Consider the following 115,343-nt stretch of genomic DNA (forward strand, 5'->3'; position numbering starts at 1 on the left):
CCAAAACGACACCGTGGCGGCCCAGAACCGCGAACTGCTGGAAGCCAATGGCCTGCTGGCCCTGCAGTCGGCCGCCATTGAGAAGCTGAACAACGACCTGAGCCGTGACCTGCACGCCGAGAAAGCGGCCCGTATAGAAGCCCGCGAGGTAGACTTTGGCGAGTTCAGCCAGATTTACCCCGACAAAGACGCCTGCCTGCGTTACCTGGCCGATTTGAAGTGGGCCAACAACGCCTACCGCTGCCGCAAGTGCGGCCACGAGAAAAGCTGCGAGGCCCGCGAGCCTCACGCGCGCCGTTGCACCCGCTGCCGCTACGTAGAGTCGGCCACGGCGGGCACCCTGCTGCAGAAGTGTAAGTTTTCCATCGTGAAGGCGCTGTACGCGGTGTTTCTGCTGCATGCGCACCGGGGCGTGTACTCGTCGTCGGAGCTGGCGCGGGTGCTGGAGCTGCGACAGGCCACTAGTTGGGCCTTCGCCCAAAAGGTATTGGCCGCCCTGCAGCGCCGCCGGCAAGCTCCCGACTACGCTGACGGCGAACCGTGGACGCATGTGCTGCTCGACGCGGCTTTCGAGCCCGAACTAGCCGAAGCCGAGGCGGCGGAAACCAGCGAGTGAGCGGGCCAGAATGTTCCGGCAACGTTTGCAAAACAGGGGCGCTTCTGCTAAACGGCTTTAGCAGGAATCTGGACTGTGTTGCCTAAGATTTATTACCAAGGCTTGCGCAACATGATATTTTTTTCAATTTGAGCCATTTTTTTTCATTGTTTTTTAGCCTGAAGGCCCAAAACATGAAAAGCTTCCGTGCAAGGGCTATAGGGCCGAAAGCGGATTTTTTGCGTGTGCGGCAAGCGTATAAGCTACTAGGCGACTAACCGAAAAAACGCCGAAATCAGCCTCTGGAGGCAGTTTTGCTGCTTGCGTTTGCGAAACACACCCCTATACATTTGGGCATCTCATCCCACCTGATGCCCGTGTTTCGCTCTCCTTTCGGCTCCCTTTCTGTTGCTTCTTCCGGCGCATCTGCGACGGCAGCAGCCAGCTCTTTCCGCTACCGGAAACTGCTGTTGCTGCTCCCGCTTTTGGTGGCGTGCCAGCGGGGCGCGGTGCCTGCGGCAACGGTAGCTTCTGCACCTGCCAGCTCAACTTTACCCACGCCGGTGTCGCCAGCGTCGGCCTTCAGCCCACGCGTGCAGCAGCTACTGGCCCAGATGACACTGGAAGAAAAAATCGGGCAGATGACCCAGCTCAACCTTTCGGCCATCAACACGACGGGGGAGAACAAGGACGTGGTGCTTGATTCGGCCAAGGCCGCTGCTTTGGTACGGGATTTTCACGTGGGCTCGTTCATCAACGGGGAGGCCGTGCCAGCGGCCCAGTGGGTGCGCTACTGTGCAGCCCTGCAACGCATTGCCTTGCGCGAGTCGCGGCTGCACATCCCCGTGCTGTACGGCATCGACCACGTGCACGGCGCCAGCTACGTGAGCGGTACTGCCATTTTCCCGCACAACCTCAACCTGGGCGCCACCTTCAACCCCGAGCTGGCCCGCCTCACGGCCCGCGCCACCGTGCTGGAATCGGCCGACCTGGGCCACCGGTGGCTGTTTGCTCCCAACCTGGATTTGGGCGTGAACACCTACTGGCCGCGCCTGTACGAATCTTACGGCGAAGACCCGCTGGTGGCGGCTACCCTGGGCGCCGCTTTTGTGCGGGAGATTCAGACCAACAAGGAGATAGCGCCCTACCAGGTGGCAGCCTGCGCCAAACACTTCCTCGGCTACTCCGACCCGCGCAACGGCTGGGACCGCACCAACGCCCTGATACCGGACCAGCGGCTGCAGGAGTTCTTCCGGCCTTCGTTTCAGGCCGCAATCGATTCGGGCGTTAAGAGCGTGATGGTGAACTCCGGGGCCATTAACGGCGAGGCAGTGCACGCTTCTCGTGCCATCCTTACCGACTTGCTGCGCGGGCAAATGGGCTTCAAGGGTGTGGTGGTGACCGACTGGGAGGACATTAACCGGCTGGTGAAGGTGCAGAAAGTTGCGCCCAATGAGAAAGAAGCCACCTGGATGGCTGTGGACGCGGGCATCGATGTGGCCATGACGCCCTACAACACCAACTTCTGCCAGTTCGTGAAGGAATTGGTGCAGGAAGGGCGCCTAACGCCCGAGCGCATTGAACTGTCGGCCGGGCGGGTGCTGCAGATGAAGGACGAAATTGGTCTTTTCGAGAACCCCATGCCGCGCGCCGACCGGCTGGCCCGCGTGGGCGACCCGGCCCTGCGCGCCCAGGCCGTGGCAGCGGCCCGGGAGTCGCTGGTGCTGCTCAAGAACCGCAACAACGCGCTGCCGCTGGCGCCCGCCCGGGTGAAGCGCCTGCTGGTGCTGGGCCCCTCGGCCGAGTCGCGCGCCAACCTGTGCGGCGGCTGGACACTGGGCTGGCAGGGCCGGCCCGAGGGAGATTTCCCCAAGGACGTGCCCACGCTGGTTGATGCCCTGCGCAAAGAATACCCCAACGCCGCCATTGAAACCCTTCCCTACAGCACCGCTACCGGCAACACCCTGCCAGCCAACGTGACAGCGGCCGCCAAGCGCGCCGATGCGGTGGTGCTGGCCTTGGGCGAAAGGCCCTACACCGAAGTGCTGGGCAACACCTCGGACCTGACCTTGCCTGAAGACCAGCAGCAGCTGGCGCGCGCCGCCCAGGCCAGCGGCAAGCCAACGGTGCTGGTGGTCATTGGCGGCCGGCCGAGCATCATCCGGAGCGTGGCGGCGGGCAGCGCGGCCATCATCTGGGCGGGGCTGCCGGGGTATGGGGGCGGAACGGCGCTGGCCGAAGTCATTAGTGGACGCACCAATCCCAGCGGCCGGCTGCCTTTCACTTATCCGCAGTTTGCCGGCCACATCACCAACTACCACCACGACAACAGCGAGAACAGCCTCGACCTCAAAGACTTTGCCGCGGGCTTCGGACAGACGGCGCCCAAATACCAGAGCGGCATGCTCACCGAGTTTGGCGAGGGGTTGAGCTACACCTCTTTCGCTTATTCCGGCCTGGCCTTGAGCGACTCGGCGCTGACGGGTACCGGCGCCCGGCTGCGCGCCACGGTGCGCGTGGCCAACACCGGGCCGCGCGCCGGGCAGGAGGCGGTGCTGTGGTTCCTCACCGACGAGGTGGGGCGCGTGGCGCGGCCGGTGCGCCTGCTCAAGCATTTTGAGAAACAGCCATTTGCCGCAGGGCAGTCGCGTGAAATGGCTTTCACCATCGACCCGCTGCGGGACTTGAGCTACCCCGACGGACACGGCCGGCCCCAGCTCGAAGACGGCTGGTACACGCTGCGCGTGGGCTCGCAAATGGCCCGGTTCCGCTACGCCGGCAAGGCCACGGCGGAACGGCAGGCCGCTTCGGGCTCGACCAACTAGCTGTTGGGGCCTGGCAGCTGCTGGGCGGCTTGTCTTTTGATTTTCAACACTTTTCCCACCCTTTCATTAATCTCACGATGAAGCGAGACGTTTACAAGAATGCGCTGCTTGGCCGCACAGCGGTGCTGCTGGCTTGCGGGCTGCCCGCGCTGGCTCCGAGCACGCCGGCCGTGGCCGCCGCCCGGCCGCTCAACCGGCCGGTGGCCGATGTGCCCGTGAGCGGGCGCGTGACCGGGCCCGACGGCGCCGGCATTCCCGGCGTGACGGTGCTGGTGCGCGGCACCACCGTGGGCACCAGCACCAACTCCGACGGAGCTTTCAACCTGACGGCGCCTGAGGGCAGCACGCTGGTGTTCAGCTTTGTGGGCTACACCACCCAAACGGTGGTGGTGACGGCGGCCAATGCCGGGGCCGTGGCCGTGAGCCTGAAAGAGGACGCCCAGAAGTTGAGCGAAGTGGTGGTAGTGGGCTACGGCACCCAGGAGCGCGGCAGCGTGACGGGCGCCATCTCCTCGGTGGGCGCGGCCGACATTGTGCGGCAGCCCGTGCCCGATGTGACCCAGGCCATTCAGGGCAAGGTGTCGGGCGTGACCATTACCTCCAACGGCGGGGCGCCGGGTGGGGCGGCGGGCACCTCGGTGCGCGTGCGCGGCATCACGTCGGCCGGCAACAACAACCCGCTGTACGTGGTGGACGGCTTCCCGCTGCCCGACGGCGGCGACAACCAGCTGAACGCCATCAGCCCCAACGACATTGAAACGATTGACATTCTGAAGGATGCCTCGGCCACGGCCATTTATGGCGTGCGGGCGGCCAACGGGGTGGTCATCATCACCACCAAGCGGGGCAAGGCCGGCCGGACCACCGTCAACCTCGACGGCTACCGAGGCGTGCAGGTACTGGCGCGCAAGCTGGACTTGCTGAACGCGCAGGAATACGCCGTTATCAACAACGAAAGCCGCATGGCGGCCGGCAAGCCCATTGCCCTGGACAAGCTGCGCGACCCGGCCGCGCTGGGCGAAGGCACCGACTGGCAGGACCTGGTGTTCCGGCAGGCCAAGATTCAGAACTACTCGCTGGGCGCCACGGGCGGCAGCGACAAGGCCCGCTACGCCCTGTCGGGCACCTATTACCAGCAGGACGGCATCATCGTGGGCACCAACTTTGAGCGGTTTACGCTGCGAGCCAACGGCGACGTGCAGGTAGGCAAAATGCTGAAAATAGGCAACAGCATTTCGCTCACGCACCTGAGCGACCGGCAGATAACGAGCAACAGCGGCGAGTACGGCGCCGTGCAGCAGCTGCTGCGCATGCCGCCCACGGTGCAGGCCTACCGCCCCGACGGCTTCTGGTACCAGCCCGACAGCGAGCACGACAACTTCACGGAGGAAAACCCGCTGGCTACCTCGCTGCGCAACAACCAGAAGTTCACCCGCAACCGCGCCATCACCACGTTCTACGCCGAGCTGGAGCCGCTGAAGGGGCTGAAGTTCCGCAGCAACGTGGGCGTCGATTTCATCTTCGACAACTTCAACAGCTTTGCGCCCAAGGCGCCGGAGCTGGCGGGCTACACCACGCGCCCGGCCTACCTCACGGCGGGCGCCTCGGCCACGGCCAGCTACGCGCCCAGCTACCTGATTGAGAACACGGCCACCTACGACCACCTGTTTGGCGGCAAGCACCAGGTGACGTTCCTGGTGGGGCAGTCGGCCCAGGAGTTCAACTACAGCAACGTGGAGGCCTACCGCTCGCAGTACACGCGCAACGACCTGCAGGTGATTAACGCGGGCCCCATCAACACGCTGGTGGCCAATGCGGGCACCATCGACGCGGCGCGGCGCCTGGCCAGCTACTTCGGGCGTTTGAACTATGAGTTCGGCGGCAAGTACATCTTCCAGGCCGTGGTCCGCTACGACGGCTCCTCGCGCTTTCAGCCGGGCGAGAAGTTCGGCTTCTTCCCGGGGGCTTCGGCGGGCTGGCGCATCTCGGAGGAGGAATTCCTCAAGGGCAACCACACCATCAGCAACCTGAAGCTGCGCGTGGGCTACGGGCAGGTGGGCAACGAGCTGAACGCCGGCCGCTTCGCCTACCTGTACAATATCAACTTCGGCAGCTCCTACCCCTTCGGGCCCGACGGCGCCCTGAACGTGGGCGCAGCCCCCATTCGCCTGGCCAACGGGGACCTGCGCTGGGAGAAGAACAACCAAACTAACATCGGCCTGGACTTCGGCTTCCTCGACAACCGCTTTGAGGCCAGCATCGACCTCTACAGCCGCAACTCGCCCAACCTGATTGCGCCGGTGCCGGTGTCGCTGGTGTCGGGCACCTACCAAGCTGTGGACCGCAATGCGGCCTCGGCCTACAACCGCGGCGTGGATGTGTCGTTGACCTCGCACAACTTCACGGGCGCCGAAGGGGCGCTGAACTGGTCGACCACCCTGAACGTGTCGGCTTTCAAAACCCGCCTGCAGTCGCTGGGCCTGGGCATTCCCTACAACGGCGCCGGCTACCTGAGCGGCAGCGTGGTGCGCTACGACGTGGGGCAGCCTTTCGGGGCATTCTACGGCTACGTGGCCGACGGCCTGATTCAGAGCCAGGAAGAGCTGAACTCGCTGAACGCCGGGGCTGTGGCCGGCTCTGCCAAGGCCGACTACTACCAGCAGAGCGGCACCGGCCCCGGCGACATCAAGTTCCGCGACCTGAACGGCGACGGCACCATCACCGATAAGGACCGAGCGTTCATCGGCAATCCCAACCCGAACTTCTCGTTTGGCCTCACCAACACGCTCAGCTACAAAAACTTCGACCTGAGCTTCTTCATTCAGGGCGTGCAGGGCAACGACGTGTACAACCTTAACCGCTACATCACGGAAGGGGCCCTGTACGGCACCACCAACGGCACCACCCGCCTGCTGAACCGCTGGACCGGCGCCGGCACCAGCAACGACGTGCCCCGCGCCATCAACGGCGACCCGAACAACAACCTGCGCGTGTCGTCGCACTACGTGGAAGATGGCTCCTACGTGCGCCTCAAGAACCTGACCTTCGGCTACACCCTGCCGCGCAACGTGATGAGCCGCATTTCGGCCTCGCAGATTCGCGTGTACTTCACGGCCCAAAACCTGGTGACGCTGACCAAATACACCGGCTACGACCCCGAGGTGAGCGCCAGCGGAATCGACCTGGGCATTTACCCGCAGACGCGCGTCTTCATGGGCGGCCTCAACATCGGGTTCTAATCCTCCTCTCAAATTCCCACCTAGCAATCATGACTATTTCGAAATTTACCTGCGGCGCTTTCCTTCTGTCGTTGGGCCTGTTTTCGGCGGGCTGCGGCGAGAAGTTTCTGGCAGAGGCCCCGACCGACCAGGTGACGGACAGCAACTTTTACCAGACCCAGACCGACGCCATTCAGGCCGTGAACTCGGCGTATAGCGAGCTGACCAAGGAAGGCCAGTACAACGCCGCTTTGTGGGCCATTGATATTATGGCCGACGTGTCGGGCACCGGCGCCGACGACGGCAACGACGGCATCGAGTACAAGCAGTTGGAGCGGTTTTCCATTCCGGCCACCAACACGGTGGTGAACCGCCTGTGGGGCGGCAGCTTCATCGGCATTCAGCGGGCCAACCTGGTGCTGCAGAAGGTGCCCGGCATCAAGAACATTGACCCGGCCATTCAGCGCCGCTGCCTGGGCGAGGCCCAGTTCCTGCGCGCCAAGTACTACTTCGACCTGGTGCGGGTGTACGGCGACGTGCCCTTGTTCACGAAGCCGCCCACTAGCCCGGCCGAAGTCAACATTGCCCGCACGCCGGTGGCCGACGTGTACAAACAGATTGAGCAGGACCTGATTGATGCCTACGGCAACCTCGACGCCACCTACACCGGCGACAACCTGGGCCGCGCCACCAAGTGGTCGGCCGCCGGCCTGCTGGCCAAGGTGTACATCACCGAGGACAAGAAGCCCGAAGCCGCCCGGTGGGCCCGCGACGTGATTGCCAACTCGGGCAAAAGCCTGTACCCCAACTACGCCGACATTTTCAAGGTGGAGAATGACAACGGCATGGAGTCGTTGTTTGAGGTGCAGTTTATCAGCGGCAAGAACACCGATAACTACGGCTACACCCGCAACCAGGCCGGCTCGGCCATGAACGAGTTCTTCGGCCCGCGCGGCAAAAACCTCACGCCCGGTAGCGGCTACGGCTTCAACATCCCGGAAATTGATTTCGTGAACGGCTACGAGGCCGGCGACACCCGCAAGGCGGCCACCGTCTGGGTGCCCGGCGACACCTACCCCGACGGCACCCGGGCCACCACCACGCCGGTGGCCGGCTCGCCGCTGGGCGACTACAACTGCAAAAAGTGGTTTGTGGGCAAGACGGGCACCAACATCTGGGACTCGCCCCTGAACATGAAGGTGCTGCGCCTGGCCGAAATGTACCTGATTCTGGCCGAGGCCGTGGGCCCAACCCCGGAAGGGCTCGAAGCCATCAACAAGGTGCGGCGCCGGGCCTTTGGCTTGCCCATCAACACGCCCTCGCCGGCCCGTGACCTGGTCATCAACGGGCCCAACTTCGACGACGCCGTGCTGCGCGAGCGCCTCTACGAGCTGGCTTTCGAGATGGACCGCTGGTTTGACCTCAAGCGCAAGGGCAAGCTGATTTCGCGCATGACCGAGCACGCCCTGTACCTGCGCTCGCTCAACAAGGGCTTCGACCGCGGCATTCCGACCCAAACCAACCTGGTGCTGCCCCTGCCGCAGTCGGAGCTGGACGCCAACCCCGGCCTGAAGCAGAACCCCGGCTACTAGGCCGTCCCTCTCACCGTTTCTCAGCTTGATTTGACATGAAAAACCTCCGAAACAACGCGGTTTTGATGCTCCTGGGCGGCGCCTTGCTACTGGCCTCCTGCGACAAAAAAGACACCGGCACTCTGGCAGGCCCCCCGCCCGCCGGCACCTTCACCACCACCTCCCGCACCGTGGGGCTCACCACTGAAGTCACCTTCACGGCCGCGCCTAATCCCGATGTGTACCTCTACCACTGGGAGTTTGGCGACGGGGGCGGCACCAACGGCACGGGCTCGGTGGCCACGGGCCAAACCGTGACGCACGTGTACACCAAGGGCGGTACCTTCAAGGCGCAGCTCATAACCGACGGCCGGGGCGGCCAGACCTTCGGCACACCCCAGGACGTGGTGATTCCTTCTTCGCTGAACGTGGTGAAGCAGTACCTCACCGGCGGCTCGTCGCGCACCTGGAAGCTCGACAACGGCGTGGTGGCCCCCATCACCGTGGGCCCCTCCGACACCGACCCCGTGAGCTACTACGGCGGCAACCCGGCGCCCGGCGGCCTGCCCGCCTGCCAGGCCGACGACGAGTACACGTTCAGCACGGCCAACGTGTTTACCTACGACGCCAAGGCCCAGACCTTTGTGGCCGGGGCCACCGGCGGCTGCCAGGCCCCGCGCAACGTGAGCACGCCCTTCACCTTCGGCGACTCCACAGGCCCGGGCGTGGCCCAGCTTACCTTGGCCAGCGCCACCCCTTCGCCCTTTATCGGCGTGACGGATGCGCCCAACCTCACCTACCGCATTTTGTCCATTAGCAACACCAACATGGTGCTGCGGGCCGGCAGCACGGCCGCGGGCGTGGTGTTCGACCTGAAGCTGGTGGTGAAATAGGGCCGCGCGGCTTCCGCTTTTATCTGATTTCCTTTCCCATTTCCCTGCTTATGAATTTTTCCCGGCACAATGCGCTGAGTCGGTTCGGGGCCGGGGCCAGCTTCTGGCTGGCCCTGAGCCTGACGGGCTGCACCAAAGAAGCCGCAAAGGTGATTCCGCCGGCCCCGCCGGTGGTGCCGGCCGTCAACGAAGAGCAGCGCAGCTTCGCCGACTACACCAAGCTGGTGTGGGCCGACGAGTTCGACGACCGCACCCTCGACCAAAGCAAGTGGACCTACGACCTGGGCGGCGGCGGCTGGGGCAACAACGAGCTCGAAACCTACACCAACTCGCCCGATAACGTGTACCTCAGCGGCGGCAACTTGGTGATTAAGGCCATCAAAACCACGCCCACCGGCAATTCCTACACCTCGGGCCGCATCCTCACCAAGGGCCGCAAAACCTTCCAGTACGGCCGCCTCGACGTGCGCGCCCAGGTGCCCAAGGGCAAGGGCGTGTGGCCCGCCATCTGGATGCTGGGGGCCGACATCGACCAGAATCCCTGGCCCCGCTGCGGCGAAATCGACATCATGGAGCTGCGCGGCAGCCGGCCCCGGGAGCTGCTCAGCACCATGCACTTCCAGAACGCGCAGGGCGCCCACGGGCAGTCTGGCATTGTGCAGGCCCAGCCGGCCGACCTGTCCGACGCCTTCCACACCTATTCGGTGGTGCGCAGCAAGGACCTGCTGCGCTTCTTCATCGACGGGCAGCAGTACTTCACCTTCAACAACGGCGGGGCCAGCCCCAACCCGTTCAACAACCCTTTTTTCGTGATTTTGAACGTGGCCGTGGGGGGCAATTTCGACGGCAACCCCGACGCTACTACCACCTTTCCGCAGCAAATGGAGGTGGAATACGTGCGCTTCTATCAATACCAATGAGCCAGCCGCTTGGCTGGCTCGCTGCCACTCCGGTCGGGACTTGGTGGGAATTTCGACCCGCCGGATAGGGCGGCGGCTGCACTCGGTTCGGACAAGCCGGGTGCGGCTGCCCCCGATGGCAGAACGTGTACCCCGAAGCCCTGCTTCGGTCCATTGAACGAAACCCGGACGAAAACGCCAACCATTTGCCAACGTGAGCCGAAGCAGTGCTTCGGGGTACACGTTCTACTTTCGCCCTTATCAGCTATGATTTCCATGCTTCTTTCCGGCCTGTTGGCGCTGGGCCACGCCGGCCCGCCGCCTGCCGCGCCACCCGCCAAGCCGCGCTACACCTTCACGAAGCTGGTGTGGAGCGACGAGTTCAATTACACCGGCCTGCCCGACTCGACCAAGTGGACCTACGACGTGGGCGGCAGCGGCTGGGGCAACAAGGAAGAACAATACTACACCAAGCGCCGCCGCGAAAACGCCCGCGTGGAAGGCGGCCACCTCATTGTGGAAGCCCGCAAGGAAGCCCTGGTGGCGGCCAACCCGTTCACCTCGGCCCGGCTGGTCTCGCGTGGGCCCGGCGGCAGCCTCACCTACGGCCGCATCGAGGTGCGGGCCAAGATTCCGGCCGGGCGCGGCACCTGGCCCGCCATCTGGATGCTGCCCGACCAAAACCCCTACGGCAACCACAGTTGGCCCGACAACGGCGAAATCGACATCATGGAGCACGTGGGCTACGACCCGAACGTGATTCACGCCACCACGCACTGCAAGGCCTACTACTTCCGCATCAACAACCAGAAAACCGGCATCACCAGGCTGCCCGACGCCACCACGGCCTTCCACACCTACGCCATCGAGTGGACGCCGGAAACCATTACCGCCGACATCGACGGCGAGTTGTACTTCGCCACCCGCAACGAGCGCACCGGCTGGGAGGCCTGGCCCTGGGACAAGCCCTTCCACCTGCTGCTGAACGTGGCCGTGGGCGGCGAGTGGGGCGGCCAGAAAGGCATCGACGAAGCCGCCTTTCCGCAGCAGATGGTGGTGGACTACGTGCGGTTTTATGCCATGAAGAAGAGTTGACACGAGGCGCCTCACCCCCGGCCCCTCCGAAATGAGAAGCGAGCCAGCCGATTTCCATCTGGAGCAGGACCGGTGCCCCCGAAGAATGCTTGGTCGCATTCCCTTTAAGAGAGGGGGTCAGGGGGTGAGGCGCCCACTCGAAGCTTACGCCGCCGGATTGGTGAGACTCCGGCCGGTGTTGCCGATGCCGGACTTCATGGACAACCGGCGTCACGATGAAGGAACGAGCCCGGTGGCACTAACTGAGTGAGGCGCCGGCCCGGCTCGTTCCTTCTGCGGCATCAGGCCGCCCTTCCCTTTGAATTTCTATCCTCCTTATGATTTCTATCCTCCTTATGCTAAAACCTTCCTCCATTTTCCGGCAACTGGCCGTTGCGGCCGCGCTGAGCCTGGCCGCCAGCGCGTCTGCATCTGCCCAGCGCCTCGGGCTGGAATTCCGCGTCGACTCCCTGCTCAAAGCCATGAGCACCGAGGAAAAGCTGGCCCAGCTCACCAAAAACAGCTTCATGACCACGCCGGACAACGCCCGGCTCCGGATTCCTGGCTTTGTGATGGACGACGGGCCCCACGGCGTGCGCTTTGAGAAAGCCACGGCCTGGCCCACCGGCATGGGGCTGGTTTCTACCTGGAACCGCAGCCTGTCCGAGCGTGTGGGCGAAGCCATGGGCACCGAGTTCTGGGCCTTCGGCAAGCAGCAGCAGCTGGGCCCGTGCATCGATTTGGCGCAGGACCCGCGCGGCGGCCGCAGCGCCGAAAGCGGCGGCGAAGACCCTTATCTGATTGGGCAGCTACAGTCGCGCGTGGCCTTCGGCATCCAGAAAACGCCGGTGATGGCTACCGTGAAGCACTTCATGATTGAGGGCAAGCAGGCCACGCGCCACGAACGTAACGAGCTTTTTACCGACCGCGGCGTGATGGAGCATTACGGCTACAACTTCCGCACGGTGGTGCAGGAGGGCGCCGTGCTCAGCGTGATGTCGGCCTACAACCTGATTAACGGCGAACACGCCGCCGAAAGCCCTAACCTGCTGAATACCGTGCTGCGTGAGCGGTGGGGCTTCCCGTTCTACGTGGTGTCGGATTGGGACGCGGTGCACGACACGAAGAAGGCCATCATGGCCGGCAACGACGTGTGCATGGGCTCCGACGACTACCTCAAGGACCTACCCGGCCTGGTGGCCAGCGGCGCCGTGCCGATGACGGCCATCGACGCGGCCGTGCGCAACGTGCTGCGCACGAAAATCATGGCCGGCCTGCTCGACTATTACCCCAAAGGCACTCCGGCCGCCGCCAACACGCCAGCCCACACCCGGCTCAACCAGCAGGCCGCCCGCGAGTCCATCATTCTGCTCAAAAATGCGGGCAACATTTTGCCCCTGAAAAAGTCCACCATGAAGCGCATCGCCCTCATCGGCCCTAACGCCGATAAGGGCAACCTGAATTGCTTCGGCAGCTCCGAAACCAGTCCGCCCTACTCCGTGAGTTTGAAGCAAGGGCTAGAAACCAAGCTCGGCGTGGATAAAATCTCTTTCCTGAAAGGCTGCGACATGAACAGCGCCGACACCAGCGGCTTCAAGCTGGCGCGCGAGCTGGCCCGCAAGTCGGACGTGGTGATATTCGCCGCCGGCCTCGACAGCACCCAGGAGGGCGAAGCTTACAACTCGGGCCACGACCGCGCCAACAACTCGGCTACCCTGCCCGGCCAGCAGCAGGCGCTGATTATGGCCTTGGCCAAAGCCAACCCCAACGTGGTGGTGGTGGTGCAAAGCGGGGGCGTGTGCGCGATGCACGAAAGCCTGCCTCGTACCAAAGGCCTTATTTACAGCTTCTACGCCGGCCAGGAAGCTGGCACCGCGCTGGCCGATGTGCTGCTGGGCGACTACAACCCCGCCGGCCGCCTGCCCGTGACCATGCCCACCGGCGACAGCCAGCTCCCCGCCTGGAACGACGACCTGCGCGACCCCAACGGCGTGGGCTACCGCCTCTACGACCAGAAAAACATGAAGCCGGAGTTCGCCTTCGGCGCGGGCCTAAGCTACACCACCTTCCAATACAGCAACCTGCAGCTGCCCAAAGCCCCCGTAGCCGCCGGCGCCCCCGTCACGGTGAGCGTGGACGTGACCAACACCGGCGCCGTAGCCGGCGACGAAGTGGTGCAGCTTTACCTCAGCGACAAGTCGGCGAAAGTGGCCATGCCGCAAAAGCAGCTCAAGGGTTTCGAGCGCATCAACCTATCTCCGAAGCAGAAAAAGACGGTCAGCTTCACGCTCTCGGCCGAGGACTTTTACCTCTGGAACGAGCAAGCCAAGGCCTACGAAGTGCACCCCGGCGCCTACGCCATCAAGGTGGGCCCGGCCTCCGACAAGCTGCCCCTGGGCGGGGCCCTCACCCTGCAAGCCGCCACCGCCAAGCCCGATTTGAAGGTGACGCAGGTGTTCACCGTGCCGCGCTACCCGCGCCCCGGCCAGGCCGTGACGTTCTATGCGATGGTAAAAAACATGGGCACCGCTCCCGTAGCTACCGGCAGCCAGCTCGGCGTGAATTTTACCGTCGACAAAGCCACCGTGGGCAGTCTGCAGGGCCTGCAACAGCCGCTGCTGCCCGGCCAGGCCCGCCTGCTGCCCGCCACTACTAACAACTGGAAGCCCACCGCCAGCGGCACCTTCACCGTGGGCGCCGTCGTCGACGGCCGCAACGCCATCGGCGAGTGGCTGGAGAGCAACAACAGCTTCAGCCGGCCGCTTAAGGTGTATTAGGGTTTAACAACAGGTGTAGGGGCGGGGCTTGCCCCCGCCCGGTCGCACGAGCCGTTCCCACGGTTGCGTTCAACGACCGGGCGGGGGCGAGCCCCGCCCCTACTTCGTTCGTGTATGCCTCGGTGCCGCTCACCGGAGAAAGCGAGACGCTGCGTCAGCACAAAAGCCGCGCCCGTATCTTTGGCAACGGCTGTGCCCGGTGGTGCCGGCCGCCCTTTCTGCATGTTCTCGGCCACCTCTCTTCAACGCCTGTTCGGCATCAAAGCCAGCGAAACCCGCACCGTGGGGCTGTTTTTGCTGCATAATTTTCTACTCGGCATCGGCTCAGTGCTGGTGTACGTGGCCGCCAACGTGCTGCTGCTCGAGCACGAGCCCGAGCTAAGCCTACCCCTCGGCTACCTGGCCGGCGCCGCCGCCATGATGGCCGTGGGCAAAATTTACACCTACTTCGAGCACCACCTGCTGCTGAAAAAGCTGGCCGTGCGCGTGCTGCTGGCCGTGGTGGCCCTGGTCGGGGCGGTGGGCGCGTTGGTGGTGTTTGGGCATTCGGTGGCGGCGGCCGTGGCCATCATGGCCGGCTACCGGGTTATCTACCTGCTCACCAACCTCGAATTCTGGGGCGTGTCGGCGGTGGTGTTTGATGTGCGGCAGAGCAAGCGCCTGTTCAGCGTCATCAGTTCGGGCGACATGCCGGCCAAGGCCTTGGGCGCCCTGCTGGCCGCTCTCATCCACGGCGATGCGCAGCTGCCGGTGCTGCTGGGCGTGTCGTTTGTGGCCTACCTGGCGGCGCTGTTTGCCTTGCGCGCCACGCTCGGCTCGCACGTGGTGGAGGCCGCCGCCCGGCCGGTGCGCCGGCCGCAGCGGGCGCCGGGGCAGCTGGCGCGGCAGCTGTTTGGCGGCAGCGAGCTGGTACTGGCCATGTGCCTGAGTTTGCTGGCCATTGGGGCCGTGCTCACGGGCGTCGAGTACATGTTTTTCCTGAACGTGAAGCACAAGTTTCACGCTTCGGACGACGTGATGCGCTCGGTGGGCTGGGTGCTGGGCGGCACCTACCTCGCGGCCATGTTCTTCAAGCTATTGGTGAGCCGGCAGGCGCTGGAGCGCTACGGCGTGCAATGGTCGCTGCGGCTGCTGCCAGTGGTGGCGCTGGCTGCGCTCACCATCTTTGGCGGCCTGCAGGCCACCGGCGCCTATTCCCAAACCGGCCAGCTGGCCTTTTTCTGCGGCCTTTACCTGCTGCTGGAAGTGCTGCGCCGCACCGTGTTCGACCCGGTGTTTCTGGTGCTGTTTCAGCCGCTGGCGCCGCAGCAGCGCCTGGCCGCGCACACGCTGGCCAAGGGCTTCTACGAGCCGCTGGGCATGGGCCTCACGGGCCTGCTGTTTTTCACCTTCCGCTACGCTGATTGGCTGAGCGGGGCGGCGCCCTTCGTCTGGATGGGAGTCTTGCTGCTGCTGGCGCTGCTGTTTCTGGCTCGCACTTACCGCAGCTATTTAGCTGAACTGAAGGAAGGCCTGGGCCGCCGCTTCGCCGAAACTGCCGACCTGGCCCTGCCCGATGCCGCCCGCCAGGTGGTGCTTGGCCACCTGCAAAGCGCCCACCCGCTGGAAGTGCTCAATGCCATGAGCTGGCTGCACCAGCGCGAGCCCCACGCCCTGGGCCGCCACGCCCCCGCCCTGCTCCAGCACCCCGACGAGCGGGTGCGCCTGGCCCTGCTGGCCACCCCCGAAGTGCGCCCCCTGCCCCTCGATACCCTGCAGCAGCTGGCCCACCACGACCCCGCCCCCGCCGTGCGCGAAGCTGCCGCCCGCGAGTTTGCCGCCGCCGCGCCCGAGGTATCTACCCTGACCGCGCTGCTGGAAAGCACCGACCTGGCTGTGCGCCAGGGCGCCTTGCGCGGCAGCCTCGAAACCGCTCCGCAACACGCAGTCGCCCAAGCCAATTTGCGCCTATTAGCCGCCACACCCACCACGCACCGGGCCGCGCTGGCGCTATTGGCCTTCTTTCCGCTCGATGTACAGATTGAGCTGGTGGAACGCAGCCTGCACAACGCTGATGCGGCGGAGGCCCAGGCGGCGCTGGCAGCCATTGGCACCGTGGGGCACACTGCATTGGCGCAGTACCTACTGCATTCCCTGGGCGACAAGCAGCGCTGGCAGCCCGCCGCCGACAGCCTCGTGGCGCTGGGCCCGGCCGTGGTGCCACTGGTGCGCGAAGCCCTTTCGCACGACCCCGGCAATGCCATCACCCACCGCCTTACCACCGTGCTGGAGCGGCTGGACGCCCCTGCCAGCCGGGCCGCCCTGGTTGAATTAGCCCAGCGGCCCAATCTGTTTTCCCGGCTGGTGGCGTTGCGGGCCCTCCGCCGCTTCCCTGCCGAATACGCCGAAACCCCGCTGTTTGAGCGCCTGCTGCGCGAAGAGTTTGGCTTGGCCGCCCAGCTACTGCGCGGCCTCGTGGCCGACCCGCGCCCGGCCCTCCAAGCCACGGTGCAATACGAATTCGAGCTGCTGCATCAGCGCATCTTCGGTCTGCTGGCTCAGCTCTATGATGCGGACTCAGTGGCTACGGCCCAGCGCAACGTGGCCCACGCCGCCCGCGAGCGCCAAGCCAACGCCCTCGAAATCCTCGACAACCTGATTCCAAGGGCCATTTACCAGGGCCTGCAGACCCTGCTTGACGACACGCCCGTGGCCGAAAAGGCCCGCGTTTTCGCTGCCTTGACCAACTCTGGGGTAGCAACTCACACTCATCATCACCTGGCACCCGCCGGCCCCGCAGCGGCAGCTGGCAGCGCCATGGCACCGGCAGTGCCCACGCCCGCCCTTGCCGACGAGCCGCTGCCGACGCTGCTACTCCGCCGCGGCCCGGCCGCCTTCACCACTTGGACGCTCGGCGCAGCCCTGCGCCACTGGCAGCCCACCGAGCCCGATGCGGAAGAACTGCTTCGCCCCTACCTGCACTCGCCCCTTGCGCTGCTGGTCGAAAGCGCGCAACTGGCTGCCCACGCGCTGGAAGCCCACACCGGCCGGCCGCTTACCATTTCGCTTCTTCCCCCCTCCCCCATGAGCCACGCCGCCTCTTCCGAAACCCGCGTATCTGCCCTGGAACGTGTGGTGGTGCTCAAAAGCACCAGCCTGTTTGCCTCCACCCCCGAGAATGTGCTGAGCAGCATTGTGCCCATCATGAAGGAAGTGGCGTTTCACGAGGGCGAGGAAATCTTTGCCAAGGGCGACATCGGCACCTCGCTTTTCATCCTGCACGACGGACAGGTGGGCATCTTCAACGGCGAGCAGCAGCTGGCTACTTTTGGCCCGGGCGATTTCTTCGGCGAGTTGGCTTTGCTCGATGCCGAGCCCCGCTCCGCCTCGGCTGCGGCCCTCAGCCAGGTGCTGGCCTTCCGCATCGACCAAGAGGATTTCTACGACGTGATGGAGGAGCGCGCCGAGGTGCTGCGCAACATCCTGCGTATGCTCTGCCAGCGCATTCGCACCCAGAACGAGAAGATGCGCGAGCTAGCGGGATAAGTAGCCGTAGCGTGGACTCTGCGAGTCCGCGCATGCTAGAGCCGCAAGCATCGTTGGCCAAGGCGCGGACTCGCAGAGTCCACGCTACAGATTACTCCACTACCTCGTAAATCTTCACTGGCAGGGCCTTGTTTTTCAGCGTTACTTCGCCCACGAACTGGCAGTGAAATGACTCTTTCACGCGCTCATACACAGCTTCGCTGATGATAATCTGGCCGGCTTTGGCGGCCGACTGCAGGCGCTGCGACATGTTCACCACGTCGCCGATAACGGTGTAATCCAAACGCTTGAGCGAGGCCGAACCGATGTTGCCCGACACCACTTCGCCGGTGTTCACGCCGATGCTCACCTCGGGACGGTAGTCGAAGCCTTCGGGCAGCGGGGTTTCGCTGCTCATCAGGGCAGTACGGGCCGAGAGGGCCGCGTCAATGGCCCGGTCGAGGTGGTGCTCGCCGCGGAACACGCCCATCACGGCATCGCCCATGAACTTATCGACGTGGCCACCCTGCGCAATTACCTCCTTCACTATCAGGTCGAAATAGGTATTGAGCAGGCTCACCACGTCGGTGGGGTTCAGCTTTTCGGCCAGGGCCGTGAAGCCGCAGATGTCGAGGAAAACCACCGTGGCTTCCACCGTTTCGGAGGCCAGCAGGCGGTTCTCGAAGTCGGGCCGGGTCATGAAATTGAGCACCGTTTCGTCGACGTACATCTTCAGGATGTTGTTTTCCTGGATGGCGCGCAGGGTTTCGCGCAGCTGGCGCACCTGGTCGGCGGTTTTCTCGATGGTCACTTCCAGGTCGGCAAAGTCCACGGGCTTCACCACGAAGTCGAAGGCCCCGCGGTTCATGGCGGTGCGCAGGTTGCCCAGGTCGCCGTAGGCCGAGACGATGACCGTTTTCATGGCCGGGTGCTCGGAATGCGTTCGCGTGAGCAGGGTCAGGCCGTCCATCACCGGCATGTTGATGTCGGAGAGGATGATGTCGGTATCCGGGTGCTCGACGATGCGCGCCAGGGCCTCTTCGCCGTTGGTGGCGAACACAAACTCGTAGGCCTGCTCCCGAATCTTGCGTCTGAATTTCTGTTTAATCAGCAGTTCCAGGTCGGTTTCGTCGTCGACCACCAGAATTTTTGTTTTCATACAACTGATTATAATAGAATACCCTACAGAACTAGCCCCGAAACTTAGACCGGCCGCAAGTGCGCCAGCTTTTCCTTGAGCACGGCAAAATCCACGGGCTTGCTCAGGAAATCGTGGGCTCCCAGTGCTAGGGCTTTGCGGTGGCTGTCGTCGTCGCCGTAGGCCGTTATCATCATCATGGTGGTGGGCGGCATCTCGAACTCCTCCTTCACGTGGCCCAGCAAATCGAGCCCGCTCATGCCGGGCATGTTGATGTCGGAGAGGATGATGAGCACCTCAGAATGGTGCTGGCGCAGAAACTCCAGCGCCTCCTCGCCCGAAAACGCGAAGCTGAAGCTCCATTCCCCGCTCCGGATTTCGCGCCGGAAGCGCTGCTGAAACAAGTCGCGCACGTCGGTTTCGTCGTCAACCACCAGGATTTGCATGGGTAGATTTCTTATCTGATTTTGTGGTGCCAAAGGTAAAGTCCCGGCCGCTTAAGCCGGCAGCCGCAGCACAAATTCGGTGCCCTGCCCCTCCTGGCTTTCCACCGTGAGCGTGCCGCCGTGGCCGGTGGTTACGATGTCGTGGCTGAGCGAGAGGCCCAGGCCGGTGCCCTCGCCCACGGCTTTGGTGGTGAAGAAGGGTTGGAAAATCTTGGCCTTGATGCTGTCCGCAATGCCTACCCCGTTGTCGCGCACCCGGATTTCGGCGCCGCCCGGCACGGCGCGGGTGCTCACGCTCACCTGGGGCTGGTAGGCGGGGTCGGCGGCTTGGCGCTGGCGCTGCTGCACGGCGTGGAAGGCGTTGGTGAACAAGTTGATGAGCACCCGGCCCAGGTCCTGCGACACGGCGGGCACCTGGGGCAGCGCCGCGTCGAGCTGGGTTTCGAGTTCGGCGTTGAAGTCCTTGTCTTTGGTGCGCAGGCCCTGGTAGGCCAGGCGCAGGCTCTGGTCTACGAGGGCGTTGAGGTCGGTGGGCAGGCGCTGGCTGGTGCCGCTGCGCGAGTGCTCCAGCATGCCCTTGATGATGGACGTGGCCCGCTGCCCGTGCTGGCTGATTTGCTGCAGGTTCTGCTTCAGCCCGCTCAGGATTTCCTGCTCCAGCCCGGTGTTGCGGCTGGGGTCGCGGCGTTCGCCGGTGATTTCATCCACCAGGCCGGTGCTCACTTCCGCGAAGTTCTTCACGAAGTTGAGCGGGTTTTGCAGCTCGTGGGCAATGCCGGCCGTGAGCTCGCCCAGAAAGGCCATTTTCTCGCGCTGCACCAGCTGGTCCTGGGCGGTTTTTAGCTCGGCCAGCGACTGCTCCAGGGCTTCGCGGGCGCGCTGCTGCTGGCGGGCGTGGCGGCCCAGCAGCAGCGCCAGTGCCAGCAGCGCCACCACGCCCGCCACCAGGGCGTAGGTGCGGTAGCGGGCCTTGAGCGCCGCCTGGGCCGCAGCGGCTTCCTGCATGCGCTGCTGCTCGCGGTAGTTGAGGGCCTGCAGGCGCATCACCTTTTCCTGGCCGAAGAGCGTGTCCTGCATCAAAATTTTCAAGCTCTGGTACTTCAGGGCGCTGTCGGCGTTGCCGCGGCCTTTAAAATCCTGCGTGAGCAGGGTGCTGGCATTCAGTACGCCGCGCAGGAAGCCGTTGGTTTGGGCCGCCTGGCAGCCCAGGCGGGCGTAGTAGATGCTGGAATCGGCCTGGCCCTGCTGCTGGTAGAGGGTGGCCAGGCCCACGTAGGCAAAGTTGAGGCTGCGCAGGTGCTGCACCTGCTTCGACTCGGCGATGCTGGCCCGGTAAAACGCCTTGGCTTGGGCCGTGCGGCCCTGTTTGCGGGCCACATTGCCGAGGCCGTAGAGGATGTAGTTGGTGGGCGTGCGCAGGCGCCGGGCCAGGGTATAAGCTCTTTCCTGAAAAATGCGGGCCGAATCGAGCTGGTTGAACAGGTCGTAGGCCAGCCCAATGTTGCTGAGCTCGATGACGATGCGGCGGTCGTCGTGCAGCTGCTCGCCCAGGCGCAGGGCCCGGAAGTAGTAGGCCAGGCCCTGGCGCTGGTCGCGCAGGTACACGTAGATGATGCCGATGCTGCGCAGGTTCTGGGCGGCCAGAGCGCGGTCGTGGGTGGCTTCGGCAATGCGCAGCGACTTCTGAAACACTTCCAGGGCACGGGCCAGGTTGCTTTCGCGCAGGGCGGCGCCCAGGCGGTTGAGGGCCTCGCCCTCGCCGTGGCGGTAGCCGATGCGGCGGGCCAGGTTCAGGGCCTTGTAGGCGTACACGGCGGCCGAGTCGGTGCGCTGCGTCCAGAGCTGGTCGCTGAGCTGGCAGAGCAGTAGCACTTGGTCGTAGTTGGTTTGGGGCAGCGCCAGCAGGTGGCGCAGGCTGTCGACGGCCCGGCTCTGCGGAGGCTTGGGCAGCGGCTTCGGCAACTGCGACGGCCCAGCATTGGCGCGCGCCGGCACTGCGCCCGCCAGCAGCCAGCACGTCAGCAGCAGGCACAGCCAATTGGCCCTGGACAATAGCACAGAAAAAAGCGTAACGGGTTGGCGCAAGAATCGACGGTTGAACGCAGATGGAAAAAAAGCAGATTCCTATTTTGAGAAGCCCTGGCCGCCTGATGCGGCGCCGGCCGGCTGCCTTCGCAGGCTACCGGCTGGCGTCGGATTTGCCAGCCCGAAATTAGCCCAAATGCCCGCTGGCAAAGAGGGCATTGCTGATTTGACCAGCCAGAAAACCATTAGACAAAGAAGCCGCTAAGTAGTTCTGAAATAGGCCTGCTTAATTAAGCGGCAAGCTAATCAGAAACTCAGTGAAATTCCCCGGCTGAGACTCGACCGTGAGCGTGCCGCCGTGGGCTTTGCTGATGATGTCGTAGCTCAACGACAAGCCCAGCCCCGTGCCCTCGCCCGTGGGCTTGGTGGTGAAAAAAGGTTGGAAGATTTTGGTCTTGACTTCTTCGGGCATGCCCGTGCCGTTGTCGCGCACCCGGATTTCAACCTGTGGCCCCGCCTGCTTCGTGCTCACCGTGACGGTGGGCTGGTAGCCGGCCGCGTCCGCTTGCTGGCGCTTTTGCACCGCATAAAAGGCGTTGCCGAACAGGTTGAGCAGCACCCGGCCCACGTCGGCGCCCACGGCCTCTACCGGCGGCAGACCGGGCGTAAAGTCTGTTTCGAGCGCGGCATTGAAGGTTTTGTCTTTGGCCAGCAGGCCCTGGTAGGCCAGGCGCAGGTACTCGCCGCAGAGGGCGTTAAGGTCGGTGGGCACCCGCTCGCCGGTGCTCGTGCGCGAGTGCTCCAGCATGCCCTTCACGATGGCCGCCGCCCGCTTGCCGTGCTCGGTAATCTTGCCCAGGTTTTGCGTTACGTCCTCGGCCAGGGCCGCCACTTCTTCCGCGTCGCCCGCGGCCTGCGCTTCCCGCAATTCCATCATCAGTTCGCTGCTCACTTCCGAGAAATTGTTGACGAAGTTGAGCGGGTTTTGAATCTCGTGGGCGATGCCGGCCGTGAGCTCGCCCAGGCTGGCCATTTTCTCCTTCTGGATGAGCTGGGCCTGCGTGGCGCGCAGGTCGGTAAGGGAGCGTTGCAGCTCGCCGGTGCGCTGGGCTACCTGGGTTTCGAGGGTTTCGTTTTGCTGGGCTAGCATCGCCTGCTTCTCTTGCTCCTGGGCCAGGGTTTGGGCCGAGAGGCGCTCGACTTCGCGTAGCTTCACTTGCAGGAGTTGTGCGTCGAGGGCGAATTCCCGAGCCAAATAGAGCGAGATGCTCAGCACTGGCGCGATGCTGCCCAAGAGAAATAAGACACCGCCAATAAGTTGAAAAAAATCCGCCGACTGCCACTGCGGAAATAGAAAGCTCAGCGCCACGGCCGCCAGCGTCAGCAGCAAGCCAATGCCGAAGCCGCTGCCCACCAGCAGGCTCCCGCGCTGTCGGCGCCGCACGGCCTGCCAGGTAAGGCGCACCTGCATAAGCATGGCCCCCGCGAAGAGGCTCAAGTAGGGCCAGGGGGTTGGAGTGGCCCCGAGCAAGCCGCTGTACACCTGCCACGGCACCAGCAGGCCGGCCAGCAAGCACAGCCCCGCATACGCCCAACCGGGCCGCACCCCAAACAAGGCATACATCGCCCGCAACCCGGCTATAAACCCGTAATAATTCAAAAAAAGTCTGGTGCCGGAAAAAGCCACGCTAGCCCATCCCAACGCCAGGTCCAAGGGATAAAAGGCATCCAGGCAGTACCCCGCCACGCCCAGGAGCGCATACTGCGCGAAGTAAGCATTAGCGCGCTGGGCCGGGTTGTAGCGAAAAAAAGTTAAGTGCAGCAGGCCAAGCAGTAAGAACATCCCGGCCTGCAGTGCCCAAAGCGATTCCGTGATTTTCGCCTGCCGCTCCTGCTGCCGCAGCTGCTGCTGCTTATACAAGCGGAAAGAAAAGTCCACGAGCTCATCGCCTGGGGCCAGCCACGCCCGCCCGGGCAGCGCGGGCCGGTAAGGCGAGAAGCGCACGGCCAGCAACAGTTCCGGGCCGGGTCCGGCCCAAACCAGGTCGAGATTCAGCGGCCAGCCCCGGCGGCTGGCGGGCCGCACCCGGGCTGGGTTGGTGCTGAAAATACCGGAGCGACCAATGCGGCGGCCGTCGGCGTACACTTCCAGGCCGGCCATCGATTCGCTTGCCATTTGCAAAGCCAAGGCTTGGGCGCGCAGGCTGTCGGCCAAGCGCAGGCGCAGCCGAAACCACCCCGCCCCGTTCCGCGCCCGCTGCGGCAGCGGCAACCCGCTGCGGGCCACGGTGATGGTGTCCCAAGCGCTGTCGTCGAAATTGGGGCGGGCCCAGGCCGGGTCGTCGCCGGGGTGGTAGCGCCAGCCTTTTTGCAGCAGCAGGCCCGTGGCGGGCAGGTGGTCGATGCGCAGCACCGCCGTATCGGCCGGCAGCGGCGCGGCGGCAGCAACCCCGAAAAGCAGCCCTAGGGCCGCGAGCAGTAGCAATAGACGCATAAGCAAACGGCGGGCGGCGCGCAAAGAGCTTCTGCGCGCGAATGGAATTAATTCCAGTAAAAGTTGGCAGTTAGGCCGGCAAGCTAATGATAAATTCCGTGCCTTCGCCCTCGCGGCTTTCCACGGCCAGCGTGCCGCCGTGGCCCTGGGTCACAATGTCGTAGCTCAGCGAAAGGCCCAGCCCCGTGCCCTCGCCCGTGGGCTTGGTGGTGAAGAAGGGCTGGAAGATTTTGGCCTGCACGCTTTCGGGCATGCCCGTGCCGTTGTCGCGCACCCGGATTTCCACGTCGCTGCCCACCCGCTTGGTGCTCACGCTCACGGTGGGCGCGTAGCCGGGTTCGCCTTGCTCCTGGCGCTTCTTCACGGCGTAGAAGGCGTTCGTGAGCAGGTTGAGCAATACCCGGCCCAGGTCCTGGGCAATGACTTCGACGGGCGGCAGGCTGGGGTCAAAATCGGGTTTGAGCGTGGCGTTGAAGGTTTTGTCTTTGGCGCGCAGGCCGTGGTAGGCCAGGCGCAGGTACTCGTCGGCCAGCTGGTTGAGGTCGGTGGGCACCCGCTCGCCGGAGCTCTGGCGCGAGTGCTCCAGCATGCCGCGCACGATGCTGGCGGCGCGCCCGCCGTGCTGGTGAATCTTCTGCAGGTTCTGCTTGAGGTCGGCCAGCAAGTCGGCCTCCAGCTCCAGGTCGCGGTCAGGCTTTTCGCGTTCCTCTTCCAGCTCGGTCACCAGCTCGGCGCTCACCTCGGCAAAGTTGTTGACGAAGTTCAGGGGGTTCTGAATCTCGTGGGCAATGCCGGCCGTGAGCTCGCCCAAACTGGCCATCTTCTCGCTCTGAATGAGCTGGGCCTGCGTGGTTTTCAGCTCCGTGAGGGCGGCGCGCAGCTCTTCGGCCTGGTTGGTGAGGGCGGCGGTGCGCTCGGCTACCAAGTGCTCCAGCTGGGCGTTCTGCGCCTCGATGAGGCGCTTTGCTTTTTCTTCTTCCTCGCGCAGCACCCGCTCTTTTTCGAGCTGCTTTTTCTGGCTGCGGGCAATAAAAATGAAGGTAATCAGCCAGATGATGACGAAGCCCTGCGTGGTGTCGAGGGCGGCGTCGTACTGCTTGGGAATTTTGCCTTCCGGCGTTTCCAGCACGTATTCCACCAGCTTATACACCACAAAGGGCGCCATGGCCAGCAACAGCGAGCGGGCCGGGCGGTAGTCGCGCAGGGCCAGCAGCACGGCCATTATCATCCCCAGCGAGAGCAGCCAGTACACGTCGCCCAGCGTGGTGGTTTTCAGGTCCAGGGCCTGGGCCGCCAGAAACAGCGCCGCGCCCGGCACCCATATCCAGTTCAGGGCGCGGTTCCAGCCGGGCAGGCGGCGGGGCAGGTCCAGGAACTTGCGCATGGCGCCCACCACCCCGTAAACCAACGGGGTGACAAGGAAAAGGTCGCTGTTTGAGTAATGAGCCATGAGGGAGTAGCCGCTGCCGGCCGGAGTGCTGCCCGGCCGTGCGGCCGGCAATGTTAATCAGCAACGCGCGAACCGCTATTCGGCGCCACCTGTGGGGCCCGTGGGTAGCAGCTACGCCCGATGGTCCTAAGCGGGCAATACGATGAGAAATTCGGTGCCCTCGCCCTCGCGGCTCTCCACCGTGAGGGTGCCGCCGTGGCCCTTGGTGATGATGTCGTGGCTCAGCGAGAGGCCCAGGCCCGTGCCCTGCCCGGCCGGCTTGGTGGTGAAAAACGGCTCGAATATCCGGGCTTTCACCGCCGCCGGCATGCCCGTGCCGTTGTCCTTCACCCGGATTTCGACGGTGCGGCCGGCGGGGCGGCGCGTGCTCACGGCCACGGTGGGCACGTAGGCCGCCCCGGCGCGGGTTTCGCGCTGGCGCTGGCGCACGGCGTGCAAGGCGTTGGTGCACAGGTTGACCAGCACGCGGGCCAGGTCCTGGGGCACGGCGCCCACGGTGCCCATGCGGGGGTCAAATTCTTTGTGCAAAGTGGCCTCGAAGGCCTGGTCTTCGGTGCGCAGCCCCTGGTAGGCCAGCGTCAACGATTCGTCGGCCAGGGCGTTGAGGTCGGCGGGCACGCGCTGGCTGGTGCCGCTACGCGAGTGCTCCAGCATGCCCTTGATGATGGACGAGGCCCGCTGCCCATGCTGGCTGATTTGCTGCAGGTTCTGCTTCAGCCCGCTCAGGATTTCCTGCTGCAGGCCCGTGGAGCGGGCGGGGCCCTCGCCGTTCATGTTATCGACCAGGCCGGAGCTGACTTCGGCGAAGTTTTTCATGAAGTTGAGTGGGTTTTGCAGCTCGTGGGCAATGCCCGCCGTGAGCTCGCCCAAAAAGGCCATTTTCTCGGCCTGCACTAGCTGCGACTGCGTATGACGGAGCTGGGCCAGGGCCCGGCGCTTCAGGCGCAGCTGCCAGTAGATGAACACGCCCAGCCCCGACAACAGCACCACCGCCAGCAGGGCCCCCAGCAGCAGCCAGTTGCGCAGGCGCAGGCGCTCGGCCTGCACGGCCTGGGCTTGCCGCAGGGTGGTTATCTGGTTGTTCTGGGCTTGCTCGATGCGCTGGGCCTCGTACTGCGCCACATTGAAGGCGGCCTGAGCGGCTTTGAAGGTATCGGTCAGGGCAATGTAGGCGCGCGAATAGCGTTGGGCTTCCACCAACTGGCCGCGGGCGTCGTAGAAGGCGGCCAACTCCTGCAGGTACTTGGGTCGCAGCCGGTTGAGGCGGGCCGCGGTGGCCTTCTGGTAGGCCAGCAGCCAGTGCTGCTCGGCCTCCCGGGCGTTGCCCTGCGCCGCGTAGTACTGCGCCCAGGCTGCGTCGAGCTCGAACTCCCCGGGGCCGCTCGACATGGGCAAGTCCAGCGAATCGTCGAGCTGCTGGGCGCGGTGCAGCAGCGGAAGGGCTTGGTCGACCTTCCGCATCTGGAGCAGCACGGCCGCTTTTTGCACCAGGGCGCAGGCCCGGTCCATTTGTTGCTCGCCGGGGTCGGCCACGTGGGCGGCCAGCGCCGAATCGGCCAAGCGCAGCGCGTCGGGGTACTGCTTTTGCTGCAGAAACAGCTTCGACAGCGCCAGGAACGTGAACACCCGGTTGGTGCCCTGCACGCGCCGGAACTCCGGCATGGCCTGGGCCCGGCTCAGGTAGTGCATGGCCTTGTCGTGGTTGCCCCAGTCTGCGTAGAGCCCGCCGGTCACAATCAGCTCATTGATGTGCAGGCGGTTGCTGAACAGGAGCGCCATGTCGGCCGCGCGCAGGGTACTGTTGATGGCCCGGTTGTAGTCGCCCATGCGCCGGTAGTAGGCCCCCTGCGAGATGTAGCAGGCCGTGACGTTTTCGACCGCGCCGCGCAAGCGGTAGAACGTCAGCTTTTCGTCGTAGTATTTTTTGCGCGCCGCCATGTCGTTCTGCTGGTTATACAGCGCCACCAGGCCCATCAGCAGCCAGGGCATGGGGCGTTCCAGCCGGTCAAACTCACCCACGGCAGCCTTCAGGGAGTCGAGAGCCGCGGGCGAGTTGCGGCGCCACATTCGCAGGCCGGCGCGCAGGCGGCGGTAAGGCGCAGCGTCGAGGGTTTGCAGGCGTTGGTTTAGCGTCAGCAACTGGCCCAGTAAGGAATCGGCTTCAACGCCGGTGGGGCGCAGGTCCAGCAGATGCACCACGGTGCGCAGGCGGGCCGAGTCGGTGGTTTGCCGCGGCAGCGTGCGGGCCAGCGAATCGTAGTCCGCGTCCCAGTAGCGCGCCCGGGCCTGCACCGGGCCGCAGAGCGCCCACATCGCCAGCACCGTAAAAAACCATCTCATGGGCACAACCTAAGCGTAAAAGGCAGGAATTGCCGGGCCAAACAGACTGCCCGGCCCGCAGTTTTGATAAGCCCGAACGTGCGCCGCCATTTCCATACCGTAAAGATGGATTAAAGATGTTGCAACATCTATAATTCGGGCATAATTATCCGCGAAGCCGGCTCCGGATAAGGCGCTGATTTTCTGTTTTCAATTTTACCTGCTTGCTTTGCTTGCCTGTCGGGCGCCGCTGCCCGTGGCCCTTTCCGCATGAACGTCCTGGCCGCCGAAAATTTTATCGTGAATGAGTTGCGGCGTGGCCTTTCTCCCACGCTCTACTACCATGGCCTGCACCACACGCTCGACGTGGCCGCCGTGGCCCAGGAGTTGGCCGCCGCCGAGGGCGTGACCGACCCCGAGGCGTTGGCCCTGCTGCGCACCGCCGCCCTCTACCACGACGCCGGCTTTTTGCACAGCTACCAGGGCCACGAAGACCAGGGCTGCGCGCTGGCCCGCGCCACGCTGCCGGACTTTGATTTCTCACCGGAACAAATCGAGCAAATATGCGGCCTGATTACGGCCACCAAGTACCCGCAGGAGCCGCACAACCACCTCGAAGAAATTATCTGCGACGCCGACCTCGACTACCTCGGCCGGACCGATTTTGTGCCCATTTCCACGAGCCTGTTCGATGAGCTAACCGCCCGGCAGCTCATTGCCGACGAGCACGCCTGGTTTCAGCTGCAAGCGCGGTTTCTCGCCAGTCACCACTTCTGGACGCGCACGGCCGTGGCCCGGCGCGCGGCTCCTAAGCAGGCGCGTCTCGACCACATCCTGGCGCTGTTGACCAACTGGCCCGCCGCTGACGGAGCCGCCTAGCCTGCTCCCTCTATGCAGCTTGTTGTGATTTCGGCACCGGAGGCGGTGGCGCAGGAAATAGAGATAATGCGCGAACTGCTGGACGCCGGCCTGCCCCGCCTGCACTTGCGCAAGCCCGCCTTCAGCCAGCAGGAAATGGCGGCTTTCATTGTGCAGCTGCCGACCCGCTACCACGCCCGGCTGGTGCTGCACGGTCACCCGGCGCTGGTTTCCGACCTGAAACTGGGCGGCCTGCACCTCACCGCCGCCGCCCGCAACGGCTGGGTGAGTCGTCCGAAACTAGCCGCCGGCCAAACCTTATCCACCTCTTTCCACACGCTGCCCGAAATCCGGCAGCACCGCCGCAAGTACAACTACGTATTTCTGAGCCCTATTTTTGACAGCCTCAGCAAGAGCGGCTACGCGGCCGGTTTCGAGCTGGCCACCGTGGCCCACGCGCTACGGCAGCTTTGGCAGCGCATGGGCTACGTGCCGCAAGTGCTGGCGCTGGGCGGCATCGAGGCCAGTAAGCTGGCGGCCGTGCGGCGGGCCGGCTTTGCGGGCGCCGCCGTGCTGGGCACGGTGTGGCAAAGTCCCGACCCGGTGGCCGCCTTCCGCGAGCTGCAGGCGCTGGCCAGCTAGTAGTCGGCCAAGCCGTTTTGCAGCGAATACACTTCCCGAAAACCCTGCGCCAGTAGCTGCTGGGCAGCCTTCTGGCTGCGAACGCCGCTGGCGCAGTGCACCACTACGAGCACCTCGGGTAAGATTTCGCCGAGTCGCTCGCCCAGCTGCGCCAGTGGCATCAGCCGCCCGCCGATGCTACGCCGGGCCGCCTCGTGCGGCTCGCGCACATCGAGCAGCTGCAGCGGCCGGCCGCTTTGCTGCCAGGCTTTCAGGTCGTCGGCCGTGATTTCAGGCGCGCGCTGCGGCGCGGCCTGCAGGGGCGCTTCGCCGCAAAAAGCCGCGTAGTCGGGCGCCAATTCGGTGCGCTGCTGGTTGGCCGCCACGGCGCGGAAGCGGATGCTTTGGAAGCGCATGCCCAGGGCATCGACCAGCAGCAGGCGGCCGCTTAGCACCTCGCCCAGCTCCAGAATAATCTTCAGCGCCTCGGTGGCCTGCAGGGTGCCCACCAGGCCCGGCAGCACGCCCAGCACGCCGATTTCGGCGCAGCTGGGGGCATCGCCCGGCGCGGGCGGCTCCGGGTAGAGGCAGCGGTAGGTGGGGCCGTTTTGGTAATTGAACACCGACACCTGCCCTTCAAACTTGAAAATAGCCCCGAACACCAGCGGCTTGCCGAGGATGACGCAGGCATCGTTCACTAAGTAGCGCGTGGTGAAGTTGTCGGAGCAGTCCACCACCATGTCGTAGTCGGCAAATAGCTCCAGCACGTTGTCTCTCGACAGCAGCACTTGGTGCGTTTGCAACGTGATGAATGGGTTTTGCGCTGCCAACTTTTCGGCGGCCACCACCGCTTTGGGCCGGCCCACGTCGGCGGTGGCATAGAGCACCTGCCGCTGCAGGTTGCTGTCGTCCACGGTGTCAAAATCAAGCAAACCCAGCGTGCCCACGCCGGCGGCGGCCAGGTATTGCAGCACCGGGCAGCCCAGCCCGCCGCAGCCCACCACCAGCACGCGGGCCGCCTTCAGGCGCTGCTGCCCGGCCAGGCCGATTTCGGGCAGCAGCAGGTGGCGGCTGTAGCGGTTGGTTTCGGCAGGCAACAAAACGTTTTCAGTAAGAGTCATCGGAATTAAATTCGAACGTCATGCACAGCGCAGCGAAGCAGCTTTACCGCCATAAGCAAACCAATCGCTGAGCGAAAAGGATTAGTGCCTGCGGTAAAGATGCTTCGCTGCGCTGTGCATGACGGCCTTTTTCTATTTAACGCGGCAGCCCCACCAGCGTCGCGTCCCAGTCCTTCCACACCGGTTCGTAGCCCTGGCGGCGCAGCATGGCGGCAATTTCGGCGGGGCTGCGCTCGTCCGAAATCTCGAACTGCTCCAGCGACTCCGGCGCCACCGCGTAGCCGCCCGGGTTGGTCTTGGAGCCCGCGCTGATGCTCGTGATGCCCAGTTTCACCACATGGTCGCGGAAAACCGGGTTTTCGCGGGTCGAAAGCGACAGCTCCACTTCCTCGTTCAGCAGGCGGTAGGCGCAAATAAGCTGCACCAGCTCCCGGTCGCTCATTTCCACCTTGGGCTGCAGCAGTCCCTCGGCCGGCCGCAGGCGCGGGAACGACAGGCTGTACTTGGTTTGCCAGTAGGTGCGTTCGAGGTAATCGAGGTGCAGCGCGGTGTAGAAGCAGTCGGTGCGCCAGTCCTCCAGCCCGATGAGCACGCCCAGCCCCATCTTGTGAATGCCGGCCCGGCCCAACCGGTCGGGCGTGTCGAGGCGATAGTTGAAGTTGGATTTCTTGCCCTTGGGGTGGTGCTTCCTGTAGTCGTCGCGGTGGTAGGTTTCCTGGTACACCAGCACCGTGTTCAGGCCTTCGGAAATCAGGCGCTCGTAGTCGGCCTGGTCCAGCGGCTGCACTTCCATGGAGAGGTGCGCGAAGTGCGGCCGCAGCGTGCGCAGGGCTTTTTCCAGGTAATCGACGCCCACCGTCACGTTGGCCTCGCCGGTCACCAGCAGCACATGGTCGTAGCCCCAGTCCTTGAGCACGGCGGCTTCCTGCAGCATTTCCACGCTGCTGAGCGTGCGCCGCGCAATCTTATTATCGAGGCTGAAGCCGCAGTAGGTGCAGATATTTTGGCACTCGTTGCTCAGATACAGCGGCGCATAAAGCTGCACCGTGTTGCCGAACCGCTTGCGCGTGAGCTGGTGGCTCAGCTGCGCCATCTGCTCCAGATACGGCGCCGCGGCGGGCGAAATCAGCGCCTTGAAATCTTCCAGCGTGCGGTGCGGCGCGGCCAGGGCACGCTCCACATCCGCCGCCGTCTTGGCGTAGATGCTGGCCTTGACGTCGTCCCAGGGCTGGGCCTCGAATATTGGGCGGAAGCTCATTTTTACAGTGGTTAACGGTTAGTGATAAGTGGTTAATGTTGGAAAGTGCAAGGAGCGGCTGGTTCATTACTAACCACTTATCACCAACCGTTAACCACTAATCCAGAAACGCCGTGAGCGGCGAGCTGGCTACGGCCTCGGCGTGCGCTACCGGTGCAGCCAGCCGAGCCTCATACGCCATGCGGCCGGCTTCTACAGCCATTTTGAAAGCCGTGGCCATGGCCACCGGGTTGCCAGCGACGGCAATGGCCGTGTTCACCAGCACGGCATCGGCGCCCATTTCCAGAGCCGCGGCCGCGTGCGAGGGCGCCCCAATGCCGGCATCCACCACCACCGGCACCTTGCTCTGGCCGATGATGATTTCGAGGAATTCGCGCGTCAGCAGGCCCTTGTTCGAGCCGATGGGCGAACCCAGGGGCATCACGGCCGCCACGCCCACCTCCTCCAGGCGCTTGCACAGCACCGGGTCGGCATGGATGTAGGGCAGTACCACGAAGCCCAGCCTCACCAGTTCCTCGGCGGCTTTCAGGGTTTCGATGGGGTCTGGCAGCAGATACTTCGGGTCGGGATGAATTTCGAGCTTAAGCCAGTTGGTTTCCAACGCTTCGCGGGCTAGCTGCGCGGCAAAAACCGCTTCTTTGGCCGTGCGCACGCCGGAGGTGTTGGGCAGCAGGCTGAACTGCGGATGCGAAAGGTGACGCAGGATGTCATCCTCGGCATCGGCCACGTCCACCCTTTTCAGCGCCACCGTCACCAGTTCCGAGCCCGCGGCTAAAAGCGCTTCTTCCATCAACTCCGACGAGCTAAATTTGCCCGTTCCGGTGAACAGACGGGAATTGAATGTGCGGCCAGCAATGACCAGATTTTTATTTAACATAATAATTAAACAGGTTTTAAAGCTGATAACTCATTGACAAACAATGCCGCTGATTCTGTTGGATTTTCAGTTGCGCCAATGGCTCCCGACACCGCCACTCCGTGCAGCCCCGCTGCCAGCAGCGCCGGCACGTCGCCCAAGGTGATGCCGCCAATGCCGATAATGGGCACCGTAATGCCCGCGGCCTGGCACTGCCGCATGATTTCGGTATAGCCGGCCAGGCCCAGAATCGGGCTTAATTTTTCCTTGGTGCTGGTGAAGCGAAACGGCCCCAGGCCCACGTAATCGACGCCGGTTGCGGCCAGGCGCTGCACATCAGCGAAAGTGTTGGCGGTGCCGCCGATAATGAATTTTGAGCCCAGCATTTCGCAGGCTTCGGCAGGTGGCAAATCTTCCTTGCCCAGGTGAACGCCGTCGGCCCCAATTTCCTGGGCCAGCGCGGGGTTGTCGTTGATGATGAGCGTGGCACCGTAGCGGCGGCACACGGCTTGCGCATCCAGCGCCAGCTGCTTCCAGATGGCGGGCGGCTGGTTTTTCACCCGAAGCTGTAGCCAGCGCACCCCGCCCTGGCAGGCCAGTTCGGCCGCTTCGGCATTGGTGGTGATGTAGTGAAGAGAATTGATTTTCATGCGAGGTGGGGTGCGGGGCTTGCCCCCGCCCGTCGTTGAACGACGGTCATTTATTGGCGCGCACAGCCGGGCGGGGGCAAGCCCCGCACCCTACGCCGTTCTTGAATGGTAGCCCAGCAGTGTGTCGTTGCTGGCCAGAAAGGCGGTGGTGTAGTCCTTAGCCGCTTCGCAGGCATCTACCAGTGTTTCGCCTTTGGCGAGATTAGCCAGCACCGCCGCCGACAGCACGCAGCCGCTGCCGTGCTTCTCGCCGTGCGGCAGCCGCGCCACCGAAAACGAGTCCCACTTGCCGCGAGCGTACAGCACGTCGGTCGATAGTTCGCCGTCGTCGTGCCCGCCTTTCAGCAACACCGGGCAGAAGGCGCTCACGACCTGCGCCGCTATTTCAGCCGATTCCTCGCCGGGCCACATGCGCAGCATTTCGGGCTTGTTGGGCGTCACGAGGGCCATTTCGGCGCACAGGGCCTGCACCAGCTGGCGGTCGGTTTGGCGGTGAAACTCGTAGCCGGCCGATGCTTTCAGCACCGGGTCCCACACAATTTGCAGCTTCGGGTTCTGCACTTTCAGCCAGCCCACCAGTTCCAACAGCTGCGGCAGGTTTTCCACTAAACCAATTTTAATAAAATCGACCTTGAAGCGGGCAAAAAGCACGCGAATCTGCTCTCGAATTTCGGCCGCCGGCACCCAGTTCACGCGCTCAAACGACACGTCGTTTTGCACCGTGAGGGCCGTGCACACCCCCAGCCCATACACGCCGTGGCTCTCCAGTGTCTTCACATCAGCCAGCAAGCCAGCCCCCGCGCTGGGGTCAAGACCGGCAATGCTGAGGGCGTAAGGGCGGAAGGATTGGGACATAGGTTGAGAAAGGATTGTCGGGGAAGAACGTCGCGCAAAAGCACGTTATGCAGCGCGCAGCGAAGCATCTTGCCCGCCACCAATTAATCAACTAAAAGAATTACGTTGTGCGGGCAAGATGCTTCACTGCGCGCTACATGACGTGCTGCTTTGTACTGTTCTTAAAAAGCCCTAGAAGTAAATCTCGCTGCCTTTTTCCACAAATTCACGCGACTTTTCCACAAGGCCCTGGGCCAGCACCTCGCTGGCGGTCATGTCCTGCGTGGCGGCGTAGTCGCGTACTTCCTGCGTGATTTTCATCGAGCAGAAGTGAGGGCCGCACATCGAGCAGAAGTGGGCCACCTTAGCACCTTCGGCGGGCAGGGTTTCGTCGTGGTACTCGCGGGCGGTGTCGGGGTCAAGGCTGAGGTTGAACTGGTCTTCCCAACGGAACTCGAAGCGTGCCTTGCTCAGAGCGTTGTCGCGGTATTGGGCACCGGGGTGGCCTTTGGCCAAATCGGCGGCGTGGGCCGCTATTTTGTAGGCGATGACGCCGTCTTTCACGTCCTGCTTATTGGGCAGGCCGAGGTGCTCCTTGGGCGTCACGTAGCAGAGCATGGCCGTGCCAAACCAGCCAATCATGGCCGCGCCGATGGCCGAGGTAATGTGGTCGTAGCCGGGTGCGATGTCAGTGGTCAATGGCCCCAGCGTGTAGAAGGGCGCCTCGTGGCACTCCTTCAGCTGCTTGTCCATGTTCTCCTTGATGAGGTGCATGGGCACGTGGCCGGGGCCCTCAATCATCACCTGCACGTCGTGCTGCCAGGCAATTTTGGTGAGCTCGCCCAGCGTTTCCAGCTCGGCAAACTGTGCTTCGTCGTTGGCATCGGCGATGGAGCCGGGGCGCAGGCCGTCGCCCAGCGAGAAGGCCACGTCGTAGGCCTTCATGATTTCGCAGATTTCCTCGAAGTGCGTGTAGAGGAAGCTCTCCCGGTGGTGCGCCAGGCACCATTTGGCCATGATGGAGCCGCCACGCGACACAATGCCGGTCACGCGCTTGGCAGTCATCGGCACGTAGCGCAGCAGCACGCCGGCGTGGATGGTGAAGTAGTCGACGCCCTGCTCGGCCTGCTCAATGAGCGTATCACGGAACAGCTCCCAGGTCAGGTCTTCGGCCTTGCCGTTCACCTTTTCCAAGGCCTGGTAAATGGGCACCGTGCCCACCGGCACCGGGCAGTTGCGGATAATCCACTCGCGGGTTTCGTGGATGTTCTTGCCGGTGCTCAGGTCCATCAGCGTGTCGCCGCCCCAGCGGCAGCTCCACACGGCTTTATCTACCTCTTCCTCAATGGACGACGTCACGGCCGAGTTGCCGATATTGGTGTTGATTTTCACCAGAAAGTTGCGCCCGATAATCATCGGCTCACTCTCCGGGTGGTTAATGTTAGAGGGAATAACCGCCCGCCCGGCGGCCACTTCCTGACGCACAAACTCGGCCGTAATGTGGCCCTCCGGCGTGTTGGCCCCGAAGCTGTGGCCGCGGTGCTGCGTGCGCAGCGGGTCGTCGGCGGGCAACTCGTCGAAACGCTGGTTTTCGCGGATGGCGATGTACTCCATTTCGGGCGTGATGATACCCTTTTTGGCGTAGTGCATCTGGCTCACATTGTAGCCCGGCTTGGCGCGCAGCGGGGCCGCGATGTGCTCGAAGCGCAGGTGGTCGAGGCCGGCATCGGCGGCGCGCTGCTGGCCGTACTCCGAGGTGGTGCCGCTGAGCTGCTCCACGTCGCCACGGCCCAGAATCCACTGTTGGCGCAGGCGGGGCAGGCCTTTTTTCAGGTCGATTTCAACGTTGGGGTCGGTGTAGGGGCCGCTGGTGTCGTACACCGTCACGGGCGCGTTTTGCTCCGACGGGAAGCCGAAATCGAACTTGCGCTCGGTATCAGCCAGGGCGATTTCGCGCATGGCCACCCGGATGCCGGGGTGCAGCTTGCCGGGCACATAGATTTTGCGGGAGCCGGTGAGCGGCTGGCGTTCCACCAGCGTCTGCTGCGGGGCCTGGTCTTTCTTTTTCATCTATTGAAAGTGTAGCGGTGAAATCTTAGTTGATTGCCATTTAATCGTCTGTCATCCTGAGCGCAGCGAAGGACCTTATCACGCCTGACGCAGTAGCTACTGCAAGCTGTTTCTCGGTGATAAGGTCCTTCGCTGCGCTCAGGATGACAGTTACCAAAGCAGACGGCGCTTTTACCCGCCCTGCGTGGCCCGGATAATCGTGACCCGGTCGTGGGCGCGTAGCTCGTGGGCGGGCCAGGCGGCGCGGGGCACCACCTCGTCGTTCACGGCCACGGCGAGGCCGCGCTGCTCGGCCAGCGCGAGGCCAGCGAGCAGTTGGGTGAGCGTCTGAGAATCGGCGGTTTCCTGGGGCGAATTGTTTACGTAGCAGACCATGGCAACTAGAAAAGTTGGCAACGAATCAAGTCCATAAACAATAGCGGGTGCCGGCAACGGACTACCCATAGGCAGCCGCGGGCGGACCAGTACTTTTCCCTTCGCCGGTATTAGCCGGAATCAGGTTCCAAGGGTATTATCTCAGCCGCGCCGAAGCGCAGCACCCCTAAAGTTTATGGGCCAAATCTACGCGCTGGCCGGGAATAATCAGCACGATGTAGGGACGAGGCTTGCCCCCGCCCGGCTATTCGCTCCGTCACAACGATTCCGTGCAACGGCCGGGCGGGGGCAAGCCCCGCCCCTACGTCGTTCAAACATTCACATTGCCCTTCATCGCCCAAAATCCAATATCTTCGCTACATACGCCTTTCATTCGACCCATCTTCCGGCTATGATGCAAAAGACTCTGCTTTTTCTCGTGTTGCTGGGTGCTTCTTTTACCAGCCGCGCCCAAGAGGTTGATACCGTGCGGGCCAGCACCCTGCCCGGCCCACAGCTGGCCGAAAAAGCCTACAACGCCGGCCTCGCCAGCTTCCAGGCCCAGCGCTACCCGGCTGCGCTGCAAAGCTTCGACCAGGCCATTGCCGCGAAGCCCGATTTTGCGGCTGCCTACACCAACCGCGCCGCTACCCGCTTCGAGTTGAAAGACTACCCGCAGGCCCAGGCCGACTACGACCAGGCCCTGAAGCTAGAGCCCGGCAACTACGCCGGCTACTTCGGCCGCGCCCGTGCCCAGGAGGCCCAGAACCATATCACGGAAGCAGACCAAGACTACTCCGAAGCCCTAAAAGCCAAGCCCGACTACGCCCCTGCCTGGTACAACCGCGGCGTGTTGCGCTTCGAGAAAGGCGACTACCAAGCTGCCCGCGAAGATTTTGATGGCGCCCTCAAAGCCGACCCCAAACTGGCTTACGCTTACCACGACCGCGCCAGCGCCCAGCAGAAGCTCGGCAACTTCGCGGCCGCCGCGCAGGACTATACCCAGGCCCTGGCCCTGCAGCCCGACCTGCTGCCGGCCCTGCTCAACCGCGCCGCCGCCGAGCGCCGCACCGGCCAGCTGCCCCAGGCCCTGAAAGACTACGACGCCTACCTGGCCCGCAAAACCGACAACGCCCTGGCCTACACCAACCGCGGCAGCGCCCGCTTCGAAAACAAGGACTACGCCGGCGCCATCGCCGATTTCGGCCAGGCCCTGCAGCTCGACCCGAAGTACGCCTACGCCTGGAACAACCGCGCCGCCGCCCTGCTCAAGCAGGAAAAATACGCCGACGCCGCCTCCGACGCCAGCCAAGCCATCAAACTGAAACCCGACTACGCCGAGGCCTACCTCAACCGCGGCCACGCCCGCGAAATGCTCCGCCAGGCCGACGAAGCTTGCCAGGACTGGCGCAAAGCCGCCGAACTGGGACTGACGGTAGGCAATGATTACGCGGCCGCGGCCGGCTGTGCGGGCGAGGCGGCGGAGTAAACTAGCTGCGCAGGCGTGGGGCCTCACTCCCAGCCCCTCTCCCGTGGAGAGGGGAGCCTAACGATTTACAACCGCGCATATCCGGTGCCCCCTCTGTTTAGGGAGAGGGGGTTAGGGGGCGAGGCCCCATGCTTGCGCCTTTCAGAACAATAGCCCCTCCGACCATGCCTTTCCGCCTTTTCCTCCTGCTCCTCCTTGCCTCCGCCGCGCTGCCCGCCACGGCCCAAAGCGTGGCCTTCACCAAAGACAACTTTGGCGACAATAAAGACGGCCTGCGCGAGGCCAACCGCGAGCTGAAAGACGGCGACACCGAGTACCGCGCCGACCCGCCGCGCTACGCCGCTGCACTGCCGCACTTTCTGGCCGCTCAGCAGTTCAACCCCAACAACGCGGCCCTGAACGTGAAAATCGGCGACTGCTACCTGCACGCGCCCACCAAAACCGCCGCCCTCCCCTACCTGCAACGCGCCGCCAAGCTCGATGCCACGGCCGATGCCCGCACGCACTACCTGCTGGCCCGCGCCCTGCACCTGAGCGGCAAGTGGCGCGAGGCCCTGGCCGAATACCAGCAGGCCCAGCCCACCGGCAGCAACACCCGCAACGGCGACGCGGAGGCCATCACGGCCACCGATTTGCAGCGCTACATGCAGCAGTGCCGCAACGGCCAGCAGCTGGCGGCGCACCCCACGCGGGTGTTCATTGATAATGCGGGGCCGGAGCTGAACTCCCCGGATTCGGACTACGGGCCGGTGGTGTCGGCTGATGAATCGACCATTCTCATCACCTCGCGCCGGGCGGGCTCGACGGGCGGCAAGAAGGACCCGGAGGGCAATGGCTATTTTGAGGACATTTACCAGGCCAACTGGCAGGGCAAGAAGTGGAGTCGCGCCAGCAACCTGGGCACCCCCGTGAACACCGACGACCACAACGCTACCGTGGGCCTGGCCCCCGACGGCCAGCGCATGCTGGTATACGTGGGCACCAACGGCGGCGACCTGCTCGAAGCCAACCTCACCGGCACCACCTGGACCAAACCCAAGCAGCTCGGCTCACGCATCAACACCAAGAACCACGAAACCTCGGCTAGCTACTCGCCCGACGGGCGCTGGCTCTACTTCGTGAGCGACCGGGTAGAGGGCAGCCTCGGCGGCTCTGACATTTATAAGATTGACCTAGAAGGCCGCAACCAGCCCGTGAACCTGGGCACGACCATTAACACCGGCGCCGGCGAAGAAGGCGTGTTTATGGCGCCCGATGGCAAGACGCTGTACTTTTCTTCGGAAGGGCACAACTCGATGGGAGGCTACGACATCTTCAAATCGGTATTCGAGAACGGTAAGTGGAGCAAGCCCGAAAACCTGGGCTGGCCCATCAATACGCCCGACGATGACGTGTTTTTTGTAACCTCCGCCTCGGGGCGGCACGGCTACTACAGCAGCGACCGGCCGGGCGGCCTCGGCGCTAAGGACATCTACCGCATCACCTTCCTCGGCCCCGAAAAGCCGCCCGTGCTCAGCCAGGAAGACCAGCTGCTGGCCTCGCGCCTGGCGCCGGTGAAGCAAACCGTGCTGGCGCCCGCCGTGGCCGTGGCCACCGCCCAGGTCACCATCCTGAAAGGCACCGTGACCGACGCCGCCAGCCAGCAGCCGCTCGATGCCGCCATCGACCTCATCGACAACGCCAGCGGGCAGACCATTGCCACCTTCCGCAGCAACGCTACTTCGGGCCGCTACCTCGTGAGTTTGCCCTCGGGCACCAACTACGGCATCGTGGTGCGGCAGGAGGGCTACCTGTTTCACTCCGAAAACTTCGACCTGCCGGCCGGCGCCGCTTATGCCGAAGTAGTCAAGGATATTCCGCTCAAAAAGCTGGAAGTGGGCACCACCATCGTGCTGCGCAACATTTTCTTCGACACCGGCAAGGCCACCCTGCGCCCCGAAAGCACCGCCGAGCTGGAGCGCCTGCAAAAGCTCCTCACCGAAACGCCCGCCCTCAAGCTAGAAATGGCCGGCCACACCGACGACGTAGGCGAGGCGGCCATGAACCAGGACCTGAGCCAGCGCCGCGCCCAGGCCGTCGTCACCTACCTCACGCAGCACGGCATCGCCGGCGCCCGCCTCACGGCCATGGGCTACGGCGAAACCCGCCCCGAGGTGCCCAACACCAGCAAAGGCAACCGCCAGCTCAACCGCCGCACCGAGTTCAAGGTGACCGCGAAGTAGCTGCATAAACGAAGTAGAGACGCATATTTACGTCTCGTCGTTGAACGGAATCGTAGCCGAAACCCCGATGGCGCGGGCAACGAGACGCAAGTATGCGTCTCTACTCAATTGCCGCCGAGCACGGCCGGGCAAAAACCCGCATTGACCGGGCAGGGCGCTTTGATAATCGGAAAGTTGCGACGCGGCGCGGCGGCCGCTTCTACCTTGCGCCGCTAAACCATCGGGCAGCTTTTTCGGCTTGAAACTTATACTTCGCTTTATCTATCGCCGCCGGTTGGGGCTGCTGTTGCTGATGCTGCTGGGCAGCGTGCTCCTGCTCACGCGGCCGGCGCAGGCGCAGCGGGCGTTTCTGCAGCAGTTTGGCCCGGCCGAGGGCTTGCAGCCCAACTTCATCTACGCGCTGCTGCAGGACCGGCAGGGCTACCTCTGGCTGGGCACCGGCGAGGGCTTGGTGCGCTACGACGGCACCCGCTTCGTCACGTTTACTAAAAAAGACGGGCTGGCCGAAGATTTTGTGGTGTCGCTCCGCGAAGAGCCCGCCACCGGCCGGCTCTGGGTGGGCCATTACGAAGGCGGCATTTCGGTAAAGAAAGACGCGGCCAGCGCTTTCACGCCTGCTAAGCTTTCGGCCGTGCCCGCCGCCCTGCACCTGCGCGCCGACGGCCCGGCGCCCGTCGACACCGCTGCCATCGGCCGTTACCTACGGCGATACCATATAACCTTAAGCGAAGGCACCGAACCACTTTGCCTGCTCGCCGACCGCGAGGGCAACACCTGGCTGGGAACCGCCGGCCAGGGCCTGTGGCGCCACTCCGACCTACACTTGCGGCTGGAAGCCCAGCCCGCCTTTCCCAACGGCCAAGCCCCGGCGCTAGCTACCGTGCCCCAAAATCGCCACTCTGAAGCCTGGGGCACCTTCAGCGGCAACCGTTTCTTCCAACTGCGGCCCGGTGCTGGCCCGCTGCTCATGGGCAACGGCTTGGTGCTGCCCCTGCCCGGCGCTCCGGTGAAAACCTTGCTGCCGCGCCCGGCCCGGCTGGGCGGCTTCTGGCTGGGCACTTCCACGGGGCTTTACACCGTAGCCACGCCCGGTCAGAGGGCTGAACCCGTGCCCGGGCTCTCCGGCAATTCCAGTTTTGAAGTCACGGCCTTGGCCTTCGCGCCCGGCTCCGGCTTGTGGGTGGGCACCGCCGACGGCCTTTATTTGGTGCCAACGGATGCGACCAAACCCCTGCGCCACTTCACCACGGCCGAGGGACTGCTCCACAATACCATCACGGCCCTGCTGGCCGACCGCACCGGCCGCGTGTGGGTGGGCACCCACGGCACCGGGCTGGCCTCCTTCGAGCCCGGCCGCAATGCCTTCGATTACGCCCGCCTCACCAAAAAGGGCCTCGATGTAAGCAGCTTCGCCGAAGATGCCGACGGCCGCCTATGGGTCGGCACCGAAGGCCAGGGCTTGTTTTGCCGTCGGCCCACCGGGCAATGGGAGCAATTCACGGGCGGGCGGCTGCCCTCCGACTACATCTACGGCCTACTCCCGCTGCCCGGCTCTACGCCACGCCTGCTGCTGGTGCACCGCCAGGGCCTCACGGTGCTGCACGCCCGCACCCAGCAGTTTTCGCCGTTGGCCGCGCCCGACAACCCGCTGGTGCGCGACTGCCTGGGCCCGTCCGCGCTGGCCCACCGCCCCGGCGGCCCCGCCGGGGCTTGGCTGAGCACCCGCGCCGGCCTGCTTCGCCTCGACCTCACGGCCGGCCTGCGTCAGCTTACGCCCCCGCCGCCTGGCATGGCGCTGCTCGGCGCAGAAGTGGACGGCGAGGCGCGGCCCATGCAGGCATTGGGCCAGCTCTCGGCCACGCGGCACCGGGTAGCTTTTGCCTTTGAAGGAATCAGCCTCAGCGCCGGCGAGCCGCTGCAATACCAGTTTCGCCTGCGCGGCCTGTCCGACGAGTGGAGCCGCCCCAGCCGCGTGGGCGAAGCCCAGTTTCCGGGCCTCGACGCGGGCCGCTACGAGCTACAGGCCCGCGTCCGTCGCGGCAGCACCGGCCCGTGGAGCCGGGTGGTCACGTCGAGCTTTGGCATCGCCACGCCGTTTTGGCGCACGTGGTGGTTTGCGACATTGGCCCTGCTGAGTTTGGGCGGGGTGGTGTTTGGGCTGGTACGGTTTCGGGAGCGCACCCTGCGCCGCACGCAGTATGTGCTGGAACGTACCGTGCGCGAGCGCACCGCCGAGCTGCGCCAGCAGAAGGCCCAGATTGAAGACATCAACGCCGATTTGGTGGTGGCCCGCGACGCGGCCGAAGCCTCGCGCCGGGCCAAGGCGCAGTTCCTGGCCAACATGAGCCACGAAATCCGCACGCCGATGAACGCCGTCATCGGCCTCACCAACCTGCTGCAGGCCACCCGGCCCACCCAGGAGCAGGCCGAGTACCTCACCGCTATCGAGTCGTCGTCGCAAAACTTGCTGGTTATCATCAACGACATCCTCGACAGCTCCAAGATGGAAGCCGGCAAGCTGTCGCTGGAGCAGGTGCCCTTCCGCCTGCCCGAGGCCGTGCGCCGCCTCGGAGCCATGTTTAAGTTTGCTACCGAAAGCAAAGGACTGGCGTTGCACATCAACGTGGCCGATGACGTGCCCGCCGCCGTGGTGGGCGACCCTGTGCGCCTGAACCAGATTCTGGTCAACCTAGTGGGCAATGCCATCAAGTTTACCCGCCAGGGCGGCGTGACAGTAACGGCCGAAGTCGTACCGCAAACCCACCAATCCGCCGACCTGCCCACCCACCAGCTCATCCGTTTCGCGGTGCGCGATACCGGCATCGGCATTCCGCAGGACAAGTTGGGAGCCATTTTTGAGGATTTCTCGCAAGCCAATACTTCCACCACGCGCGAGTTTGGCGGCACCGGTCTGGGGCTGAGCATCGCGCGCAACCTCGTGCAGCTGCACGGCGGCCAGCTCGGCGTGACCAGCGAGGAAGGCCAGGGCTCGGAGTTTTTCTTCGAATTGCCCTACGAGGTGGCCGACGCCAGCGCCGCCCAGCCCGACGCCCATGCCGGCCTGCTCACGCCCTTCGAGCCCGGCCTGCGTGTGCTGGTGGCCGAAGACAACGCCCTCAACCAACTGGTGGCCCGCAAAACCCTCGAAGCCTGGAACGTGCAGGTGGTCATTGCCGAAAACGGCCGCCTGGCCGTGGAAGCTGCCAGCGCCGCCCCCACGCCCTTCGACGCCGTGCTCATGGACGTGCAGATGCCCGAGATGGACGGCTACGAAGCCGCTCGCCGCCTGCGCGCCCTCTTCCCCGATGCGTCCCAGTTCCCCATCATCGGCCTCACCGCTTCGGTGCTGCCCGAAGACCGGGTGCTGGCCCTGGCCGCCGGCATGAACGACACGCTGGCTAAGCCCTTCGAGCCGGCCGTGCTCTACGCGCGCCTCGCCCACTTCACGGGACGGAGCCAGGAGCAGGCGACAGCTTCAGGGCAAGCGGGTATGGGGGTAGGAGGGCAAGAGGGCGCACGCACCGACCCTTTCGAAACCACTCCTGCCCTCCTACCCTCCTACCCTCCTACCCTAAGAATAAAGCCCGATTGGCACCTGCTCGAAGAGCTGGCCGGCGGCAACGAGGGCTTTCTGCGCCAGATTGTAGGCACTTTCCTGGCCGAGGCGCCCGCCTTAGAGGCCCTGCTGGCCACCAACTGCCTCGATAACCCAACCGCCCTGGCGGGCACTGCCCACAAGCTCAAGGGTCAGGTGGCGTACTTTGGCGTGCCGGTGCTGCACACCCAGCTCGACGAGTTGGAGCGGGCTGCCAAGCACCCGGCCCACCCCTACTGCGAGCCGCTGGTTGAGTCCATCCGCCAGCAGCTGGCCGAGCTGTACCCGCAGCTCGAAGCCCGGGCATCCGCTTAGAAATCCGCGGCAACGGTTACTTTCGTTTGCTTAACGCCCTCCTTTTTCTAGCTTATGTCTGCTTCTGTTCTAAGTTGTTTAGTTGTCGACGACGACCCCATGTCGGTGCAAGTGGTGCTCAACTGCATCAACAACACGCCTTTCCTCACCGCCGTCGGCAGCTACACCAACCCTGTTGAAGCCGCCGAGGCCCTGCGCACCCAGCCCGTCGACCTGCTGTTTCTGGACGTGGAAATGCCGCTCATGTCGGGCATTGAGCTATTGCGCACCCTGCAGCACCCGCCCTTGGTGGTGCTCATTACCAGCAGCAAAGACTACGCGGTGCAGGCCTTCGAGCACGCCGTGGTCGACTACCTGGTGAAGCCCGTGAGCTACGCGCGCTTCCTGCAGGCCTCGCAAAAAGCCCTGGAAATGACCGAGCGCCAAGGCTCGGCCGGCGCCGAAAACATCGAAGCCGCGGTCAGCAACGACTTTACCTTCGTCAAGGTCGACAACAAGCTGGTGCGCGTCACCTTCGCCGACGTGCGCTACGTGGAAGCCCTCGGCGACTACGTGCACATCATCACCGGCCAAAGCAAGCTCATCGTATACAGCACCATGAAGGGCGTGGAGGAGAAATTCCCCAGCAGCGTGTTCGTGCGGGTGCACCGCTCGTTCATCGTCAACGTCAAATACATCCAGGCCCTCGAAGACAACATGCTGACCGTGGAAGGCAAACAGATTCCGGTGGGCCAAACATACTTGCGCGACGTGATGCAGCGCCTCAACCGGTTTTAGTCGTTCGAACCCGCTTTTTCAACTGTTTTCTATTTCGGCATGCGCTTCTGCTTAACGTTCCGCCCCGGCAACCTGGCCGCTGCCGTTGCTTCGCTCCTCTTATTGCTGAGCTCCGCCGCCCGCGCCCAGCAGGCCGGCGACACCACCAGCGTGAGCTGCGGCCCGCCCCTGTCGCGCATGCTCTGCGTCGACCTCGACGGCCGCCCGTCCATCGACGAAGCCGCCGGCCCCTTCACCTACAAATGGCAGATGGGCGACGGCACCACCCTCACCGGCCCTACCATCACGCACTGCTATAAGGAGCGCAAAAACTACGTGGTGCAGCTCGACGTCATTGTGGACAAAACCGGCGAGGTGCGCACCGGCCAGAAATATATCCCCATCAACCTCGTGCAGCAGGACGTGGTCGATTTCACCGCCACCACCACCCGCGTGCGCGTGGGCCAGCCGGTTTCCTTCGCCTCGCCCGAAGCCCAGCTCCTTACCTGCCAGAACGTGCAGTTTGTGTGGGATTTTCGCGATGGCACCGTGCAGAAAGGCCGCACCGCCGAGCACGTATTCCGCCGCCCCGGCACCTACGCCGTGCGCTTCAGCATGCGCGGCTACGGCTCCCAGGCCTGCATCCAGAGCCACTGCGTTTCGCGCGAAATCGTGGTCGAGCCCTAGCAAGGAGCTGTTTCTACGATGACGAAGGAGCAGGCGGCCGGTGCATTTCCGGCGGCTTGCTCCTTCGTCTTTTTACAGCCCCAACTCGTTCGCCACCGGCGCCCCTTCGCGCAGCAGCTTTAGCACCAGTTCCCACAGGTGTTCGTAGGGAATAATTTCTACCTCGGCAAAGGCCTCGCCGGGCGGCGCGGTGTCCTGCAGCTGCTGAAACAGCACCTTGCCGCGTTCGGCTGCTTTGGCGGCGTCGAAGTTCTTTTCCACAATCAGCTGCAGCAGGCGCAAAAACAACCGGCTGCGCACCGTGGTGGGCTCGTATAGGTGCCGCTGCTGGTACTTGCGCAGGCGCTCCAGGCGCAGGAGCACGGCTTCTAGGTTGCGCTCGCGCAGGAAGTGCAGCAGCTGCAATACCAGAATGGCCACGTTGTGCCCCCGCTTGTCGCGGCTGTACTCGGGCAGTTGCAGCACCCACTGGGCCATCTGGCGCTGCCGGGCAATGGACGGGCGCGCCGGCGGCAGCACAAAGTCAATGTAGGCCCGGTACAAGTTCCAGCGCTGCAAAGCCGCCTCGCGCTGAATCAGATACGCCGGATTTTTGGTAATGATTTCCATCAGTTCCTGGGCCCGCTCGTATTGTTCGGCATGCAGCGCCAGCAGCACGTAGTGCTCCTGAAAATAAAACCAATTGTTCGACGACGGGTGGAAGTCGCGGTTGTATTCTTCGGCCAGCCGCAGGCCCTGCACCGGCTGCCGGCTGCGCAGGTAGGCGTAAATGCTCACGAAGTGGTTGAAGCGCAAGTCAAACCGCCGCTCGTTCAGCTTGCCTTCTTTCAGGCGCCGCGAAGCCGCCGCCGTCACCCGAATCATCTCCTGAAAATTGCCCTGCAGCTCTTCGTAGGCCAATCGCGCCCGGTACACCACATTATAGGTAGTGAAGCTGCGGGCCTTGCGGTGCAGGGCTTCGAGTTGGGCAATGCGCTCGGGCAGCACGGCCAGCACGGCCCGGCGCGCGGCCACGGTGCCGCTCAGGGCCAGCTGGGTGGCGGTGTAGAGCTGCTCGGCCTCGTCTTCCAGCGCCAGCACTTGCTGCACGTGCGTCAGCACCTTCACTGCCTTCTTATACGGAATGACGTCGCGCTTTTCGGCGTGCAGGTTGCGCAGCATGCGGGCGCACAGCACGGCATACTGCGTGAATTCGCCTTTTTCGGCCAGCGCCAAGCAGCGCTGCAATAGCCGCTCCGACAGCTTGTACTCGCGCTCAGCATACAAAATACTTACCTTGTGCAACATGTCCAGGCATTCGAGCTCGTAGCGGCGCGACACCAGGTGCCGGGGGTCGGAGTGGTCCAGAAAGTACAGTTGGTTGAGCAACTTGCTGCGCACCCGCGACTGCAGTTTGTGCAAGGCCCGCACGTTGGTGGGCGTGGCCTTGCCATACAAGGCCTTCACCACCTGTAGTTGGGTGGCATCGGGCGCCTCGGCCAGGGTCTTCACAAATTGATTCTCCTTGCTTGGCTGGCGGCTATTCAGGTCCAATACCGGCAAAGCGCTCAGGCTGCGCGATGTCACAATTCGCGCCAAATTCGCAATTTCATTCATCTAAAAACCGCCTATACGACGCAAAAACGCAATTTTCGACTTAAACACCCTTCTAAAACCGACGTCACAAAAAGGCAGATTCTTTCCTTTTTTCGCCGCAACCAACCGGCCACATTTGTATCGTGAATATTTACGTCTGCTTTTAAGCTCAGACGTCACAAATTGAGTGTTTTTTCTGAAAGCCCAATAAAAAAAAGGTTATTTAAAAAACAGAAAAGCCATGTCAATATATGTTTTCTTTTTTTAGTTAAGTTATTTATAGTTTGCATACAAGTCAATTTTAGGGCATAAATGTCCTTTTGCACGGCTTGGGCGCCCCCCAACTTTGTGGTGTTCAAATAGCTGACCCACTCCTAAAGCCATACATACCGTGCTGAATCTCCTCACCATCGCCCTGTTCCAAGTTGCCAGCTTCTGCTCGCCCGCTGCTCCTGCTACGGCTCCTGCCAATACCGCGAACGTAACCACTGCTGCGGCCCCCGGCGGCACCGGCGGCTGGGCCGGCGACATTGCTGCTCCCGGTGGTACCGGTGGTTGGGCCGGCGACATTGCCGCTCCCGGCGGCACGGGCGGCTGGGCCGGCGACTACACCTCGCTACTGGATGGCGGCACCGGCGGCTGGGCCGGCGACATCGCAGCTCCGGCTGACGGCGGCACCGGCGGCTGGGCCGGCGACATTGCTACTCCCGGTGGTACCGGCGGTTGGGCCGGCGACATTGCCGCTCCCGGCGGCACGGGCGGCTGGGCCGGCGACTACACGGGCAATTAATACCCCGCTTTTCGTGCCTATATTGCCTGCTCACTGTAGCATGGCTTCATAGTCAGAATGTACCGCGTGAGGCAAAATTTCTTGGCCGGAGCCCGCCTCTGTCTTGCAATTGCCTTGCTGCTACAGGGTTGCACGGCCAAGCGCCGTGCGGCTGGCCTCGTCAAAATCCGCTGGGCGCACGACCCTGAAAACCTTGACCCCATGGCCTTGGCGAATCAGCCCGCCATCGACGCCATCAACTTATTAAACTGCAGCCTGCTGCAGGCCGATTTTGCCACGAATCGGTTTGCGCCGGCCCTGGCCGAGGCCCTGCCCACGGTGCAGCTCCTCGGCGATTCGCTCATGCGGCTGCAATACACCCTCCGGCCCGAGGCCGCCTGGGACAACGGCCGCCCGGTGCTGGCCACCGACGTGGCCTTCACGTTAAAGCTGATGTTTTGCCCGGGGCTGCCCAACGAACGGGCCCGCAGCGACTACAGCTTTATTCGGGAAGTCCTGATTGACCCCAAAAACCCGCGGCGGTTCAGCTTGGTCTGCACCAGCCAGTCGGTAGAATACGTGCAGGCTTCGGGCGATTTTTTTGTATTGCCCGAAGCCGCCCTCGACCCCAAAAGCGAACTGCGTGCTTTTTCGCTGGCTGAGTTGCAACGCCGCCCGGCCAGCGACAAAGCGCCCCCGGCGGTGCTCCAAGCCCTGGCCCGGCGCTACGCCGCCGCCACGCCGGGCCAAACGCCTGCCCGCCTGCCCGGCTGCGGCCCCTACCAGCTGGTGAAATGGGAAAAGGACCGGTCCCTCCGCTTCCGGCGCAAGCCCGGTTGGTGGGCCGACCGGGTGCGCCCCCGGCCTTTTGTGCTGGAGGCCCGCCCGGCGCAACTCGAATACGCCATCATTCCGGACGCAGCCACGGCCTCGCTGGCCTTGCAGCGCGGCGACATTGACGTGTTTCCGCAAATGCCCACCCGCGAATTTATTCGCCTGCGCCAGGCGCCAACCGCGCGCGCGGCCCTGAATTTTTACACTACGGCTTCCCACGACGTTGTTATCGCAGGCTTCAACACCCGTCAGCCTCCCCTCTCTGATGCGCTGACGCGCCAAGCCCTGGGGCGCTGCTTCGATGCGGCGGGCATTTTGCAGGGCAGCGAGTTGGGCGAAGGCCGGCGCACGGTAGGCCTCATCAGCCCCGCCGACCGCCGCAACTACAACGACAGCTTGGCCCCGGTGCCTTTCGACCCGGCTGGGGCCGTGGCGCTGCTGCGTCGGGCGGGCTGGCGGCGCGGAGCCACCGCGGAGGCCGGCTGGCAGCGCAACAGCGCGCACGGCCCCCAGCTATTGCGCCTGACGATGCGCTACCGAACCGATGAGCCGCTCTTCGCCACGATGGCGCTGCAGTTTCAGGCGGCAGCGGCCGGCATTGGGGTACCCGTTCGCTTACTGCCTACGGAGTCGGGCAATTTCAGCGAAGCGCTGCACAACGGCGAGTTTGATGTGTACGTGCGGGCCCTGCGCGGCAATCCGTTCATGTTCAACTTCACGTCCTTCCTGCATTCACAAGCGGTGGGCGCGGGCAATACGACTGGTTTCGGCACCCCGGAAAGCGACCGGCTGATTGAGGCCATTGCGGCGGCCAGCACCGTGCCGCACCGTGCGCAGCTGCTGCGGCGCTTCCAGACCTTGCTGCAGCGCGAGATGCCCTTAGTGCCCCTTTTCTTCCGGTCGAACCACGTGGCGGCGCAAAAACGACTCACGCACCTGTACCCGACCAGCCTCAAGCCCGGCTTTGCGGCCATGGCCATTGACGAAGCGCCCCCTTCCACGTCGCCTTAATCCAACTCATGGCCCGGCTACTTTTCTGGCGACTGCTACGGATGGTCTTAGCCGTGTGGGCGTTGGCCTCGGGGGTGTTTCTACTGAGCCACCTCGAAGGCGGCACGGCCGTCGCATTGGCGCAGCCCGACCCCGCCGAGGTGCGCACGAGAGGCGCGGCTTCCACTCCCACCGAGCGCGCGGCCCTCGAGCAAGCTGCCCGGCACCGGCTGGGGCTCGATATTCCACTTTTTTACGTTGGTACACAGGCCCCGGCTTCGGCCACCGCAAGCCAGTGGCACTGGAACGGCGTGCCCAACCAATACCATCGGTGGGTTAGTGCCCTGGTGCGCGGCCAGCTGGGCACCTCTTTTCGCACGGGCGAAAGCGTGCGCGGGCGCTTGCAGCAGGCGTTGCGCTTCACGCTGCCCCTCACCGGCACCGCCGCGGCTCTGGCCGTGCTGCTGACACTATTTCTGGCTCCGCGCCTGGCCGCCCGGCCGGGCTGGCACCGGCCGGTGCGGGGCGCGCTTGTTGCGTTGCAGTCGCTGCCCCTTTTTGTCGTCGCGCTGGGTCTGCTGCTGCTCTTCGCCAACCCGGAAGCCCTGGCTTGGTTTCCCAGCTACGGCCTCGACCCCGCCACTGACGCGGACACGGAAGCCGGCAGCCAATTCCTAAACTATTTGTGGCACATGACACTGCCTGCAACAACCTTGGTAATTAGCGCTCTGCCCGAGCTCACGCTGCAGCTCACCGCTGCCTTGGAGCAGGAGTTGGGCGCCGACTATGCCACCACGGCCCGAGCCAAAGGCCTGGCCGCACGGGCCGTCATCCGGCACCACGCCATGCGCAACGCCATCCTGCCCTCGCTGGCCCAGCTGGCCGAGTTGCTGCCGGCCCTAGCGGCGGGCGCCGTGGTGGTGGAAGTGGCCTTTGCCCTGCCCGGCATGGGGCGCCTGCTGGCCGAAGCGGCCGCCGCCCGCGACTTTCCCGTGTTGGTGGGCGGGGTGTTGCTCATTGGCGCCGCGCGGCTGCTGGCGCTGCTCATCACCGACCTTCTCGCCTTTTGGGCCGACCCTCGAATTCGTTGGCAGCATTAGTCCCTCCGTTTGCATTTCGGCCGCCTAAGTGGGCGGTGGCTTGGCTGGCCCTGCTGGTGCTGGTAGCCGTGGCCGCGCCCGCGCTGCCCCTGCCCTACCCTCCCCACACCCTCGACCTGGCCCACATTGCCCAGGCGCCGCTGGGCCCCGGCCGCCACTGGCTCGGCACCGACGGCCAGGGACGCGACGTGCTGAGCCTGCTGGTATTTGGCACGCGCACAGCAGTGCTGCTCACACTGCCAGCCGCGCTGCTAGCGGCCATCATTGGGGCATTGCTGGGCGGGGCCGCAGGCTTTTGGGGCAATCGAGCCCACGTTGGCTTGGCGTATTGGGCCCTGGCAGTTGGTGGGGTGTGGTGGGCGTTGCGGCTCCCCGCGCCTTGGCTGGGGCTGGCAGTGGGGGCAGCCGGCTTAGCGAGCGCCGTGGTGGGCGGTCCCTGGCGGCTCACGTGGCGCCTGCCGCTCGATGCGCTGGTTATGGGGGGAGCCGCTGCGCTCGATACCGTTCCCCGCCTGGTACTGGTGGTGGCATTGGCGGCCAGCGTTGGCAGTATTTCGGCTAGCGGCTTGCTCGCATTGCTTGCGCTTACCTCGTGGCCGACCTCGGCGCGCTTGGTGCGGGCGCAGATGCAGCGCATCCGGACTTTGCCATTCGTAGAAGCCGCTCAAGCGGCTGGCATGTCAACGGGGCATATTTGGCTGAAGCATGCTATCCCCCATGCTATCAAGCCTTTGCAGACCCTGTTTCCACTTAGCCTAGCGAGGCTATTAGGGCTGGAAAGCACGTTGTCTTTTTTAGGCATTGGCTTGCCGCCAGAGGTTGCCAGTTGGGGCCGGCTGCTGGCGTCTTATCGACAAGAACCCACCGCATGGTGGCTTTTCTTATTTCCATCTATCATGTTGACAATTAGCATACTAAGTTTATATCAGTTAACTAAAATGCGAAAATAACAATGGTCCAGAATCGACAATTACTGCGTAAAACCAGGTGATGAATCGATGCATAAATAGAGGCAAAGACTCATGTTTCAGATGTCACAAACCGGCCTTTTTTTCGAGTCAGTTTATGCTCAAGCAACGAGTGAACATCTGAATGCAACTAATTTAAAAACAGAGTTATAAATCACATATCATAAAAGCGGCCGTTTGCGTTTATTTAATTATTACATCAATTAACATAATTAAACTAGTATGATTTACTTTTTGCAGATGTCTAATCAGTGAGCGTTATGTCCTTTTTCGGGGTAAAATGAAGCTGTAACATTGTATTGCTTTTGGGCCGATTAATTAAACCCAAAGCAAATGTTCCCTTCGCTTTTCTACCCTTCTCAGCATGTACCTTCTCATTTACCCCTCCTTAAGTGCTCCACGCCGCCCCAAAGCGGCTGCTCGGCCTGCCGGCTCCGTTTCGGTGGGTGTCGATTTTGTTACGCCCGACGGCATGGTTGTGCCCCGTGCCTTGGGCGAAGCCGCCTTGCTGGGCCGCACGGCGGTGCTGGTGGGTGGCCTGCTGGTAGGGGTATGGCCGCAATCCTGATTCTTCCTTTCCGCTTTAGCCGATAGCAGCACATCCAGTTTACTACCAGCCACTTATTCCAGCTTTCGCATTTGGTATAATATTCTACCCATCCCTAATATCCTTAATCTACCGCTCGCAGGCTACCCCCGCCGAGCTTTAACCCGCCGTCTACCCCGGCGGGTTTTTTTTGCCCTATTCACACTGTCGACTCACGATGTTGATGCCTTCGGCGAAGGAATGGGGCGCGTAGCCTAAGTCGCGGCGGGCCTTATCGATGCGGAAGCCGGTGCGGGCCGGGCGGCGGGCCGGCTGCGAAAACGTGCTGGCATCGACGCGCTCAATCAGTGCTTTGTCGAGGCCGAAGAAATCGGCCACTTGCAAGGCCATGGCGTGGGGCGTGAGCAGGTCGTCGCCGCTGAGGTGGTAGATGCCCTGAGCCGAATGCCGGGCCAGCAGCCAGCAGCCTTCGGCCAGGTCCTCGGCCAGGGTGGGCGTGCGCCACTGGTCGGCCACCACTTTAATTGGTTTGCCGGCGCGGAGCGAGTCGCGCACCCACAGCACAATGTTGGTGCGGCCGTACTCGTGCGCCACGCCGTACACCAGCACGGTGCGGGCAATGGCCCAACGGCCGGCGCTGGCCCGCACCAGCTGCTCGGCGGCAACTTTGCTTTCGCCGTAAAAATTGACGGGGGCGGGAACGGCTTCTTCGTCGAGGGGGCCCGCGTCGCCGCTGAAAATGAAATCGGTGCTCAGGTGAGTGAGGTGGATGTCGAGCGCCGCGCAAACTTCTACCAAATGCGCCACAGCCGTCACGTTCTGCTCCCAGCAGGCGGTGCGGTTTAGCTCGCATTCGTCCACGTTCGTCATCGCCGCGGTGTGAATGACGTGGGTGGGCCGTTCGTGCGCCAGCACCCGGCGCACCTGGGCGGCATCGGCCACGTCGAGCGGCACAAAGCGCAGGTCCGGATGCAAGGCCGCCAGCTTGTTGGCACCGCGCGACGTGGCCACCAGCGTTACGTCGGGCTTAGGCTGCAACAGCGCTACCAGCTTCTGCCCCAGCAAGCCGTTGGAACCGGTGATGAGGATTTTCATTTACCAATTAACATGTATCATTCAACAATCAGGCAGCAATGGCCCGGCCCTTGCTGCCGCAACCAGCATCACACGCCTGTTAAATGGTAGATGCTAATTGTTAAACGAATAGCCGTAGAGCTTGGTGATTTTTTTGCGCTTGAGCTTCTCCACTTTCATGGTCATTTTGGAGTCGGCCAGGGGCCGGTCGCGCGGGTCTTTGGGCAGCTTGGCAATCTTGTCGATGACATCGAGCCCCTGAATCGCCTGGCCGAAAACGGTGTATTGGCCATCGAGGAAGTGGGTGCCGTCGTGGTTTTCAACTAAGTAGAACTGGCTGCCGCTGCTGGGCGTGCCCGCCGGGCCGCCCATGCGGGCCGCGGCCAGGGCGCCGTAGTTGTGCTGGTGGCCCACCAACTCGGCCGGGATGCTGGGTTCATTAGGTTGGCCGAGGCCGTCGTTGCTGGGGTCGGCGTCCTTGGAGTTGGCGTCGCCGCCCTGAATCATGAAGTTGTCGATGACGCGGTGGAAGGTGGTGCCGTTGTAAAAGCCGCTCTGCGCCTTCTTCAAAAAGTTCGCCTTGTGCTGGGGCGTGTCGTCGAAGAGGATGACGCGGATGACGCCCTGCGGCGTGGTGATGGTGACGACTTCGTCTTTGCCGCCTTTTTTCGGCTTGTCAGGTTTGGCAGCGGCGGAACCGGCGAAGCACAGCAGGGCCAGCAGGCTGAAAAGGGCGCGGTGAAATTTCTGATTCATGGGCATGAAAGGAAGCAGATGAGCTACAAAAATACGCGCGCCCGGCGCTGGCCCATCATTCGGGCCCGCCGCTGGCCAACGCGCGGGGCGGTGGGTGCGTAAGGCGGCATTCATTCCATTATACCGATGCTTCCCTCTCCTGCTGTTTCCACCCTCACCCGGCCAGCGGCCGTGCCCGGCCACTGGTTTCCCAAGCTGCTGCTGGCGGCTTACGTGCTGCTGTTTGCCGTGTGCGCCATCAACCCCGCCGAGCGCGGCACCTGGGTGGCCGAGAACCTGCCCATTGTGGCTATTGCCGCCACGCTGACGGTGCTCTACGCGCGTGGCGTGCGGTTCTCCAATCTGGCCTATGCCCTGATGAGCGTGCTGCTGTTCATGCATACCATTGGCGGCTACTACACTTTTGAGAAAGTGCCGTTTGCCTGGTTCAACGACCTGTTCGGCTTCGAGCGCAACATGTACGACCGGGTGGCACACTTTTCGGTGGGCTTCTACGCTTATGCCATTATTGAGCTGACCGACCGGCGCGGCATCATTCGCAACCGGGTGGTTTCATACCTGTTTCCGCTGTTCGCCATTGCTACGGTGGCTATGGCCTACGAAATCATCGAGTGGATATACGCCGTGCAGGCCGGGGGCTCGGCTGGGGCGGCTTTTCTGGGCAGCCAAGGCGACATCTGGGACGCGCAAAAGGACATGCTGGCCGATACCAGCGGCGCCGTGGTGGCCCTGCTGCTCTACGCGCTGGTCGGCCGCGGGCCCGCCACACCGGGCAAGTAGCCGCTAGCCCCGGTGCTCGCGGATGCTGGCCAGGATTTCGCGGCCGCCGCGGCCGAGCACGGAATCGGCCACGGATACCCCCAAGGCAATGGCTTCGGCAGGCTCGGCAGTTTGGATTTCCTCCACGTACTCCTCGCCGCTCAGGCTAATGAGGCCGCCGTGCAGGCGCAGGCGGCCGCCGTCCAGCGTGGCCAGCGCGAAGGACGGGATGCTGCAGCCGCCCTCCATGGTATGCAGGAAGGCACGCTCGGCCAGCAGGCAGGTGTGGGTGGCGGGGTGGTCGAGGGCGGCTTTGAGGCGGGCTTTCAGGTCGGCGTCGAGGTCGGCGGCGCACTCCACGGCGATGCTGCCCTGGCCGGTGGCAGGCACAAACTGTGTGGCCGGCAGCGTGTGGCGCACCAAGTGCTCGTAGCCCATGCGATGCACGCCGGCATAGGCCAGCACCAAGGCGTCGAACTGGCCTTCTTCGAGCTTGCGCAGGCGGGTTTGGAGGTTGCCGCGGGCTTCGGCGGTTTCGGCGTGCGGGTAGAAGCGGCGCAGCTGGGCCTTGCGGCGGGTGCTGCTGGTGCCCAGCACAATGCCGGGCTTGTCAAGAGAAAATTGCTCGTTAAAGCTCAGCACTACGTCGTTCACCTGCTCGCGCTCCAGAAAAGCCAGCAGCTCCAACTCGCGCGGAATGCTGCTTTGCACATCCTTTGCTGAGTGCACGGCCAGGTGAGTTTCGCCGCGCAAGAGGCTGTTTTCCAGTTCTTCGGTAAACACGCCCTTGGAGCCGATTTTGGCCAGGCTGCGGTCCTGCACGGCGTCGCCGGTGGTTTGCATGGGCACAATTTCGGTTTCGAAACCGGCCGCTTGCAGCAGGGCGGCCACGTGTTCGGTTTGCCACAGGGCGAGGCGGCTGGCGCGGGTAGCGAGGCGGATGGTCATTCTGGAAGGGTTGAATTTTGAGGGTTGAGTTTTGAGTAATTCGCGCGAGAAGTGGAACGGGGCACTACGCCTCATTCGACCCTCAACAGTCAACACTCAAACCTTAAGGAACCCGCCCAGCCGCAGCGAGCTGTCCACGAACACCATTTTGGCGTTGGCGTTGCGCTCGATGTGGTAATGGGCGTCGGTGAGTTCTTTGGTTAATAAATCGGCGTTGCGCGGGGTCACGAATTTGGCAAAGCCGGTCACAAATTGCTGTTCGCCGCTGGCCAGGTGCGGCACAAATTTCGGGTCGATGCCGAACAGCAGCACCTTGCGCAGCAGGCCCAGCGAGTAGCTCAGCAGCTCCTTCTGGTTTTCACGGCCCAGCTTCTGAAACTCGTCGCTTTGCTTGAGAATATCAGCGGCTTTTTGGCTGAAGCACTGGCGCATCCACTTCGCGAAGAACTCGAAGTAGTCGTGGTCGGCGTTGGCGTCGCGGCTGGCGATGGCCGCCCCCAGGCTGCCCTCGGCCAGCTGCGCCACCTGGCGGGCCTTGGCTTCGGGCACCTGGTAGGCCGCGTGCAGAAAATCGGTGATGTCGTCTTCCGAAAAGGGGCGCACCACCACCGGCTGCACCCGGCTGATGATGGTGGGCAGCAGCTGCTCGGGCGCGTGGCTGACGAGCAAAAAGATGGTAGCGGGCGGCGGCTCCTCCAGCAGCTTGAGCACGGCGTTGGCCGCGGCGGGGTGCATGAGCTCGGGCAGCCAGATGATGACGATTTTGAAGCGTGCTTCGAAGGCCTTCAGGCTCACCAGCTTCAGAATCTGCACGGCTTCGTCCTTCGAGATGTTGCCCTGCTTGTTTTCGGCCCCGATGTGCTGCATCCAGTCGTTGAGGCCTTGGTAGGGGTTGTCGAGCACGAAGCTGCGCCACTCGGCCATGAACTTGCTGCTCACCGCGTCCTTGCTCACCGTTTTGGTGGTGGTCACGGGCATGATGAAATTTAGGTCGGGGTGGGCCAGCTTGGCCATTTTGGTGCAGGCCGGGCAGTGGCCGCAACTGTCGGCGGCATCGGGGGCGCGCTCCTCGCAGTTCAGAAACTGCGCGTAAGCCAGCGCCAACGCCAGCGCCGCGCCGCCCTCCTGCCCCCGGAAAAGCTGCGCGTGCGCCACGTGCTGCCGCGCCACGGACTGGCGCAGCAGGTCTTTGACGGCAGACTGATTGGGAATGTCTTGGAACAGCACAGCTAATTAATTGTCGCTTGGTTTCAAAAGTTTCTGACGCGACTTGTGCTGCCAGAGCATCTTGATGGAATTGAAGTAGTCCGTATCGAATTTTATTACCTGTATTTCGGAAAGCAGAAACGGTTTATCGTCTTCTTGGTGCACATCCCGAATGCCTTTGGGGGTGAGAAAGTCAATCCAAAGGTGTACAGCATCAACTTGTGCTATCCAGCCAAAAAATGAGCTTTCTTCCTCATGCGCGAATTCAACCAGACCATAGCGCTGCTCCACCCAGCGCATCATCTCCACCAATTCCAGAAAGGCAAAATGCGGCGGCAGTTCTGGCTGGATGCCTTTTAGCTTCAGGACCTGCTCAACTTGCTTTCGGTCACGGTGCGGCTTGCGGGACACGATGTGTTCCTTGACCAACAATACATAGCCATCCACTGCGTAATCGGCGGGGATGTGGCGTAGCAGCAGCCAGTCGTCGTTTTCAGCTACCCACAGGCCTACCTCGTTGGTTTCCCAACCAGCCAGCTGCACGTATTCGACGCGGTAGGGCTTCATCTTACTTCGCCTTTTCCCAAACCCGGTCCTCTTCCGTCGCTTCAAACACGGCCTTCATAATTGCTTGCTCCACTGCATCGTACGGCAGGCTGCGGCGGGCCATCACGCGCTCGGCCACTTCGTTGGCCTTGGGCAGCTTGAAAGTTTCGAAGCCCGCCGCGCCGCCCCAACTGAAGCTCGGGATGAAGGTGCGCGGGAAGCCGGCCCCGAAAATGTTGGCCCCCACGCCCACCACCGTGCCGGTGTTGAACATGGTGTTGATGCCGGCCTTGCTGTGGTCGCCCATCATCAGGCCGCAGAACGTTTGGCCGGTATCCACGAAGCGCTTGGCGGTGTGGCTCCAGATTTTGACCGGCGCGTAGTTATTCTTCAGGTTCGACGTGTTGGTGTCGGCCCCCAGGTTGCACCACTCGCCGATGACGGAGTTGCCGAGGTAGCCGTCGTGGCCTTTATTGCTGTAGCCCAGCACAATGCTGTTGCCCACTTCGCCGCCCACCTTTGAGAACGGGCCCACGGTGTTGTCGCCGCGCATTTTGGCGCCGGCGTTGATGTGCGAGCCTTCGCACAAGGCCAGCGGGCCTTTGATAATGGCGCCCTCGTGTACCTGCGAGTTCTTGCCCAGGTAAATGGGGCCGTCCTCGGCGTTGAGAATGGCGGCCCGGATTTTCACCCCCTCTTCGATGAAGATGTTTTCGGCCCCGTACACAATGGTGTGCGCGTCGCCGACCGGCTGCGAGGTGCGGCCTTTGGTGAGCAGCGCGAAGTCGCGGCGAATTTCCACGCCGTTGCGCAGAAACAGCTGCCAGGGCCGGTCAATCACCGTCACGGGCTCGGCCACCTGCTTGGTTTCGGGAATGCCGTCCTGAATGAGTTCGGCCACCAGCGAGGCGTCGGCCACGTGGGCGGCCACCAGCAGCTCGTCGCTGTAGAGGGCCTGGCCGGGCTGCAGGGCCTGCACCTGCCGGGTCAGCAGGTCGTCGGGGCATACGGCGCCGTTGATGATGAGGGCCGGCCCGCTCACCTCGCCGGCCGGGAACTTGGCCTGCAAATACGGCTGCGTGAGGTAGCCCACGCCGGCCACGCCCAGCCGGTGCTGCCATTTCTCGGCCAGCGTGAGGATGCCGCAGCGCAGCGCCGCCACCGGCCGCGTGAAGGTGAAAGGCAGCAAGTGCGGCCGAATGGCCGGGTCGTCGAACAGGAGAACGTGCATCTGCTTAGGGGTCAGTTGGTCGTTGTGGGTGGGCAGGCGTGCGCAAGGCCAGACGCCCGCCGCACTGAACGCAAAGTTCGGGTTTCCCCAAAAGAAAAGCTCCCAGCAGCGAGGCCACCAGGAGCTTTTGATTATTTTATCGTCGGCCTAACAGCTGACAACGAGCAGCTAACAGCAATTACTTGTTGGTGCTGGTTTGCTCTTTCTTGGCGTAGCGGCTGCGGAATTTCTCCACGCGGCCGGCCGTGTCGATGAACATGTTTTTGCCCGTGTAGAAGGGGTGCGAAGCGGAGCTTACTTCGATTTTCACCAGCGGGTACGTCTTGCCGTCTTCCATCACGATGGTGTCGGTCGGCTTCATCGTGGAGCGGGTGATGAACTTAAAGTCCGAAGAAGAGTCCTGGAATACGACTTCCTGGTACTCGGGGTGGGTGTCCTTTTTCATATCGAGAGGTCGGTTTTACCGGTTAAACCCTGCCGATTTTGCGGAAGGGACTGCAAAAGTACAGCTTAGCTCGGAAATTCCCAACGCCAGCCCCAAGATTTTCTCGTTGGACTGGCTCGTTTGGACTCACTATAAGAATAGGTTGATTTTCTGAAAAGGTTTGTACATTTGAATCCGGCCCACACTCGGGGCCGCTTTCCCGCGCGTGATGCATCCCCTACCCGTCCGCCGTACGTTCCGCCGTTTTGGCCTGGCAGCGCTGCTGCTGGTGCTGGGAAGCGCCGTAGCCGCCGTGGCTGCCTCGCTCAGCCTGTTCACCGCCGCCTACGACAGCGCCCGGGTCCGCATCGACTGGGAGGTGAACACCGAGACCGACGTGACGAGCTTCGACCTGGCCCGCAAAACCTCGGCCGAGACCAGCTTCTCCGCCCTCACCAGCGTGACGCCCAACGGCCAGCGCCGCTATACTTATTACGACGCCAACGTGTTTCGCACCGCCACCGGCGGCGCCCCCACGCCGGCCCTGGGCGGTGGCCCCGTTACCTACCGCCTCACCATTCACGGCCCCGGCGGCGACCAGAGCTTCCTCACCGTGCTGGCCGGCACCCCCAGTTCCGTGCAACGCTCCTGGGGCACCATCAAGTCGATGTTCCGGTAGGAACCACTAATCAGAACGTCATGCCGAGCGCAGCCGAGGCATCTCGCGTGCCGTAGTAATCCTATCGCCAGGATTTATTCCCCCAAGCGAGATGCCTCGGCTGCGCTCGGCGTGACGTTCTTTTGTAGTTGACAATTTCGCTCGCCTCATGCCCGCCCCCACTCAACTTTGCTTTGCCTCTAACAACGCCCACAAGCTCGATGAAATTCGGCCGCTGCTGCCCGCCGGCCTCACCCTGCTGAGCCTGGCCGACATCGGCTGCCACGAGGAACTGCCCGAAACCCAGGACACGCTGGAAGGCAACGCCCGCCAAAAGGCCGAGTATGTACTTCAGCACTATGGCGTGGATTGCTTCGCCGACGACACGGGGCTGGAGGTGACGGCCCTGGGATGTGCGCCCGGCGTGTACTCGGCCCGCTACGCTGGTCCTCAGCGCCGGTCAGAAGACAACGTAGCCAAGCTCCTGCACGAGCTGCAAGGCGCGCCTGACCGCTCGGCCCGCTTCCGTACGGTGGTGGCCCTGGCCCGCGCCGATGGCAGCACGCACGAGTTTGCGGGCGAAGTGCTGGGCTCCATCATAGCGGAAGGACGCGGCGAAGGCGGCTTCGGCTACGACCCGGTGTTTGTGCCCGCGGAGGGCGACGGCCGCACGTTTGCGGAGATGAGTGGCACTGAGAAAAACCGCATCAGCCACCGGGCGCGGGCCGTGGCCGGGCTGCTGGCTTTTTTGCAGGCGGAGTAAGCGGCTGAAAAAATGAGGAAAATTCTGTCATCCTAAGCGTAGCGAAGGACCTTTTCACATTTCATTGCTTGGCTATTCCGACGTGAGAAGGTCCTTCGCTGTGCTCAGGATGACAGCCGATTTAACAGGGGCGCTGCTAATTCTCCACTTCCCATTCTTCATTCCTAATTGAGCGAAGCGTTACCTTTGCCTGCTATGCACACCCCGTATCTAATTGGCATCACCGGCGGCAGCGCTTCTGGTAAAACCACGTTTCTGCGCCGGCTTCTGGCTTCGTTTCCCGAAGAGCAGATTTGCCTCATCTCGCAGGATAATTACTACCACCCGCGCGAAAAGCAGTTGCGCGACGACCAGGGCGTCGAGAACTTCGACCTGCCCGCCAGCATCGACGCCGCGGCCTACGCCGACGACGTGTTGCGCATCAGCCAAGGGCACGAGGTGCGCCGCAAAGAATACACCTTCAACAACGCGGCCGTGACGCCCAAGGAGCTGGTGTTTCGGCCGGCGCCTATCGTAGTGGTGGAGGGTATTTTCGTGTTTCACTTCGAGGAAATCGCCAAGCTGCTCGACCTCAAGGTGTACATCGATGCCCAGGAGCACGTAAAGCTGCACCGCCGCATCATCCGCGACCGCGACGAGCGCGGCTACGACCTGGCCGACGTGCTCTACCGCTACACCCACCACGTGGCGCCCACCTACGAGCAGTTCATTGCGCCCTACAAGCACTACGCCGATATTGTGATTCCCAACAACCGCCACTTCGAAAAGGGGCTGGAGGTGTTGGTGGGATTCCTGCAGGGCAAGGTGGCCGCCGCGCAGCGATAAGCGCTGCCGCGAGCATCAATACGGCTGCTTTTAAGGCCGTTTGAACGCCGGGTCAACTTGCGTTGGGCGCACATTTTTTAGAACACTTCATAAAATGGAAGTTAAAATAGATTATCTTGGACCTGCAATTGCGGCCAGCGCGGCACTTCCAACAGCCGCAGGTAGCCTGATTGCCACCTGGTCCATATAATCCATTTTGCTTTGCCACTTATGAAACGTGCACGTTTACTCTTTTCTCAATGGGCTGTGCTCACAGCCGCTTCGGCCGGCCTGCTGGGGCTGACCAGCTGCGATAAGAATGGCCAGGCGGGCATCATGCAGCACCCGGCCACCAACTCGGCCTACCGCGTGGAGGTGACGCCCGACAACGCTTACAGCCAGGCTTTCGACGCCAACCTGAGCAAGCTCAACGACACGACCTACCTCATTATCACCAAGGCCGAGCGCGGCAGCGTGTTTGCCGTGCACACCGGCCCGCTGCCCACCGCCGACCACGCCGTGTGCTTTGCTAGCACCAACAACCCGGGCTTTAAAGAGTGCGTGCAGGAGTACTACCACAACGCGGGCGGGGTGGCTATCCAAAGCAACGAAGCCGGCTGGTGGGCCACCCCACTATAGTATTGTAGGGCAGGAGGGTAATGAAGGCAGGAGGGCAGGAGTTTGACCCATCTTTATTCGACTCTTACCCTCCTGCCCCCATACCCTCCTACCGCAAAAATGTACAGCAAAGCAGAAGCTACCCAACTGCGCCAAGCCTTCTGGACCACTTTTGGTCAATACATGGCGCCCATTCCTTCGGCCGAGGGCGACACCACCAACTGGATTAACTACAAGACGGGCATTAAGCACCTGTATTTTCGGATGCAGGCTGACAACCGGCGCGCCAAAATCGCCATCGAGCTCAACCACCCCGACGTGGGTATTCGGGAGCTGTTCTGGGAGCAGTTTCTGGAGTTGCGCACGCTGCTGCACGAAACCCTGGGCGAAACCTGGGTTTGGGAAGCCGATTCCATCGATGCCCAGGGCTTGCCGCTGAGCTGCATTTACCAGGAACTGAGCCCCGTCAATATCTTCAACCGCGACGACTGGCCGAAGCTGATTTCATTTTTTAAACCCCGCATCATCGCCCTTGATGCCTTCTGGGCCGATGCGCAGTACACGTTTGAGGCGCTGAAATAGTTGGCCCGCGGCCTGCAAAGAAGCCCTTGTCTGCATTGCCTTGAAATGGGTATCTTTGCAGACCCCGTACATACCCATGCTGGCTCTGCTTTCCCGTTTTTGGTTCTCGCTCCGCTTTGCCCTGCTCGCCGCCACGGTGCTGCTGGTGCTGGGTTTGAACCAGCGCGCCGTGAGTGTGCTGCGCCCTGTGGGCAAGGGAGAAGCGCGGTTTACGCGCGCCACGGTGGTGAAACAAAAAGTAATGCTCGAAGCCACGGCTTCGCTGAAGCATTTTGTGGCGCCGTTGGGCACGGCCTGGTTGCCGCTCCCGGCCACTGCGAGCACCTGGCTGCCCACGCTGCGCCAGCGGCTGGCCGTGCCGCGCCTGCGGGCCGGCATTCGGGCGGGCGAGGTGTTTCGGGCGCGGCTATTGGCCGTGGCGCTGTCGCCGCAGGCCCCCTAGTGAAGTGTTGAGTTTTGAGGGTTGACTGTTGAATGAGCTTTCGCCGCCCGGCGGAAGACTTGGGCAGCATTCAACCCTTTCCCACTTCTCCCCTCTTTTCGATTTGCTAATTCCGCGCTGTCATCGGCAGGAATTCAACCCTCAACATTCAAAACTCAACCTTCCTAACTAATGCGTAACAAAGGATTAATTATCGCGCTCACCCTCGTCGTCACGGCGTTGTGCGCGTACTTCCTGTTTTTCACCTACGTCTCGCGCGGGGTGCAGCAGAAGGCCGTGGCTTATGCCACGCGCAACGGCAAGCTCGACGAAGGGCAGCGCCAGCACTACCTCGATTCGGTGTGGCGGGCGCCCGTGTTCGGGCCATTCACCTACCGCGAGGTGCGCCAGAGCGAGCTCGGCCTCGGCCTCGACCTGAAAGGCGGCATGCACGTGACGCTGGAAGTATCGCCGGTGGAAATTGTGCGCGCCATGAGCGGCAACAGCAAAGATGCGGCCTTCAACAAGTCGATTGAGCAAGCTCAGGAAGCCCAGAAGACCAATGCCACCACGCCGTTCACGGCGCTGTTTGCCCAGGCTTGGCAGCAAAACTCGGGCGGCAAGCCCCTGGCTACCATCTTCGCCAACACCACCAACAAGAGCCGCAACATTGACATCAACTCCTCGAACGAGAAGGTGATTGGCGCCATTGACAAGGAAGTGGACGAAGCCATCGACCGCTCGTTCAACATCTTGCGCACCCGCGTCGACAAATTCGGCGTGAACCAGCCCAGCATTCAGCGCGTGAAGGGCACCGGCCGCCTCCAGATTGAGCTGCCCGGCGTAGATAACCCCGACCGCGTGCGCAAGCTGCTGCAAGGCCAGGCCAAGCTGGAGTTCTGGGAAGTATGGAACCAGAACGAAATCGGCCCCTACCTAGTAGCCCTCGACAAGCAGCTGCAAGCCAAGCAGACGGCCGCCACGGCCGCTCCTGCTGTAGCTACCGCTACCACTGACTCTACTGCTACCACCGCCGCTGCCGGCGACTCCACCACCCTGGAAGCCCAACTCGCCAAGCAAAGCAAAACCGGCAAAAACCCTGCTGCGGACTCGGCCGCAGCCAACAAGCCCGGCGTATTAGCCAAGCTTTTCACCATGCCCGGCCGCCTGGGCGTGAACCTGCGCGACACCTCGGCCATGAACAAAATCCTGCGCTCGCCCGAGGCCAAAGCCACCTTGCCCCCCACCCTGGCCCTGACCTGGCTCAACAAGCCCAAGACCATTGACAAGCAGGAGTACCTGGAGTTGATTCCGGTGCGTAAAACCCGCGACGGTGTGCCCATGCTGAGCGGCGAAGCCGTGAACGACGCCCGCGCCGACATCGGCCAAGCTGGCCAGCCCGAAGTGCTGATGAACATGACCCCCGCAGGCTCGCGCAAGTGGGCCAAGATGACCGGTGCCAACATTGGCAAGCAAGTGGCCATGGTACTCGACGACTACGTCATCTCGGCGCCGGTGGTGCAAAACGAAATCACGGGCGGCGGCACCAGCATCACGGGCGACTTCCAGATTGAGGAAACCCAGGACATGGCCAACAGTCTGAAGGCCGGCAAGCTGCCCGCTCCTACGCGCATCGTGGAAGAAGCCGTGGTAGGTCCCTCGCTCGGTCAGGAAGCCATCAACCAGGGCCTGTACTCGTCGCTGGCCGGTGTGGTGATTATCATGCTGTTTATGGCCTTCTACTACGGCCGTGCCGGTATTGTGGCCGATATCGCCCTGCTTTTTAACATCTTCCTGATTCTGGGCGTGTTGGCCCAGTTCGGCACTGCCCTCACACTGCCCGGCATCGCCGGTCTGATTCTGGTGATGGGCACCTCGGTGGATGCCAACGTACTGATTTTCGAACGGATTCGGGAAGAACTCGACCACGGGCTCAGCCTCACCGACGCCATCAACAAAGGCTACTCGCGCGCCTTCTCGGCCATTTTTGACTCGAACGTAACCACCATGCTGATTGCCGTGATTCTCGGCTTCTTTGGCACGGGCCCGGTGCAAAGCTTTGCCGTCACGCTCGGCATTGGTGTGCTCACCTCGTTCCTGTCGGCTGTGTTCGTGTCGCGCCTCATCATCGAATGGATGGTGAAAGGCAACGAGAACCACCCGATGACCTTCAGCACGGCCCTGTCGCGCAACCTCTTCAAAAACCTCAACTTCGACATTGTGGGCAAGCGCAAGCTGGCTTACACTTTCTCGACGCTCTTTATCGTGGCCGGCTTCGTGCTGATGGCCGTGCAGGGCGGCCCCAACCTGGGCGTGGACTTCAAAGGCGGCCGCGCTTACGTGGTGGACTTCAACAAAACGATGGTCGCCTCGGACGTGGCCGACAAAATCCGCCCCGTGTTTGAAGGCGCTGGCCTCGAAGTGAAGCAGTACGGTGCCCCCGACCGCCTGCGCATCACCACCGGCTACCTGGCCGAAGACGAGAGCGTAGCCGCCGACCAAAAGGTAGTAGCCGCCCTCAACAAGGGCTTGGCCGGCTACAGCGCCGACGCCCCGGTTATCAAGTCGACCTCGAAAGTGGGCGCTACCATCGCCGACGACATCAAGCGCACCTCGGTGCTCTCGCTGGGCCTCACCCTGCTGGGCATCTTCGTGTATGTGCTGTTCCGCTTCGAGAAGTGGCAGTACTCGATGGCCGCCGTGGTGGCCCTGTTCCACGACGCCCTGCTCGTGATTGCGGCCTTCCCCATTGCCCGCTTATTCGGCCTGAACTACGAGATGGACCAGATTTTCGTGGCTGCCCTGCTCACGGTTATCGGCTTCTCGATGAACGACACGGTGGTTATCTACGACCGTATCCGCGAGTACCTGCGCGAGAACCCCAAGCTGACTTTCGCCCAAGTGGTGAATCCGGCTTTGAACTCGACCTTTTCGCGCACCATGATTACGTTCACCACGGTGTTCCTGGTGGTGTTTGTGATGTACGTGTTCGGCGGCGAAACCCTCCGCTCGTTTTCCTTCGCCATGATTATCGGCATCATCTTCGGCACGTATTCGTCGCTGTTCATTGCCACGCCGATTATCCTCGATACCTATGGCAAGAAAGAAGAGCGGGAGCGCAAGGCCGCTGGTGAAGACATCAACGGTGTAGATGCTGGCACGCCCAAGCTGAGCCAGGCCAACGTCTAGGTCTGAACCGCAGATTCAGCGGATTTAACGGATTTCACAGATGTGATTTCCAGCAGCAAAAGAGGCCGCCCACTGGGCGGCCTCTTTTGTTTTGCCTTCCTCCCACAGTAGCTAAACTACTAGCTCATAGCTGCTCCAATCGTTTGAATCTGCGAAATCCGTTAAATCGGCTGAATCTGCGGTTCAGGCACAGGCAACCGATTTTGCTTATCTTCCGAGTGGTCTAGTGAAGTCTCGCCAACGGCCGCGCCCATGCTGCACCTCTCCTCACCTAAATCTGCTCCCCCCACGCTGCCCGAGCTGCTGGCAGCCTGCCAGCGGCATGACCGGGTGGCGCAGCGCCGCCTCTACGGGCAGTTCCACGGCTTTGCGATGAGCATTTGCCTGCGCTACGCCCGCGACCGTGACCAGGCCCTGGAGGCAGCCAACGACGGCTTTCTAAAAGTATTCCGTGACCTGTACCGCTTCGACGCGGCGCGCCACCCCGAGGATGTGCTGGGCTCGTTCCGGGGCTGGCTCAAGCGCATTATGATTCACACGGCCATCGACCACTATCGCGCCAACGAGCGCCACCAGCACCAGCAGGAGCTCGACGACGTGACCCTGAACCAGGCCGACCAGAGCGCCACGCCCCTCGACGCGCTGAGCTACGACGAGCTGCTGGCCCTGGTGCAGCGCCTGCCGCCGGCCTACCGCGCCGTGTTCAACCTGGCGGTAATTGACGGGTTTGGCCACGAGGAAATCGCCGAGCAGCTGCGCATCTCGGTGGGCACGTCCAAGTCCAACCTATTCAAGGCCCGCGCCCATTTGCGCACGCTACTGGCCCAACACGCTACTATTTCAATGCCCCGCTATGTGGTCGGATAACGATATTGACAAGGCCTTTCAACGGCTCAACCCGCCGGAGCCGGAGCCTGCGCCCTTCCCGCTGGATGCCTGGCTGCGCCTGGAGACGCAGCTGGACAAAGAGGTGGTGGCGCGCACCGTGCGCCGGAAAATGTGGCGGCTTTTTGCGATTGAGGTACTGGTTGTGGCACTGGTCGGCTTGGGCTGGGTGCTGTGGAAACCGGCGAAATCGGCTGCTTCTGCGACCTCCCCGGTATTGGTTTCCGGCGCAACTCGCTCCCAAAATCAGCAGCTTTCGGTTGCCACTACGGCCCGGCCCAAGGCATTGGCGCAGCCGGGCGCCACCGCAGGCGCATCAGGTATTTCAACTGCTGAACCCATTGCCGCTAACGAAGCTGGTGCTTCGGCTGCTACTGCACAATCTGAATCGACTCTGGCACCCGCACGGGCTGCTACTCCCGGCAGCCAACACCTGTCGCCAGCACATGCCAGACATTCGCTGGCCGTGTTAGGAGCAACACCCCAGCTTCATTCAACTCCTGAGCGCCGCAGGGTGGAAACGCGAACCAGCCCTGTGCCTTTGGTGGGCGCCTTGGCTTCTGCCGACCTGCGCAAGGGCAACCGGCTCGCAGAAAAGCCGGAGCAGCGTACTCGTCGGAGCAAGGTTTCGGCTGGGTCTAAGCAGTTGAGACCTTGGGCTACCACAGTAGCAGCTGCTTCTGATGACCAGGATAATGCCTTGGCTGCTAACAGTCGCACTCGCCATAAGGCTCAGCTGAAGCAACAGGGCGACCGCCTTGCAGCGCTCGAGGCAGCCACCTTGGCAGCTACTGCACCCACAGATGCACCGGCGGGCACCAATGAAAGCGTCCCGGCCGCTGCGGACAATGCCGAATTGACGGCCAGGCCGGTGCCCCTGGCCTCTTCCACCTCGGCGCTGCCCACTCCGCTGGCATTGGTGGCAACAGTCGAAACCAAGCCTGCGGCTGTGGAGACGGAACCGCGCTTTTTCATTGGCCTGGTGGGTGCGCCCGACGTAAGCACCGTGAAGTTTGTCGGCGTAGAAAAACCGCTGCTCAATCTGGGGCTGACCCTGGAATACCGCTTCACCAACCGGCTGCGCGTGAGCACCGGCTTGCTGCGTGCCAACAAGGAGTACTACGCCCGCCGCGAAGACTATGACTGGACGAACTATCCCCGGGCCCAGACCCGCAGCTTCTCCTGGGTAGAAGGCAAGTGTACCGTGCTCGACGTGCCCCTGAACCTGCGCTACGATGCCGTGGTACGGAATAACGCCCGCTGGTTCGGCTCGGCCGGCCTGTCGTCCTTCTTCATGCACCGCGAAAACTACAGCTACGACTACCTGGAAGGCGGCGACTACAAGCTGTGGGAACTGCCGGGGCTGGTCAACGCCAACCAGCACCTGTTCAGCGTCCTCAACCTGTCGGCTGGCTACGAGCGCAGCCTGGGCCGCCACTGGCGCCTGCAGGCCGAGCCTTACTTCAAGCTGCCGCTGGGCGGTGTGGGTGCCGGCAAAGTGAAACTTACCAGCGCCGGCGTTTTTCTGGGCGTGAAATATGGGTTTTAAGCGCGTGAGGGCCCCCAACGTGTCGTAGCTTTCGGGTTTCTGCCGCCAAGCGGCGTTTCTTTTCCTTCTTTTTGATGCCATTCGGTATGTCCGTCCACTACTCCTTTTCTGCCCAAGTGCGGCTCGCGTTAGCGGGCGTTTCACTCCTGGCGCTGGGCCTCGCGGCCGGGTGCACCTACTCGCACGGCGACCCCGCGCCGGCTTGCGACGTGCCCAGCGAAAACGTGACCTACAGCGCCGTCATCTCGCCCATTTTCGATGCGCACTGCCGCGAGTGCCACAGCACCGCCGACTATTCGACCAAGGGCGGCGGCAACAACTTCGGCGACTACGCGGCCATCAACCGCTATTTCTCGCCCGCCAAAATCATCGGCAGCATCCGGCACGCCCCCAACGCCGACCCCATGCCGCAGAACCGCGAAAAGCTTTCGGAATGCGACATCCAGCGCATTGAAAAATGGATAGCGGCCGGCAAGCCCAACAACTAACTAATCCGGGGTTGAAATCAAGAGTAAGCAGCAGGAATTACGAACAGTAACAGTCTTGCTAGCTGCCACTTCACTCCGAATACTTTCTTCGCTATGAAACGCCCTTTCTTTCTGCTGCTTGCGTTTTTCTCGCTCACGGCCCTGAGCCACGCCCACGCGCAAGGCAAGTTCATGACCAAGACGGGGCGGGTGTCGTTTTTTTCGGCCAGTCCCATCGAGGACATTGAAGCCCAGAACCAGCAGGTTGCCGCCGTTCTCGATTTTGCGGGCGGCCAGCTGGCTTTTTCGGTTCCCATCAAAGCCTTCGTATTCAAGCGCACGCTCATGCAGGAGCACTTCAATGAGAACTACATGGAATCGGATAAATTTCCGAAAGCCACCTTTTCAGGCCGCTTCGTGAGCTTTGATGCTGCCGCGCTGGCCACCGCGGGGCCACACAACGTGCAGGTGGAGGGCGACCTGACCCTGCACGGCGTGACGCACCGCGTGCAGGTGCCCGCCAGCGTGGAGCTGAAAAGTGGCCAGGTGCTGGCAGCGGCTACGTTTCCGGTGGCAACGGCCGACTACAACATTGAAATTCCGCTGCTTGTGCGCAACAACATCGCCAAAATCGTGACCGTGCGCGTGGCCCTCACCTGCGCCCCCGTGAGTGGCGGCGCCGTGGGCGCTGCTACGCCGGCCCACTAATTCAACTCTCCTGCCTATCCCCTTTTTTTTATGCGCCGTCATTTTTACGCCAATTATTGCTTCCCGGGCCTGCTGCTGGCAGGCCTGCTCGCGCTGGCCACCCCCGCCCGCGCCCAAACCGACTTGCTGCGCGACCTCGAAAAGCAAACCACCGATTCGACCCAGCAGGAAACAGTGGCCGCTACGTTCAAGGGCACGCACATCATCAACGCCCAATCGGTGGAGACACCGGGCCGCGGCACGCTGGCTTTTCTCATTCAGCACCGCTTCGGCACGCTCAACAGCGGCGCTTACGAATTTTTCGGCCTTGATAACGCCGAGCTGCGCCTCAGCTTCGAGTACGGACTGAGCGACCGGCTGGCCGTGGGCGTGGGGCGCAGCTCGCAGGAAAAAACCTTCGACGGCTTCCTGAAATACCGGGCCCTGCGCCAGAGCACCGGCGCGCACGCCATGCCGGTTTCGGTCACGCTGTTTGCGTCGTCGGCCATCACCACGCTCAAATTCAACCAGCTTGCCAACGTCGAAACGCGCAGCACCGCCTCGCGGCTCGACTACGCCTATCAGGTGCTCATCGCCCGCAAATTCAACTCCAACCTGTCGGTGCAGCTCATGCCCACGCTTATTCACCGCAACTACGTGGCGCTGGCCGGCATGCAAAACGACGTGTACGCCATCGGGGCCGGCCTGCGCCAGAAGCTGACCAAACGCGTGGCCTTCACCGCCGACTACTTTTACACGCTGCCCGGCTACGTGGCCGATAACTTCCACAATGCCCTCGGCCTGGGTGTCGACATCGAAACCGGCGGCCACGTCTTCCAGCTGCACGTTACCAATTCCAGAGGCATGATTGAAAAATTCTTCGTGCCCCAAACTGAAGGCAACTTCTTCAAAGGCGACATCTACTTCGGCTTCACCGTGGCCCGCAATTTCACCATCAAGTCGCAGCTGTAAGGCACCCGTCTGTCATTGCGAGGCGTAGCCGAAGCAATCCGTCCTCTTAACGCGACAAGCGTCCTTTTGCAACTAAGTCAAGTAACTAAAAAGCCCCGGCACTGCGCAGTGCCGGGGCTTTCTGGTAAAAGGAAGTGTCTGGGTTTGACAGGACGGATTGCTTCGCTACGCTCGCAATGGGGAACGACGCGCAACGAATTACACCAGCACGCCTTCGGCCACTACGCTTTGCACTTCGGGCACCATGCGCTTGAGCAGATTTTCGATGCCCGACTTCAGCGTGACGGTGGCCGAGGGGCAGCCGGAGCACGAGCCTTGCAGGTTCACGGTCACGATGCCTTCGTGGTAGCTTTTGAAGGTGATGTTGCCACCATCCTGCTCCACGGCGGGGCGCACGTAGTTGTCGAGCAGGTCGATGACTTTCTGGGCAATCTGACCGTCCTGCTGGGTGGGGTCGCCGGCCGTGGCGGCCTGGGCGGCTTTCTGCTCAGCGGCGGGGTCCACGGTGAAGATGGGGCCACCGGCTTCCACGTAACCCTTCAGGAACTGGCGCAACTCGGGGATGAGCTGCGTCCAGCCCAGGTCAGGCTGCGTTTTGGTCACGGTCACGAAGTTCTGGGCGATGAAAATGCGGCCCACGTAATCAAAATTGAACAACTCCTGCGCCAGCGGCGAATTGGCGGCGGCTTCGAGGGTGGGATAATCCACGCTCACGCCATCGGCCAGCAGGTTCTGGTTGAGGACAAATTTCATGCTCTCCGGGTTGGGAGAGGCTTCGGCATAAATGGAAACAGACATGGCTGGGAGGCTTTAAATCAAGGAGAAAGCTTGACGCGCTTGCAACGGCAAAGATACAACCGCAATGGGGCACGAGAGGTTGCAAATGTAGGTACATTGATTTGTAGCGTGGACGCTGCGAGTCCGCGCTTGGTCGAACGTCCTCCCCGCCCGTAATGCGCGGACTCGCCGAGTCCGCGCTACAGCTTGTTCGCCCGTGCGCGCAGCAGCAAGTCGGCCAGCACCAGCTGCGTCATGGCTTCCACGATGGGCACGGCGCGGGGCAGCACGCAGGCATCGTGCCGGCCACGGCCCACCAGCGTCACCGCTTCGCCCTGGTCGTTGATGGTTTGCTGGGGCTGCAACAGGGTGGCCACGGGCTTGAAGGCTACCCGGAAATAAATGTCCTGCCCATTGCTGATGCCGCCCTGGCTGCCGCCGCTGTGGTTGGTGCGGGTGCGCACGGCACCGGTTTCGTCGGTGTAAAACTCGTCGTTGTGCACCGAGCCGGGCAGCTTGGTGCCCGCAAAGCCGGAGCCAAACTCAAACCCTTTCACCGCATTAATGCTCAGCAAAGCGTGGCCCAGCACGGCCGGCAGCTTGTCGAACACGGGCTCGCCCAGCCCGGCGGGCACGCGCCGGGCCACGCCCGTAATCACGCCGCCCACGGTGTCGCGCGCGGCCTGCGCTTCGCGGATGCGGGCTTCCATGCGGGCGGCTGTTTCGGGGTGCGGGCAGCGCACAGGGTTGCTGTCAATTAAGCTTAAATCCAGCTCCTGGTAGTCCAGCGGCACTTCTACCTCGCCCACGGCCGACACGTAGGCCACAATCTCAACCCCGAAATGCGCCAGCAGCTGCATGGCCACGGCACCGGCGGCCACACGAGCGGCGGTTTCGCGGGCCGAACTGCGGCCGCCGCCGCGGTAGTCGCGCCGGCCGTATTTCACGTCGTAAGTGTAGTCGGCGTGGCTGGCGCGGTAGGCGTGGGCAATGTGCGAGTAGTCGTCGGAACGTTGGTCGGCGTTGGGGATGAACAGGCTGATGGGCGTGCCGGTGGTGAGCCCCTCAAACAGGCCCGACTGAATGTGCACGGTGTCAGCTTCCTTGCGCGGCGTGGTGAGGTCGGACTGCCCCGGCCGGCGCCGGTCGAGCGCCGCCTGAATCCGGGCGGCATCGACGGCCACCCCGGCCGGGCAGCCATCAATGACAACGCCAATGCCCGCCCCGTGCGACTCGCCAAACGTGGTGATGCGAAAGAGGGAGCCGAAAGTATTGGACATGGTTTTGGTGCTTGGTTGTTGGGGCCTAGTGTTTGGTTGCTGGCTCTCGTGCGGGAGAAACCAAGCACCAGGCACCAACAACCAAGCACCAAACTTACGCCCGCCGCCCGGCCCGCCACCAGCCGAAGCCCGCCAGCCCCGCCAGGCCGATGAGCAGCCAGTCGGCGTAGTGGCGCACGTCGCGGTACACGTCCACCGACTGCAGGGTGTCGTCGGCATTGGCCAGGGCGGGGCCGTAGAAGGGGTCGTCCTCGGGCTTGGGCAAGGCCGTGGGAGTGGCTGCAACGCCCTCCACATTCGGGCGCAACTGGGGCCGCAGGGTGTCGTAGCGGGCCGTGGCGGGGTTGAACACCACCAGGCGGATGAGGCTGTCGAGCGGCAGCACACCGGGGCGCCGCGCCACCAGCCGGTAGCGAAACAGCTTGCGCCCGCCGCCCGGCGTGGGCTGTTCTTTCACTTCGGGGCCAAACACTTCCAGGCCCGGCCAAGCCGGCCACGAGGGCGCCAGCACGGCCGCCAGGTTGCCGCTTCCTTCTACGCCAAAAATGTAGGTGAACGACTCGCCCACCCGAAACCGGGTGCGGCTGGCGGCTTCCCGCATTCGAAAATTGCCCACGGGCACGGCCCCGCGCTGGTCTGCCTCCGGCAGGGCCTGCACCTGCACCTGCGCGCCCGGCGCGTAGTAGGTTTTGTAGCCGGCCAGGCGGTTGTCCTGGCCCGGCTCGGGCTTTTTCAGCACCTTGAATTTCACCATGGTCAGGGCCAGGGGCGGGAAGCGGAGGGGCTGGGTCGTGAGCGGATAATAGATGTTTTCGGCCAGCCGGAAGCGCAGGTAGCGCTGGCCCTGGTGGCGCACGGTGTCGGGCGTCACGCTGGCTTCGGGGCCGGGCTCCTGCCAGGCGGTGGGCTGGTGCAACTCGTGCAGCAACGGCGGCAGCTGGTCGTTGAAATCGTGAAAGTCCAGCAGGGCCTGGTCTTCGGGCTTAAGGTAGAAGTACAGGCCCACGCGCACGCCCTCGCCCACAAACACGCGCGGCTGCTCGGCCACCACGGCCAAAAAGGCGTGGTCGGGCACGTCCTGGTACAGCGCCGCCTTGGGCTTGCCGAACATCTTGTCGAGGTCGGCCACGGCTTGCAGGGGAGCGGTGGGGTTGGCGGGCTTGGTGATGGTGCCGGGGTTGGGCGCCGGGGCCGGTCCCACGTGCACGGTGCTGCCGCCGCCGCGCAGCACCACGCCATTCACGGTGAGCTGAAAGGGCTTGATAACGACGTCGCCCTCGCCATAAGGCACGTAGCGCTGCGTGATGGTGACGTCGACGAAGCGGCGGCCCTGCACGGTGCGCACGGTGTTGGTGCGCGTCTTGCCGGCCTTTTTAAAGCCGTCCAGCTCCGGAAAATCCGAGTACTTCTCCAGCGTGCCGCCGCCTAGCCGGAAGCCCAGCGTGAAAACACCCGTGACGGGCAAGGTGGCCGGGCCGGGCACCAGCTCCACATCGGCCGGGGCTGGGCTGGTGGCCGGCTTGGGGGCGCCGGGTTGCGCCACGGCCGTGCTTAGCCCCAGCAGCCACCAGAGGCCTGCCATTTGCCAAAAAAGTCTTCCCATAGTCACCGGCTCGTTAGCACACCTTAAAAGTAGGCTGAATTGCTGGAATCCGTATTTTCATCAAAACCACATCAGGATATATACAACGGCCGGCGGGCATTTGCAAAATAAAATTTCGACTTGGCGAATCCTTTCCGGCGGCTACTGCCGTATCTGCCCTCACAAACCCCAACAATAAAATCGGATTTGTTTCCCAAAATGGCCCTTGCCGGGCCGTGCGGATAGTTATTGCCTTTTCTGACCACTTCGTTTTTCCACCAAACTTTTCTCACCATGTCCGACAATCTCCAGCCCCGCGGCTCCGACGATGCCTCGTTCGCTCAGCCGCTGTACACGCCCATCAAGCGGCGCTCGTTCTTCATGTATGCCGGCGCCACGGCCGGGGCCACGGCCCTGGTGCTGGCTGGCTGCTCTAAAGACAGCGACCCCGTTGTTACCAACAACCTCATCGACGTGGGCTCGGGCGATACCGGCGTGCTGAACTATGCCTACGCGCTGGAGCAGCTGGAAGCCGGTTTCTACACCGCCCTGCGCGATGGCAGCTACTACAAAGGCCTGGGCGCCAACAGCGCTGAGAAGCTTATTCTCGATGACCTCTACTACCACGAAGTCATTCACCGCGAATTCTTTAAAGCCGCCATCACCAGCGGCCGCATCAACGACAGCCTGAAGCCGGACTTCTCCAAAGTCGACTTCAGCAGCCGCACCAGCGTGCTGGGCACGGCCAAGGCATTCGAAGACCTCGGCGTGGCGGCCTACAACGGCGCCGGCCAGTACATCACCTCGCCCTTGTACCTCACGCTGGCCGGCAAGATTGTGTCGGTGGAAGCCCGCCACGCGGCCATTATCCGCGACCTCGTGAAGGAAGGCGACTTCGTGGGCAACGACATCGTGACCCTCACCAGCGCCAACGCCAGCGCCAGCGCTGGTGGGGCCGCCCCGAGCGGCTCCAGCGTGGAGCGCTCGATGACGCCCACCGAGGTGGTGAACGTAGCCAACGGCTTCCTGGCCGAAGGCTCCAAGCTCAACGTTTCGGGCCTGAAATAACCTCCCTTTCTCCTTTCAACTCTGAATCCTCATTGTCATGAATCTATTTCAAATCATCTCGGAAATCGAGAAAGTGGACCCGGAAGTGTACGACCGCCTCGATTCGCGCCGGAGCATTTTCAAGCACATGACCGGCCTGGGCCAGAAGCTGTCGGCAGCGGCCCTGCCGCTGGCGGTGGGCGCCATCTTCAACAAGGTGTATGCCCAAACGCCCATGAACGCCTCGGTGAACGACGTGCTGAACTTCGCCCTGAGCCTGGAGTACCTCGAATCGTACTTCTACAACGCAGGGCAAGCTTCTGCCCCCCTGCAACTCGGCCTCAGCACCACCAACAAAGCGGCGCTGGAAATCATTAGAGTCGACGAGTCGAACCACGTGACCTTCCTGCGCGGGGTACTGGGTGCGGCCGCCATCACGCCCCCCACCACGGCTACCTTCGACTACACCGGCGGCAAAGGCACTGGCGCGGGTCCGTTTGCCGATGTATTCATCAACCCGGCCACTTACCTGGCCGTGGCCCAGTCGCTGGAAGATACCGGCGTGCGGGCTTACAAAGGCGGCGCCCCGCTGCTGATGAGCAACAAAACGGTGCTCACCGCTGCCCTCAACATTCACTCGGTGGAAGCCCGTCACGCCTCCCGCCTGCGCACCATGCGCCGCGGTGGCGCCAACAACAACGCCGCTTCGCAAGGCGTACCGGCGGCTCCCTACAATGCGGCCCCCAAAAGCTGGATTTCCGGCACCGATAACGGTGGCGCCTCGCCCGCCCAAACGGCCCCCATCTACGGTGCAGGCAACAACACGAACGCGCCTACCGGTGTCACCTTCGATGCCGAAAGCAACACCACCCAAGGCGGTGCCAACCTGACCACCCTGCCCAACACGACCGGCTTCCCGGCGTCGGCTTTCTCCGAGGCCTTCGACGAAGCCCTGGACGTGACGACGGTGAAAGCCATTGCCCGCACCTTCGTGGTGAACGGCAGCACGTTCCTGGCGTAGTTTTTCAAAGCCGCCAATTATTTGCCAATGAAAAGGGCTGACCTCCGGGTCGGCCCTTTTTTGTGCTTTGCAGGCAGCCGGCTTGGGTTGCTATTGCGTGTCAGGTACCAGACGACGGACCATTTCCGTTGCCGGGCCGTTACTTTTACTTGCCCAACCATACAACCTCCGGGCCCGGTGCCGGCTCTTGCCTGCGTAGCAGCTCCCGAACCGGAGCGTTCGATACTTATTTAGTTTTCATGTCCGACAATCTTCAGCCGCTGTACACGCCCATCAAGCGGCGCTCCTTCTTCACGTATGCCGGGGCTACGGCCCTGGTGCTCGCCGGCTGTTCTAAAGACAGCGACCCTACTACCTCCACGCCCGGCACCATCAGCCTCGGCGCAGGCGATGTGGGCGTGCTCAACTACGCCTACGCGCTGGAGCAGCTCGAAGCCGCGTTCTACGCGCAGGTGGTGAAAACGCCGGCCGCCGACTTCCTGGCCGGCGAGTTGGCCTATTTCACGCAGATAGCGGCGCACGAGGCCATTCACCGCGACTTCCTGAAAGCCGCCATCACCAAGGAAAAAGTCGGCTCCTTGCTGCAGGACCTGACGCCGATTTTTACGACCATCAATTTCAGCAGCCGCAACAGCGTGCTCACCGCCGCCAAGCTGTTTGAAGACTTGGGCGTGGCCGCTTACAACGGGGCCGGCATCTTGCTGAAAAGCCAGGCCTACCTCACCGTTGCCGGCCAGATTGCGTCGGTGGAAGCCCGCCACGCCGCCCTGGTGCGCGACCTGCTGACGCCCGGCTCATTTGCCGCCGACGACCAGATTGACGCCAACGGCCTCGATAAGCAGATGACGCCGACCGACGTGATTGCCGCTGCCCAAAGCTTCATCACCCAACAGCTCGATGCCAGCTTAGTTGGCAAATAAGGCCCTCCCTTCTGCTCGTAACTACTTATTGCCATGAATTTTTTTCAAATTATCGACCAGCTTGCGGCCGTAGACCCCGACGTTCTCGACCGCTTCGATTCGCGGCGCGCGGTGTTCAACTCCCTGGGCTCCGTGGCCAAGCGCACGGCCCTGGCCGCCACGCCGCTGTTTGTGGGCGCGCTGTTTCAGAAGGCCTACGCCGGTACCAAATCCACGCCGGCAGAGGTGCTGAACTACGCCCTGACCCTGGAATTGCTCGAAGCCGACTACTACCGGTTGTTTCTGGCGGCCGGCACCCTCCCGGCGGGCGCCGACACAGCGGCCATCACCCAAATTAAAAAGCACGAAGACGCGCACGTGGCGCTGCTCACGAGCGCCATTCGCGCGGCGGGCGGCACGCCCGTGACGGGCAGCCCGACGGCGGGCGTGCGTTTCAAGCCCTCGGCCTTCCCTGCTACTTACGCCGGCCAGTTGCAGGTGGCTCAGGTGCTGGAAGATGCCGGCGTGCGCGCCTACAAGGGCCGCGCCGCCGAGCTGGTGGGTACTACGCTGCTCACCACGGCCCTGCAAATTCATTCGGTGGAAGCGCGCCACGCAGCCCATATTCGCCGGATGCGGGGCCAGCAGCCGTGGGTGAGCAACGGCGACGACCTCGCCGCGCACCCCGTTTACTCCAGCGGCGTCACGGCCACTCCCTCCACCACCGTGACCACGGCTGGCGGCACTTTCGGCATTCCGGCCTACACGGCCCCCAGCCCCGCCGAAAACAACATTGTGCAGGTGGGCTTGCCCATCACCACGGCCTTCGGCACCACCGCCCCCAACTACCCCTACAGCCCCGCCAATGCGGCGGCGGCTTTTGATGAATACCTGCAAGCCGCCGAGGTATTGGACGCCTCACGGGCCGGGGGCCTGCTGGCTTAAGTTGGCTGCCAAGACACTTTTTTAGCCCTGGCGCTCTTATGAAGCCGGTTCCGCCTGCACGGGGCCGGCTTTGTTGTGCCGGCCTTGCAACCATTGGACGGGCAGGAAGTACCTTTGTATTGGCTGGGGCCCGGCTTATCGGGTTGGCGGGCTGGCTTGAATTGTTTACGAATGTCTGACCACTCTCATTTGCCCGCGCGGCGGGAGCCGCTGCTGGGGCGGCGCTTGTTTTTACAGGTTTCGGCCGCGTCGGCGGCTTCGGTAGCCTTGGTGGCGGCGGGCTGCGGCTCTTCTTCCACGCCCACCCCGGCGTCCGCTTCCACTCAGATTGTCCTGCCCGAGGGCAACCAAGGGCTGCTCTCCTACGCCTATTTTCTGGCCCTGGCCCAGGCCACTACCTATCAGAAGGTGGTTGACGCGCCGCCCGGCGACTTATCTGCGGCCGAGCGGTCCATTTTCAGCGACCTGCGCGACCACGCCGTGGTGCACCGCGAAACGCTGCGCTACCTCATCGACCCTACCCGCGCCAATCAGCTTTTTCCCACGGATTTCGCCTTCAACCTAGCGTCGTTCACACTCACCACGCGAGCCGGGGTGCTGGCAGCGGCGCAGCAGCTCGAAGACCTGGTGGCGGCGGCCTACCCCGTGATTTTGCCGCTGTTCAACAGCGCGAACGTATACAAACGCACGCTGCTGCTCAAGATGTCGACGGTGCAGGCCCGGCACGCCGCCACGGTGCGCGACCTGCTCACGCCCGGCGGCTTTGCCAGCAGCGCCGTGGTCGACGGCAACGGGCAGCTCATCGTCAAAACACCCACGGCCGTGCTCACGGCGCTGGCGCCCTTCGTGGCGCCCTACGTGCTGGTCATCACCTGCCCCGACACCAACCCCGGCACCGACGCCGGCCTTTGCACCGCCAACGGCTAGCGCCGCCTTTTTCGTTATTTCCACGGCCGCTCCGGCGGTTCCCGCATGAAGCTGATATCCCTGCTTGACCACTTGGCCGCCACGCCGGCCACTGCTTCGGCCGCCCCACGCCGCGACGTGCTGGCGCAGCTGGGCCGGGCCGCCGTAGCGGCGCTGCCGCTGGCCCTCGGCGCACGGCCTGCCGCTGCCGCCACCAACGACTCAACCTTGGATGCCCTGCTGCAGCTGCTGCAGCTCGAGCGCCTGCAAGCGGCGCTCTACACCCAGGGTCTGGCCGCTGCGGGTCTGATTCCGGCCGGCCAGACGGCTGATTTTCAGCGCCTGCAGGCCCACCAAAGCCAGCACGTCGCGTTCCTGACGCGCACCCTGCAGGACGCGGGCAGCACCGTGCCCGCTGCTCCCACGTTCGATTTTAGCGGCCGGCGCAACGTGGCCGCCAACCCGGAGCTGTTTCCGGGCGTGTTCAGCAACTACGACAATTTCCTAGCCCTGGCGCAGCAGATTGAGGACTTCGGGGTGCGCCTCTACCAAAACCACGCCTTCAACATCACCACCGATGCCCGCCTGACCCAGGCCGTGCTGCGCATGCAAAGCGTGGAAGCCCAGCACTCGGCCCATGTGCGCAGCCTGCGCCGCGGGCGGGGCGCCACGGTTGGTACCTGGCCCAGCGACGAAGACGCCGCCATTGTGCGGCCGGCAGCGGCCCAGGCCCTCACCGCCGCCGCTACCGGCGGCGAGGCCAACGTGACGCAATACGCCACGGCCGGCACCACCCTGCCGTTTGGGACGTTCTTCCTCATCCGCGACAATACGGCCATCAGCGACCCCTCGCTGGCCGAGGCGTTCGACGAGCCCATTACCAGCGCCGTGGGCCAGGCCGCCCTCAACTTATTCAGCTAAGCCGGCAAACGGCATAAGATTTTGGCATTTTTTCGGAAAAGAGCGGCCCTGGCCGCTCTTTTCGCGTATTGCCTCTCCCACAAGCACCACAGGCCCTACGCTTCTGCTTGCGTTCGCCTCCTGCTATATTGTATCTTTCCTATTATCCGAATAACCAAGCCCGAGCGTAGCCCGGGTGTCGCCGCTCTCCAGTTTCCACCGTCCTCCCCATCCCACCCAATGTTAGACTATGTAAAACTGATACTGACGAAAGTCAGCTTCAACAAGGCGCTGTTCGAGAAAGAACTCCGCAAAGCCCTCAACATCGTACTGCCAGCCGACCTAGCTGACTTCCGGAGCTGGTGCTACCAGCAGTTTGCCCGCGTGTACCGGCACGTGCTGAAACGCGTGTTTGGCCGTTTCCGCGACGATTTTCCGATTGCCGGCGTGGGTTAGTCGGCAGCCAGGGGCGCTGGCTCGCTGCTTTCTGCCACAAACCGGATGTTGCGCTTGAGGCCCTCGTAGCCCGTGCGCTTCACGGCCGATTGGCGGAAAAGCTCTGTAAATAATTCGTGGGTAATCTCGCGCCAGTCGCCGGGCGTCAGGTCTTTCAGGCCCGGCGCGGGGTCGAACTGCGGCTCGCTGTGCGGCTTGCTGAAGCGGTTCCAGGGGCACACGTCCTGGCAGATGTCGCAGCCGAAAACCCAATTGCCGAACTGCCCGGCCACCTCGGTCGGAATCTGGTCCTTGAGCTCGATGGTGAAGTAGCTGATGCACTTGCTGCCGTCCACCACGTAAGGCTCGGTGATGGCCTGCGTAGGGCAGGCGTCTACGCATTTGGTGCAGGTGCCGCAGTAGTCGCGAATGGGACCGTCGGCAGGAAGCTCCACGTCCACTATCAGCTCGGCAATGAAGTAGAAGGAGCCCGTGCCCGGCGTTATCAGGTTCGAGTTTTTGCCCACCCAGCCGAGGCCCGATTTCTTGGCCCAGGCCTTATCGAGCACCGGCGCCGAATCGACGAAGCAGCGGCCGCCGATGGCACCAATTTCGGCTTCCATGTCGGCCAGCAGCGCTTTCAGCTTGTCTTTGATGACAAAGTGGTAGTCGCGGCCGTAGGCGTACTTGCTGATTTTGAGGGTGTCGTCGGGCTGCTGCGTTTCGGGGGAGGGGTAGTAGTTGAGCAGCAGCGAAATCACCGATTTGGCGCCGTCCACCAGCAGGCGCGGGTCGAGGCGCTTGTCGAAGTGGTTTTCCATGTAACCCATCTTGCCGTTCATGCGGCGCGTGAGCCAGGTTTCGAGGCGCGGCGCTTCCTCCTCCAGAAATTCGGCCTTCGAAATGCCGCAGGCCATGAAGCCCAGCTCCGCCGCGCGGCGCTTGATGAACGGGGCCCATTGGGACGAAGGAAGCATATTGGGGGAATTAAATCTTAAGGCTTGTCGCGGCCGACGAACCGGTTCTTGCCCAGCAAAAATCCGACGGCCCGGTCCAAGTTGCGCGCCAAGGTCTCCTCGCCTTTCAAACGGGACAGATAACGCACCAGCTCGTGCTGCCGTGAGGGCGACAGCCCGGCAAACACCTGCTTTGCGGCAGGAGTTTCGACCAGGGCCTGCTCAAAGGCCGGACAGCGCAGGATTAGTGGTGGCTCCGGATTGTAATCGAGGGCAATAACCAACGATTCCCCGATACGCTTGGGCGAATTGCTCAGCATCATCAGGTTGATGTACAGGCGCCACTGGCCGGCGTAGCGCACCAGCGTTTGCTGGTAAGGCTGGCCGTTGACGGCGCCGTGCACCCGGATAGGACCTTTGCTGCGCCCCGCCCGGGCAAATACTGCGGCCAACACCTCCGCGGGCACCGACACAAAGGGATTTACACCAATCAGCTCAAGCGTGGCAGTAAAAGTGTGCATAAAGGGTTAAAAACGGGCGAATAAAAAACGCACCGCCGGATGGCGGTGCGTTTTTGTATTTGACAGAAACACCTTACGACGTAATCTCGTCGAACAGGCTGGCGCCGTTGTTGCCGCGCAAGTGGTTGGGCAGCAAGCGGCCCAGGTGCTGGTAAGCGGCCTCGGTGGCCTCGCGGCCGCGCGAGGTGCGCTTGATGTAACCTTCCTGGATGAGGAAGGGCTCGTATACTTCTTCGATGGTTTCGCCTTCCTCGCCGCAGGCCGTAGCGATGGTGCTGATGCCCACCGGGCCACCCTTGAACTTATCGATGATGGTGGTGAGGATGCGCTTGTCCATGTCGTCGAGGCCGCGGGCGTCTACGTCGAGGGCATTGAGGGCAAACTGCGCGATTTGGACCGTGATGGTGCCGTCGCCCTTAATCTGGGCGAAGTCGCGGGTGCGGCGCAGCAGGTTGTTGGCAATACGGGGCGTGCCGCGCGAGCGGCGGGCAATTTCGAAGGCCGCGTCTTCGTGGATAGGCGTGCCCAGAATCTCGGCCGAGCGCTGCACGATGGTAGTCAGCAGCTTGGAGTCGTAGTACTCCAGGCGGGCCGAGATGCCGAAACGAGCGCGCAACGGCGCCGTGAGCATGCCCGAGCGCGTGGTAGCGCCCACCAGAGTGAAGGGCGACAGCGAAATCTGCACCGAACGGGCATTGGGCCCCGAGTCGAGCATGATGTCGATGCGGTAGTCCTCCATCGCCGAGTACAGGTACTCTTCCACCACGGGGTTGAGGCGGTGGATTTCGTCGATGAACAGCACGTCGTGCGGCTCCAGGTTGGTGAGCAGGCCGGCCAGGTCGGAGGGCTTGTCGAGCACCGGGCCGCTGGTCATCTTGATGCCCGAGCCCAGCTCGTTGGCGATGATGTGCGAGAGGGTGGTTTTGCCCAGGCCGGGAGGGCCGTGCAGCAGCACGTGGTCGAGGGCGTCGCCGCGCTGCTTGGCGGCGGCCACGAACACCTTCAGGTTTTCCAGAATCTTGTCCTGGCCCGTGAAATCGTCGAAACTAAGCGGGCGGAGGGCTTTGTCGATGTCCTTATCGGTGGCATCAAACCCGTCGGTTCCGCCGGTGAGAAAGGCTTCGCGCATAGATATAGTTGCTAAAATTATTGGTCGCTTGTTGCTAAGCTAATGAGTAACTATTTAGCCGGCAAAAAAGCTCCTTTTACGCGGAATAATTTGTCGGTCATACCGAGCGCAGCCGAGGCATCTCGCATGGGTAGTAAAATGAATTACTGCCGCACGCGAGATGCCTCAGCTGCGCTCGGCATGACGTTTTCTTGGCTATTCGTGGAGCAGCACCTCAATGTCGAGGTGCAGCCAGTCGGTTTCCCAGGACTTGTGGTTGAGGCGGGCGGTGAGGTGCTTGCCGGCGTCGAGCAGGCGCGCCACGGTTTCGTTGCGGCCCTCGGGCAGGTAGCCGAGCCAGACGTTGGCGGGGTCGGTGGCGGGGGCGGTGTGCACCTGCACGGCCCAGTCGTCGTAGTGATTGTCGGCTTCGCGGCTCAGGTGCAGGGCCTGGCCCACCTTCAGCTTGGGCTCGTACTTCTCCAGGTTGGGGCGGTGCGAGGTGCCGGCCACGAGGCATTCGAGCAGCACGAGGGGTTCGGACGCGGGGACGATTTTCATCATGCGGCCAAATTACGGCACGGCGAGGGGTTCCGCCACCGATGCCGGGGCGGCGGGCGCTGCCAGCGGCGCCGGCGCGGCAAAACGGCTGCGCTTGTAGCGCGCCTTGATGTAGCGGTTGCAGGGCAGCTCCACGTAGCGGTGCAGCAGGTAGCTCAGCCCCAAGCTCAGCCCGAAGATGAGGGCGGTCATCACGTACATATTGTCGAAGAGCCCACGCTGGTCGTTCTCGTACTTCAGCCAGCGAATGACGAGCTGGTGAATGAGGTAGAAACTGAAGCTGATTTCGCCCAGCAGCACCAGGGTGCGGCCCGAAAGGGCCAGCGAAAGGTAGCCCCGCTGGTAGGCAAAGGACAAGATGACGAAGGCCATGGGCAGCCAGTAGTAGCACGAGTAGCGGTAGACGATGGCATAGTCGCGGTGGAGTGAAACACCGTGACGAAAGCGGCCAGCGCCAGCACTTCGAGCGCGGTGGCGCCCCAACGGGACCGGTAGGCCCGGCCCACGATGCCCAGCCGGTAAACCTGATGCAGGGCAATGCCGAGCAGAAAATCGACGAGCCGGAAGAACGGGTTGATGTAGAATAGCTTGTGGTATTCGTCCTCGCCGGATAGTTGCATCAGGAAAGGCACGGCCAGGAACAGCACCCAGCCCCCGCGCAGCAGCAGCTTGTTGCGCACCAGCAAAAACACCAGGAATGGGAAGGTGAAGTAAAAAAACATCTCGTCCGAGATGCTCCACGACGGCCAGTTATAGGAAAAATAGTACCCCATTTCCGGAATGAAGGCCTGCAGCAACGTGGCGTTGGTGAGCAGCACGCTGATGCCGGTGGCCACGTTGCCGAAAGGCCCACTGCCGGGCTCGCTTGAGTACAGCATAAGGCCCAGCGCCAGCAGCAGCGTGACGAGGTGCAACGGATACACCCGGGCCACGCGGGCCACCCAAAACTCCTGGAACGACACCCGCCGGCTCAGCAGGCGCTCGTCGTAGTTCAACGACAGGATGAAGCCGCTCAGGATGAAGAAAAAGCTGACGCCGATGAAGCCTTCGCCTAATATCAGGTCGTACCAGCGGGCAAACCCAGGGTAGGCGCCGGCGTCGAAAAACTGCAGGTGACTGCCAAACACCATGAACGCAAACAAAAACCTTAGCGAGGTAAGGGGTTTAATCATAGAGAGGGGCAGCAGGCGGGTTCCTGCCTAATGGGGGTGATAAAGACGCTAATGGCCAGCCTTAATTAATTCCGGGGGATTGTTGACGCGAAACGGGCCGATTATCGAAATTTTGTTCGCTTCGCGCTTCGCGCCCCTGGGTAAAATTACGGGTAGAATGGTGGTTTTGCCGCACCGCTGCCAAACTATAGGCATTTGCAGGCTTTCTTCCCAATTTCCCTTTGCCACCGTGCGTGGCAGATTTCGGTAGCTTCTCTTGTGGCAAACCTTGACGACAAGAACCCAGCTTTTTTCCGAAGACGACAACCCCAGCGAAGGTGCCCGGTTCGAAGCTGACCTGGCCCGACACATTGCCCAACCGCCACCCAAGCTCAACGATACCCCATAGCCGTTGCTGCTGGCCAGCGTAGCCAACCACATGCTGCTAGGCTATCCCGACGACGAGGAAGTGGCCGAGGCCAAAGCAGAGATTTCGCGGCTGGCGGAGTTGTTGGCAGAATAATAATCCTATATTTCAGCCGATTAACACCGCTTTTTCTATGAACCCTTTTTACGCTTTCACGCATCGTGCCTTCGGTGCTGCGCTGCTTTTGGCAGCGGCCGGTCCGGCCTGGGCCCAGGCGCCGGTTATCACCTCCGTCATCCCCATGGCTAATGCGCGGGCCGTGCCACGCACCAGCGCGGTCACCGTCAATTTCAGCCAGCCCCTCACCGCCGCATCGGCCGGGGCGCTGAAGGTGTTCAGCAGCCAGCGCGGCGGGCTGCGAACGCGCGGGGCCACGCCAGCCGTGGTGAACAGCAATGCGCTCAGCTTCGCGCCCACGGCCTACCCCTACATGCCCGGCGAGACGGTGCAGTACACCGTGGTGCCCACGACGGGCCCCGGCGGGGGCGCTCCGGGCCGCGTGGGGCAGTTTACGGCGGCGGTGGGCGGCACGGGAAATGGAAACTTCCAGACGGGCTCTACCCCTTCTGTGGGTAGCGAACCGACCCGCATACTGGTGGCCGATTTAGACGGTGACGGCGACCTGGACTTGGCTAACAATCTACTTAACCTCTCCCTCATCGGAATCCGACTAAACAACGGTAGCGGTACATTCAGCGGAAACCAGTACGTGCCCATTCCAAACCCCGCTTCCAACGTGGTAGCCGGCGACGTGGACGGCGACGGCGACCTGGACTTAATGGCCACCACGGCGCCGTCCAATGGCGCTCCTGGTACGGTGAGCGTGCGCCTGAATGATGGCAGCGGCACGTTCAGCACGGGCCAAGACATGGTCATCAGCAGTCCGAGTGACTTAAGAATGGGCGACGTGGACGGCGACGGCGACCTGGATATTGTTGTTCCCAACGGCAGGTTTGGCGCCAGCCCGGTAAATGTGTGCCTGAACAACGGCAACGGCACCTTCAGCTCGGGCCCCGACGCGCCTGTTACCGCAATGTCCGTCGTTGCGCTCGGTGATATGGACAACGACGGCGACCTGGACCTGGTGGCGAATGATGGGGCAAGCGCAGGCAAACTGAGTGTACGGCTTAACACCGGCGCCGGCGCTTTTGCTGGAACCTACGAAGTTTCCGGCGTGCACCTGGAAAGCCTTACGCTGGGCGATGTCGACGGCGACGGCGACCTCGACGTGGTAGGCGCCGGCGCCGGGCAGGTTGAGGTAATCTTAAACACCGGGAATGGCACGTTTAGCGGTGGCTCCAGCGTGGGCATGAGCGGCGGGTCGCTTACCAACGCAGCGTTGGGCGACGTGGACGGCGACGGCGACCTGGACCTCATCGGCATCAATGCTAATTACATGAGCAGCGGCTCACCTGCCGGCAAAGTATGCTTGCGGCTAAATAATGGCCGTGGCACATTTGGCAGCGGGGCAGATATCAATGTACTGTTTAATCCCTTCAGCGCGGCGTTCGGCGACGTGGACGGGGACGGCGACCTGGACATTCTGACCACTAGCGCCTCCCTCAACCCCGGCCGGGCCAGTGTGCTCCTCAACCAACCGGGGCTGGTGACGGCCGCCCGGCCTACCACGCCCACACCCGCCCTCAGCCTCTTCCCCAACCCCACCCGCGGCGTCGTCACCATCACCGACGCCACGCCGAATGCGCCGCTCACGGTGCTCGACGCGCTGGGCCGGGCGCTGCTCACCGCCACTACCGATGCGGCGGGCACAGCACGGCTGCCGCTTGATGGGTTGCCGACCGGTGTGTATCTGGTGCGCAGCGGCGAACAGGTGCGCCGGCTAGCGGTGGAATAAGACCGCGCCGCGTAAGTTGCGTGGACATTCCATCCACCCTTCTTCCCTCATGCCATGAAAAAAGTGCTTCTCTCCGCTGCACTGGCGCTGGCCGTGGCCGGCTCCTGGGCTTTTTACCCCAATGCGGCCCCGGCGGCCCCCGGCTACCTGATGGTGGTGGGCAGCGGCCGCCCGGGCAACGAGTCCTACGTGCCCGAAATTGTCACCATCATGCCCGACGGCAAGCAGCAGGTGCAGCGCCTCAGCAATGTGAAGCCTAGCTCCGACCGCAGCACTACTGATGTGGCCGTGGCCCTGCACCACGCCGAGCTGCTGCAGGTGAACAAGCTCGTCGCCCAGGGCTGGCGTCTGGTGAGCGTGGCCCAAAGCACCGTGGGCGTGGGTGCCACCACCGAAACGGTGTACATGATGGAGCGGCGGTAGATTTTTGCAGGAACAAAAACGGCCGCCCCGTTGCTGGGGCGGCCATTGCTTTTTTGGTGCTAGCACAAGTTCAAGACTATGCTGAAACTACCAATGCGCTCAGCGAACCTGACGAACACCGCTATGGTCCGACAAAAAGCAACAGAGCTTTGCCCGTTTCGGCAGCTTCTTTCAGGAAGCGTTGAAAGTCTTGAACCATCAGCGCGTATTCCTCATTATGCTCGTCGGCTGGGCTTAGCGATACCGAAGCCATAGCTTGATACAGCGTTGCTACCTGTTCGGGATTGAACACCTTCGCGTCGCCTTCTAATTGCCAGGATTCCTCCAGTCCGCCTACCTGCTGGCCGCCGTGGACACCTAACTGATACGCTTCGCTGCTAAGTGACAGCAAGCCTTTCACCAGCACCACCCAATCATAGAGGCGTTGTTTCCTGGCCTCATTCCACAGCGTGAAATCAAAGCGTGGGTGCCACTGCCTGCTAAAATCCTCATGCTCTGCTTGCTGCGCCTTAACAAGCAAAATCGGCTGCCGGACGTATGCCTCGGCAGCCTCTTGTGAGATTTGTTGCAGCGAGCAAGTGGCGCCCATTCTACCTACTTAAACGCCTGAATGCCCGTGATGTCGGCGCCCGTGATGAGCAGGTGGATGTCGTGCGTGCCTTCGTAGGTAATCACCGATTCCAGGTTCATCATGTGGCGCATGATGGGATACTCGCCGGTGATGCCCATGCCGCCGTGAATCTGGCGGGCTTCGCGGGCAATGTGCAGCGCCATTTCCACGCTGTTGCGCTTGGCCATCGAAATCTGAGCGCTGGTGGCTTTGCCCTCGTTTTTGAGCACACCCAGACGCCAGGCCATGAGTTGGGCCTTGGTGATTTCGGTAATCATCTCGGCCAACTTCTTCTGCTGGAGCTGGTAGCTGGCAATGGGCTTGCCGAACTGCTCGCGCTGCAGCGAATATTTCAGGGCCGACTCGTAGCAGTCGATGGCGGCGCCGATGGCGCCCCAGGCGATGCCGAAACGGGCCGAATCGAGGCAGGACAACGGGCCCTTGAGGCCGTCGATGTTGGGCAGGATGTTCTCTTTGGGGATTTTTACGTCCTCGAATACCAGCTCGCCGGTGGTGCTGGCGCGCAGGCTCCACTTGTTGTGGATTTCGGGGGTGCTGAAGCCCTCCATGCCGCGCTCCACGATGACGCCCTTGATGCGGCCCTGCTCGTTTTTGGCCCACACCACGGCCACCTGGCACTCGGGCGAGTTCGAAATCCAGAGCTTGGCGCCGTTCAGCAGGTAATGGTCGCCCATGTCCTTGATGTTCGTCGTCATGCCGCCGGGGTTCGAGCCGTGGTCGGGCTCGGTGAGGCCGAAGCAGCCCAGCCACTCGCCGCTGGCGAGCTTGGGCAGGTACTTTTTGCGCTGCTCCTCGGAGCCGTAGGCGTAAATGGGGAACATCACCAGCGAGCCCTGCACCGAGGCGGTGGAACGCATGCCAGAGTCGCCGCGCTCAATTTCCTGCATGATGAGGCCGTAGCTGATGTAGTCGAGCCCGCCGCCGCCGTATTCTTGCGGGATGGTGGGGCCGAAGGCGCCCACGTCGCCAAACTTGCGCACCATGCTGCTTTCGAAGTGCCCCTGCTGGGCCCACTTCTCGATGTTGGGGCTAATTTCCTTTTTGACGAAGTCGCGGATGGACTGGCGGATGAGCAGGTGCTCCTCGGTCAGCAGGCCGTCGAGGTCGAAATAATCGGTGAAGCCGTTGGCGTTGGTGCTGCCTTTCTGGGCAGTGTGGGCTTTGGCTTGGGGGGAGAGAACGTCGGCTTCGGAAGACATGGGGCGGGCGTTTAAGAGGGATGATTGGGTGGGAGTGTGGGCGCAAAGGTAACAGCCGCGGCGCGGGCGCGGTTACGGCCGGCGGCCCAATAATCAGCCACTTGCCAGCCCTATTTGCGTGGCCTAGCCCCGCCGGCTTCTACGTTTGGCACACAAAGCCGTATGCTTGTCAAAAATTCACCTTTCCCTCATGGCCACCGCCGAGCATCACCCCCACGCCGCCAAGCTGAATGAGCTGGAAGCCACCGCCATTTGCGGCAATGATATTTCCTCCTCGTGTCTCTACGTATCGGCGCTGGCCATTTCCTATGCCGGGCAATACGCCTGGCTGGCCCTGCTGGTGGTGGGCGCGGTGCTGTTTCTGTTTCGCAAAATCTACGGCGAAGTGGTGGGCGCCCTGCCCCTGAACGGTGGCGCCTACAACGTGCTGCTGAACACCACCAGCAAGCGCAACGCTGCGCTGGCCGCTTGCCTCACCATCCTGTCCTACATGGCCACGGCGGTGCTTTCGGCCAACGAGGCCATGCACTACCTGCACACGCTGTGGCACGGGCTGCCTATTCTGTGGGCCACGGTGGGTCTGCTGGGGCTGTTTCTGCTGCTCACCATCCTGGGCATGTCGGAATCGGCCATTGTAGCGGTGGTTATATTTCTCGTGCATCTAGCCTCGCTTACGCTGCTGGTGGGCGTGGCCGTGTGGTATCTGGCCACGCACGGCTTTCATAATCTGGCTCTCAACTTCCAAGTGCCGGTGAAGGGCGGCAGCATTCTGAATGCACTGTTTTTCGGGTTTAGCGCGGCCATGCTGGGCATTTCGGGGTTTGAAAGCTCGGCCAACTTCGTGGAGGAGCAGGCCCGTGGGGTGTTCCAGAAAACGCTGCGCAACATGTGGGTGGTGGTCACGGTGTTCAACCCGCTCATTGCCTTTCTGGCGGTAGCGGTGCTGCCGCTGGTGGAAGTGGGCCAGCACACCGAAACGCTGCTTTCGCACCTGGGCACCGTCACGGGTGGGCCGTGGCTGGGCACGGCCATCTCCGTAAATGCGGTGGCCGTGCTCAGCGGGGCCGTGCTCACCTCCTTCGTGGGCGTGAGCGGGCTGATGAAGCGCATGACGCTGGACCGCATCCTGCCGCAATTTTTCCTGAAAGAGAACAAGCGGGGCAGCAACTACCTCATTCTGATTGTGTTTTTCGCGCTGTGCGTGTCGGTGCTCTTCATCACGCAGGGGCAGTTGGGGCCGCTAGCGGGCGTGTACACCATCTCGTTTTTGTCGGTGATGGCCTTTTTTGCGCTGGGCAATTTCCTGCTGAAGCGCAAGCGGCCCAACCTGCCGCGGCCCGTGTACGCGGGCATTCTAACGGTGTCGCTGGCGCTGCTGGGGGTGCTGGTGGCGTTATTCGGCAACGTCAAGATTCACCCCGAATACCTCATTGTGTTCCTGCAGTACTTCCTGCCAGCCATGGGCGTGGTGGCGATTATGCTCAACCGCATTGCGATTCTGAACCTGCTGCTGTCGGCGGCCGAGTCGCTGGCCCAGCACCTGCCCAGGGCCGCGCGACTGGCGCGCCTCAAGGTGCGCAAGCAGCTCAAGGACCTGGCGCAGCAGGAGTTCGTGTTTTTCACCAAGGGCGACAATGTGTCGAACCTCAATAAGGTGATGGCCTACGTGGTGGAAAACGAATTCACCAACCGCCTGCGCATCGTAACCCTGCTCAAAGAAGGCGAGCAGTACCCCGAGGAATTGCTCAACGACATTCGGGTGCTGGACCGCGCTTACGAGCAGATTGAAGTAGAGCTGGTAACGATGCAAGGCCACTTCGGCCCGGACCTGATTGAAGAGCTGTCGACGAAGTGGAACATCCCCAAAAACTTCATGTTCATCGGCTCGCCCGGCGACCGTTTCCCCTACCAGATTTCGGAGCTGGGCGGCGTGCGGCTGATTATCTGACCACGGATTCGCTCGGATTTTTCGGATTAATCGGATTTTTCGGATTTTGTGGATGGTATCAATACACCTTCGCAAGCGCAACAAAAAAGGCCACTCCAAATGGGTGGCCTTTTTGCGTGTGATAATTTGGATGATGCTTAGGAAGCCGTCCACAAAATCCGATTAATCCGAAAAATCCGAGCGAATCCGTGGTCTAGAAGCGCAGGTTCAGCGAGGCGAGGAAATTGGTTTTGGCCTGCGGGTAGTAGTAGGTGGAATACTGCGCCTGCCCGCCGCTGATGTAGCCGTAGGTGGCGCCGTTGTTCACGTACTCCGTGCCGAAAATGTTGTTGACCAGCACGGCCATCTCGATTTCCTGGAAACCCAGTTTCTGCGGGTGCCAGAGGTAGCGCAGGCGCAGGTCCTGCACGTAGTAGGGGTTGATGCTGCGCGACTCGGTGCTGGTGTTGTCGAGGTATTGGCGGCCGGCGTAGCGGGCCAGCGTGGCCAGCTTCAAGCCAGGCAGCGCTTCGTACTCCACGGTGTAGGCGGCCGTGAGGCTAGGGGAAAGCGCAATATTGGTTTCCTTGAAATCCACAGCACGGTCACCGATGTAATCGTAGTTGTCGTTGTAGATGGGCAGGTAATCGGTGTAGTTGTTGATTTTGTTCTGGCTGGCCGTGGCAGTGGCCGTCAGGCTCAGGACTGGCACGGGCTTGTAAGTCACTTGAGCTTCCACACCGCGGCGGTACGACTCGGCCACGTTGGTGTGAATGGCGTTGCCAACATCGTCCAAGCGGCCGCTCAGTACCAGCTGGTTGCGGTAGTACATGTAGTAGAAGTTCAGGTTGGCCTGCACCTTTTCGGTAGCGCGGCGCAGGCCCAGCTCGTAGTTGGAGAGCTTTTCGGCGGTGGGCCGGCGCTCAGCGGGCGTGTCGGTGTAGTCGGTGCGGGTGGGCTCGCGCTGGGCGATGGCAAAGGAGGCGTAGAGCTGCGTGCTGGGGCGCAGCTGGTAGGTGAGGCCAAACTTGGGGTTGAGGAAGGTGAAGCGGGCCGTTTGCTGGCTTTTGGCGCCGTTGGGGCGGCCGTCGGGCGCGTACAGCTCGTAGCGCACGTAGCGGTTTTGCAGGTCAACGAAGCCGGCCAGCTCATCGGTCAGGTTCACGTTCACCCGGGCGTACACGTTGACGTCCTGCTTGTGGGCATTGGGCTCGTCGTCGTAGCGCGTGCCGGTTTCGGGGATAAAGGCGCCGCGCTGGGCCCAGGTTAGCTCATCGAAATGCTGGCCCCGGTAGCCCACCACGGCCCCGCCCAGCGTGGCCTCGGTGATGCGGCTGCCCACGGGCCGGGCCTGCAGGGCGAAAGTGGCACCGTACATATCGGTCTTCAGCCAGCGCCGCCGAATGACGTCGGTGGTGCGCAGCGTATCGAACCCACCGCCGGCCGCGGGCTGGTACACCGGCCCGCTGATGCCGTACTTCTCAAAATCCTGATTCGCCTTGTACTCTTCGTAGTAGCCGCCGCCGCGCGTCCAGAAGGGCGTCACGCTCAGGTTGAGGGCGGGCGCGAGCTGGCGCGAAATCAGGAACTGGTAGTAGTCCTGCTGGTAGTTGTCGGTCTGGTTCTTATAGGCCGGCAGGTGCTGGCCGCCATCGGTGCCGGCTTCGTTGTAGCGGCGGTTTTTGTGCAGCAGCGAGTCGGCCAGGCCGTACCAGCTTTGGTAGGTGGTTTCGTAGCCGGTGAGGACGAGGGCCCGCAGCAGCGTTTTGTCGTCGGAATACGTGCCGGTCAGGTACAGCGATTTCAGCCGCGACGAGGCCCGGTCCACGTAGCCGTCGCTCTGCACCCGCGAGGCGCGGGCATCCACCGAAAAATGGCCGTTGATGAGGCCCGTGCCGGCCATTATCGTGCTTTTCCAGGTGCCAAACGAGCCGGCCGAGTTATTGACTTCGGCATAGGCTTTGGGCCGCAGGCCGAGGGTTTCCACGTTGAGGCTGGCCCCGAAGGCGCCCGCGCCGTTGGTGCTGGGCCCGGCCCCGCGCTGCACCTGAATGCTTTGCGTGGACGAGGCCAAGTCCGGCAAATCGACGAAAAACACGCCGTGGCTTTCGGCCTCGTTCACCGGCACCCCGTTCAGCGTCACGTTGATGCGGGTGCCGTCGGTGCCGCGAATGCGGATGCCGGTGTAGCCCACGCCAGTGCCCGCGTCGGAGGTCGTCGTCACGCTGGGCGTCTGGTCGAGCAAGTAGGGAATGTCCTGGCCGAAGTTGCGGGCCTGCAGTTCCTGGCGGCTCACGTTTTGGTAGGCGGTGCCGGTTTTGTCGGTGGCGCGGGTGGCCGTAACGGCCACTTCCGATGTGAGCACCGATACGGCCTGGAGCTCAAAGTCCAGGTATCGGGAAGTTGGGCGGCCTTCGAAGCGGCGCAGCAGCGGCTGGTAGCCGACGTGCGAGATTTTAAATTCCTGCGGGCCATCGCCCACCACGTAAAACTCAAACTGCCCGCCGCCCGTGGGCTTTAGGGCGCTACCGTTCTGAAGCACGGTAGCATTGGGCAGCACGGCGCCGGTGCTGGCATCTTTCACCGTAATAAGGGCCGGGCCCTGCGCCCAGGCCGGCACGGCCGCCAGCCACCAGAGGAGGGCGGTGGCAAAGAGTAGCTTTTTCAAAAAAAGAAAGGCTTGAAAATGGAACGCGCTGTCGCCCCAGGGGTCGGAGCGGCAGCGGAAACGTCCGCGGATTGTTTGTTCCCTGCGCCGGCATTACCCGGTTCAGGTTCGATGGGTATCATCTCAGCCGATGTGTCGTGCACAACACCAGCACCCCTAAACAGACCGCAAAGGTAACACCCGAGGCACCCGGCATCATTTTTTTATTATTCCCACCTCCGAAGTGCGCGCGTTTCCTGACTGTCAGTTAATTTAGGGACGTCGGGCGACGCAACGCCGAACCCGGAACCTGCGTTTCTAGTTTCCCTCCCGATTTAGCTGTCTTCGCCATGTTCAGCCTCCTCTACGCCGTCGCTTTCTGCGCCTTTTTCCTGTTTGTGCTGGCCATGCCGCGGCGCCGCGGCGTGGTGCCCCCACCCCCGCCCTCCGATGGCGACGACGACGGCGGCGAACCGCACGACCCCGGCCTGCCCGACCTCGACCTGCCGCCCGGCATCTCGCGCCCCATCAACGACTGGGAGCCGGAATACAACCGGCGCCGCGTAGGCGTATAAGCCTTTTGATAAGCAAATTTGAAGGGCCCGTAGTCTACAGCGCGCACGCCATGCGCACGTAGGCCACGGGCCCTTTGTAGAATATTTCGACCTCGGGCTCCATCCCAAACCGCTCGTAAAATGCGGCACTGTCCCGTCGGGCGTCGCACCAGATGTGGGTGGCGCCCAACCGCCGGGCTTCCTCAAAAACGTGGCGCAGTAACTGGCTGCCAATGCCCTGCCGCTGACAGTCGGGCCGGGTGGCAAATTTGCGGAATCGGGCTTCCGGCCCCGTCACAAACAGGGAAATGACGGCCACCAATTCTTCGTCTCGAAAGGCTCCGAAATGGTGGCCGTCCGCGTCTTCGGCAATTTTTACATAGTCCAGCGGCTCGTCGGGCCACAGCACCTGGTGCCGCAGGGCGTAGGTGGCCTCTGGGCCAACGGGCCGGATTAAAAGTAAGCCGGGCATTAGAAGTTGATTTTGAACAAGTCGTATTTTCGTCCGCCCCGGTCCGACCGCCCTAGGCGGTCCGACTGGTTGAAGGAACAACGCTTTCGTTCTCACGGCGACCGGTCGGACCGCCTAGGGCGGTCCGACCGGCGCAGCATCAGCCCACCTCGATGCTGAAGGCGGCGGTGAACACCTGGCCCGGTTCCAGGGTCATGATGCCTTCTTTGTCGCGCAGCTCGCCGGGCTTGCCGGCGGCGCTGGCCACGCCGTGCCAGGGCTCCACGCACACGAAACCGGCGCCGGGGCCCTTGGTCCAGAGGCCGAGGTAGGGGAAACCGTCGAAGCGGAAACGCACGAAGTGCGCCGACTTGTGCGTGCGCAGCGTGAGGTTAGTAAAATCGTAGTGCTTGAACACCAGGGCGTCGTCGGCAAACAGCTCGTAACTCAGCGGCAGCTTTTGCTCGTGGTTCAGCACGGGCGCGGTGGCGCCGGTGAGCAGGCCACCGCGCAGCAGGTGGCGCTCAAGCGTCACGGGGTGGTCGAACTCGAAGTAATAGTCTTCGAAGGCCTCGCCCGGCAGCAGCGGGCAGCGCACGGCCGGGTGCCCGCCAATGCTGAAGAGCAAGGGCTGGTTGGGGGCGGGGTTGCGCACGTCCCAGCGCACGGTGAGCTGCGCGTCGCGCAGGGTGTAGGTGATGGTCAGCTCGAAGGCGAAAGGGAAAATGGCCTGGGTGGTTTCGTCGTGCTGCAGCCGAAACGCTAGCTCCGTGGCATCGTGGTGCAGCACGGCAAACTCCTGGTCGCGGGCGAAGCCGTGCTGGGGCAGCTTGTAGTCGCGGCCCTCGTAGTGGTACACGTCGTCGGGCAGGCGGCCCACCAGCGGGAACAGCACCGGCGCGTGCCGGGCCCACACGGCGGGGTCGCCGGGCCACACGTATTCGAGGCTGTCGGCCAGGGTGACGAGGCTGGTCAGCTCGGCGCCGTGGGCGGAAAAGGAAGCCCGGCAGGTTGGGCTTTCGAGGGTGTAGGTGGTGGGCACGGCGGTGTAAGGCGGGGAGGGTTCTTCCAAAAGAGCGGGTTGCTCGGCGGTGCGCAGCAGCTCGTCAACCAAATAACGGGCTTGGGCAAAGCGGCGGGCGGGGTCGCCCGAAATTTCGGCAAAGTTGGACATGCGCTCCCGCAGTTCGCGCAGGTACAGGTCGTAGAACTGCTGGCGCAGGTGCGGATGCTCGCGCAAGGGGTCGGCCTGCCAGGGCAGGTCCACGCCCATGAGCAGCACCAGGTCGTACTGCTGCTGGTCGATGCGGCGCAGTATCCACTCGGGGCAGGCGCCGAAGGAGTGCTCGGCCCAGATTTTAATCACCAGCAAGTCGGTGTCGCAAAACACCAGCCGGTGGGCGCCGGCCTCGGCTGCGGCTTCGGCCTGCAGCTGGCCGCGGGCAATTTCTTCCAGGTCTTCGAGCGTGTAGTGCGGGCCCGAGTCGGCCAGGTATTCGCGGGCAAACTCAGGGGCGAAGGACGTGCCGTAGTGCGTCGCCAGCTGGGCAGCCAACGTCGTTTTGCCCGTCGATTCGGGGCCAGTCAGGGAAATGCGCAGCAAAGGTGAGCGAAGGAAAACGGGGGTGGAAAGGGGCTAAGCAGCCATGCAGAGGCGTTAGGGGGTGGACTAACGGGGGTGCTTCCGGGCTACACAGTTATTCAAAGATGGCAAATCGTTATGACTTTACGGGCATATCGCAGCATAATACCTTCATTATTAAGCTGAAATTACCTTGCCCGGTGTGGCAATCTCGCGTCGCCACTGCCAGTAGCCGTAGGCCGCCAGCCCCAGAAACACCACGTAGAGGCCGCTGGTGAGGTACAAGTCGCGGTGCCAGTACATGCCCACATAGGCCACGTCGACGCCCACCCAGAGCAGCCAGTTTTCGAGGTGGCGGCGCGAAAGCAGCAGCTGGGCCGCCAGGCTGATGGCCGTGGTGGTGCTGTCCCAATAAGGCAGCGCGGCGTCGGTACGGGTGGAAAACAGGAAGCCGGCGCCCAGCGCATAAAGCACGCCCGCGCCCAACAGCCAGGCTGCCAGCCGGGGCGGCGTGCGCGTGATGGGCAGCGGCGCCGCTTCGGCCGCCGCACTTCCCTGCAGCCACTTGGCCCAGCCGTACACAAGTAAGGCAACGAATGCCAGCTGCAAGCCGGCATCGGAATAGAGCCGGCTCTGCCAGAACACCAGCATGTAGAATATGCCGTTGACGATGCCGACGGGGAAGTTCCAGATGGAATTGCGGGCCGCCAGCCACACGCAGGCCACGCCCGTGAGCACGCCGCCCACTTCCAGCGGGCTGGCCGATTTGAGGGCGGCCCCGACGGCGGGCAGAAAATCGAAAAGAAACAGGGCGGCCACGAAATGCAGGTCAGGGAAAGCCGCAAGGTAGCCCCGCGCCTACTTTTGCGTGCTCAACCCCTCGCCCCATGGAAAGCGCCCCCCTCGACATCAGCCCCGAAGAGTTGCACCGCCGCCTGCAGGCCGGCGACGACCTTCAACTCATCGACGTGCGCGAGGAAATGGAGTTCGAGTACTGCCACCTGCCCGGCAGCCAACTCCTGCCCCTGAGTGAGTTTACGCGCCGCACCGGCGAAATCCGCGAAGAAGGCCCGGTGGTCGTCATCTGCCACCACGGGGTGCGCTCGGGCCAGGCGGCCGGCTACCTGCGCCACCGCCTGGGCCGCACCAACGTGCTGAACCTGCGCGGCGGCGTCGCCGCCTGGGCCGAACGGGTGGACCCGGCGTTTCCGACGTATTGAGGCTCTTTGAACTGTCGGGCAGCGCGGAGCGAAGCATGACGTTCGAGGCATTTTCAAAACTGTTTCCCAATCGTTTGAGGCTGAAATCCGTTGAAGGAGCACACCTTGCTTCTACCAATGCCTGATTTCGCTTTTGCCCCGCCCGCACCGGCCGACCCGCATGCTCCTACCCTGGCCGACCGGCTGGCCCTGCGCGAGCGGCCCATGGGCACGCCCCTGCTCCGCCAGGAATGGAAAGACCTGCTGTTTCTGCACTGGCCGGTGCCGCCCGAGCTGCTGCAGGCGCACCTGCCGACCCGCCTGCGCATCGACACGCACGAGGGAATGGCCTGGCTGGCCGTGGTGCCGTTTCAGATGGCCAAGGTGCGCACCCGGGCCACGCCGCCCGTGCCCGGCACCGATGAATTCCTGGAGCTGAACGTGCGCACCTACGTGCACCTCGACGGGGTGCCCGGCGTGTGGTTTTTCTCCCTTGATGCCACCAGCCCGCTGGCGGTGTGGGTGGCGCGCACGTTTTTTCACCTGCCCTACCTGCGGGCCGACATGCACATGGAAAGCCCCGGCGAGCAGTTGCGGCAGTTCTCGGCGCGGCGCACCCACCGCGGAGCGCCGGCCGCGCAGTTTCGGGCTACCTGGAAAACAGGGGCGCCGCTGCCACCGGCCGAGCCGGGCTCGCTGGCCTTTTTCCTTACCGAGCGCTACTGCCTCTACGCCAGCAACAAGGCCCAGACCAAGCTCTATCGGGGCCGGGTGGCACACCAGCCCTGGCCTTTGAGTTCGGCCCAAGTCCTGCATTACGAATCGACGCTGGTAGAAAGCCACGGCCTGCCCACGCCGGCCGGTGCGCCGCTGGTGCACGTGGGTGGGCCCGTGAGCGTGGAGCTGTGGCCCATGCAGCGGGTGTAGGGCAGCGCGGCCGGTTATTCGCGCAGCCAGCGCGTCATGCTCGGGAAGGTTTCGGCAGTGGTCAGCCCCATCCAGGCCAGCAGGGGCAGGCCGGGGTATACGCCTTGGCGGAAATTTTCCATAATCCACTGGCTGCTATTGCGGTAGCCGGCAGGATGAAACACAATTTCGAGCGGCACGCCAATGGCCTGCGCGGCCGCGTACGACCACAGCATGGCCGCAATTTCCTCGCCGTCGGTGCCGTGCTGCTCGGGCTTGCCGGCCATTACATTGCCCGCCAGCTGGGTCCGCTCGGCGGCGGGCGTCACGGCCAGGTGGCCGGCCTCGTGGAGGATGTCGCCGGGGTAAAGCAGCTTGGCGGGGTCGAGGAGCAGGCCGCCGTTTTCGATGAGAATGCCGGGCAAGAAGGTTTCGGCTTCTAGCCGGGCATCTTGGGTGGGAATGCCGATTTCGGCCAAGAACTGCCGCATGGCCGGCAGATGGGCGAGGGCTGCCGCATCGGCGGGGGAAGAAGCCGGGCGCTTGCGGAACAGTGCGAGAAAAGATGAGACGGCCATAAACCAAACTTAGTGTTGTTTTGGCAAACTCCCGCCAGGGGCCACGGCACGCTAACGCTTTGTTGTTTCGGTTCCGCCCTGCTACGCTGGCTTAGGCCGTAATTTTGGGCCAATGCCCAACGCCTTCGTCCTGCCGCCCCTACCCGATTTGCCCATCCTTGCGGCGCTGCCCGACCTCCTTTCGGCGCTGGCCACCAGCAGCCGCGTGGTGCTGGAGGCGCCGCCCGGCGCGGGCAAAACCACCGTGGTGCCGCTGGCCCTGCTGGCCGCTGAGTGGCGCGCGCCCGACGATAAAATCCTGGTGCTGGAGCCGCGCCAGCTGGCCGTGCGCGGTGCGGCGGCCCGCCTGGCCCAGCTGCTGGGCGAGCCCGTGGGCCGCACCATCGGCTACCGCGTGCGGCTCGACAGCAAGGTGAGCAAAGAAACCCGGGTGGAGGTCATCACCGAGGGCATTCTTACGCGCATGATTCAGGACGACCCGGCGCTGGAAGGCGTGGCGGCCGTGGTGTTCGACGAATTTCACGAGCGCAGCCTCAACGCCGACCTGGGCCTGGCCCTGGCGCTGGATGCGCAAGCCGTGCTGCGCGACGACCTGCGCATTCTCATCATGAGCGCCACGCTCGAGGCCCAGCGGCTGGGGCAGTGGCTGCCGGCGCCGGTGGTGTCGTCGGCGGGCTTCTTGTTTCCGATTGAAACCCACTACCTCGACCCGCGCCGCGCCTCCACCTTGCCCAACAAACCGGCCGACCGGCTGGCCGAGCTGGTGCCCGCCCAGGTGCGCGCCGCGCTGCACACGCACACCGAGGGCGATGTGCTGGTGTTCCTGCCCGGCGTGGGCGACCTGCAGCGCAGCGCCCGCAAGCTGGCAGATGCCCTGCCCGACCACATCGACCTGCACCTGCTGCACGGCGAGTTGCCGCTCGAAACCCAGGATGCCGCGCTGCGCCCCGCCAAAGCCGGCCGGCGCAAGGTTATTCTGGCCACCAGCATTGCCGAAACCAGCCTCACCATCGAGGGCGTGCGGGTGGTGGTTGACGGCGGCTTTGCGCGGGTGCCGCGCTTCGTGCCGCGCACGGGCTTCACCACGCTCGAAACCGTGCCCGTGGCCCGCGCGGCGGCCGACCAGCGCCGGGGCCGCGCGGGTCGCCTGGCGCCCGGCACTTGCTACCGCCTCTGGACCGAAGCCGAGCATCATAACCTGCCGGCCCACCGCCCGCCCGAAATCCAAACCGCCGACCTCAGCAGCCTCGCCCTGGAGCTGGCCCTGTGGGGCGCCGCCGAGCCCACCAGCCTGCGCTGGCTGGACGTGCCGCCGGCCGCTGCCTTTGGCCAAGCGCGGGAGCTGCTGTTGCGGCTGGGCGCAATTGCAGGGCAGGAAGGTAAGGGGGTAGTAAGGTATGAGGGCATTGAACCAAGTACACTGGAAACACCTCCTACCCTCATACTCTCCTACCCTCCTGCCCTGAATAAGCCGACGTCCCACGGCCGCCAACTAGCCGCTCTGGGCCTGCCGCCGCGCCTGGGCCACTTGGTAGTGCGCGGGCAGGAGCTGGGCCACGGGGCCGCGGCGGCCTCGCTGGCAGCACTGCTGGCCGAGCGGGACCTGCTGCGCTGGGCCGCCCCCACCGACACCCGCCCCGCTCCGCCCGACCTGCGCCTGCGCCTCGAAGCGCTGGCCAGCGGCCGCCCGCCCCTGCCGGGCCTGGCCCTGCACCACGCCACCCTGCAACGGGCGCGCGACGTGGCCCGCAACCTCACCAGCCGCCTGGGCAAACTGAGCAATCCACCAACCCACCAATCCGCCCATCCACCAGTCGGCCTGCTCACCGCCCTAGCCTACCCCGACCGGCTGGCCCAACGTGAAACCCACGACCGCCTGCGCCTCGTGACGGGCCAGCGCGTGAGCCTGAACACGACGGACGTGGACCCGCAGGCCACCTTTTTTGCGGTGGCGCATTTGGCGGGCACAGCCTCGGCCCCGCGCGCCACGCTGGCCGCACCACTGGGGCAAGACGAGTTGGAACTGGCCTTTGCCGAGCAAATTACGACCACCGATGAGGTGCGCTACGACCCCGCCACCCAGCGCGTGACCGGCCGCCGGGTGCGCCGCTTGGGCGCGCTGCTGCTCGATGAAAAGATTATTGGCCAGCCCGATGCGGCGCTGGTGGCGCGGGCCCTGCTCGATTATTTGCAGGAAGCCGGCGTGAGCAAGCTGAACTGGACGCCCGCCGCCCGCCAGCTCCAGCAGCGGCTGGAGTTTCTGCGGCAGCACTTCCCGGCAACGGAGGATGCAGAGCCGTGGCCGCCTTTTGATGATGAAACGCTCGCACACGAGCTGGCCGACTGGCTCGGGCCCCACCTCACCGGCCTCAAAACCCTCGACCAGGTGCAGCGCCTCGACCTCTACGAGCCGCTGCTGGCCCGCCTGCCCGGCGGCTGGAACCAGCGCCAGGAGCTGGACCGCCTCGCGCCGGCCGCGCTGGAAGTGCCCAGCGGCTCGCACATCACCCTCGACTACAGCGACCCGGCCGCGCCCGTACTGGCGGTGAAGCTGCAGGAGCTTTTCGGCCTGACCGAAACGCCCGCTGTGGCCGGCGGCCGCGTGCCGCTGCTGCTGCACCTGCTCTCGCCCGGCGGCCGGCCGGCGCAGGTGACGCGCGACCTGCGCAGCTTTTGGGAAAAAGGCTACTTCGAGGTGCGCAAGGACCTAAAAGGCCGCTACCCCAAACACCCCTGGCCCGACAAGCCCATGGAACACATTCCCACCAAGCTTACCAAAAAGCGGCTGGGACAATAGGTAGATTGGCGGGGTGGTGGAGCGGTGGATGAGCTTATATTAAGGGAAACACGGATACTGCTTCACTAATCCACTATTCCACCAACCCACCAATTCACTACTCAACGCATCTCGTTCTCGTCCAGGAAGTTCTTGCCATTGGCCCGGGGCGAGTAGTGGCGGTGCAGCCAGCGGCTGAGGCCGCCCAGGCCGGGCAGCAGCACCCGCTCGGTGATGTTGGCCTGGTCGAGCTTGTCGCGCACTTCCCACTTGAGGCGGGCAGGCAGGATGATGCGGAAATACAGGTCGGGGCGGTTGGCCAGCCAGTCGTGCAGCACGCTTTGGGCCGTGCTCATCAGCGAAAACAGCGCGTACTGGTGCACGATGCGCGCATCGAGGCTGGGCGGCTCTAAAAACAGCACGTAAGGCTCGGCCTGCAGCTCTTCGAGCTCGCGCAGGCTGCTGCTCACTGGCTGCAACAGCTCAGAGGTGAAGACGTTGGAGCCTTCGGCCTGGAGGGCCTGGCGCAGGCGCTGGGGCAGGTGCTCGGCGGCCTTCACGTAGTTCAGGGCCCAAATGATGCCGTCTTCGTGGTAGGCCGCCAGGTCGTCGGTGGCGAAGTGCAGGGCCACGTAGGGCGAGTACGTCCAGTCGAGCAGGCGGGTGGGCAGTCCGTGGTGCTGGGCCAGGGCCAGCCAGTCCCAGGTGCTGGTGGTGGCGGTGGGCAGGCTGGTTTCACGGGCGTACTTGCGGAAGTTGCGCAGCAGGTGGTGTTCCAGGTTCTGGTATTCGCCGCCGAGGCGCTGCAGGCTCGTGTCGAGCTGGAAATGGCGCGAGCGGCCGCCCCGGTACACAAACGGCGACCGGAACCGACCGATTCGGGCATCCCAGGTATCCTGGAACAGCAGCCGCTGCAGGTCTTCCCAGGACGTGGCTTCGTAGTCGTTATCGGCAGAAAAGGGCATGGGCGAAGATACGCCGGAAGGCAGGGTGACACAGGTTTAAGAATTCGTTAAAAAGAAAGGTCGTGCTGAGTGTAGCACGACCTTTCTTTTTAACGAGTAGACCATGTTACTCCCCCGCCGGGAAATCAGCGGCGTCGCCTACTTCGGCGTACTGCTCCAGTTCCTTGCTGATGGCCGCAAACTTCTCGCGGGCGCCTTTTACGGCGGCTTTGCCCAGTGGCAGGTGCAGGGGCGGGTTTTCGAGCTGCACCACGTCGTACATGGCCTTGGCGGCGCGCACGGGGTCGCCGGGCTGGCGGCCGCTGTAGCCCTGAATACCGCGCAGGTTTTCACCCACCGTGGCCTCATAATCCGCAATTTTGGTGTTGGCAATGGTGGCCGACTCGCCGGCCCACTTCGTGCGAAAGCCGCTGGGCTCAATGTTCGTCACTTTGATGCCGAGCGGCGCCACCTGCTGGCTCAGGCTTTCGCCAATGGCTTCCAGCGCAAACTTCGAGGCGTTGTAGATGCCCACGCCGGGGAAGGTTTTGAGCCCGCCGATGCTGGTAATGTTGAGCACGTGGCCGCTCCGCTGCTTGCGCAGCTGCGGCAGCACCGCCCGCAGCACATGCAGCGCGCCAAACACGTTCACGTCGAACTGGCGCTGCACTTCCTCGGCCGGCACTTCTTCGATACTGCCCATGGAGCCGTAGCCCGCATTATTCACTATGACATCGAGCTGGCTGAACTGGGCAATGGCATCGGCAATGGCTTTTTTGACAGCGGCTTCATCGGTCACGTCGCACACCAGGCCCAGGGTGCGGCCATCGGCTTTCTGGGTGAAGGCGTCGGCCTGCTCGGGCTTGCGGAAGGTAGCGGCCACGCGGCCGCCTTGTTCGAGTACGTAGTCGGCCAGGGCTTCGCCGAAGCCGGACGAGGCGCCGGTAATAAACCAGGTTTGGTTGGTGGAATCAGGCATGAGGTTAGAAAGAAATTAGTAACTGCCCTTCTTACCAGTCCGCCTGCTGAAAGGTTTGTTCGGCGCCTTCTCCCATCAATCCAACACCACGCCCCGGGTTGCCAGGCCAGTAGCTCCGGCAGCTTGCAGCACGTACCGGCCCGGCGCCAGCCCGGCCGTGGGCAGTGTGGCTGCGGTGATATGGGCAGGCACCACCTGCGTCCGCACCCGCTGGCCCAGTACGTTCATCAGGCACAAGGTGATGGGCGTTGCGTTGGCCTCCAGGCAAACAGTCAGCCCTTCCGTTGCTTTGCCCGGGTTCGGAAAAACGCTGAGCGTCGTCATGGCCGCGTTGCGGCTTGCGGCCAACGGCGTGCGGCTCAGCCGGGCCACAAAGCCGTTGGTCCGGCTACCGCTGGCCAGCACCGTGCCGCCCAGGCTCACCGTGCCCAGAATGTCGCCGGCCACGCGGGGCTCGCCGCCGGCATCGAGCGCCAGCGCGTACGGCGTTACACGACCATAGCTGCCGTCGCGCTGGGCCCCCAGCAGCCGGCCCTGGCTCGAATAGCGCAGTAGAAACAGGTCGGCGTTGCCGGTGCTGCTCAGTCCGCCTTCACTTGCGGCCAACTGGCCGGCGAAAAGGCCAGCCAAGTGCAGCTGTCCGGCCGCATCGCAGGCTACCGCGCCGGCTGTGGCTTCGTTGCCGGCAGCGCCATTGCCCGCTACGGCTTGTGCCCACTGCAGCCGCCCTTGAGCATCGAATTGGCCAAGCACGGCTACAGCACCACGGGTTGTGGCGCTGCCGGGGAGCGGCTGGCCTGCCAGCGTCCCTGCCCCTTGGTAGCCGCCGGCCACGGCGAAACCGCTGCCGCTGGCGCAAAGCCCCCGCAGCCGGTTCAGGTAGCTGCGCTGGCCGCCGTTGACGTAGCCGGTACTGGTGAGCTCCTGCGCCCACTGCGGGGCGCCGGCGGTTGTCAATCCCATCACGAAGGCCCCTTGTTGTGGCTCGGGCGGCGAGGTAAACGCCAGCGCCGGCAGCGTGCCCCCGGCGCGCAAAGTCAGCGTGCCCTGAAACTCACCTATGGCCGCCAGCTGGCCGGTGGTGGCATTTACCGTGAGCGCCGAAATGTAGCCATACACCCCGAGCGGACTAGTGGCCGCCACGCCGCTCACGCCCGGAAAATCAACTTGCGCACCTGGCACCCCGGCCGCCGAGAACAAGCGCAGGCCCATCCCAGCTACCAGCGCCGAGGGTTGGTTGCTGATGGCAACGTAAACCATGCCGGTGGCATCCACAGCCACTGCGTCGGCGTTAGTACTCATGTTGGAGTCGGTGATGGCTTGAGCCCATAGCACCGTGCCGCCCGGGCTTAATTTGGCGACGAAACCGTTGGCTCGGCTACCGATGACATTGGCCGGCAACGCGAAAGTACCCAAAGTGAGTGTGCCGCTATAAGTTCCGCATACCACGGTGTTGCCGGTGGCATCGAGGGCCACATCTTCGGCTCGGGCGGCGGTACCCGTGCCGGACGTGGCCAGGGCAGTGGTCCACTGCACGGCGCCTTGTGCGTCGAGCTTGGTTACCAAAGCACTGTTGAGCTGACCATTGAGCGGCAGGCTTTGGCCGTTGTACGTGGCCGCGCTGCTGTAGTAGCCCACCGCCACCGTGGCACCGCTGGCGTCGACAACCACCCGGTTAAAGTGCGTGTTGCCGGGGCTGTACACCGATTTGGCCCAGCCTTGGGCCGAGGCGCCCAAGGGCAGGAGCATGGCGGCCAACAGGCCGAGAATGGGGCGGAGTAGTGGGGTCATATTTGGGAAAGGAGTTGACGGGCAAAAGCATCAAACGATGTATGGTTGCATTTCCATAAATTAGAGACTACGCGGCCCAGTATGGTTGCCAGAAGCCTGGAAAACACTCAACAGCGTATCGCCGGCGCAACTTTTCTCGCGCCAACCCGATTTCCCGCCGTAACTTTGACTGGCAAAAGGTACCAACCCCCAACCCCTTTTGCCATGGCGGACTCCGCAACCCCCAAAATTGCCTTCGAGGCTCTCACCTACGACGATGTGCTGCTGCTGCCAGCGTACTCCGAGGTTTTGCCCCGCGACTGCGACACCAGCACCCGCCTCACCCCCAACATCCGGCTGCAAACCCCGCTGATTTCGGCGGCCATGGACACCGTCACGGAGTCGGACATGGCCATTGCGCTGGCGCAGGAAGGCGGCTTGGGCATCATTCACAAAAACATGTCGGTGAAGGCGCAGGCCGAGCAGGTGCGCCGCGTGAAGCGCAGCGAGTCGGCCCTGATTCAGGACCCCTTCACCCTGCCGCCCACCGCCACCCTGGCCGACGCCCGCCAGCTCATGCGCAAGCACAACATCGGCGGCATTCCGGTGGTGAACGAAAGCCAAGTGCTCGAAGGCATCCTCACCAGCCGCGACCTGCGCTTCGAAAAAGACATGAGCCAGCCCGTGACTACGGTGATGGTCCCCTTGGACCGCCTCGTGACGGCCCCCGCCGGCATCACCCAGGCCGCCGCCGAGCAGCTCCTCACCGACAGCAAAGTGGACAAGCTGCCGCTGGTAGACGCTGAGGGCCGCCTCGCCGGCCTGATGACCTACAAAGACATTCGCAAGCGCCGCCGCGCCCCCAACGCCAGTAAAGACCACCTGGGCCGCCTACGCGTGGGCGCCGCCGTGGGCGTCACGCCCGACCTGCTCCAGCGCGTGGCCGCCCTGGTGGAGGCCGGAGTCGACATCGTGAGCCTCGACACCGCCCACGGCCACTCCAAAGGCGTGATGGATGCCGTGCGCGCCATCAAAGCCGCCTACCCGAACCTGGACGTGATGGCCGGCAACGTGGCCACCGAAGCCGGCGCCCGCGCCCTGGCCGAGGCCGGCGCCGACGTGGTGAAAGTAGGTGTGGGCCCCGGCTCTATCTGCACCACGCGCATCATTGCCGGCATTGGGGTGCCGCAGCTGTCGGCCGTGCTCGAAGCCGCCAAAGGCCTCGCCGGCACCGGTGTGACGCTGGTGGCCGACGGCGGCATCAAGTTTTCGGGCGATGTGGTGAAGGCCCTGGCCGGGGGTGCCGCCGCCGTGATGGTGGGCTCGCTGCTGGCCGGCACCGAAGAAGCGCCCGGCGACCTCATCATTTACGAGGGCCGCAAGTACAAGAGCTACCGCGGCATGGGCTCCGTCGAGGCCATGGAGGACGGCAGCAAGGACCGGTACTTCCAGGACGCCGAGGACGACGTGAAGAAGCTGGTGCCCGAGGGCATCGTGGGCCGCGTGCCGTTCAAAGGCAACGTGGGCGAGGTGATTTACCAGTTGGCGGGCGGGCTGCGCGCTGGCATGGGCTACGTGGGCGCCCCCAACATGGAGGCCCTGCAGGCGGCGCAGTTTGTGCGCATCACCGGGGCGGGCCTGCGCGAAAGCCACCCGCACGACGTGCAAATCACCCGCGAGGCGCCGAATTATTCGAGCCGCTAGTCAAACTTTTTTAGCCGTCTGAGATTCAACAAGCCCCGCCGGCCTACGCTGGTGGGGCTTCTTACGTATGGCCGTCGGGATGAACCGGGTTTTGTCCCTGCGATTGTATCTTGCATGCCGGTTGAGCGCCGCCCACGGCGCAAGAGGCTGGTGGGCTTGTGTTATTCCTAGTTTCTGTCTGTGCCTCAACGCTTACGCTCCATTTTATTGCCGCTGACGGCCCTGAGCTGGCTGCTGCTGCTGCTGAGTGCCCTGAGCCACTCGGGGGCCGGGCCGTGGCTGGGCGCGTGGCCGCAATGGACCACGCAGCTCGCGCAGGGCGTGTTTGTGCTGGGCGTTTTCTTGCTCTACCGCTACCACCGCTCGCCGCTGCAAGGCCAGGCGTTTGTGCGCCTGCTGAAGCGCCTGCTCCTGGGGCCGGGCCTGTTGGCGCTGGTGTGCATTGGCCTGCATTTGCTCGAGCGCCTGCTTGAGCCCGGTGGTGGTACCGGTCAGGCCAGCCTGCTGTTTACGAGCATCTACACGGTCAACCTCGGGTTGTTTGTCGTTTTCCTGGCCCGCACCAACTACGCATGGCGGGCGCTGGTGCTTTTCCGCTCCACGCCCCGCCTGCAGCGCGAGTGGACCGTATTTGAAGTGCTGCTGGGTGCCACGCTCCTGTTTCGGCTGGTGGGCGTGAACCCGCCCGATTATTTGGCCTACCCGCTGGTGGCGGGGCTGGGCTTGTTTGGGGTGTACCTGAGCGGGCACCAGAAATGGGTGGCCTACCTCAGCCAGCGCGAAAAGTGGCGGGCTATTTTGCTGCAATCCGGCCTGCTGCTCGGCCTGCTGGTGTTTGTGCAGTACTTCCGCGTCACGCAGGTCGACCCCCAGCTTATTGCGCCGCAGCCGCAGTACGCGTTTTTGTTGCTCACCGCATTTTTCTCGGCCTTTTATGCCTTGATGGGCTTACTGGTCACGTTTTTCAACATGCCCATTGCCGACGTCATCGAGCAACGGCGCAACGAAATACTGCGCCTGCAGCGGCTCACCCAGATTATCCAGCGCGGCCAAACCACAACCGAGGTGTACCGCATTCTGCTCGAATCGGCGGTGCAAACGGTGCAGGCCGACGCCGCCTGGCTCGACCTCGACCCCGCCCACGCCGGCATCGATGCAGCCGACGCCACGCAATACCACTGCCTCACCCCGGACCAGGCCGATGCCATGCGTGCCCGCCTGCAGGGCCACGAGCTGCCCGAGGGCGAATACATCACCAACGACCTGAATGCCCGCATTGGGTTTGAAGGCACTTCGCAGCACTACCGCTCCATGCTGCAGTTGCCCATGCGCGGCCTGCACTTCAACTACGGCATGCTCTACCTGCTGAAGCTGGAGCCGCACACATTTGACCGCGAAGACCTGAGCATTCTGCAAACGTTCACCAGCCAGGCCGTGCTCAGCATCGAAAACCTGGAACTGGTGCGCACCTCGCTGGCCAACCAGCGCACCCAGGAAGAGCTGAAAATTGCCTCGCAGGTACAGGACAGCCTCATTCCCAAAAACCTCCCCACCGACAACTGGTTCGACATCAGCTCGCACTCGCTGGCGGCCAAGGAGGTGGGCGGCGACTTCTACGACTTCCTGCACCTGCCGGGCCGGCGGCTGGCCGTCATCATCGGCGACGTGAGCGGCAAGGGCGTGACCGCCGCCTTCCACATGGCCCAGATGAAGGGAATTTTCCACTCCCTGATGCAGGAAAACCCGCTGGCCAAAAACGAGCGCGACAAATTTCCGGTGCCCAGCCGCTTCATGGCCCAGGCCAACATGGCCCTTACCCACTGCCTGGAAAAATCCTCGTTCATCACCTCCTCGCTCTACATCATTGATTATGAGCAGGGCGGCTTCGTATTTGCCCGCGCCGGGCACTGCCATACGCTCTACTACCACGCCCTGCGCGAAGAAGTGTTCTACTTTGATTCGCAGGGGCTGGGCCTCGGCATCATCCGCAACGAGAGCTACGAGAAGCACATCAAAAACCAGTTTTACGACTACAGCCCCGGCGACGTGATGGTGATTTACACCGACGGCATCGTGGAAGCGCGCGGCGGCGACGGCACCGAGGAATACGGCGAAGACCGGCTGAAGCTTCGTCTGGAAGAGAGCTATTTCCAGGAGGCCGACGAAATTAAAAACTTCATTCTCGACGACCTCAACGGCTTTACGCACGGGCACCCCATTCATGACGACCAGACCTTGCTGGTCATTAAATTCAAGTCGGCCCAACCCCTACCGTTAGCCTGACGTATCGACCTCACTATGAAAGTAACTGCTCAACCCTCCGCCGATACGCTTACCCTCCTGCTCGACGGTGAGCTGGACGCCAGCTCCGCCATTGTCCTTGACACTGAGCTAGCTAAGCCCGATATTCTGAACTACCGCAAGGTGCTCGTCGACTGCGCCAAGCTGAGCTACATTTCGTCGGCCGGCCTGGGCGTGTTCATCTCGCACCTGCAGCGTTTCCAGGATGCCAACGTGAAGCTGGTGTTCTTCAACATGCAGGAAAAAGTGTTCAACGTATTCGAAATCCTTGGCCTGGATGCGCTGATGACCATCGTGCCCAGCGCCACCGAAGCCGAAGCCGCCTGATATTAAGTTTTGAATGTTAAGGGTTGAGTGTTGAGTTAACGGGGTCCGCCCTTGCGCTGCACAGGTATCCATTTAACATTCAACCCTCAACATTCAACCCTTCCGACGTGAAATCATCGCTCCGCATTGCTTGCTCCCGCAGCCACCTGCAAGAGGTGCGGGATTTCGTGCGGAATTACCTCAGCAGCCTCAGCCTGCCCGAAATCACCATCAACCAAGTGGTGCTGGCCATTGATGAGGTGGTGGCCAATTTCATCATCCATGCCAACGGCGAGGACGAAACCCAGTTCCTGGACCTGGAACTGGCCTTTACCAAGCAGGAGCTGAATGTGGAAATTGCCGACCACGGCGACACCATTTTCCTGCCCGGCGCTCACCAATCGCCCGACCTGCGGGCCTACATCAAAGAAGGCCGCAAAGGCGGCATGGGCATGACCCTGGTGAACCGCCTCATGGACCGGGTAGAATTCTTTACCCGCGGCAACCACACGGTGTGCCACCTGAGCAAGCATTTGGCTTAAATCGAAGCGTTTCTGCCCTCTAGCACGTCATGCTGGGCGCAGCCGAAACATCTCTGCCGCAATAGTAAATAATTACGTTGCGCATGAGAGATGCTTTGGCTGCGCCCAGCATGACGTTCTTTGTTTTGGATTGGCTGCTGATAAGCTTCGCCTTTCTTTCCGTCCGGAAATTAGTTAATTTCGCACCGGTAATTTTATGCCCGCGCGGCTGACTTCTTCCCAGCCGAGGTTCTTGTTTTCTCTAGCTTTTTATATGCACAAACGCATTCTGTACGCCGGCGCAGCCGTCGTGACGTTGCTGGCGGGTTGCCAGACCTCTAAACCGGCCCCCTCGGCCGCCGTGGCTTCTACCACCGCCACGGGCCCCGTGGTCGAAACGCTGGGGACTTACCCCGTGCCGGCCAACGAGTTTGCCTACGTGTACCGCAAAAACAACAGCTCGGCCCCTGACTACGGCACCCGCCAGAGCGTGACCGACTACCTCGACCTCTACACCAACTTCCGCCTGAAAGTGCTGGAAGCCGAGCAGCGCGGCCTCGACACCACCCAGGCCTTCAAGCGCGAGTTGGAAGGCTACCGCCAGCAATTGGCCCAGCCCTACCTCACCGAGAAGAGCGTGACCGACCAGCTCGTGCGTGAGGCCTACGACCGCATGAGCCAGGAGGTAAATGCCTCGCACATCCTCGTCCGCGTGGCGCCTGATGCCACGCCGCAGGACACCCTGGCCGCTTACCAGAAAATCACGAAGCTGCGCCAGCAAGCCCAGGCGGGCGAAGACTTCGGCCAGCTGGCCCGCGCCAACAGCGAAGACCCTTCGGCCAAGGAAAATGGCGGCAAGCTGGGCTATTTCACGGCCATGCAGATGGTGTACCCGTTTGAGTCGGTGGCGTATAAGACGCCGGTGGGGCAGGTGTCGCAGCCGGTGCGCACGCGCTTCGGCTACCACCTCATCAAGGTGAACGACAAGCGCGCGGCGCAGGGCGAAATCAAGGTGGCCCACCTCATGATTCGGATGAACGCCAACGCACCCAAAGCCGACTCCATCACCGCCAAGAAGAAAATTGACGAGCTGTACAGCCGCCTGAAAAAGGGCGAGAACTGGGACAAACTCGTGGCCCAGTTCTCGGAAGACGCCGGCTCGGCGGCCAACGGCGGCGAGCTGCCGCCCTTCGGCACCGGCCGCATGATTCCTTCTTTCGAAGAATCCGCCTTTAAGCTGCAAAAGCCCGGCGACCTCTCGGCTCCTGTGCAGACGCCCTACGGCTGGCACGTTATTCGGCTGATTGAGAAGCAGCCGCTGGCCAAGTTTGCCGACCTGGAAGCGGGCCTGAAAAGCAAAGTGGCCAAAGATTCGCGCTCGGAGCTGAACAAGGCCGCCTTCCTGAAGCGTGTGCGCCAAGAAGACAAGTTTGCGGAAGTGCCCGCCGCCAAAACCTACGTATTCAGCAAAGCCGACACGGCGCTGGTGGCCGGCCGCTACAAGTACGTGGCCCCGGCTGCTGCGATGAAAGCGCCCGCTAAGAACGCCGTGACTGACAACTCGGCGCTGTTCACCATCAACGGCAAGCCCTACACGGTGAAGGAGTTCCTGACTTTTGCGCAGCAAAACCAGCGCCCGCGCACGGGCGCGCAGCCCAGCTTCGCCATGCAGCAGCTCTACGACCAGTACGTGGAGCAAAGCCTGACCGACTACGAGAAAAACAGCCTCGACACCAAGTACGAGGACTACCGCATGCTGGTGAAGGAGTACCGCGACGGCATCCTGCTCTTCCAGCTGATGGACGAGAAAGTATGGAGCAAGGCCATTGAGGACACCGTGGGCCTGAAAAAGTACTTCGCTGCCAACCAAAGCAAGTACCAGTGGGACCAGCGCGTGCAGGGCACGGTGGTGAGCGCCGCTTCGCCCGCCCTGCTGGCCCGCGCGCAGAAAGAGCTGAAAGCCGGCCGCACCCCGGTGACCAAGAACGTGCCCAAGGCTATTGCTGTTCGCCCGGGCGGGACCATTCAAACCAAAATTGGCGGCATTGCTCTGGATGGTTTGCTCAAGGAAATGCTGCAGGACACCCTTTCACGCGTGACCCTGACCGGCCGCGTGAAGAAAGGCGAAAAAGCCAGCCTGGCCGGCGCCCGCGCCGACTCGGTGGCCAGCTACCTGCGCCGGCGCGGCGGCATTTCGGCCCGCCGCATCAGCAAAACCGTGGCCAAGGCGCCTGCCGCCGAAAGCCAGGTGCAAGTGGCGGTAGTGAGCGCCAATCCGGCCGCCATCGAGAGCGAGCTGAACGAGCAAAACCCGCTGTCGGTGCAAATCAGCCAGCGCATCTTCCAGAAGGGCGACAACAAGGTGATGGATGAGCTGATGGGCAAGGGCCCCGGCACCTATAATGTGCAGAAGGACGGGCGCTACTACGCCGCCACCATCGACAAAGTGCTGCCGGCCGGTCCCAAAACCTTGGCCGAAGCCCGCGGCCAGGCCACCAGCGACTACCAAACTTACCTGGAAAAAGAGTGGATTGCGCAGATGCGCGCCGCCCGCCCCGTGCAGGTGAACGAGGCAGAGGTGAATAAGCTCATCACGAAGTAATACCTGTACCCCGAAGCTCCGGCTTCGGCCCGCCAGAACAAGGACGTTCAACGGGCCGAAGCCGGAGCTTCGGGGTACTCGTTTTTAGGCGCTGCAACCTTCTCCGCCGGGTGCGGCTCCTTGTTTTTGTCCGCCCGCGGATTTATCATGAAATTTGTGCGCCCATTTGCGTGTTAAGCGTGGGTGTGGCTCAGGCCCTGGCCGAATGGCCGACGGGCTTTTCTTAGTTGATTATATGCTTGTTAATGTGAATCGTGCCGCGGCGTCGGCCCTTCTTACGCTCTTGTTGCTCGTGGGCCTGGTGCCCGTTTCCAAGGCCCAGCTGGGCATCAGCCGGCCCAAGGGGCAGGAGCTGCTCGACGGCATTGTGGTGAAGGTGGACAACCAGATTGTGCTCCGCTCCGACGTGGAGCTTATTTACGGGCAGGAAGTGGCCCGCGCGGCCGGCAAGCCGCTGCCGCCCGATTTGAAATGCAAAATCCTGCAAAGCCTCGTGCTGAACAAGCTGATGCTGGCCAAGGCCGAAACGGACTCGGTGGTGGTAGAAGACAAGCAGGTGAACAGCGAGGTGGACCGCCGCATGGCCTATTTCGTGCAACAGATTGGCTCGGAAAAACGCCTCGAGGAGCAATACAACAAGCCCATTAAGGCGCTGAAAGACGACCTGCGGCCCCAGATTAAGGAGCAGCTTACGCAGCAGAAGATGCAGGAAACCATCACCGGCAAGGTGGCCGTGACGCCCCGCGAAGTGGCCCAGTACTTCAGCCGCGTGCCCAAAGACAGCCTGCCCTACTTCAGCACCGAGGTGGAAGTGGGCCAGATTGTGATTCCGGCGCAGGTGAACGACAAGGCCAAGCAGGCCGCCATTGCCAAGCTGAACGACATCCGCGCGCAGGTGCTGGGCGGGGCCGATTTTGCCACGCTGGCCAAGCAGTATTCCGAAGACCCGGGCTCGGCCAAAGAGGGCGGCTACCTCGGCTTTTTTAAGCGCGGCGAGTTGGTGCCAGAGTACGAGGCTGCGTCGATGAAGCTGGAGCCGGGGCAGTTGTCGCCGGTGGTGCAGTCGCAGTTTGGCTTCCACCTCATTCAGTTTATTGAGCGCAAGGGCAACACCTACTCGACGCGCCACATCCTGCTCAAGCCCGAAACCGGTGCGGCCGATGCCAGCGCCTCGGCCAAGCAGCTCACGCGCCTGCGCCGCCAGATTCTGTCCGACAGCATCAGTTTTGCTAAAGCTGCTAAAGACAATTCTTCCGACAAGCAAAGCAGCACCAACGGCGGCCTGCTTGCCAACCGCCAGGACGGCGGCTCGCGCCTACCGCTTGATAAGCTCGACCCGGCCATCTTCTTCGTCATCGACACCATGAAGGTGGGCCACATCACCCCGCCCATGCCCTACCGCACCGACGACGGCAAGGACGCCATGCGCATCCTGTACCTGAAATCGAACACGCCTCCTCACCAGGCCAACCTGGAGCAGGACTACCAGAAAATTGCCGCTGCTGCCCTCAACGAAAAGCGCACTAAAGCCTTGGATGAATGGTTTGCCAAGAACCGTAACTCGGTGTACTTGGAAGTGGCGCCGGAGTACGCCCAGTGCAAGGTGCTGGAATCGACGGATAACAGATAGCCCCCTTTCTTTGTCATCCTGAGCACAGCGAAGGACCTTATCACCACCGAACGGAAACCGTTCTTACTTGATAAGGTCCTTCGCTGTGCTCAGGATGACAGCTTTTTTAGCTTAGCTCTTTTCTATTAATGGCTCAATTCCAAAACGACAAAGAAGCGGCCGATGCCCTGGCGGCTTCCTACCAGAAGCTGCGCCAGGAAATCGGCAAGGTCATCGTGGGGCAGGACGAGGTGGTGCGGCTGGTGCTCACCGCCGTGTTTTCGCAGGGCCACAGCCTGCTGGTGGGCGTGCCCGGCCTGGCTAAAACCCTGCTGATTCAAACCATTGCCGACTCGCTGGATTTGTCGTTCAACCGCATCCAGTTCACGCCCGACCTGATGCCCTCCGACATCGTGGGCTCGGAAACGATGAATCAGCAGCGGGATTTTCACTTCGTGAAAGGCCCCATCTTCGCCAACATCATCCTGGCCGACGAAATCAACCGGACGCCGCCCAAAACCCAGGCCGCCCTGCTGGAATCTATGCAGGAATACGCCGTGACGGTGGCCGGGCAGCGCTACCCGTTGCAGCGCCCGTTCTTCGTGCTGGCCACCCAAAACCCCATCGAGCAGGAAGGCACCTACCCCCTGCCCGAGGCGCAGCTTGACCGCTTCATGTTCAACATTGAGCTGGGCTACCCGAGCTACGCCGAGGAGCTGAGCATCGTGAAGAACACGACCTCGAACATCAAGCAAACGGTGAACAAGGTGCTGCACGCCGCCGACATTCAAGCATTCCAAGAGTTGGTGCGGCGCGTGCCGGTGGCCGACAACGTGGTGGAGTACGCCGTGGGCCTCGTGCACAAAACCCGCCCCAACACCGAGCGCGCCCACGCCCGCACCAACCAGTTGCTGGAATGGGGCGCCGGCCCCCGCGCCTCGCAGCACCTTATTGTGGGCGCCAAGTGCAATGCCCTGCTCAACGGCAAGTACTCGCCCGACATTGAGGACGTGCGCGCCGTGGCCGTGCCGATATTGCGCCACCGCCTCGTGCGCAACTTCAAAGCCGAAGCCGAAGGCCTCGGCGTGGAGCAGATTGTGAAAGAGTTGTTATAGAGAACAAAAAGA

The 115,343-nt window shown here is 63.0% G+C and carries 95 protein-coding genes and 2 riboswitches (1 of these 97 only partly in view); of the genes, 55 read left to right on the plus strand and 40 right to left on the minus strand.

From position 1 onward, the window contains the following. The 9 genes from MTP16_RS03545 to MTP16_RS03585 all read left to right on the plus strand — a co-directional run. Positions 1-616, plus strand: the final stretch of a protein-coding gene (locus MTP16_RS03545; RefSeq protein WP_243516008.1) for a 7TM diverse intracellular signaling domain-containing protein. Its footprint begins 1,340 nt before the window's first position; 616 of the gene's 1,956 nt are visible here — the last part of the coding sequence; its start codon lies beyond the left edge, outside the window; the stop codon is at positions 614-616. A 542-nt stretch (positions 617-1,158) separates the two neighbouring features. Next, complete coding sequence (locus MTP16_RS03550; RefSeq protein WP_243516010.1) at positions 1,159-3,420, plus strand: beta-glucosidase family protein; 2,262 nt, start codon at positions 1,159-1,161, stop codon at positions 3,418-3,420. A 77-nt stretch (positions 3,421-3,497) separates the two neighbouring features. After that, positions 3,498-6,659: a SusC/RagA family TonB-linked outer membrane protein gene (locus tag MTP16_RS03555; RefSeq protein WP_243516012.1), complete on the plus strand. Its 3,162-nt coding sequence runs from the start codon at positions 3,498-3,500 to the stop codon at positions 6,657-6,659. A gap of 29 nt (positions 6,660-6,688) precedes the next feature. After that, positions 6,689-8,230, plus strand: a complete 1,542-nt coding sequence (locus MTP16_RS03560; protein WP_243516014.1) for a RagB/SusD family nutrient uptake outer membrane protein — start codon at positions 6,689-6,691, stop codon at positions 8,228-8,230. Between the two features lie 35 nt (positions 8,231-8,265). Then, positions 8,266-9,102, plus strand: a complete 837-nt coding sequence (locus MTP16_RS03565; protein WP_243516016.1) for a PKD domain-containing protein — start codon at positions 8,266-8,268, stop codon at positions 9,100-9,102. Between the two features lie 50 nt (positions 9,103-9,152). Further along, positions 9,153-10,022 (plus strand): glycoside hydrolase family 16 protein, encoded by an 870-nt coding sequence (locus MTP16_RS03570; RefSeq protein WP_243516018.1) that lies wholly within the window; start codon positions 9,153-9,155, stop codon positions 10,020-10,022. 246 nt (positions 10,023-10,268) lie between these two features. Further along, entirely contained in the window at positions 10,269-11,096 is an 828-nt protein-coding gene (locus tag MTP16_RS03575) for a glycoside hydrolase family 16 protein (protein ID WP_243516020.1), read from the plus strand. A gap of 335 nt (positions 11,097-11,431) precedes the next feature. After that, positions 11,432-13,852 (plus strand): glycoside hydrolase family 3 C-terminal domain-containing protein, encoded by a 2,421-nt coding sequence (locus MTP16_RS03580; protein WP_243516021.1) that lies wholly within the window; start codon positions 11,432-11,434, stop codon positions 13,850-13,852. A gap of 222 nt (positions 13,853-14,074) precedes the next feature. Further along, positions 14,075-17,377 carry a cyclic nucleotide-binding domain-containing protein gene (locus MTP16_RS03585; RefSeq protein WP_243516023.1) on the plus strand — a complete coding sequence of 1,101 codons (3,303 nt, stop codon included), beginning with the start codon at positions 14,075-14,077 and terminating at the stop codon, positions 17,375-17,377. Between the two features lie 91 nt (positions 17,378-17,468). Here the strand turns inward: MTP16_RS03585 and MTP16_RS03590 are convergent, their stop codons facing one another. The 6 genes from MTP16_RS03590 to MTP16_RS03615 all read right to left on the minus strand — a co-directional run bounded on the left by MTP16_RS03590 (position 17,469) and on the right by MTP16_RS03615 (position 27,249). Next, complete coding sequence (locus MTP16_RS03590; RefSeq protein WP_243516025.1) at positions 17,469-18,515, minus strand: adenylate/guanylate cyclase domain-containing protein; 1,047 nt, start codon at positions 18,513-18,515, stop codon at positions 17,469-17,471. Between the two features lie 44 nt (positions 18,516-18,559). Then, positions 18,560-18,940, minus strand: a complete 381-nt coding sequence (locus MTP16_RS03595; protein ID WP_243516027.1) for a response regulator — start codon at positions 18,938-18,940, stop codon at positions 18,560-18,562. A gap of 51 nt (positions 18,941-18,991) precedes the next feature. Beyond that, on the minus strand, positions 18,992-20,998 hold the full coding sequence (locus tag MTP16_RS03600; RefSeq protein WP_243516028.1) for an ATP-binding protein: 2,007 nt from the start codon (positions 20,996-20,998) through the stop codon (positions 18,992-18,994). A gap of 253 nt (positions 20,999-21,251) precedes the next feature. After that, positions 21,252-23,459, minus strand: a complete 2,208-nt coding sequence (locus MTP16_RS03605; RefSeq protein WP_243516030.1) for a sensor histidine kinase — start codon at positions 23,457-23,459, stop codon at positions 21,252-21,254. Between the two features lie 70 nt (positions 23,460-23,529). After that, positions 23,530-24,909 (minus strand): sensor histidine kinase, encoded by a 1,380-nt coding sequence (locus tag MTP16_RS03610; protein ID WP_243516032.1) that lies wholly within the window; start codon positions 24,907-24,909, stop codon positions 23,530-23,532. A 126-nt stretch (positions 24,910-25,035) separates the two neighbouring features. Beyond that, entirely contained in the window at positions 25,036-27,249 is a 2,214-nt protein-coding gene (locus tag MTP16_RS03615) for an ATP-binding protein (RefSeq protein ID WP_243516033.1), read from the minus strand. Positions 27,250-27,498: 249 nt separating this feature from the next. Here MTP16_RS03615 and MTP16_RS03620 point away from each other — a divergent pair, with 249 nt between their 5' ends. Then, positions 27,499-28,107: an HD domain-containing protein gene (locus MTP16_RS03620; protein ID WP_243516035.1), complete on the plus strand. Its 609-nt coding sequence runs from the start codon at positions 27,499-27,501 to the stop codon at positions 28,105-28,107. Between the two features lie 12 nt (positions 28,108-28,119). Then, positions 28,120-28,728, plus strand: coding sequence for a thiamine phosphate synthase (locus tag MTP16_RS03625; protein WP_243516037.1), 609 nt, complete (start codon positions 28,120-28,122; stop codon positions 28,726-28,728). Here MTP16_RS03625 and moeB read toward each other — a convergent pair. The 7 genes from moeB to thiS form a co-directional block, all read right to left on the minus strand. Next, positions 28,725-29,828, minus strand: coding sequence for a molybdopterin-synthase adenylyltransferase MoeB (moeB, locus tag MTP16_RS03630; RefSeq protein WP_243516038.1), 1,104 nt, complete (start codon positions 29,826-29,828; stop codon positions 28,725-28,727). The two genes, MTP16_RS03625 and moeB, sit on opposite strands and share 4 nt — an antisense overlap. 136 nt (positions 29,829-29,964) lie before the next feature. Then, positions 29,965-31,086: a 2-iminoacetate synthase ThiH gene (gene thiH / locus MTP16_RS03635; RefSeq protein ID WP_243516039.1), complete on the minus strand. Its 1,122-nt coding sequence runs from the start codon at positions 31,084-31,086 to the stop codon at positions 29,965-29,967. Positions 31,087-31,183: 97 nt separating this feature from the next. After that, positions 31,184-31,963, minus strand: a complete 780-nt coding sequence (locus MTP16_RS03640) for a thiazole synthase (protein WP_243516040.1) — start codon at positions 31,961-31,963, stop codon at positions 31,184-31,186. A 5-nt stretch (positions 31,964-31,968) separates the two neighbouring features. After that, positions 31,969-32,592 carry a thiamine phosphate synthase gene (locus tag MTP16_RS03645; RefSeq protein ID WP_243516041.1) on the minus strand — a complete coding sequence of 208 codons (624 nt, stop codon included), beginning with the start codon at positions 32,590-32,592 and terminating at the stop codon, positions 31,969-31,971. A 90-nt stretch (positions 32,593-32,682) separates the two neighbouring features. After that, on the minus strand, positions 32,683-33,447 hold the full coding sequence (gene thiD / locus MTP16_RS03650) for a bifunctional hydroxymethylpyrimidine kinase/phosphomethylpyrimidine kinase (RefSeq protein ID WP_243516042.1): 765 nt from the start codon (positions 33,445-33,447) through the stop codon (positions 32,683-32,685). Positions 33,448-33,618: 171 nt separating this feature from the next. Then, positions 33,619-35,496: a phosphomethylpyrimidine synthase ThiC gene (gene thiC / locus MTP16_RS03655; RefSeq protein WP_243516043.1), complete on the minus strand. Its 1,878-nt coding sequence runs from the start codon at positions 35,494-35,496 to the stop codon at positions 33,619-33,621. Positions 35,497-35,667: 171 nt separating this feature from the next. Continuing rightward, positions 35,668-35,871, minus strand: coding sequence for a sulfur carrier protein ThiS (thiS, locus tag MTP16_RS03660; RefSeq protein WP_243516044.1), 204 nt, complete (start codon positions 35,869-35,871; stop codon positions 35,668-35,670). Positions 35,872-35,950: 79 nt separating this feature from the next. Continuing rightward, positions 35,951-36,049, minus strand: a riboswitch (TPP riboswitch). A 213-nt stretch (positions 36,050-36,262) separates the two neighbouring features. On the opposite strand from thiS, the gene MTP16_RS03665 reads away from it, so the two are divergent. From MTP16_RS03665 to MTP16_RS03685, 5 genes are all read left to right on the plus strand, one after another. Beyond that, complete coding sequence (locus tag MTP16_RS03665) at positions 36,263-37,339, plus strand: tetratricopeptide repeat protein (protein WP_243516046.1); 1,077 nt, start codon at positions 36,263-36,265, stop codon at positions 37,337-37,339. A 164-nt stretch (positions 37,340-37,503) separates the two neighbouring features. Next, positions 37,504-39,561, plus strand: a complete 2,058-nt coding sequence (locus MTP16_RS03670) for an OmpA family protein (RefSeq protein ID WP_243516048.1) — start codon at positions 37,504-37,506, stop codon at positions 39,559-39,561. Positions 39,562-39,799: 238 nt separating this feature from the next. Further along, the gene (locus MTP16_RS03675; protein WP_243516050.1) at positions 39,800-43,471 is read left to right on the plus strand and encodes a hybrid sensor histidine kinase/response regulator; all 3,672 of its coding nucleotides are present in this window, start codon (positions 39,800-39,802) and stop codon (positions 43,469-43,471) included. Between the two features lie 54 nt (positions 43,472-43,525). Then, entirely contained in the window at positions 43,526-44,248 is a 723-nt protein-coding gene (locus MTP16_RS03680) for a LytR/AlgR family response regulator transcription factor (protein WP_243516052.1), read from the plus strand. Positions 44,249-44,287: 39 nt separating this feature from the next. After that, complete coding sequence (locus MTP16_RS03685) at positions 44,288-44,914, plus strand: PKD domain-containing protein (RefSeq protein ID WP_243516054.1); 627 nt, start codon at positions 44,288-44,290, stop codon at positions 44,912-44,914. Positions 44,915-44,986: 72 nt separating this feature from the next. Here the strand turns inward: MTP16_RS03685 and MTP16_RS03690 are convergent, their stop codons facing one another. Then, complete coding sequence (locus MTP16_RS03690; RefSeq protein WP_243516055.1) at positions 44,987-46,405, minus strand: hypothetical protein; 1,419 nt, start codon at positions 46,403-46,405, stop codon at positions 44,987-44,989. Positions 46,406-46,880: 475 nt separating this feature from the next. Between MTP16_RS03690 and MTP16_RS03695 the strand changes: the two genes are divergently transcribed. The 5 genes from MTP16_RS03695 to MTP16_RS03715 all read left to right on the plus strand — a co-directional run bounded on the left by MTP16_RS03695 (position 46,881) and on the right by MTP16_RS03715 (position 51,718). Beyond that, positions 46,881-47,279, plus strand: a complete 399-nt coding sequence (locus MTP16_RS03695; RefSeq protein WP_243516057.1) for a hypothetical protein — start codon at positions 46,881-46,883, stop codon at positions 47,277-47,279. A gap of 201 nt (positions 47,280-47,480) precedes the next feature. Next, positions 47,481-49,103 carry an ABC transporter substrate-binding protein gene (locus MTP16_RS03700; protein ID WP_243516059.1) on the plus strand — a complete coding sequence of 541 codons (1,623 nt, stop codon included), beginning with the start codon at positions 47,481-47,483 and terminating at the stop codon, positions 49,101-49,103. Between the two features lie 8 nt (positions 49,104-49,111). Then, positions 49,112-50,182, plus strand: a complete 1,071-nt coding sequence (locus tag MTP16_RS03705; protein ID WP_243516062.1) for an ABC transporter permease — start codon at positions 49,112-49,114, stop codon at positions 50,180-50,182. Positions 50,183-50,217: 35 nt separating this feature from the next. After that, positions 50,218-51,132 carry an ABC transporter permease gene (locus MTP16_RS03710; protein ID WP_243516064.1) on the plus strand — a complete coding sequence of 305 codons (915 nt, stop codon included), beginning with the start codon at positions 50,218-50,220 and terminating at the stop codon, positions 51,130-51,132. A 382-nt stretch (positions 51,133-51,514) separates the two neighbouring features. Beyond that, positions 51,515-51,718 (plus strand): hypothetical protein, encoded by a 204-nt coding sequence (locus tag MTP16_RS03715; RefSeq protein WP_243516065.1) that lies wholly within the window; start codon positions 51,515-51,517, stop codon positions 51,716-51,718. Positions 51,719-51,892: 174 nt separating this feature from the next. Here MTP16_RS03715 and MTP16_RS03720 read toward each other — a convergent pair whose 3' ends face one another. Together MTP16_RS03720 and MTP16_RS03725 are read right to left on the minus strand one after the other, a co-directional pair. After that, entirely contained in the window at positions 51,893-52,792 is a 900-nt protein-coding gene (locus MTP16_RS03720; protein ID WP_243516066.1) for an SDR family oxidoreductase, read from the minus strand. A 93-nt stretch (positions 52,793-52,885) separates the two neighbouring features. Next, a complete protein-coding gene (locus MTP16_RS03725; protein ID WP_243516067.1) occupies positions 52,886-53,527 on the minus strand; it encodes a peptidylprolyl isomerase in 642 nt (213 codons plus the stop codon). 126 nt (positions 53,528-53,653) lie between these two features. Between MTP16_RS03725 and MTP16_RS03730 the strand changes: the two genes are divergently transcribed. Beyond that, positions 53,654-54,307, plus strand: a complete 654-nt coding sequence (locus MTP16_RS03730) for a DUF2238 domain-containing protein (RefSeq protein WP_243516068.1) — start codon at positions 53,654-53,656, stop codon at positions 54,305-54,307. Positions 54,308-54,310: 3 nt separating this feature from the next. Here MTP16_RS03730 and hemC read toward each other — a convergent pair whose 3' ends face one another. The 5 genes from hemC to MTP16_RS03755 all read right to left on the minus strand — a co-directional run bounded on the left by hemC (position 54,311) and on the right by MTP16_RS03755 (position 58,662). Then, positions 54,311-55,234, minus strand: coding sequence for a hydroxymethylbilane synthase (gene hemC, locus MTP16_RS03735; RefSeq protein WP_243516069.1), 924 nt, complete (start codon positions 55,232-55,234; stop codon positions 54,311-54,313). A gap of 96 nt (positions 55,235-55,330) precedes the next feature. Beyond that, entirely contained in the window at positions 55,331-56,461 is a 1,131-nt protein-coding gene (locus MTP16_RS03740) for a DNA polymerase III subunit (protein ID WP_243516070.1), read from the minus strand. Positions 56,462-56,467: 6 nt separating this feature from the next. Continuing rightward, a complete protein-coding gene (locus MTP16_RS03745; RefSeq protein ID WP_243516071.1) occupies positions 56,468-57,007 on the minus strand; it encodes a hypothetical protein in 540 nt (179 codons plus the stop codon). Between the two features lies 1 nt (position 57,008). Beyond that, positions 57,009-58,217: a GlmU family protein gene (locus tag MTP16_RS03750; RefSeq protein ID WP_243516073.1), complete on the minus strand. Its 1,209-nt coding sequence runs from the start codon at positions 58,215-58,217 to the stop codon at positions 57,009-57,011. Positions 58,218-58,395: 178 nt separating this feature from the next. Then, on the minus strand, positions 58,396-58,662 hold the full coding sequence (locus MTP16_RS03755; protein ID WP_196285774.1) for a type B 50S ribosomal protein L31: 267 nt from the start codon (positions 58,660-58,662) through the stop codon (positions 58,396-58,398). Positions 58,663-58,867: 205 nt separating this feature from the next. Here MTP16_RS03755 and MTP16_RS03760 point away from each other — a divergent pair, with 205 nt between their 5' ends. From MTP16_RS03760 to MTP16_RS03815, 12 genes are all read left to right on the plus strand, one after another. After that, on the plus strand, positions 58,868-59,320 hold the full coding sequence (locus MTP16_RS03760) for a hypothetical protein (protein ID WP_243516075.1): 453 nt from the start codon (positions 58,868-58,870) through the stop codon (positions 59,318-59,320). 148 nt (positions 59,321-59,468) lie between these two features. Next, the gene (gene rdgB, locus MTP16_RS03765; protein ID WP_243516076.1) at positions 59,469-60,062 is read left to right on the plus strand and encodes an RdgB/HAM1 family non-canonical purine NTP pyrophosphatase; all 594 of its coding nucleotides are present in this window, start codon (positions 59,469-59,471) and stop codon (positions 60,060-60,062) included. A gap of 195 nt (positions 60,063-60,257) precedes the next feature. After that, positions 60,258-60,887 (plus strand): uridine kinase family protein, encoded by a 630-nt coding sequence (locus MTP16_RS03770; RefSeq protein ID WP_243516078.1) that lies wholly within the window; start codon positions 60,258-60,260, stop codon positions 60,885-60,887. Positions 60,888-61,133: 246 nt separating this feature from the next. Continuing rightward, on the plus strand, positions 61,134-61,505 hold the full coding sequence (locus tag MTP16_RS03775; protein ID WP_243516080.1) for a hypothetical protein: 372 nt from the start codon (positions 61,134-61,136) through the stop codon (positions 61,503-61,505). A gap of 99 nt (positions 61,506-61,604) precedes the next feature. Then, the gene (locus tag MTP16_RS03780; protein WP_243516082.1) at positions 61,605-62,066 is read left to right on the plus strand and encodes a DUF4268 domain-containing protein; all 462 of its coding nucleotides are present in this window, start codon (positions 61,605-61,607) and stop codon (positions 62,064-62,066) included. Positions 62,067-62,142: 76 nt separating this feature from the next. Beyond that, complete coding sequence (locus MTP16_RS03785; protein WP_243516084.1) at positions 62,143-62,508, plus strand: hypothetical protein; 366 nt, start codon at positions 62,143-62,145, stop codon at positions 62,506-62,508. Positions 62,509-62,679: 171 nt separating this feature from the next. Then, on the plus strand, positions 62,680-65,676 hold the full coding sequence (secDF, locus tag MTP16_RS03790) for a protein translocase subunit SecDF (RefSeq protein WP_243516085.1): 2,997 nt from the start codon (positions 62,680-62,682) through the stop codon (positions 65,674-65,676). A 252-nt stretch (positions 65,677-65,928) separates the two neighbouring features. Beyond that, on the plus strand, positions 65,929-66,543 hold the full coding sequence (locus tag MTP16_RS03795; RefSeq protein ID WP_243516086.1) for an RNA polymerase sigma factor: 615 nt from the start codon (positions 65,929-65,931) through the stop codon (positions 66,541-66,543). Positions 66,544-67,432: 889 nt separating this feature from the next. Beyond that, positions 67,433-68,110 (plus strand): outer membrane beta-barrel protein, encoded by a 678-nt coding sequence (locus tag MTP16_RS03800; protein WP_243516087.1) that lies wholly within the window; start codon positions 67,433-67,435, stop codon positions 68,108-68,110. Positions 68,111-68,226: 116 nt separating this feature from the next. Beyond that, positions 68,227-68,598, plus strand: a complete 372-nt coding sequence (locus MTP16_RS03805) for a c-type cytochrome (RefSeq protein WP_243516088.1) — start codon at positions 68,227-68,229, stop codon at positions 68,596-68,598. A gap of 93 nt (positions 68,599-68,691) precedes the next feature. Next, entirely contained in the window at positions 68,692-69,285 is a 594-nt protein-coding gene (locus tag MTP16_RS03810) for a YceI family protein (RefSeq protein ID WP_243516089.1), read from the plus strand. A 30-nt stretch (positions 69,286-69,315) separates the two neighbouring features. After that, positions 69,316-70,236, plus strand: a complete 921-nt coding sequence (locus tag MTP16_RS03815) for a DUF5777 family beta-barrel protein (protein WP_243516090.1) — start codon at positions 69,316-69,318, stop codon at positions 70,234-70,236. 198 nt (positions 70,237-70,434) lie between these two features. Here the strand turns inward: MTP16_RS03815 and MTP16_RS03820 are convergent, their stop codons facing one another. The 3 genes from MTP16_RS03820 to MTP16_RS03830 form a co-directional block, all read right to left on the minus strand. Then, positions 70,435-71,034, minus strand: coding sequence for a NifU family protein (locus MTP16_RS03820; protein WP_243516091.1), 600 nt, complete (start codon positions 71,032-71,034; stop codon positions 70,435-70,437). Positions 71,035-71,213: 179 nt separating this feature from the next. Next, on the minus strand, positions 71,214-72,293 hold the full coding sequence (gene aroC, locus MTP16_RS03825) for a chorismate synthase (RefSeq protein WP_243516092.1): 1,080 nt from the start codon (positions 72,291-72,293) through the stop codon (positions 71,214-71,216). 94 nt (positions 72,294-72,387) lie between these two features. Next, on the minus strand, positions 72,388-73,875 hold the full coding sequence (locus MTP16_RS03830) for a BatD family protein (protein ID WP_243516094.1): 1,488 nt from the start codon (positions 73,873-73,875) through the stop codon (positions 72,388-72,390). Between the two features lie 294 nt (positions 73,876-74,169). Between MTP16_RS03830 and MTP16_RS03835 the strand changes: the two genes are divergently transcribed. The 7 genes from MTP16_RS03835 (at position 74,170) to MTP16_RS03865 (ending at position 80,049) form a co-directional block, all read left to right on the plus strand. Next, positions 74,170-74,943, plus strand: a complete 774-nt coding sequence (locus tag MTP16_RS03835) for a ferritin-like domain-containing protein (protein ID WP_243516096.1) — start codon at positions 74,170-74,172, stop codon at positions 74,941-74,943. A 37-nt stretch (positions 74,944-74,980) separates the two neighbouring features. Further along, positions 74,981-75,943 (plus strand): ferritin-like domain-containing protein, encoded by a 963-nt coding sequence (locus tag MTP16_RS03840; protein WP_243516098.1) that lies wholly within the window; start codon positions 74,981-74,983, stop codon positions 75,941-75,943. A gap of 239 nt (positions 75,944-76,182) precedes the next feature. After that, complete coding sequence (locus tag MTP16_RS03845) at positions 76,183-76,863, plus strand: ferritin-like domain-containing protein (protein ID WP_243516099.1); 681 nt, start codon at positions 76,183-76,185, stop codon at positions 76,861-76,863. A 33-nt stretch (positions 76,864-76,896) separates the two neighbouring features. Further along, on the plus strand, positions 76,897-77,787 hold the full coding sequence (locus MTP16_RS03850) for a ferritin-like domain-containing protein (protein ID WP_243516101.1): 891 nt from the start codon (positions 76,897-76,899) through the stop codon (positions 77,785-77,787). Positions 77,788-77,958: 171 nt separating this feature from the next. Next, the gene (locus MTP16_RS03855) at positions 77,959-78,714 is read left to right on the plus strand and encodes a ferritin-like domain-containing protein (protein ID WP_243516103.1); all 756 of its coding nucleotides are present in this window, start codon (positions 77,959-77,961) and stop codon (positions 78,712-78,714) included. A 45-nt stretch (positions 78,715-78,759) separates the two neighbouring features. After that, positions 78,760-79,614, plus strand: coding sequence for a ferritin-like domain-containing protein (locus tag MTP16_RS03860; RefSeq protein ID WP_243516104.1), 855 nt, complete (start codon positions 78,760-78,762; stop codon positions 79,612-79,614). A gap of 219 nt (positions 79,615-79,833) precedes the next feature. After that, positions 79,834-80,049, plus strand: coding sequence for a hypothetical protein (locus MTP16_RS03865; protein ID WP_243516106.1), 216 nt, complete (start codon positions 79,834-79,836; stop codon positions 80,047-80,049). On the opposite strand, the gene queG is transcribed toward MTP16_RS03865, so the two are convergent. The 6 genes from queG to MTP16_RS03895 form a co-directional block, all read right to left on the minus strand. Beyond that, positions 80,046-81,005 (minus strand): tRNA epoxyqueuosine(34) reductase QueG, encoded by a 960-nt coding sequence (queG, locus tag MTP16_RS03870; RefSeq protein WP_243516108.1) that lies wholly within the window; start codon positions 81,003-81,005, stop codon positions 80,046-80,048. The genes MTP16_RS03865 and queG overlap by 4 nt on opposite strands. A 17-nt stretch (positions 81,006-81,022) precedes the next feature. Further along, positions 81,023-81,505, minus strand: a complete 483-nt coding sequence (locus MTP16_RS03875) for a YdeI/OmpD-associated family protein (RefSeq protein ID WP_243516110.1) — start codon at positions 81,503-81,505, stop codon at positions 81,023-81,025. A 73-nt stretch (positions 81,506-81,578) separates the two neighbouring features. Then, complete coding sequence (gene ruvB, locus MTP16_RS03880) at positions 81,579-82,634, minus strand: Holliday junction branch migration DNA helicase RuvB (RefSeq protein ID WP_243516111.1); 1,056 nt, start codon at positions 82,632-82,634, stop codon at positions 81,579-81,581. A gap of 195 nt (positions 82,635-82,829) precedes the next feature. Beyond that, on the minus strand, positions 82,830-83,177 hold the full coding sequence (locus tag MTP16_RS03885; protein WP_243516113.1) for an HIRAN domain-containing protein: 348 nt from the start codon (positions 83,175-83,177) through the stop codon (positions 82,830-82,832). 9 nt (positions 83,178-83,186) lie between these two features. After that, positions 83,187-83,474, minus strand: coding sequence for an acyltransferase family protein (locus tag MTP16_RS03890; protein WP_243516115.1), 288 nt, complete (start codon positions 83,472-83,474; stop codon positions 83,187-83,189). Further along, complete coding sequence (locus tag MTP16_RS03895) at positions 83,411-84,346, minus strand: acyltransferase family protein (protein WP_243516117.1); 936 nt, start codon at positions 84,344-84,346, stop codon at positions 83,411-83,413. The genes MTP16_RS03890 and MTP16_RS03895 overlap by 64 nt, the downstream gene beginning before the upstream one ends. 539 nt (positions 84,347-84,885) lie before the next feature. On the opposite strand from MTP16_RS03895, the gene MTP16_RS03900 reads away from it, so the two are divergent. Continuing rightward, entirely contained in the window at positions 84,886-86,607 is a 1,722-nt protein-coding gene (locus MTP16_RS03900; RefSeq protein WP_243516119.1) for an FG-GAP-like repeat-containing protein, read from the plus strand. A 54-nt stretch (positions 86,608-86,661) separates the two neighbouring features. After that, a complete protein-coding gene (locus tag MTP16_RS03905) occupies positions 86,662-87,030 on the plus strand; it encodes a DUF4177 domain-containing protein (protein ID WP_243516120.1) in 369 nt (122 codons plus the stop codon). Positions 87,031-87,151: 121 nt separating this feature from the next. Here the strand turns inward: MTP16_RS03905 and MTP16_RS03910 are convergent, their stop codons facing one another. Further along, complete coding sequence (locus MTP16_RS03910) at positions 87,152-87,619, minus strand: hypothetical protein (RefSeq protein WP_243516121.1); 468 nt, start codon at positions 87,617-87,619, stop codon at positions 87,152-87,154. A gap of 5 nt (positions 87,620-87,624) precedes the next feature. Next, a complete protein-coding gene (locus tag MTP16_RS03915; RefSeq protein WP_243516122.1) occupies positions 87,625-88,860 on the minus strand; it encodes an acyl-CoA dehydrogenase family protein in 1,236 nt (411 codons plus the stop codon). A 190-nt stretch (positions 88,861-89,050) separates the two neighbouring features. Here MTP16_RS03915 and MTP16_RS03920 point away from each other — a divergent pair, with 190 nt between their 5' ends. Continuing rightward, positions 89,051-90,808: an APC family permease gene (locus tag MTP16_RS03920; protein WP_243516123.1), complete on the plus strand. Its 1,758-nt coding sequence runs from the start codon at positions 89,051-89,053 to the stop codon at positions 90,806-90,808. Positions 90,809-91,001: 193 nt separating this feature from the next. Here MTP16_RS03920 and MTP16_RS03925 read toward each other — a convergent pair whose 3' ends face one another. Further along, entirely contained in the window at positions 91,002-93,455 is a 2,454-nt protein-coding gene (locus MTP16_RS03925) for a TonB-dependent receptor (RefSeq protein ID WP_243516124.1), read from the minus strand. 60 nt (positions 93,456-93,515) lie between these two features. Beyond that, a riboswitch (TPP riboswitch) is annotated at positions 93,516-93,623 on the minus strand. Between the two features lie 161 nt (positions 93,624-93,784). Here MTP16_RS03925 and MTP16_RS03930 point away from each other — a divergent pair. Continuing rightward, entirely contained in the window at positions 93,785-94,009 is a 225-nt protein-coding gene (locus tag MTP16_RS03930) for a hypothetical protein (protein WP_196285743.1), read from the plus strand. 34 nt (positions 94,010-94,043) lie between these two features. Here the strand turns inward: MTP16_RS03930 and MTP16_RS03935 are convergent, their stop codons facing one another. The 3 genes from MTP16_RS03935 to pnuC all read right to left on the minus strand — a co-directional run bounded on the left by MTP16_RS03935 (position 94,044) and on the right by pnuC (position 96,840). Beyond that, positions 94,044-94,460, minus strand: coding sequence for a GNAT family N-acetyltransferase (locus MTP16_RS03935; RefSeq protein ID WP_243516125.1), 417 nt, complete (start codon positions 94,458-94,460; stop codon positions 94,044-94,046). Between the two features lie 139 nt (positions 94,461-94,599). Continuing rightward, positions 94,600-96,042 (minus strand): aldose epimerase family protein, encoded by a 1,443-nt coding sequence (locus tag MTP16_RS03940; protein WP_243516127.1) that lies wholly within the window; start codon positions 96,040-96,042, stop codon positions 94,600-94,602. A 156-nt stretch (positions 96,043-96,198) separates the two neighbouring features. Further along, positions 96,199-96,840 carry a nicotinamide riboside transporter PnuC gene (gene pnuC / locus MTP16_RS03945; protein ID WP_243516129.1) on the minus strand — a complete coding sequence of 214 codons (642 nt, stop codon included), beginning with the start codon at positions 96,838-96,840 and terminating at the stop codon, positions 96,199-96,201. Between the two features lie 68 nt (positions 96,841-96,908). Here pnuC and MTP16_RS03950 point away from each other — a divergent pair, with 68 nt between their 5' ends. Both MTP16_RS03950 and MTP16_RS03955 read left to right on the plus strand, forming a co-directional pair. Then, positions 96,909-97,241 (plus strand): rhodanese-like domain-containing protein, encoded by a 333-nt coding sequence (locus tag MTP16_RS03950; protein WP_243516131.1) that lies wholly within the window; start codon positions 96,909-96,911, stop codon positions 97,239-97,241. A gap of 117 nt (positions 97,242-97,358) precedes the next feature. Beyond that, positions 97,359-98,147 (plus strand): YqjF family protein, encoded by a 789-nt coding sequence (locus tag MTP16_RS03955; protein ID WP_243516133.1) that lies wholly within the window; start codon positions 97,359-97,361, stop codon positions 98,145-98,147. Between the two features lie 14 nt (positions 98,148-98,161). Here the strand turns inward: MTP16_RS03955 and MTP16_RS03960 are convergent, their stop codons facing one another. Beyond that, complete coding sequence (locus tag MTP16_RS03960; RefSeq protein ID WP_243516135.1) at positions 98,162-98,704, minus strand: hypothetical protein; 543 nt, start codon at positions 98,702-98,704, stop codon at positions 98,162-98,164. A 112-nt stretch (positions 98,705-98,816) separates the two neighbouring features. Here MTP16_RS03960 and hrpB point away from each other — a divergent pair, with 112 nt between their 5' ends. Continuing rightward, complete coding sequence (hrpB, locus tag MTP16_RS03965) at positions 98,817-101,501, plus strand: ATP-dependent helicase HrpB (RefSeq protein ID WP_243516136.1); 2,685 nt, start codon at positions 98,817-98,819, stop codon at positions 101,499-101,501. Between the two features lie 101 nt (positions 101,502-101,602). Here hrpB and MTP16_RS03970 read toward each other — a convergent pair whose 3' ends face one another. The 3 genes from MTP16_RS03970 to MTP16_RS03980 form a co-directional block, all read right to left on the minus strand. Then, entirely contained in the window at positions 101,603-102,445 is an 843-nt protein-coding gene (locus MTP16_RS03970) for an FRG domain-containing protein (RefSeq protein ID WP_243516137.1), read from the minus strand. A gap of 106 nt (positions 102,446-102,551) precedes the next feature. Beyond that, positions 102,552-103,403 (minus strand): oxidoreductase, encoded by an 852-nt coding sequence (locus MTP16_RS03975; protein ID WP_243516138.1) that lies wholly within the window; start codon positions 103,401-103,403, stop codon positions 102,552-102,554. 75 nt (positions 103,404-103,478) lie between these two features. Next, on the minus strand, positions 103,479-105,194 hold the full coding sequence (locus tag MTP16_RS03980; RefSeq protein WP_243516139.1) for a T9SS type A sorting domain-containing protein: 1,716 nt from the start codon (positions 105,192-105,194) through the stop codon (positions 103,479-103,481). 204 nt (positions 105,195-105,398) lie between these two features. Here MTP16_RS03980 and guaB point away from each other — a divergent pair, with 204 nt between their 5' ends. The 7 genes from guaB to MTP16_RS04015 all read left to right on the plus strand — a co-directional run bounded on the left by guaB (position 105,399) and on the right by MTP16_RS04015 (position 115,331). Then, entirely contained in the window at positions 105,399-106,877 is a 1,479-nt protein-coding gene (guaB, locus tag MTP16_RS03985; RefSeq protein ID WP_243516140.1) for an IMP dehydrogenase, read from the plus strand. Between the two features lie 180 nt (positions 106,878-107,057). After that, entirely contained in the window at positions 107,058-109,160 is a 2,103-nt protein-coding gene (locus tag MTP16_RS03990) for a PP2C family protein-serine/threonine phosphatase (RefSeq protein ID WP_243516141.1), read from the plus strand. A 15-nt stretch (positions 109,161-109,175) separates the two neighbouring features. Next, positions 109,176-109,505: an STAS domain-containing protein gene (locus MTP16_RS03995; protein ID WP_082684950.1), complete on the plus strand. Its 330-nt coding sequence runs from the start codon at positions 109,176-109,178 to the stop codon at positions 109,503-109,505. A 107-nt stretch (positions 109,506-109,612) separates the two neighbouring features. After that, the gene (locus MTP16_RS04000) at positions 109,613-110,026 is read left to right on the plus strand and encodes an ATP-binding protein (RefSeq protein ID WP_243516142.1); all 414 of its coding nucleotides are present in this window, start codon (positions 109,613-109,615) and stop codon (positions 110,024-110,026) included. A 253-nt stretch (positions 110,027-110,279) separates the two neighbouring features. After that, on the plus strand, positions 110,280-112,607 hold the full coding sequence (locus MTP16_RS04005) for a peptidylprolyl isomerase (RefSeq protein ID WP_243516143.1): 2,328 nt from the start codon (positions 110,280-110,282) through the stop codon (positions 112,605-112,607). A gap of 235 nt (positions 112,608-112,842) precedes the next feature. After that, complete coding sequence (locus MTP16_RS04010) at positions 112,843-114,237, plus strand: peptidylprolyl isomerase (RefSeq protein WP_243516145.1); 1,395 nt, start codon at positions 112,843-112,845, stop codon at positions 114,235-114,237. A 128-nt stretch (positions 114,238-114,365) separates the two neighbouring features. Further along, positions 114,366-115,331: an AAA family ATPase gene (locus MTP16_RS04015; RefSeq protein ID WP_243516147.1), complete on the plus strand. Its 966-nt coding sequence runs from the start codon at positions 114,366-114,368 to the stop codon at positions 115,329-115,331. Positions 115,332-115,343 lie beyond the last annotated feature (12 nt).

It is taken from the genome of Hymenobacter monticola, assembly GCF_022811645.1.
Lineage (GTDB): Bacteria > Bacteroidota > Bacteroidia > Cytophagales > Hymenobacteraceae > Hymenobacter > Hymenobacter monticola.

What these genes read in the sequence shown, in the direction of transcription:
- MTP16_RS03555 (WP_243516012.1), top strand. Translation starts at nt 3,498, where the DNA reads ATGAAGCGAGACGTTTACAAGAATGCGCTGCTTGGCCGCACAGCGGTG.
- MTP16_RS03560 (WP_243516014.1), top strand. Translation starts at nt 6,689, where the DNA reads ATGACTATTTCGAAATTTACCTGCGGCGCTTTCCTTCTGTCGTTGGGC.
- MTP16_RS03565 (WP_243516016.1), top strand. Translation starts at nt 8,266, where the DNA reads ATGAAAAACCTCCGAAACAACGCGGTTTTGATGCTCCTGGGCGGCGCC.
- MTP16_RS03570 (WP_243516018.1), top strand. Translation starts at nt 9,153, where the DNA reads ATGAATTTTTCCCGGCACAATGCGCTGAGTCGGTTCGGGGCCGGGGCC.
- MTP16_RS03575 (WP_243516020.1), top strand. Translation starts at nt 10,269, where the DNA reads ATGATTTCCATGCTTCTTTCCGGCCTGTTGGCGCTGGGCCACGCCGGC.
- MTP16_RS03580 (WP_243516021.1), top strand. Translation starts at nt 11,432, where the DNA reads ATGCTAAAACCTTCCTCCATTTTCCGGCAACTGGCCGTTGCGGCCGCG.
- MTP16_RS03585 (WP_243516023.1), top strand. Translation starts at nt 14,075, where the DNA reads ATGTTCTCGGCCACCTCTCTTCAACGCCTGTTCGGCATCAAAGCCAGC.
- MTP16_RS03590 (WP_243516025.1), bottom strand. Translation starts at nt 18,515, where the DNA reads ATGAAAACAAAAATTCTGGTGGTCGACGACGAAACCGACCTGGAACTG.
- MTP16_RS03595 (WP_243516027.1), bottom strand. Translation starts at nt 18,940, where the DNA reads ATGCAAATCCTGGTGGTTGACGACGAAACCGACGTGCGCGACTTGTTT.
- MTP16_RS03605 (WP_243516030.1), bottom strand. Translation starts at nt 23,459, where the DNA reads ATGCGTCTATTGCTACTGCTCGCGGCCCTAGGGCTGCTTTTCGGGGTT.
- MTP16_RS03610 (WP_243516032.1), bottom strand. Translation starts at nt 24,909, where the DNA reads ATGGCTCATTACTCAAACAGCGACCTTTTCCTTGTCACCCCGTTGGTT.
- MTP16_RS03615 (WP_243516033.1), bottom strand. Translation starts at nt 27,249, where the DNA reads ATGAGATGGTTTTTTACGGTGCTGGCGATGTGGGCGCTCTGCGGCCCG.
- MTP16_RS03620 (WP_243516035.1), top strand. Translation starts at nt 27,499, where the DNA reads ATGAACGTCCTGGCCGCCGAAAATTTTATCGTGAATGAGTTGCGGCGT.
- MTP16_RS03625 (WP_243516037.1), top strand. Translation starts at nt 28,120, where the DNA reads ATGCAGCTTGTTGTGATTTCGGCACCGGAGGCGGTGGCGCAGGAAATA.
- moeB (WP_243516038.1), bottom strand. Translation starts at nt 29,828, where the DNA reads ATGACTCTTACTGAAAACGTTTTGTTGCCTGCCGAAACCAACCGCTAC.
- thiH (WP_243516039.1), bottom strand. Translation starts at nt 31,086, where the DNA reads ATGAGCTTCCGCCCAATATTCGAGGCCCAGCCCTGGGACGACGTCAAG.
- MTP16_RS03640 (WP_243516040.1), bottom strand. Translation starts at nt 31,963, where the DNA reads ATGTTAAATAAAAATCTGGTCATTGCTGGCCGCACATTCAATTCCCGT.
- MTP16_RS03645 (WP_243516041.1), bottom strand. Translation starts at nt 32,592, where the DNA reads ATGAAAATCAATTCTCTTCACTACATCACCACCAATGCCGAAGCGGCC.
- thiD (WP_243516042.1), bottom strand. Translation starts at nt 33,447, where the DNA reads ATGTCCCAATCCTTCCGCCCTTACGCCCTCAGCATTGCCGGTCTTGAC.
- thiC (WP_243516043.1), bottom strand. Translation starts at nt 35,496, where the DNA reads ATGAAAAAGAAAGACCAGGCCCCGCAGCAGACGCTGGTGGAACGCCAG.
- thiS (WP_243516044.1), bottom strand. Translation starts at nt 35,871, where the DNA reads ATGGTCTGCTACGTAAACAATTCGCCCCAGGAAACCGCCGATTCTCAG.
- MTP16_RS03665 (WP_243516046.1), top strand. Translation starts at nt 36,263, where the DNA reads ATGATGCAAAAGACTCTGCTTTTTCTCGTGTTGCTGGGTGCTTCTTTT.
- MTP16_RS03670 (WP_243516048.1), top strand. Translation starts at nt 37,504, where the DNA reads ATGCCTTTCCGCCTTTTCCTCCTGCTCCTCCTTGCCTCCGCCGCGCTG.
- MTP16_RS03680 (WP_243516052.1), top strand. Translation starts at nt 43,526, where the DNA reads ATGTCTGCTTCTGTTCTAAGTTGTTTAGTTGTCGACGACGACCCCATG.
- MTP16_RS03685 (WP_243516054.1), top strand. Translation starts at nt 44,288, where the DNA reads ATGCGCTTCTGCTTAACGTTCCGCCCCGGCAACCTGGCCGCTGCCGTT.
- MTP16_RS03700 (WP_243516059.1), top strand. Translation starts at nt 47,481, where the DNA reads ATGGCCTTGGCGAATCAGCCCGCCATCGACGCCATCAACTTATTAAAC.
- MTP16_RS03705 (WP_243516062.1), top strand. Translation starts at nt 49,112, where the DNA reads ATGGCCCGGCTACTTTTCTGGCGACTGCTACGGATGGTCTTAGCCGTG.
- MTP16_RS03715 (WP_243516065.1), top strand. Translation starts at nt 51,515, where the DNA reads ATGTACCTTCTCATTTACCCCTCCTTAAGTGCTCCACGCCGCCCCAAA.
- MTP16_RS03720 (WP_243516066.1), bottom strand. Translation starts at nt 52,792, where the DNA reads ATGAAAATCCTCATCACCGGTTCCAACGGCTTGCTGGGGCAGAAGCTG.
- MTP16_RS03725 (WP_243516067.1), bottom strand. Translation starts at nt 53,527, where the DNA reads ATGAATCAGAAATTTCACCGCGCCCTTTTCAGCCTGCTGGCCCTGCTG.
- MTP16_RS03730 (WP_243516068.1), top strand. Translation starts at nt 53,654, where the DNA reads ATGCTTCCCTCTCCTGCTGTTTCCACCCTCACCCGGCCAGCGGCCGTG.
- hemC (WP_243516069.1), bottom strand. Translation starts at nt 55,234, where the DNA reads ATGACCATCCGCCTCGCTACCCGCGCCAGCCGCCTCGCCCTGTGGCAA.
- MTP16_RS03745 (WP_243516071.1), bottom strand. Translation starts at nt 57,007, where the DNA reads ATGAAGCCCTACCGCGTCGAATACGTGCAGCTGGCTGGTTGGGAAACC.
- MTP16_RS03750 (WP_243516073.1), bottom strand. Translation starts at nt 58,217, where the DNA reads ATGCACGTTCTCCTGTTCGACGACCCGGCCATTCGGCCGCACTTGCTG.
- MTP16_RS03755 (WP_196285774.1), bottom strand. Translation starts at nt 58,662, where the DNA reads ATGAAAAAGGACACCCACCCCGAGTACCAGGAAGTCGTATTCCAGGAC.
- rdgB (WP_243516076.1), top strand. Translation starts at nt 59,469, where the DNA reads ATGCCCGCCCCCACTCAACTTTGCTTTGCCTCTAACAACGCCCACAAG.
- MTP16_RS03770 (WP_243516078.1), top strand. Translation starts at nt 60,258, where the DNA reads ATGCACACCCCGTATCTAATTGGCATCACCGGCGGCAGCGCTTCTGGT.
- MTP16_RS03780 (WP_243516082.1), top strand. Translation starts at nt 61,605, where the DNA reads ATGTACAGCAAAGCAGAAGCTACCCAACTGCGCCAAGCCTTCTGGACC.
- MTP16_RS03785 (WP_243516084.1), top strand. Translation starts at nt 62,143, where the DNA reads ATGCTGGCTCTGCTTTCCCGTTTTTGGTTCTCGCTCCGCTTTGCCCTG.
- secDF (WP_243516085.1), top strand. Translation starts at nt 62,680, where the DNA reads ATGCGTAACAAAGGATTAATTATCGCGCTCACCCTCGTCGTCACGGCG.
- MTP16_RS03795 (WP_243516086.1), top strand. Translation starts at nt 65,929, where the DNA reads ATGCTGCACCTCTCCTCACCTAAATCTGCTCCCCCCACGCTGCCCGAG.
- MTP16_RS03810 (WP_243516089.1), top strand. Translation starts at nt 68,692, where the DNA reads ATGAAACGCCCTTTCTTTCTGCTGCTTGCGTTTTTCTCGCTCACGGCC.
- MTP16_RS03815 (WP_243516090.1), top strand. Translation starts at nt 69,316, where the DNA reads ATGCGCCGTCATTTTTACGCCAATTATTGCTTCCCGGGCCTGCTGCTG.
- MTP16_RS03820 (WP_243516091.1), bottom strand. Translation starts at nt 71,034, where the DNA reads ATGTCTGTTTCCATTTATGCCGAAGCCTCTCCCAACCCGGAGAGCATG.
- aroC (WP_243516092.1), bottom strand. Translation starts at nt 72,293, where the DNA reads ATGTCCAATACTTTCGGCTCCCTCTTTCGCATCACCACGTTTGGCGAG.
- MTP16_RS03830 (WP_243516094.1), bottom strand. Translation starts at nt 73,875, where the DNA reads ATGGCAGGCCTCTGGTGGCTGCTGGGGCTAAGCACGGCCGTGGCGCAA.
- MTP16_RS03835 (WP_243516096.1), top strand. Translation starts at nt 74,170, where the DNA reads ATGTCCGACAATCTCCAGCCCCGCGGCTCCGACGATGCCTCGTTCGCT.
- MTP16_RS03840 (WP_243516098.1), top strand. Translation starts at nt 74,981, where the DNA reads ATGAATCTATTTCAAATCATCTCGGAAATCGAGAAAGTGGACCCGGAA.
- MTP16_RS03845 (WP_243516099.1), top strand. Translation starts at nt 76,183, where the DNA reads ATGTCCGACAATCTTCAGCCGCTGTACACGCCCATCAAGCGGCGCTCC.
- MTP16_RS03850 (WP_243516101.1), top strand. Translation starts at nt 76,897, where the DNA reads ATGAATTTTTTTCAAATTATCGACCAGCTTGCGGCCGTAGACCCCGAC.
- MTP16_RS03855 (WP_243516103.1), top strand. Translation starts at nt 77,959, where the DNA reads ATGTCTGACCACTCTCATTTGCCCGCGCGGCGGGAGCCGCTGCTGGGG.
- MTP16_RS03860 (WP_243516104.1), top strand. Translation starts at nt 78,760, where the DNA reads ATGAAGCTGATATCCCTGCTTGACCACTTGGCCGCCACGCCGGCCACT.
- MTP16_RS03865 (WP_243516106.1), top strand. Translation starts at nt 79,834, where the DNA reads ATGTTAGACTATGTAAAACTGATACTGACGAAAGTCAGCTTCAACAAG.
- queG (WP_243516108.1), bottom strand. Translation starts at nt 81,005, where the DNA reads ATGCTTCCTTCGTCCCAATGGGCCCCGTTCATCAAGCGCCGCGCGGCG.
- MTP16_RS03875 (WP_243516110.1), bottom strand. Translation starts at nt 81,505, where the DNA reads ATGCACACTTTTACTGCCACGCTTGAGCTGATTGGTGTAAATCCCTTT.
- ruvB (WP_243516111.1), bottom strand. Translation starts at nt 82,634, where the DNA reads ATGCGCGAAGCCTTTCTCACCGGCGGAACCGACGGGTTTGATGCCACC.
- MTP16_RS03885 (WP_243516113.1), bottom strand. Translation starts at nt 83,177, where the DNA reads ATGATGAAAATCGTCCCCGCGTCCGAACCCCTCGTGCTGCTCGAATGC.
- MTP16_RS03895 (WP_243516117.1), bottom strand. Translation starts at nt 84,346, where the DNA reads ATGATTAAACCCCTTACCTCGCTAAGGTTTTTGTTTGCGTTCATGGTG.
- MTP16_RS03900 (WP_243516119.1), top strand. Translation starts at nt 84,886, where the DNA reads ATGAACCCTTTTTACGCTTTCACGCATCGTGCCTTCGGTGCTGCGCTG.
- MTP16_RS03905 (WP_243516120.1), top strand. Translation starts at nt 86,662, where the DNA reads ATGAAAAAAGTGCTTCTCTCCGCTGCACTGGCGCTGGCCGTGGCCGGC.
- MTP16_RS03910 (WP_243516121.1), bottom strand. Translation starts at nt 87,619, where the DNA reads ATGGGCGCCACTTGCTCGCTGCAACAAATCTCACAAGAGGCTGCCGAG.
- MTP16_RS03915 (WP_243516122.1), bottom strand. Translation starts at nt 88,860, where the DNA reads ATGTCTTCCGAAGCCGACGTTCTCTCCCCCCAAGCCAAAGCCCACACT.
- MTP16_RS03920 (WP_243516123.1), top strand. Translation starts at nt 89,051, where the DNA reads ATGGCCACCGCCGAGCATCACCCCCACGCCGCCAAGCTGAATGAGCTG.
- MTP16_RS03930 (WP_196285743.1), top strand. Translation starts at nt 93,785, where the DNA reads ATGTTCAGCCTCCTCTACGCCGTCGCTTTCTGCGCCTTTTTCCTGTTT.
- MTP16_RS03935 (WP_243516125.1), bottom strand. Translation starts at nt 94,460, where the DNA reads ATGCCCGGCTTACTTTTAATCCGGCCCGTTGGCCCAGAGGCCACCTAC.
- MTP16_RS03950 (WP_243516131.1), top strand. Translation starts at nt 96,909, where the DNA reads ATGGAAAGCGCCCCCCTCGACATCAGCCCCGAAGAGTTGCACCGCCGC.
- MTP16_RS03955 (WP_243516133.1), top strand. Translation starts at nt 97,359, where the DNA reads ATGCCTGATTTCGCTTTTGCCCCGCCCGCACCGGCCGACCCGCATGCT.
- MTP16_RS03960 (WP_243516135.1), bottom strand. Translation starts at nt 98,704, where the DNA reads ATGGCCGTCTCATCTTTTCTCGCACTGTTCCGCAAGCGCCCGGCTTCT.
- hrpB (WP_243516136.1), top strand. Translation starts at nt 98,817, where the DNA reads ATGCCCAACGCCTTCGTCCTGCCGCCCCTACCCGATTTGCCCATCCTT.
- MTP16_RS03970 (WP_243516137.1), bottom strand. Translation starts at nt 102,445, where the DNA reads ATGCCCTTTTCTGCCGATAACGACTACGAAGCCACGTCCTGGGAAGAC.
- MTP16_RS03975 (WP_243516138.1), bottom strand. Translation starts at nt 103,403, where the DNA reads ATGCCTGATTCCACCAACCAAACCTGGTTTATTACCGGCGCCTCGTCC.
- MTP16_RS03980 (WP_243516139.1), bottom strand. Translation starts at nt 105,194, where the DNA reads ATGACCCCACTACTCCGCCCCATTCTCGGCCTGTTGGCCGCCATGCTC.
- guaB (WP_243516140.1), top strand. Translation starts at nt 105,399, where the DNA reads ATGGCGGACTCCGCAACCCCCAAAATTGCCTTCGAGGCTCTCACCTAC.
- MTP16_RS03995 (WP_082684950.1), top strand. Translation starts at nt 109,176, where the DNA reads ATGAAAGTAACTGCTCAACCCTCCGCCGATACGCTTACCCTCCTGCTC.
- MTP16_RS04005 (WP_243516143.1), top strand. Translation starts at nt 110,280, where the DNA reads ATGCACAAACGCATTCTGTACGCCGGCGCAGCCGTCGTGACGTTGCTG.
- MTP16_RS04010 (WP_243516145.1), top strand. Translation starts at nt 112,843, where the DNA reads ATGCTTGTTAATGTGAATCGTGCCGCGGCGTCGGCCCTTCTTACGCTC.
- MTP16_RS04015 (WP_243516147.1), top strand. Translation starts at nt 114,366, where the DNA reads ATGGCTCAATTCCAAAACGACAAAGAAGCGGCCGATGCCCTGGCGGCT.